At 37.0% G+C, this 115,343-nt stretch carries 99 protein-coding genes, 2 tRNA genes, 2 pseudogenes and 1 CRISPR repeat array (2 of these 104 running past the window's edge); of the genes and pseudogenes, 34 read left to right on the top strand and 69 right to left on the bottom strand.

The window, feature by feature from the left end:
- On the bottom strand, positions 1 to 96 hold the 5' portion of the coding sequence (locus ACFFUE_RS09520) for a DUF8828 family protein (protein WP_376834781.1). It extends 147 nt beyond the left edge of the window; only the first 96 of its 243 coding nucleotides appear in the window; it begins with the start codon at positions 94 to 96; its stop codon lies off the left edge, out of view.
- A gap of 347 nt (positions 97 to 443) precedes the next feature.
- Positions 444 to 1,736, bottom strand: coding sequence for a tyrosine--tRNA ligase (tyrS, locus tag ACFFUE_RS09515; protein WP_376834779.1), 1,293 nt, complete (start codon positions 1,734 to 1,736; stop codon positions 444 to 446).
- Between the two features lie 576 nt (positions 1,737 to 2,312).
- On the opposite strand from tyrS, the gene ACFFUE_RS09510 reads away from it, so the two are divergent.
- The 5 genes and pseudogenes from ACFFUE_RS09510 to ACFFUE_RS09490 form a co-directional block, all read left to right on the top strand.
- On the top strand, positions 2,313 to 2,873 hold the full coding sequence (locus tag ACFFUE_RS09510; protein ID WP_327985336.1) for an RNA polymerase sigma factor: 561 nt from the start codon (positions 2,313 to 2,315) through the stop codon (positions 2,871 to 2,873).
- 73 nt (positions 2,874 to 2,946) lie between these two features.
- The gene (locus ACFFUE_RS09505) at positions 2,947 to 3,909 is read left to right on the top strand and encodes a Gfo/Idh/MocA family protein (RefSeq protein WP_327984253.1); all 963 of its coding nucleotides are present in this window, start codon (positions 2,947 to 2,949) and stop codon (positions 3,907 to 3,909) included.
- Between the two features lie 147 nt (positions 3,910 to 4,056).
- Positions 4,057 to 4,509: a hypothetical protein gene (locus tag ACFFUE_RS09500; RefSeq protein ID WP_376834776.1), complete on the top strand. Its 453-nt coding sequence runs from the start codon at positions 4,057 to 4,059 to the stop codon at positions 4,507 to 4,509.
- Positions 4,510 to 4,521: 12 nt separating this feature from the next.
- On the top strand, positions 4,522 to 5,412 hold the full coding sequence (locus tag ACFFUE_RS09495; RefSeq protein WP_376834774.1) for a 3-hydroxybutyryl-CoA dehydrogenase: 891 nt from the start codon (positions 4,522 to 4,524) through the stop codon (positions 5,410 to 5,412).
- A gap of 357 nt (positions 5,413 to 5,769) precedes the next feature.
- Positions 5,770 to 6,036 (top strand): annotated as a pseudogene (locus tag ACFFUE_RS09490) (ribonuclease HII); the annotation flags it as partial.
- 14 nt (positions 6,037 to 6,050) lie between these two features.
- Here the strand turns inward: ACFFUE_RS09490 and ACFFUE_RS09485 are convergent.
- The 8 genes from ACFFUE_RS09485 to ACFFUE_RS09450 all read right to left on the bottom strand — a co-directional run bounded on the left by ACFFUE_RS09485 (position 6,051) and on the right by ACFFUE_RS09450 (position 17,435).
- The gene (locus ACFFUE_RS09485) at positions 6,051 to 6,416 is read right to left on the bottom strand and encodes a hypothetical protein (RefSeq protein ID WP_376834772.1); all 366 of its coding nucleotides are present in this window, start codon (positions 6,414 to 6,416) and stop codon (positions 6,051 to 6,053) included.
- Positions 6,404 to 7,213: a GLPGLI family protein gene (locus ACFFUE_RS09480; protein ID WP_376834770.1), complete on the bottom strand. Its 810-nt coding sequence runs from the start codon at positions 7,211 to 7,213 to the stop codon at positions 6,404 to 6,406. Before ACFFUE_RS09480 ends, ACFFUE_RS09485 begins: the two co-directional genes overlap by 13 nt.
- A gap of 303 nt (positions 7,214 to 7,516) precedes the next feature.
- Positions 7,517 to 9,325, bottom strand: coding sequence for a membrane protein insertase YidC (yidC, locus tag ACFFUE_RS09475; RefSeq protein WP_376834767.1), 1,809 nt, complete (start codon positions 9,323 to 9,325; stop codon positions 7,517 to 7,519).
- Between the two features lie 181 nt (positions 9,326 to 9,506).
- Positions 9,507 to 11,117 carry a CTP synthase gene (gene pyrG, locus ACFFUE_RS09470; RefSeq protein WP_376834764.1) on the bottom strand — a complete coding sequence of 537 codons (1,611 nt, stop codon included), beginning with the start codon at positions 11,115 to 11,117 and terminating at the stop codon, positions 9,507 to 9,509.
- Between the two features lie 133 nt (positions 11,118 to 11,250).
- On the bottom strand, positions 11,251 to 11,619 hold the full coding sequence (locus tag ACFFUE_RS09465) for a hypothetical protein (RefSeq protein WP_376834762.1): 369 nt from the start codon (positions 11,617 to 11,619) through the stop codon (positions 11,251 to 11,253).
- A gap of 144 nt (positions 11,620 to 11,763) precedes the next feature.
- Complete coding sequence (locus ACFFUE_RS09460) at positions 11,764 to 14,277, bottom strand: M1 family metallopeptidase (protein WP_376834760.1); 2,514 nt, start codon at positions 14,275 to 14,277, stop codon at positions 11,764 to 11,766.
- A 32-nt stretch (positions 14,278 to 14,309) separates the two neighbouring features.
- A complete protein-coding gene (locus tag ACFFUE_RS09455; protein WP_376834758.1) occupies positions 14,310 to 15,104 on the bottom strand; it encodes a thymidylate synthase in 795 nt (264 codons plus the stop codon).
- A gap of 174 nt (positions 15,105 to 15,278) precedes the next feature.
- Positions 15,279 to 17,435, bottom strand: a complete 2,157-nt coding sequence (locus ACFFUE_RS09450; protein ID WP_376834756.1) for a M3 family metallopeptidase — start codon at positions 17,433 to 17,435, stop codon at positions 15,279 to 15,281.
- A 79-nt stretch (positions 17,436 to 17,514) separates the two neighbouring features.
- On the opposite strand from ACFFUE_RS09450, the gene ACFFUE_RS09445 reads away from it, so the two are divergent.
- The 3 genes from ACFFUE_RS09445 (at position 17,515) to ACFFUE_RS09435 (ending at position 21,231) form a co-directional block, all read left to right on the top strand.
- Positions 17,515 to 18,318, top strand: a complete 804-nt coding sequence (locus ACFFUE_RS09445; protein WP_376834754.1) for a head GIN domain-containing protein — start codon at positions 17,515 to 17,517, stop codon at positions 18,316 to 18,318.
- 91 nt (positions 18,319 to 18,409) lie between these two features.
- Positions 18,410 to 18,979 carry a Crp/Fnr family transcriptional regulator gene (locus ACFFUE_RS09440; protein WP_376834752.1) on the top strand — a complete coding sequence of 190 codons (570 nt, stop codon included), beginning with the start codon at positions 18,410 to 18,412 and terminating at the stop codon, positions 18,977 to 18,979.
- Between the two features lie 101 nt (positions 18,980 to 19,080).
- Positions 19,081 to 21,231: a TonB-dependent receptor domain-containing protein gene (locus tag ACFFUE_RS09435; protein WP_376834750.1), complete on the top strand. Its 2,151-nt coding sequence runs from the start codon at positions 19,081 to 19,083 to the stop codon at positions 21,229 to 21,231.
- Between the two features lie 128 nt (positions 21,232 to 21,359).
- Here the strand turns inward: ACFFUE_RS09435 and ACFFUE_RS09430 are convergent, their stop codons facing one another.
- Complete coding sequence (locus ACFFUE_RS09430; protein WP_376834748.1) at positions 21,360 to 21,668, bottom strand: integrase core domain-containing protein; 309 nt, start codon at positions 21,666 to 21,668, stop codon at positions 21,360 to 21,362.
- Between the two features lie 156 nt (positions 21,669 to 21,824).
- Positions 21,825 to 22,007 (bottom strand): annotated as a pseudogene (locus tag ACFFUE_RS09425) (transposase); the annotation flags it as partial.
- Between the two features lie 331 nt (positions 22,008 to 22,338).
- On the opposite strand from ACFFUE_RS09425, the gene ACFFUE_RS09420 reads away from it, so the two are divergent.
- A complete protein-coding gene (locus ACFFUE_RS09420) occupies positions 22,339 to 24,504 on the top strand; it encodes a TonB-dependent receptor domain-containing protein (RefSeq protein ID WP_376834746.1) in 2,166 nt (721 codons plus the stop codon).
- A 190-nt stretch (positions 24,505 to 24,694) separates the two neighbouring features.
- Here the strand turns inward: ACFFUE_RS09420 and ACFFUE_RS09415 are convergent, their stop codons facing one another.
- The 7 genes from ACFFUE_RS09415 to ACFFUE_RS09385 form a co-directional block, all read right to left on the bottom strand.
- Positions 24,695 to 25,348 carry a rhomboid family intramembrane serine protease gene (locus ACFFUE_RS09415; RefSeq protein WP_376834744.1) on the bottom strand — a complete coding sequence of 218 codons (654 nt, stop codon included), beginning with the start codon at positions 25,346 to 25,348 and terminating at the stop codon, positions 24,695 to 24,697.
- Between the two features lie 45 nt (positions 25,349 to 25,393).
- Positions 25,394 to 27,952, bottom strand: a complete 2,559-nt coding sequence (locus ACFFUE_RS09410; protein ID WP_376834742.1) for a DNA gyrase/topoisomerase IV subunit A — start codon at positions 27,950 to 27,952, stop codon at positions 25,394 to 25,396.
- A gap of 18 nt (positions 27,953 to 27,970) precedes the next feature.
- On the bottom strand, positions 27,971 to 28,441 hold the full coding sequence (locus ACFFUE_RS09405; RefSeq protein ID WP_376834740.1) for a hypothetical protein: 471 nt from the start codon (positions 28,439 to 28,441) through the stop codon (positions 27,971 to 27,973).
- A 115-nt stretch (positions 28,442 to 28,556) separates the two neighbouring features.
- Positions 28,557 to 30,422, bottom strand: coding sequence for a DNA topoisomerase IV subunit B (locus ACFFUE_RS09400; protein ID WP_376834738.1), 1,866 nt, complete (start codon positions 30,420 to 30,422; stop codon positions 28,557 to 28,559).
- A 100-nt stretch (positions 30,423 to 30,522) separates the two neighbouring features.
- Entirely contained in the window at positions 30,523 to 31,410 is an 888-nt protein-coding gene (gene prmC / locus ACFFUE_RS09395; protein ID WP_376834736.1) for a peptide chain release factor N(5)-glutamine methyltransferase, read from the bottom strand.
- A 59-nt stretch (positions 31,411 to 31,469) separates the two neighbouring features.
- Positions 31,470 to 32,228 (bottom strand): peroxide stress protein YaaA, encoded by a 759-nt coding sequence (yaaA, locus tag ACFFUE_RS09390; protein WP_376834734.1) that lies wholly within the window; start codon positions 32,226 to 32,228, stop codon positions 31,470 to 31,472.
- Positions 32,229 to 32,417: 189 nt separating this feature from the next.
- Complete coding sequence (locus ACFFUE_RS09385) at positions 32,418 to 33,029, bottom strand: L-threonylcarbamoyladenylate synthase (protein WP_376834820.1); 612 nt, start codon at positions 33,027 to 33,029, stop codon at positions 32,418 to 32,420.
- A 106-nt stretch (positions 33,030 to 33,135) separates the two neighbouring features.
- Here ACFFUE_RS09385 and ACFFUE_RS09380 point away from each other — a divergent pair, with 106 nt between their 5' ends.
- Positions 33,136 to 33,387 carry a transposase family protein gene (locus tag ACFFUE_RS09380; protein WP_376834732.1) on the top strand — a complete coding sequence of 84 codons (252 nt, stop codon included), beginning with the start codon at positions 33,136 to 33,138 and terminating at the stop codon, positions 33,385 to 33,387.
- A 104-nt stretch (positions 33,388 to 33,491) separates the two neighbouring features.
- A CRISPR array of direct repeats spans positions 33,492 to 37,566; the repeat unit is 46 nt; unit sequence GTTGTGAATTGCTTTCATTTCGTGTAACTTTGTGATTAGTTACAAC.
- A 110-nt stretch (positions 37,567 to 37,676) separates the two neighbouring features.
- On the opposite strand, the gene cas2 is transcribed toward ACFFUE_RS09380, so the two are convergent.
- The 5 genes from cas2 to ACFFUE_RS09355 form a co-directional block, all read right to left on the bottom strand.
- Positions 37,677 to 38,015, bottom strand: a complete 339-nt coding sequence (gene cas2, locus ACFFUE_RS09375) for a CRISPR-associated endonuclease Cas2 (protein WP_376834729.1) — start codon at positions 38,013 to 38,015, stop codon at positions 37,677 to 37,679.
- Positions 38,012 to 38,905, bottom strand: coding sequence for a type II CRISPR-associated endonuclease Cas1 (cas1, locus tag ACFFUE_RS09370; protein ID WP_376834726.1), 894 nt, complete (start codon positions 38,903 to 38,905; stop codon positions 38,012 to 38,014). Before cas1 ends, cas2 begins: the two co-directional genes overlap by 4 nt.
- 17 nt (positions 38,906 to 38,922) lie before the next feature.
- Entirely contained in the window at positions 38,923 to 43,230 is a 4,308-nt protein-coding gene (gene cas9 / locus ACFFUE_RS09365) for a type II CRISPR RNA-guided endonuclease Cas9 (protein ID WP_376834724.1), read from the bottom strand.
- A 201-nt stretch (positions 43,231 to 43,431) separates the two neighbouring features.
- Entirely contained in the window at positions 43,432 to 44,310 is an 879-nt protein-coding gene (locus ACFFUE_RS09360; protein WP_376834722.1) for an SDR family oxidoreductase, read from the bottom strand.
- Between the two features lie 138 nt (positions 44,311 to 44,448).
- Positions 44,449 to 44,736 carry a rhodanese-like domain-containing protein gene (locus ACFFUE_RS09355; protein WP_376834720.1) on the bottom strand — a complete coding sequence of 96 codons (288 nt, stop codon included), beginning with the start codon at positions 44,734 to 44,736 and terminating at the stop codon, positions 44,449 to 44,451.
- 67 nt (positions 44,737 to 44,803) lie between these two features.
- Between ACFFUE_RS09355 and queG the strand changes: the two genes are divergently transcribed.
- The 6 genes from queG to ACFFUE_RS09325 all read left to right on the top strand — a co-directional run bounded on the left by queG (position 44,804) and on the right by ACFFUE_RS09325 (position 50,235).
- A complete protein-coding gene (queG, locus tag ACFFUE_RS09350; protein WP_376834718.1) occupies positions 44,804 to 45,736 on the top strand; it encodes a tRNA epoxyqueuosine(34) reductase QueG in 933 nt (310 codons plus the stop codon).
- An 11-nt stretch (positions 45,737 to 45,747) separates the two neighbouring features.
- Positions 45,748 to 45,885: a hypothetical protein gene (locus ACFFUE_RS09345; protein WP_376834716.1), complete on the top strand. Its 138-nt coding sequence runs from the start codon at positions 45,748 to 45,750 to the stop codon at positions 45,883 to 45,885.
- Positions 45,886 to 46,066: 181 nt separating this feature from the next.
- The gene (locus tag ACFFUE_RS09340; RefSeq protein ID WP_376834714.1) at positions 46,067 to 47,008 is read left to right on the top strand and encodes a cation diffusion facilitator family transporter; all 942 of its coding nucleotides are present in this window, start codon (positions 46,067 to 46,069) and stop codon (positions 47,006 to 47,008) included.
- Positions 47,009 to 47,125: 117 nt separating this feature from the next.
- Entirely contained in the window at positions 47,126 to 48,418 is a 1,293-nt protein-coding gene (bamG, locus tag ACFFUE_RS09335) for a BamG family beta-barrel-assembly machinery protein (RefSeq protein WP_376834712.1), read from the top strand.
- Positions 48,419 to 48,426: 8 nt separating this feature from the next.
- On the top strand, positions 48,427 to 49,011 hold the full coding sequence (gene lptC / locus ACFFUE_RS09330; protein ID WP_327984894.1) for an LPS export ABC transporter periplasmic protein LptC: 585 nt from the start codon (positions 48,427 to 48,429) through the stop codon (positions 49,009 to 49,011).
- 159 nt (positions 49,012 to 49,170) lie between these two features.
- Positions 49,171 to 50,235: an anhydro-N-acetylmuramic acid kinase gene (locus ACFFUE_RS09325; RefSeq protein WP_376834710.1), complete on the top strand. Its 1,065-nt coding sequence runs from the start codon at positions 49,171 to 49,173 to the stop codon at positions 50,233 to 50,235.
- A 120-nt stretch (positions 50,236 to 50,355) separates the two neighbouring features.
- Here ACFFUE_RS09325 and ACFFUE_RS09320 read toward each other — a convergent pair whose 3' ends face one another.
- Positions 50,356 to 50,742: an SRPBCC domain-containing protein gene (locus tag ACFFUE_RS09320; RefSeq protein WP_327984896.1), complete on the bottom strand. Its 387-nt coding sequence runs from the start codon at positions 50,740 to 50,742 to the stop codon at positions 50,356 to 50,358.
- Positions 50,743 to 50,781: 39 nt separating this feature from the next.
- Here ACFFUE_RS09320 and ACFFUE_RS09315 point away from each other — a divergent pair, with 39 nt between their 5' ends.
- Entirely contained in the window at positions 50,782 to 51,387 is a 606-nt protein-coding gene (locus tag ACFFUE_RS09315) for an NUDIX hydrolase (RefSeq protein ID WP_376834708.1), read from the top strand.
- Between the two features lie 75 nt (positions 51,388 to 51,462).
- Here the strand turns inward: ACFFUE_RS09315 and ACFFUE_RS09310 are convergent, their stop codons facing one another.
- Together ACFFUE_RS09310 and gldJ are read right to left on the bottom strand one after the other, a co-directional pair.
- Entirely contained in the window at positions 51,463 to 52,728 is a 1,266-nt protein-coding gene (locus ACFFUE_RS09310) for a UDP-N-acetylmuramoyl-tripeptide--D-alanyl-D-alanine ligase (protein WP_376834706.1), read from the bottom strand.
- A gap of 61 nt (positions 52,729 to 52,789) precedes the next feature.
- Positions 52,790 to 54,397, bottom strand: coding sequence for a gliding motility lipoprotein GldJ (gene gldJ / locus ACFFUE_RS09305; protein ID WP_327984900.1), 1,608 nt, complete (start codon positions 54,395 to 54,397; stop codon positions 52,790 to 52,792).
- Between the two features lie 162 nt (positions 54,398 to 54,559).
- Between gldJ and porU the strand changes: the two genes are divergently transcribed.
- Both porU and porV read left to right on the top strand, forming a co-directional pair.
- Positions 54,560 to 58,489 (top strand): type IX secretion system sortase PorU, encoded by a 3,930-nt coding sequence (gene porU, locus ACFFUE_RS09300; RefSeq protein ID WP_376834704.1) that lies wholly within the window; start codon positions 54,560 to 54,562, stop codon positions 58,487 to 58,489.
- 288 nt (positions 58,490 to 58,777) lie between these two features.
- A complete protein-coding gene (gene porV / locus ACFFUE_RS09295) occupies positions 58,778 to 59,923 on the top strand; it encodes a type IX secretion system outer membrane channel protein PorV (RefSeq protein ID WP_376834702.1) in 1,146 nt (381 codons plus the stop codon).
- A gap of 182 nt (positions 59,924 to 60,105) precedes the next feature.
- On the opposite strand, the gene ACFFUE_RS09290 is transcribed toward porV, so the two are convergent.
- The 4 genes from ACFFUE_RS09290 to ACFFUE_RS09275 all read right to left on the bottom strand — a co-directional run bounded on the left by ACFFUE_RS09290 (position 60,106) and on the right by ACFFUE_RS09275 (position 63,049).
- Positions 60,106 to 60,501 carry a hypothetical protein gene (locus ACFFUE_RS09290; protein ID WP_376834700.1) on the bottom strand — a complete coding sequence of 132 codons (396 nt, stop codon included), beginning with the start codon at positions 60,499 to 60,501 and terminating at the stop codon, positions 60,106 to 60,108.
- A 142-nt stretch (positions 60,502 to 60,643) separates the two neighbouring features.
- Positions 60,644 to 61,201, bottom strand: a complete 558-nt coding sequence (locus ACFFUE_RS09285) for an IS1096 element passenger TnpR family protein (protein ID WP_376834698.1) — start codon at positions 61,199 to 61,201, stop codon at positions 60,644 to 60,646.
- Between the two features lie 124 nt (positions 61,202 to 61,325).
- A complete protein-coding gene (locus ACFFUE_RS09280; RefSeq protein WP_376834696.1) occupies positions 61,326 to 62,345 on the bottom strand; it encodes a sensor histidine kinase in 1,020 nt (339 codons plus the stop codon).
- 23 nt (positions 62,346 to 62,368) lie between these two features.
- The gene (locus ACFFUE_RS09275; protein WP_376834694.1) at positions 62,369 to 63,049 is read right to left on the bottom strand and encodes a response regulator transcription factor; all 681 of its coding nucleotides are present in this window, start codon (positions 63,047 to 63,049) and stop codon (positions 62,369 to 62,371) included.
- A 186-nt stretch (positions 63,050 to 63,235) separates the two neighbouring features.
- Between ACFFUE_RS09275 and ACFFUE_RS09270 the strand changes: the two genes are divergently transcribed.
- From ACFFUE_RS09270 to ACFFUE_RS09255, 4 genes are all read left to right on the top strand, one after another.
- Positions 63,236 to 65,749: a TonB-dependent receptor domain-containing protein gene (locus ACFFUE_RS09270; protein WP_376834692.1), complete on the top strand. Its 2,514-nt coding sequence runs from the start codon at positions 63,236 to 63,238 to the stop codon at positions 65,747 to 65,749.
- Positions 65,750 to 65,784: 35 nt separating this feature from the next.
- Positions 65,785 to 66,954, top strand: coding sequence for a beta-helix domain-containing protein (locus tag ACFFUE_RS09265; protein ID WP_376834690.1), 1,170 nt, complete (start codon positions 65,785 to 65,787; stop codon positions 66,952 to 66,954).
- Positions 66,955 to 67,197: 243 nt separating this feature from the next.
- Complete coding sequence (locus ACFFUE_RS09260; protein ID WP_376834689.1) at positions 67,198 to 67,581, top strand: hypothetical protein; 384 nt, start codon at positions 67,198 to 67,200, stop codon at positions 67,579 to 67,581.
- Between the two features lie 9 nt (positions 67,582 to 67,590).
- Positions 67,591 to 68,055: a PEGA domain-containing protein gene (locus ACFFUE_RS09255; protein ID WP_376834687.1), complete on the top strand. Its 465-nt coding sequence runs from the start codon at positions 67,591 to 67,593 to the stop codon at positions 68,053 to 68,055.
- A gap of 124 nt (positions 68,056 to 68,179) precedes the next feature.
- On the opposite strand, the gene sucC is transcribed toward ACFFUE_RS09255, so the two are convergent.
- From sucC to purB, 11 genes are all read right to left on the bottom strand, one after another.
- Positions 68,180 to 69,370, bottom strand: coding sequence for an ADP-forming succinate--CoA ligase subunit beta (gene sucC / locus ACFFUE_RS09250; RefSeq protein ID WP_376834685.1), 1,191 nt, complete (start codon positions 69,368 to 69,370; stop codon positions 68,180 to 68,182).
- A 170-nt stretch (positions 69,371 to 69,540) separates the two neighbouring features.
- Positions 69,541 to 69,927: a DUF423 domain-containing protein gene (locus ACFFUE_RS09245; RefSeq protein WP_327984909.1), complete on the bottom strand. Its 387-nt coding sequence runs from the start codon at positions 69,925 to 69,927 to the stop codon at positions 69,541 to 69,543.
- Positions 69,924 to 70,100, bottom strand: a complete 177-nt coding sequence (locus ACFFUE_RS09240; RefSeq protein ID WP_327984910.1) for a hypothetical protein — start codon at positions 70,098 to 70,100, stop codon at positions 69,924 to 69,926. Before ACFFUE_RS09240 ends, ACFFUE_RS09245 begins: the two co-directional genes overlap by 4 nt.
- Positions 70,101 to 70,104: 4 nt before the next feature.
- A complete protein-coding gene (locus ACFFUE_RS09235) occupies positions 70,105 to 71,433 on the bottom strand; it encodes a hydroxymethylglutaryl-CoA reductase, degradative (RefSeq protein WP_376834818.1) in 1,329 nt (442 codons plus the stop codon).
- A gap of 129 nt (positions 71,434 to 71,562) precedes the next feature.
- Positions 71,563 to 75,252: a phosphoribosylformylglycinamidine synthase gene (locus ACFFUE_RS09230; RefSeq protein ID WP_376834683.1), complete on the bottom strand. Its 3,690-nt coding sequence runs from the start codon at positions 75,250 to 75,252 to the stop codon at positions 71,563 to 71,565.
- A 9-nt stretch (positions 75,253 to 75,261) separates the two neighbouring features.
- Complete coding sequence (locus tag ACFFUE_RS09225) at positions 75,262 to 75,810, bottom strand: DUF2726 domain-containing protein (RefSeq protein WP_376834681.1); 549 nt, start codon at positions 75,808 to 75,810, stop codon at positions 75,262 to 75,264.
- 17 nt (positions 75,811 to 75,827) lie between these two features.
- Positions 75,828 to 76,478, bottom strand: a complete 651-nt coding sequence (locus ACFFUE_RS09220; RefSeq protein WP_376834679.1) for a PQLLE family protein — start codon at positions 76,476 to 76,478, stop codon at positions 75,828 to 75,830.
- 46 nt (positions 76,479 to 76,524) lie between these two features.
- Positions 76,525 to 76,653, bottom strand: coding sequence for a hypothetical protein (locus ACFFUE_RS09215; RefSeq protein ID WP_376834677.1), 129 nt, complete (start codon positions 76,651 to 76,653; stop codon positions 76,525 to 76,527).
- A 126-nt stretch (positions 76,654 to 76,779) separates the two neighbouring features.
- Positions 76,780 to 77,091 carry a hypothetical protein gene (locus ACFFUE_RS09210; RefSeq protein ID WP_376834675.1) on the bottom strand — a complete coding sequence of 104 codons (312 nt, stop codon included), beginning with the start codon at positions 77,089 to 77,091 and terminating at the stop codon, positions 76,780 to 76,782.
- A gap of 34 nt (positions 77,092 to 77,125) precedes the next feature.
- Positions 77,126 to 77,542: an LEM-3-like GIY-YIG domain-containing protein gene (locus tag ACFFUE_RS09205; RefSeq protein ID WP_376834673.1), complete on the bottom strand. Its 417-nt coding sequence runs from the start codon at positions 77,540 to 77,542 to the stop codon at positions 77,126 to 77,128.
- 64 nt (positions 77,543 to 77,606) lie between these two features.
- Positions 77,607 to 79,034: an adenylosuccinate lyase gene (gene purB, locus ACFFUE_RS09200; protein ID WP_376834670.1), complete on the bottom strand. Its 1,428-nt coding sequence runs from the start codon at positions 79,032 to 79,034 to the stop codon at positions 77,607 to 77,609.
- Between the two features lie 179 nt (positions 79,035 to 79,213).
- On the opposite strand from purB, the gene ACFFUE_RS09195 reads away from it, so the two are divergent.
- Positions 79,214 to 79,894, top strand: coding sequence for a DUF4197 family protein (locus tag ACFFUE_RS09195; RefSeq protein ID WP_376834668.1), 681 nt, complete (start codon positions 79,214 to 79,216; stop codon positions 79,892 to 79,894).
- A gap of 49 nt (positions 79,895 to 79,943) precedes the next feature.
- Positions 79,944 to 80,240, top strand: coding sequence for a DUF493 domain-containing protein (locus tag ACFFUE_RS09190; protein ID WP_376834666.1), 297 nt, complete (start codon positions 79,944 to 79,946; stop codon positions 80,238 to 80,240).
- A 63-nt stretch (positions 80,241 to 80,303) separates the two neighbouring features.
- On the opposite strand, the gene ACFFUE_RS09185 is transcribed toward ACFFUE_RS09190, so the two are convergent.
- From ACFFUE_RS09185 to ACFFUE_RS09110, 16 genes are all read right to left on the bottom strand, one after another.
- A complete protein-coding gene (locus ACFFUE_RS09185) occupies positions 80,304 to 81,962 on the bottom strand; it encodes a DEAD/DEAH box helicase (RefSeq protein WP_327984914.1) in 1,659 nt (552 codons plus the stop codon).
- Between the two features lie 131 nt (positions 81,963 to 82,093).
- The gene (locus ACFFUE_RS09180) at positions 82,094 to 82,777 is read right to left on the bottom strand and encodes a phosphatase PAP2 family protein (protein WP_376834664.1); all 684 of its coding nucleotides are present in this window, start codon (positions 82,775 to 82,777) and stop codon (positions 82,094 to 82,096) included.
- A gap of 7 nt (positions 82,778 to 82,784) precedes the next feature.
- Positions 82,785 to 84,722, bottom strand: coding sequence for an ABC-F family ATP-binding cassette domain-containing protein (locus ACFFUE_RS09175; RefSeq protein ID WP_376834662.1), 1,938 nt, complete (start codon positions 84,720 to 84,722; stop codon positions 82,785 to 82,787).
- 182 nt (positions 84,723 to 84,904) lie between these two features.
- A complete protein-coding gene (locus tag ACFFUE_RS09170) occupies positions 84,905 to 85,741 on the bottom strand; it encodes a proline and serine-rich protein 1 family protein (protein ID WP_376834660.1) in 837 nt (278 codons plus the stop codon).
- Between the two features lie 184 nt (positions 85,742 to 85,925).
- Complete coding sequence (locus ACFFUE_RS09165) at positions 85,926 to 86,501, bottom strand: hypothetical protein (protein ID WP_376834658.1); 576 nt, start codon at positions 86,499 to 86,501, stop codon at positions 85,926 to 85,928.
- A gap of 125 nt (positions 86,502 to 86,626) precedes the next feature.
- A complete protein-coding gene (lpdA, locus tag ACFFUE_RS09160; protein ID WP_376834656.1) occupies positions 86,627 to 88,018 on the bottom strand; it encodes a dihydrolipoyl dehydrogenase in 1,392 nt (463 codons plus the stop codon).
- Between the two features lie 112 nt (positions 88,019 to 88,130).
- A complete protein-coding gene (pheA, locus tag ACFFUE_RS09155) occupies positions 88,131 to 88,970 on the bottom strand; it encodes a prephenate dehydratase (RefSeq protein WP_376834654.1) in 840 nt (279 codons plus the stop codon).
- 77 nt (positions 88,971 to 89,047) lie between these two features.
- Positions 89,048 to 89,296, bottom strand: a complete 249-nt coding sequence (locus ACFFUE_RS09150) for a NifU family protein (protein ID WP_327984921.1) — start codon at positions 89,294 to 89,296, stop codon at positions 89,048 to 89,050.
- A gap of 40 nt (positions 89,297 to 89,336) precedes the next feature.
- Positions 89,337 to 90,440, bottom strand: a complete 1,104-nt coding sequence (locus ACFFUE_RS09145) for an Mrp/NBP35 family ATP-binding protein (protein WP_376834652.1) — start codon at positions 90,438 to 90,440, stop codon at positions 89,337 to 89,339.
- Positions 90,441 to 90,585: 145 nt separating this feature from the next.
- Complete coding sequence (locus tag ACFFUE_RS09140) at positions 90,586 to 91,830, bottom strand: dicarboxylate/amino acid:cation symporter (RefSeq protein WP_376834650.1); 1,245 nt, start codon at positions 91,828 to 91,830, stop codon at positions 90,586 to 90,588.
- 148 nt (positions 91,831 to 91,978) lie between these two features.
- Positions 91,979 to 92,398 (bottom strand): SH3 domain-containing protein, encoded by a 420-nt coding sequence (locus tag ACFFUE_RS09135; RefSeq protein ID WP_376834648.1) that lies wholly within the window; start codon positions 92,396 to 92,398, stop codon positions 91,979 to 91,981.
- Between the two features lie 16 nt (positions 92,399 to 92,414).
- A complete protein-coding gene (locus tag ACFFUE_RS09130) occupies positions 92,415 to 92,891 on the bottom strand; it encodes a BON domain-containing protein (RefSeq protein WP_376834646.1) in 477 nt (158 codons plus the stop codon).
- Between the two features lie 139 nt (positions 92,892 to 93,030).
- On the bottom strand, positions 93,031 to 93,885 hold the full coding sequence (gene speB, locus ACFFUE_RS09125) for an agmatinase (RefSeq protein ID WP_376834644.1): 855 nt from the start codon (positions 93,883 to 93,885) through the stop codon (positions 93,031 to 93,033).
- A 117-nt stretch (positions 93,886 to 94,002) separates the two neighbouring features.
- Entirely contained in the window at positions 94,003 to 94,503 is a 501-nt protein-coding gene (locus ACFFUE_RS09120; RefSeq protein ID WP_376834642.1) for a heme-binding domain-containing protein, read from the bottom strand.
- Between the two features lie 66 nt (positions 94,504 to 94,569).
- Positions 94,570 to 94,953, bottom strand: a complete 384-nt coding sequence (locus tag ACFFUE_RS09115; RefSeq protein WP_376834640.1) for a hypothetical protein — start codon at positions 94,951 to 94,953, stop codon at positions 94,570 to 94,572.
- A gap of 66 nt (positions 94,954 to 95,019) precedes the next feature.
- Positions 95,020 to 95,490, bottom strand: coding sequence for an Lrp/AsnC family transcriptional regulator (locus ACFFUE_RS09110; protein ID WP_376834638.1), 471 nt, complete (start codon positions 95,488 to 95,490; stop codon positions 95,020 to 95,022).
- Between the two features lie 547 nt (positions 95,491 to 96,037).
- On the opposite strand from ACFFUE_RS09110, the gene ACFFUE_RS09105 reads away from it, so the two are divergent.
- On the top strand, positions 96,038 to 97,372 hold the full coding sequence (locus ACFFUE_RS09105) for a dihydroorotase (RefSeq protein WP_376834636.1): 1,335 nt from the start codon (positions 96,038 to 96,040) through the stop codon (positions 97,370 to 97,372).
- A gap of 15 nt (positions 97,373 to 97,387) precedes the next feature.
- On the top strand, positions 97,388 to 97,969 hold the full coding sequence (gene rnhB / locus ACFFUE_RS09100) for a ribonuclease HII (RefSeq protein WP_376834634.1): 582 nt from the start codon (positions 97,388 to 97,390) through the stop codon (positions 97,967 to 97,969).
- Positions 97,970 to 98,459: 490 nt separating this feature from the next.
- Here rnhB and ACFFUE_RS09095 read toward each other — a convergent pair whose 3' ends face one another.
- The gene (locus ACFFUE_RS09095) at positions 98,460 to 98,711 is read right to left on the bottom strand and encodes a hypothetical protein (protein WP_376834632.1); all 252 of its coding nucleotides are present in this window, start codon (positions 98,709 to 98,711) and stop codon (positions 98,460 to 98,462) included.
- Positions 98,712 to 98,922: 211 nt separating this feature from the next.
- Here ACFFUE_RS09095 and ACFFUE_RS09090 point away from each other — a divergent pair, with 211 nt between their 5' ends.
- From ACFFUE_RS09090 to ACFFUE_RS09075, 4 genes are read left to right on the top strand one after another with little or no spacing between them, the layout of a single operon-like run.
- A complete protein-coding gene (locus ACFFUE_RS09090; protein ID WP_376834630.1) occupies positions 98,923 to 99,384 on the top strand; it encodes a GtrA family protein in 462 nt (153 codons plus the stop codon).
- Between the two features lie 24 nt (positions 99,385 to 99,408).
- Positions 99,409 to 100,143 carry a lysophospholipid acyltransferase family protein gene (locus ACFFUE_RS09085; RefSeq protein WP_376834628.1) on the top strand — a complete coding sequence of 245 codons (735 nt, stop codon included), beginning with the start codon at positions 99,409 to 99,411 and terminating at the stop codon, positions 100,141 to 100,143.
- 35 nt (positions 100,144 to 100,178) lie between these two features.
- Positions 100,179 to 101,651, top strand: a complete 1,473-nt coding sequence (locus tag ACFFUE_RS09080; RefSeq protein WP_376834626.1) for an MFS transporter — start codon at positions 100,179 to 100,181, stop codon at positions 101,649 to 101,651.
- A complete protein-coding gene (locus ACFFUE_RS09075) occupies positions 101,641 to 102,714 on the top strand; it encodes a DUF3810 domain-containing protein (protein ID WP_376834624.1) in 1,074 nt (357 codons plus the stop codon). Before ACFFUE_RS09080 ends, ACFFUE_RS09075 begins: the two co-directional genes overlap by 11 nt.
- A 370-nt stretch (positions 102,715 to 103,084) precedes the next feature.
- On the opposite strand, the gene ACFFUE_RS09070 is transcribed toward ACFFUE_RS09075, so the two are convergent.
- From ACFFUE_RS09070 to ACFFUE_RS09050, 5 genes are all read right to left on the bottom strand, one after another.
- Positions 103,085 to 104,755 carry a glutamine--tRNA ligase/YqeY domain fusion protein gene (locus ACFFUE_RS09070; RefSeq protein ID WP_376834622.1) on the bottom strand — a complete coding sequence of 557 codons (1,671 nt, stop codon included), beginning with the start codon at positions 104,753 to 104,755 and terminating at the stop codon, positions 103,085 to 103,087.
- Positions 104,756 to 104,891: 136 nt separating this feature from the next.
- A tRNA-Phe gene (locus tag ACFFUE_RS09065) sits at positions 104,892 to 104,967 on the bottom strand.
- A gap of 32 nt (positions 104,968 to 104,999) precedes the next feature.
- A tRNA-Phe gene (locus ACFFUE_RS09060) sits at positions 105,000 to 105,075 on the bottom strand.
- A gap of 110 nt (positions 105,076 to 105,185) precedes the next feature.
- The gene (locus ACFFUE_RS09055; RefSeq protein ID WP_376834620.1) at positions 105,186 to 107,009 is read right to left on the bottom strand and encodes a bifunctional lysophospholipid acyltransferase family protein/GNAT family N-acetyltransferase; all 1,824 of its coding nucleotides are present in this window, start codon (positions 107,007 to 107,009) and stop codon (positions 105,186 to 105,188) included.
- An 11-nt stretch (positions 107,010 to 107,020) separates the two neighbouring features.
- Entirely contained in the window at positions 107,021 to 108,259 is a 1,239-nt protein-coding gene (locus tag ACFFUE_RS09050; RefSeq protein ID WP_376834618.1) for an aspartate kinase, read from the bottom strand.
- A 163-nt stretch (positions 108,260 to 108,422) separates the two neighbouring features.
- On the opposite strand from ACFFUE_RS09050, the gene fbp reads away from it, so the two are divergent.
- From fbp to ACFFUE_RS09035, 3 genes are all read left to right on the top strand, one after another.
- Entirely contained in the window at positions 108,423 to 109,442 is a 1,020-nt protein-coding gene (fbp, locus tag ACFFUE_RS09045) for a class 1 fructose-bisphosphatase (RefSeq protein ID WP_376834616.1), read from the top strand.
- 64 nt (positions 109,443 to 109,506) lie between these two features.
- Complete coding sequence (locus ACFFUE_RS09040) at positions 109,507 to 110,514, top strand: o-succinylbenzoate synthase (RefSeq protein ID WP_376834614.1); 1,008 nt, start codon at positions 109,507 to 109,509, stop codon at positions 110,512 to 110,514.
- Positions 110,515 to 110,802: 288 nt separating this feature from the next.
- Complete coding sequence (locus tag ACFFUE_RS09035) at positions 110,803 to 112,137, top strand: amidohydrolase (protein ID WP_376834612.1); 1,335 nt, start codon at positions 110,803 to 110,805, stop codon at positions 112,135 to 112,137.
- 73 nt (positions 112,138 to 112,210) lie between these two features.
- Here the strand turns inward: ACFFUE_RS09035 and ACFFUE_RS09030 are convergent, their stop codons facing one another.
- From ACFFUE_RS09030 to ACFFUE_RS09010, 5 genes are all read right to left on the bottom strand, one after another.
- Positions 112,211 to 113,116 (bottom strand): 3-hydroxyacyl-CoA dehydrogenase, encoded by a 906-nt coding sequence (locus ACFFUE_RS09030; protein WP_376834610.1) that lies wholly within the window; start codon positions 113,114 to 113,116, stop codon positions 112,211 to 112,213.
- Positions 113,117 to 113,332: 216 nt separating this feature from the next.
- Entirely contained in the window at positions 113,333 to 113,875 is a 543-nt protein-coding gene (rimM, locus tag ACFFUE_RS09025; protein WP_327985006.1) for a ribosome maturation factor RimM, read from the bottom strand.
- A 93-nt stretch (positions 113,876 to 113,968) separates the two neighbouring features.
- Complete coding sequence (locus tag ACFFUE_RS09020) at positions 113,969 to 114,541, bottom strand: 30S ribosomal protein S16 (RefSeq protein WP_376834608.1); 573 nt, start codon at positions 114,539 to 114,541, stop codon at positions 113,969 to 113,971.
- A gap of 114 nt (positions 114,542 to 114,655) precedes the next feature.
- Positions 114,656 to 115,156 carry a nitroreductase family protein gene (locus tag ACFFUE_RS09015; RefSeq protein WP_376834606.1) on the bottom strand — a complete coding sequence of 167 codons (501 nt, stop codon included), beginning with the start codon at positions 115,154 to 115,156 and terminating at the stop codon, positions 114,656 to 114,658.
- A 16-nt stretch (positions 115,157 to 115,172) separates the two neighbouring features.
- Positions 115,173 to 115,343, bottom strand: partial view of a copper resistance protein CopD gene (locus tag ACFFUE_RS09010; RefSeq protein ID WP_376834604.1) — the 3' end only. It continues 279 nt past the right edge of the window; only the last 171 of its 450 coding nucleotides appear in the window; its start codon lies beyond the right edge, outside the window; it ends in the stop codon at positions 115,173 to 115,175.

Here is a 115,343-nt window from a genome sequence, read left to right as displayed (position 1 = left end):
TACATTGAGGATGAATCTTGGGTACTCTGTATGCACTACGAATAAATCTTCTGGAAACTCAGAGTTATCTGCTAATAAAAATTTTGGTAATTTCATTGGTTTAATATTTTAACTTTAGCAAAGATAGAAAATATTATTGGAATTTATTAGTATTAATTTTTACTTTTTGCACACTTTAATTTCAATGAGATAAGCAGGTTTTATACCAAGATGGTACAGAATAATGAAATGAAATATTTTGGAATAATCAGCAGAACAAATCTTATACTGATACTATAAAGACATTGTCTTTGAAACTTTTAAATTGTAAATAGTTTTTGACTGATACCCAAGAAAGCATAAAAAAATCCGAACGATTTCGCTCGGATTTTCTTTTATCTTCTATGATAGTAGTAGCATCACGCCACTATTACCAATTAATAATTAATAATTAACCATTACCCCTACACCGCTTTCACGATGAAATAATTCTTTTTCCCTTTTTGAAGAAGTAAGAATTTACCATCTATCAAATCCGTTTCCTGAGCTGTAAAAGCATCATCTACCTTTGCTTTGTTTACAGAGATGGCATTGCCTTTCAGTTCCCTTTGGGCTTCACTTTTAGATTTTAGAAACCCTGATTTTTCAGAAAGAAGCTCTACAATATTTGCCCCTATCACCTCTTGTTTAGCCACCTCTTTTTGTGGAACGCCATCGAAAACTTCAAGGAAAGTAGCCTCGTCCAAACTCACCAAATCCTCTGCAGTAGAACGCCCAAATAGAATCTCCGAAGCCTTCAAAGCCTTCTGATATTCCTCTTGCCCGTGTACCCAAACGGTAATTGCCTCTGCCAGTTTCTTTTGGAGTTTTCTCTCGTGCGGTGCTGTTTTATGCTCCTCTACAATGGCATCTATCTCCGCCTTAGAAAGGAAGGTGTAAATCTTGATATAACGCTCAGAATCCACATCCGATTGATTCAGCCAAAACTGATAAAACTTATACGGTGAAGTTCTTGCCGCATCTAGCCAAACATTTTCCCCCGCTTCACTTTTCCCAAATTTAGATCCATCGGCTTTGGTGATGAGCGTACAAGTAAGCCCATACGCCTCGCCTTGTACTTTTCTACGGATAAGCTCCGTTCCTGTGGTGATGTTACCCCATTGGTCGCTACCACCCATTTGCAATTTTACGCCGTGATGCTGGTAGAGATGAAGGAAATCAAACCCTTGCAATAGTTGGTAAGTAAACTCCGTGAAGCTCATTCCTTCTTGAAACTCGCCATTAAGTCTTTTCTTTACAGAATCTTTCGCCATCATATAGTTTACGGTGATATGCTTCCCGATGTCTCTGGCAAATTCTAGGAAGGTAACATCCTTCATCCAATCATAGTTGTTCACCATCACAGCAGCATTACTTTCGCTGGAATTAAAATCGATGAACCTTTGCAATTGGCTTTTCAGCCCTGCCACATTTTTGGCTAATTGCTCTTCGTTTAGCAAGTTTCTCTCATTAGATTTCCCCGATGGGTCGCCTATCATCCCCGTAGCACCGCCCACTAAGGCATAAGGCTTATGTCCGTGATTTTGAAAGTGTCTTAAAACGATAATAGGCACCAGATGACCTAAGTGTAGGGAATCTGCCGTAGGGTCAAAGCCCACATAAGCCGAAGTTTGTTCTTTATTGAGTAGTTCTTCTGTCTCTGGGGTTGCATCTGCAAAAATCCCTCTCCATTTCAGTTCTTCAATAAATGCGTTCATTGGATTAAAAATAAAAATTAATGTTGCAAAGATATTAATTTTGAACTGAACTCCACTTAAATGTAAAATCCTGAAATATTGAAGTTTTAAGCAAGCGTAATATCTTTAATTTTAACAAATCAATATATTTAAAGCTAAAACAAAAGTAAATTATCGTAAAATATGTTATTTTAAAATAAAATCAATAGTATTTAATTTCCCTCAATATGTTTAGAATAAAATACAGATTACATTCATTTCCCGCAACTTGTTTAGAATAAAATACAGATTACATTCATTCCCCGCAATATGTTTAGAATAAAATACAGATTACATTCATTCCCCGCAACTTGTTTAGAATAAAATACAGATTACATTCATTCCCCGCAACTTGTTTGGAATAAAATACAAGTTACATTGATTTCCCGCAACTTGTTTGGAATAAAATACAAGTTACATTGATTTCCCTCAATATGTTTGGAATAAAATACAGATTACATTCATTCCCCGCAACAGGTTACATTGGTACATTGTTACATTCCTACATTGATACATTGATACATTGTTACATTGATAAATCGTATTTTTGTAACCGATATGACAAATGAAGATTCCCTTTTATCTCTAATCTTTGAGGCACGAGAGAAGAAACCCAAAGCTCAGACACAACTCATCAATCTGTTTTGGATAGATGTTTTTTCTTTCGTGATGAAAAAAGTGCAAAACGAAACCGATGCCGATGAAATCACAGTATCGGTATTTTCCAAAGTTCTGAATAAGCTGGAGCTGTACGACCCTAATTTCCAATTTAAAACTTGGGTTCTCACCATTGCCCAAAATACCATCATTGACTTTTGGAGAAAGAAAAATAAGGAAAATGAAGAAATCACCGATTCTCTGGAACAAGTGAAAAATCAGTATGCCCAATCGCCAGAGGAGCTCCTCATCTCGGAAGAGGAAATGGATAACATCCAAGAGATTATCAATTCTATGGACGATAGTTATCGGGAAATTATCCGTCTGCGTTTCTTTGAAGAAAAAAGCATCAAAGAAATTTCGGAGGAGCTCAATCTTTCGCTTTCCAATACCAAAGTACGCATTATGAGAGCCAAAAAAGTCTTGGAACAACTGCTAAAAGACAGCGATTTCAGAAAATAGATGATGTGATGGTTCAATAGGATTAATTCCAATTTTCAAAATTTATTATCTTTACAAAAAAATTATATTCTTTATGCTAAAAGCAGGTTTGGTAGGTGCAGGACACCTCGGAAAAATCCACTTAAAATTGCTAAACCAAAGTGATAAATATGAATTGGTAGGCTTCTATGATGCCGATGCCGAAAATGGTAAAAAACTAGAAGCCGAATTGGGCTACAAATACTTTGAAAATTTTGAAGAATTGCTTGCTCAGATAGAGGTTTTAGACATTGTTACCCCTACCCTTTATCACCATCATTACGCTTTGAAAGCCATAGAAAACGGCAAACATTTTTTCATAGAAAAGCCCGTTACGCAGACCTTAGAACAAGCTCAGGACATATTAGAACAATGCGAAAAATACGGCATCAAAGCCCAAGTAGGTCACGTAGAACGCTATAATCCTGCATTTATTGCTACGAAGGATTATATCAAAAATCCGATGTTTATTGAAATTCACAGATTGGCGGAGTTTAACCCAAGGGGAACCGATGTTTCTGTGGTGCTAGATTTGATGATTCACGATTTGGATATTTTGCTATCCATTGTAAAATCTCCCGTGAAGAGCATTCACGCTTCGGGGGTATGCGTGGTGTCTAAAACGCCAGATATTTGCAACGCCAGAATTGAATTTGAAAACGGCTGTGTTGCTAATCTTACCACTTCCCGCATTTCTATGAAGGCGATGAGAAAATCCCGTTTCTTCCAGCAAGATGCCTATATTTCTGTGGATTTCTTAGAAAAGAAAGCAGAAGTTATCCGTATGAAAGCGGCTCCTGATGAGCCTTCCCCATTTGATATGATTATTGAAAATGCAGAAGGAGAACGAAATCAGATTTTATTTGAGTATCCAAACATTCAGCCTAATAATGCTATTTTAGACGAACTGAATGCCTTTGCCGATGCCATTACAGAAAATAAAAATGTGGAAGTTTCATTGGAAGATGGCACCGAAGCCTTGAAAGTAGCTTTGGAAATTATGAAGATGATAAGTTAGTGGTTGATGGTTGATGGTTGTTTGTTGATAGTTGATGGTAAAAACTCAAAACTCAGCACTCAACACTTAAAACTCTTAAGAAAGTCTTTTCTCTTTCTTCTTTTCTCAAAACTTAAAACTCAGCACTCAAAACTTAAAACTAAAAAAATGAAACATTTATTCTTTGCTATAATACTGATGGTCTCTTGTGCCAGCCAAAAATCTGAAGCACCAGAGCCTTCCCCAAAAACGGAGTATGCCTCTATTTATTACGGTAGCATTTGCTGTGGTGCTCCCAGCAGTGATATGGTTTTGGAGTTTACTAAAACCTATTTTGCCTCAAAAAAACTTACGCTTCCTAAAATCTACAAACAAAGCGGACTGGGCAGAGAGGGAGAATACCGTATTTATATCTCTTTGGATACGCTAAAACCTAAATATAAAGAAGATTTCTTTGCTCAATTGCAAAAAACCATTGAAAAACAAAACAGCAAAAGAAATCCTAATGCAGATGGCATTGTCAATTTTGCCGAAAAGGTTGCTCAAAACATTTTAGAACAAGAAGTCAAAATAAAACGAACAGGCATTAAAAAATTAGAAGAATTGAAAATTTCAAAATAAAAATTATTAAAAATGAAAAACATTGTTGTCATCGGTGCAGGAACTATGGGGAATGGCATTGCCCATACATTTGCACAAACAGGATTTAAGGTAAACCTTGTAGATGTATCCCAAGAAGCTTTGGACAGAGGGCTAAAAACCATTACTACCAATCTGGATAGAATCATTGCTAAAGGCAACCTTACCGAAGAGCAAAAAGCACAGACCTTAGGAAACATCACTACTTTTACAGACCTAAAAGCAGCGGCAGCAACCGCAGACCTTATTGTAGAAGCGGCAACGGAAAACTTGGATTTGAAATTGAAAATCTTCAAACAAATGGATGATTTTTCGCCAGAACATTGCATCTTGGCTACCAATACATCTTCCATTTCGATTACGAAAATTGCTTCCGTTACCCAAAGACCGGAGAAAGTGATAGGAATGCACTTTATGAATCCCGTTCCGATTATGAAATTGGTGGAAATCATCAAAGGGTACTCTACTTCTAAAGAAACTTTTGATGCCATCTACGAAATGTCTAAAACCTTAGGAAAAGTCCCTGTAGAGGTGAACGACTACCCTGGATTTGTGGCTAATAGAATCTTAATGCCAATGATTAACGAAGCCATAGAAACGCTATACAGCGGCGTAGCAGGTGTAGAGGAAATCGATACCGTGATGAAACTCGGTATGGCTCATCCTATGGGGCCTCTTCAGTTAGCAGACTTCATTGGGTTAGATGTTTGTTTAGCCATTCTAAATGTGATGTATGATGGATTTAAAAATCCTAAATACGCTCCTAATCCACTACTAGTGAATATGGTAACCGCAGGGAAACTCGGGGTAAAATCAGGCGAAGGGTTCTATGATTATTCTGAAAGTAAAAAAGCAGAAAAGGTAGCGAAAATGTTTATTAAATAAGGTTTTATTCAATAATCTTTAGGCTAAACGCACGAAATTATATTTTGAAGATATTTGCTAAATATATACATTGATTATCAATGTGTTAAAATTTACTCTTAATTGCTTTAATAGAGAATAACGAAAATGCAAATTACTAGTTATTAACGGATTATAAATTTCGTGCGTTTGACCTAAAAAAAAGTTAATGAAAAAATAAGAATTTTCATTTCCGAAAAAGGCTTATACCATTTAAACCTTTAAAATACCTCAATGTTTCTAAACTTAAACTTTCAGAACGCTACGGAATCACCTATCAGTACATTAAAGCGATGAATCTGGACCAGAATATTGGGGCTCCATTTTCTACTTTGAGCAATTTTAATGATATGCAATTGGTTTAAGCCCTACCCTTTCATTCCCCACCAATGCATCGTCAAAGGAGATTCTAAAGTACTATCCATTGCTGCAGCTTCCATCTTAGCCAAAAACTATCGGGATAAACTGATGATAGAACTTCACGAAGCTTTCCCAGAATATGGTTGGAACAAAAATATGGGCTATGCCACCAAACACCACCAAGAAGCCTTGATGAAATATGGTGCAACCATCCATCATAGAAAATCCTTTAAGCTGGTGTATTAAACACAATCAGTATTTTACTTCTCAATATAACCTACCCCAAAGTATTTTAATGCAAAGTAGCCATAATCTCTGTAAAAACCAAAGTAACTTCCTTCCACATTACCCGCAAAGGAAGCACTTCCTTTGTACCCATCATTGCAATTCACATACAAATCCAGACTTTTTATCTTTTTCTTTTCATCCAATTTCACATTTTTAAAAGAAAAATCAATGCCGTAGTCCCTTTTTAATTTTTTCTGAACAACTCTAAGAGAATCCGCATTCCATCGGTTGGTAATTTCCACTTTTACATACTTTTTTTCGTATCTGCTCTGAGCATAAAAACTGAACGAGTTCAGAAACAATATCAGCAGCAAGCATTTTCCTATTATCTTATCCATAAATCATCTTTTTCTATTGGATTGTTATGAATTTTCATAAAATCCCACACAAATTTATTAAATAACTTATATTTCTCTGAATTATTCACTTCTTTACCATCTACATAGGTTTTATACTTAAAAGTATTGGCATTGTCCCGCTGAATCATTTTATAACTAGGATTATCCGCAAACTTTTTTAACTCATTCAAATACTCTGCTCTATTCTTTACGGTGATTGCCTTAGGAAATTCTAATTCGCTTTCCTCTTTTTCAATCCCGTTCAGTTTAATCTTATAATGCCCATCCGCACTTTCTACTTCCAAAACCAATCCTGGCAAATTTTTGAATTTAAAAGGCCCATCAGAAATAGGAATACTATCTGTGTACCAAGCGGTAAACGCTCTACCTCTGTATTCACAAACTGCCTTTTTAGCCTTCAAAGAATCTATGGTTTTCTCTTCATTTTCCAGCTTCCATATCGGCATTTCCAATTCTTGATATTTCACGAAATCTCTTTCAATAGGTCTTATATGGAAAATTTTATCTCCATCCTTTTGTATGATGTAGTTATTAGAAATTTTATTGGGATTAATTCCCATTTCCATTGCCTTCTGCTGATTAGTCATTATAAAATGATACTTCTGACTGTAATAGATAGAAGAATGATTCCTTATTTGCAATATTAAATCATCTTCCTCGATATAAGAAGGGTCGTTAATGTCCGTCTGTGCCCATTGTTTATAATGTACATTGAGTTTTTGGGAAAATAAAAAATTAACCAACAATAATAATACAACTGAAAAATACTTATTCATAACTTTAAAATACATTTTAGTCAAATTTAATTCAGCACATCAAATATACACTTTTCATCAAAATAAACAAATTTCAACATCATTTTTTTTATAATAAAAGCCAAAATCAAACAATCGTTTAGTAAATCACAATTACGCAATACGTTTTAAGCAGTAAACCATAAGGTTTTGTTCGATGATTTCATATATATCAAAAACTTAATTCTACTGCATAATCTTGAGTAAAAAAATTCCCTTTCAGAATTGATTCTGAAAGGGAATTTATCAATGGTAAATCTCTAGCAAAAATTACGCTTATCGCTATTATTTTCTCTTGTTTTGTTGTTGCTGTTGTTTTCTCATTTCTTCCTGTTGAGCTTGGGCTCTCTCCATCATTTCACGCATTCTTCTTTGGAATTTTCCTTCCTTCTTAGGCTGTGCCTTATTAGCTTGAATCTGTGCGTGAATTTTCTTCTCGTCTAAAATCCAATATTTAATCACAAGAATAATGACAATGTTGATAGCATTAGACACAAAGTAATACCAAGATAACCCCGATGCCGAAGCATTAAGGAAGAATAGGAAAGTAATTGGAAAAATGTACATAATCACTTTCATATTCGGCATTCCTGGCTGTGTAGGTTGCTGCATATTACCTGAAGTCATCATCGTGTAAATCAAAATCACCACGGTACACGCTATCGCAAAAATACTTAAGTGTTCCCCTAAAAATGGAATATGGAATGGTAGTTTTATCACATCATCATAGGCGGTAAGGTCTTTTGCAAACCAAAAGCTCTGCCCTCTTAGGTCAATAAAATTAGGGAAGAAACGGAATAATGCGTAGAAGATAGGAATCTGCAACAATGCTGGTAGACAGCCTGCCATCTGGTTTACTCCTGCCTTTCTATACACTTCCATTATAGCTTGCTGACGCTTCATTGGGTCGGCATCTTTATATTTTTCATTCACTTCGTCCACTTCTGGGCGTATTACCCTCATCATCGCACTCAGCTTATGTTGTTTAAACATAATAGGCGACAAAATGAGTTTCACGAAAATCGTAAGTAAGAAAATAGCCCATCCTGCGGCAATTCCCCAAGAGGAAATCAAATTGTAAACTGGGATGAAAAACCAACGATTCATAGTCCCAATGAATGACCAACCTAACGGTAAAATTTCATCAAAGTTCTTATCATAAGATTTCAACAAGTTCAAATCCAATGGTAAGAAATACCAAGTAAAATCTTGATTGAGTTCGTTGCCCACCAATTGCACTTGCCCATCGTAGTTAAGCTTTTTAAGATACTCCCCTTCTTCTATCATATCCTGATAGCCTTTAGAGTTGGTAAATCCATTTTTAGCCTCTATGACGGAAGAGAAAAACTGCTGCTTTACGCCTAGCCAGTTCAAAGTCTCATCTGGCTCCTCCATTGTGGTTCTGCCATCATAGTCATAGTCTTTATAATTATTAAAAGTATAGACAAACTCCGAGTGGGTTTGCTCCTGAGATCTACCTTTTTCCACATTTCTTACCTGATAATCCCAAACGAAATTAGCCTTACCATCGGTTACCAACTGAGATAAACCCTGCGTTCTTACTTGAAAATCTACCTTATATTTTGGCAATAAAGTATAGATAAACTGGATGATAGCTCCGTTCACATTGCTGGTAAGGGTTACTGTATTACCATTCACCACTGGGGTGAACACCAGGTCTTTGGTATTGATGGTTTTTCCTGTTTTATCCTTAAACTGGAATCCGTAGGAAGAATTGTTTTTATTCATCAGATACAGAGGCAGGTCTGCTTTATCCGTTTTATGGTCATAAGCCTTGTACTGATTCAGTTCTACTTTGGAAATCTGCCCACCAAGGCTAGAAAATTCCAATTTCAACTCTTCATTTTGCAAATTAACCGCTTGTATGGCTGCCGCAGACACATTGCCATTAAGATTGGCGGCTACAGCAGGTTTGGTAGCATTCGCCTGTTCTTTTTTAGGGTTTTGAGCCTCTTTTAGCTGTTGTTCTTTAGATTGTTTATCCTGAAAATAAAACATTGCCCCTATCATAATAAGGGAAAACAGCATAAAACTGATTAACTGATTTTTGTCTAATCCGTTATTTTGTTGCATTTTAATGAAATTAATTATTCTAAACATTTTCTCAAAGACTAAACGGATAGCCTTTGATTGATAAAAGCGGACAAAAATACTCTTTTTTTTTCAAAGAGTTTAAATTAAGGGCAATTAAAACCTCACCCATATAAAGAGAAAAACTTTGGCAAGTCCCCAAAAGAGCCTTGCCAAAGATGGTCTATTTACGCTGACTGCACGCCTGAACAAAAGCAATAAACAATGGATGAGGCGTTTCTACAGTACTTTTATATTCTGGATGATACTGAACACCAATGTAAAATGGATGGTCTTTCAGCTCTATGGTTTCTACCAATTTGGTATCTGGATTGAACCCCGTAGGCACCAGACCGTTTTTCTCAAATTCCTGCTGGTACTCGCTATTAAACTCATAGCGGTGGCGGTGTCTTTCCGAAATATTTTTCGCTCCATAAATTTCTGCCAATTTAGAACCCGTTTTCAAAGCACACTTCCAAGCCCCTAAACGCATTGTACCTCCTTTATCTACTACATTTTTTTGATCTGCCATAATGGAAATCACTGGATCTGGCGTACCAGCATCAAACTCCATAGAGTTGGCTTTTTCCAAACCTAAGACATTTCTGGCAAACTCTATAGTAATCACCTGCATTCCCAAGCAAATCCCTAAAAGTGGAATACTTTGCTCTCTGGCATATTGAGCTGCGAGTACTTTCCCCTCTATCCCTCTATCTCCAAAGCCTGGGGCAATGAGCATCCCATCTATCCCCGAGAAGGTTTCTGCTACATTCTCTGCTGTAATATCTCCACTATATACCCAACGCACTTTCACCTCCGTCTCTTCCTCTGCTCCTGCGTGGATAAAGGCTTCTGCAATAGATTTATAAGAATCTTGAAGCGATACATACTTCCCTACCAATGCAATTTCTATTTTGCGTTTCGGATTTTTATGTTTCTTCAAGAAATTTTTCCAATCTTTAAGGTCAGATTCTTTCTTAATAGGTAAATCCAACTCTTTTAAAACCACTTCGTCAAACTTTTGTTTTTGTAAGTCCAAAGGCACTTGATAGATGGTATCTGCATCCATACATTCTATAACATTTTCCGATGGCACATTGCAAAACTGAGCCAATTTTGCTCTCTGCTCTTTCGGGATTTTATGTTCTGTACGGCACACCAATACATCGGCTTGGATACCGCTTTCCATCAGTTGGCGTACAGAGTGCTGTGATGGTTTGGTTTTTAGTTCCCCACTTGCCGAGAGATAAGGCAATAGGGTAAGGTGAATCACCATAGAATTGTTCTCGCCCAATTCCCATCTCAGTTGGCGTACCGATTCTATATAAGGTAGAGACTCTATATCTCCCACCGTTCCTCCAATTTCGGTGATGATGATGTCGTAATTTTGCTTAGCTAAGATTTTTATTCTACGCTTAATTTCATTGGTAATATGCGGAATTACTTGCACAGTTTTCCCTAAGAAATCTCCTTTTCGTTCTTTTTCTATAACGGTTTGATAGATTCTTCCTGTGGTTACATTATTATCCTGAGAGGTAGGTGAATCCAAGAACCTTTCGTAGTGTCCTAAGTCCAAATCGGTTTCGGCACCATCTTCAGTCACATAGCATTCCCCGTGTTCATAGGGATTGAGTGTTCCTGGGTCGATATTGATGTATGGATCTAATTTTTGTATGGTAACATTGAAGCCTCTAGATTTTAGAAGAAGTCCCAAAGATGCTGAGACAATGCCCTTCCCTAAAGAAGATGTCACACCTCCTGTTACGAAGATGTATTTAGTGTTCTTTTTACTCATTTAGATTTAGGTTTGTGCAAAGTTAAAGGAAAAAACAATGCGATACAAATTTATTGGAGATGTTAATTCCCACACATCAAAACCTAAGAAAAATAAGCCATCTCAAAAAAAGTGAGACAGCTTATTTATTTTTCTATTTTTTAACTTCTATTTTTTCCTCTTTGGGGAGAATAATCTCTTCTTTTGCAGAAAAAGTGGTGTAGTAGATTGGCATTCCTCTACCATCAAAGCCTTGCAGCTCATACACCTTTCCGTTTTCTTCTTTTCTATATGGTATTCCTTTTTCCTTCGCCATTTTCATCAACTCCTCCCTAGAAGGTTTCTTCTTTTTAAAATACTCTTTCAACAGTTCAGATTGGTCTTTGATGCTGGTTTTCGCAGTATCTGCTTGTTTTTTATTAGACTCATTCATATTCGCTTGGGTATTAGGTTTTCTACTTTGGCAAGATAGTAATAACATTCCCGCCATAAAACTCAATGCTATTAATACGCTTTTTTTCATTTTTAATATTTTTTAAAGATAGTTTTTTTTTGCAGTAAGCTTTAAGCTGTGGGCTACCTTAACACAACAATTTTAATACCAAACCTCCTTCGTAAAAACCAAGCCATCGCAATAGAGGCGATGGCTAATGGTTCTATTTCTGTACTATTTATACTCTTCTACTACTTTATTCAGCAGCTCTACTTGTCGTTTTACCGCATCATTGGATGGATTAGCTCTCAGCAGTTGCATTTTCTTTTCTAGTCCGTCTTTTATCACTTGTAGCAACATCATCTTGGCTTGAGGATTTTCTGATAACTGCCCTTTCACCGCCGAAAATATTTTGGTTACATTTTGCGTTGCTTTCAGTTGGTCAGTCTCCATTATCCACTGATAGCCTTTCTCTGCTACATCTCCCAGCTTAGGGTCTTGAAATTTAATAAACGGATAGAAGGCTACCACCTGCCCTATCGCAGGGGCGTGTTTTTCCATTTTATTATCCACAATAGATGGTAACAGTTTGGTAATCAAATCTTCATTGGCATTTTCCAGATTAATGGTTTCCAACAACGCTTTGGTTCTTGCTGGGTCTATCTGAACTATCGCTGCTAAAGCCGCACCTTTTACCGAATTGGACAACGCCGTGCTTGCCTTCTCGTATAGAGGTAAATATTTTCTATCATTGGTCTTTGAAAGGGCGGTAATTGCCGCTGCCTGAACCAATGTTTTCGGGTCATTGCTTACCAATTTCTCTACCTCAGCAAGAGCCAATTTTGCCTGATTAGGCTTGGATAGCTCTAACCCTTTCAACGCTTCTATACGCAACGGGTAATTGGTATCCTTCAGTGCTACTACCAAAGTTTTCAAAGCTACTTCGCTGGTGGCGGCATTTTTTGCAGCATCTTGCACCGCTTTCCATTTGCTTAAAAATTCTTTAGAACCTTGGTATTGAAGCAAATATTGCTCTGGCGTTTTGGTTTCCGAAATTTCTCCCAATAAGATTCCATCGGCATTGAGGTTTATCAATTCTGGGTTTTTCGCTACAGAAAATGTAAATTCATTTTTAGCCTTAGCATCTACCCAAACATTCTGGCGGGTAGGCTTCCCATTCACATAGACATCCATTGCCAAAGGAAATTGAAAAAAATCTCCTATTTGCAACTGATTGATAGCCACAGTGACTTGTTTTTTCACGGGTTCAAAATGATAGGTATAGCTCAGCTTTGGGTGTCCGTTTCCGAAGAACCATTGATTAAAAAACCAGTTCAAATCTTTCCCCGAAACTTTTTCTAAAGACAGTCTTACCTGATGAGCTTCTCCCGTTCCGTATTCATTGGATTTGAGATAGTCTGAAATGCCTGCAAAAAATGCCTCATCGCCCAAATAATTTCTCAACATATGAAGGATAGAACCACCTTTGTTATAAGATACGGCATCAAACATATCTTCCCGAGAATGATAATTGAACCGCACCAAATCTTTGGAAATATTTTCAGGGTTCATATAGTAAGCATCTGCTTCCTTTTTCAGGGTATAATCGGCATAATCTTTACCATACTTGTACTCATTCCAAAGGTACTGAGAATAGTTGGCAAACGATTCATTCACCGTAAGATTTGCCCAGCTTTCCGTAGTTACCAAATCGCCAAACCAATGGTGGAACAGCTCGTGTGCTATCACATCTTCCCAAACATTTTGGTCTATCAAATCCTCTGGCTTCTGCTGTGCCTGCTCACCGTGAATTACTGCTGTGGTATTTTCCATTGCTCCACTTACATAATCGCGGGCCACCAGCTGAGAATATTTATTCCAAGGATAATCATAGTTTAGCTTTTTTGAGAAAAACTCAATCATCTCTGGTGTCATCCCAAAAATCTGCTTGGCATAAGCTTCATATTCTTTTTCCACATAATAATCCACTGAGATATTTCTCCATTTATCTCTTACCACAGCGTAGTCTCCTACTCCCATAAAAAACAAATAAGGTGCGTGTTTTTTCTCCATCACCCAATGGTCTGTTCTAAGTCCATTACCTTCTTTGGTAGAAGATTTTAGGAAGCCATTGGAAAGCGTTACATACTTATCTGGCACAGTCATATAGATTTCCTGTGTAGTTTTCTGGTTAGGTTTGTCTATAGTAGGAAACCAAACGGAGGAAGATTCGGTCTCTCCTTGAGTCCAAATCTGCACTGGTTTATCCGCTTCTTTCCCTTGGGCATTGATGAAATAAAGTCCTTTGGCATCTGTAATGGCAGTACTACCTTTCTGCTTCACTTCATTGGGGCGTGCGGTATATTTGATATAAACTGTATAATCTTGATTTTTTTGATAAGTTTTATCCAGATTGATTTTCAATATATCCTCTTTATAATCATACTTCAACGGTGTTTTGCTTCCGTTTTTCTCCAATGCCACTTCGTGGATGAGCATCGCTTTAGCATTCAGCACCAAGGAATCTGATGGATAAAAATAAGGCGAAGCGGTAAGCCATTCTTCACCTGCCATTTGTTCTTTTTCGTAATCAAATTTTACTTTCAGCTTGGTATGTTTCAGCTCCGTGGTTTTGGTATGGGATGCTCTATATACTTTTTCTCTCCCAGAGGTTTCCGTCTGAGCGTAGGATAAATTAATCCCTGAAATTGCTCCCAATAAAAGAGCCGATATGAGTATTTTTTTCATTTTCTTGATTAAAATTGAGGGTTGAACAATGGCTATACCGCCACAGGGGCTTTAATACCTGGGTGAGGATCATAGCCTTCTAAGGTAAAATCTTCGTATTTGAAATCCAAAATATTTTTAACATCTGGATTTAGTTTCATTGTAGGCAAAGCACGCGGCTCTCGGGACAGTTGTTTTTTCACTTGTTCAAAATGGTTGTTATAGATATGCACATCGCCAAAGGTATGCACATATTCACCCACTTCTAAATTACAAACCTGTGCTACCATCATCGTAAGCAAAGCATAGCTCGCTATATTAAACGGTACCCCAAGAAAAACATCTGCACTACGCTGATACAGTTGCAAAGAGAGTTTGCCATCTGCCACATAGAACTGAAACATCGCGTGGCAAGGTGCCAATGCCATATTGGGAATTTCCGCAGCATTCCACGCAGATACTATCAGTCGGCGGCTATCGGGGTTCTTTTTTATCTGGTCTATCACTTCGGATATTTGGTCTATCACCTTGCCATCAGCGCCTTGCCAGCTTCTCCATTGAGCTCCATACACAGGGCCTAAATCTCCGTTTTCATCTGCCCATTCATCCCAAATACTTACACCATTCTCCTTTAAATATCCGATATTGGTATCTCCTTTCAGAAACCAAAGAAGCTCATAGATAATGGATTTTAGATGAACTTTTTTAGTGGTTACCAACGGGAAACCTTTTGCTAAATCATACCTCAACTGATAGCCAAAAACGCTGCGAGTTCCCGTACCTGTGCGGTCGGTTTTATCCGTACCGTTATCCAATATATATTGAAGCAATGCTTGATAGTTTTGCATAATGTGTTATTATCTTAATTAAATTTCAATGGTCAAATTTACCAAATATTTTTAATCTTAATACTATAGACTAGCCCCCGAAATTTATGTTACCAAAATTTAGTAGCATAAAAAAGCTGCCCTTTTCGAACAGCTTCATTTTTTTATTCAATTAGATGATTTCTAACGCTGATGTTACTTGATAAATCCTTTACTTCTTAACAAAGACTTAAGATCTGGTTGTCTTCCCGTAAAGTTTTTATAGGCTTCATTATACTCCACAGTATTACCCGTAGAAAGTACTGATTTTCTAAACTTCTCACCATTGGCTCTGGTAGCTCCTCCATTATTGGTAATCCAATCCCAACCATCAGCACTTAGTAAATCGCTCCACATATAAGCATAATACCCCGCTGAATAACCTCCTCCCCAAATGTGAGCAAAGAATGGCGAATGGTATCTTGGTGGAATCTGTGGCACATACAATCCGATTTTTTTCAATGCCTCTACTTCAAACTCCGAAGCTGGCTTTACTTGGCTTTCATCTGTAATAGAATGCCACGCCATATCCAATGCAGCCGCGGCTACCGTCTCTGTGGTGGAGAAACCTTGGTTAAAAGTCAATGCCTTTTTAATCTTTTCTACCAACTCCTGTGGCATAGGTTGCTTGGTTTCATAGTGAAGGGCATAGTTCTTTAAAACCTCTGGTTCCAAGGCAAAGTATTCATTAATCTGAGAAGGCAATTCCACAAAATCTCTTGCTACACTAGTACCAGAAAGGCTACCATATTTTTGGTTGGCATACAATCCGTGCAAAGCGTGTCCAAACTCGTGGAAAAGCGTTGTCACTTCATCATAGCTGATGAGGGCAGGTTTTCCTGCGGCAGGCTTTTGATAATTGAGGACATTCACTACTACAGGTTTTTGTCCTTTACTGCTGGCTTGCTTCACAAAGGAGCTCATCCACGCCCCACCTCTTTTACTTTCACGAGAGAAGAAATCTACATAAAACAACGCCATAGAAGAACCATCTTTATCAAACACTTCATAGACCAAAACTTCTGGGTGATATACAGGCAAATCGGTTCTTTTCTTCAAAGTCATTCCGTAGAATTTCTCAGCAGCAAAGAATACTCCTTTTTCTAGCACATTATGCACTTCAAAATAAGGTTTGATTTCATTTTCATCCAAATCATATTTAGCCTTTCTCACTTGCTCTGCATAATAGCTCCAATCCCACGGTTGCAATTTAAACCCACCTTTCTGGCTATCAATCAATTTCTGAATCTCTGCTGCTTCCATCTTAGCTGTTTCCACCGCTGGCTTAGCCAATTCTGCCAATAGCTTCATTGCCGCCTCTGGAGTTTTTGCCATTTGGTCTTGAAGTTTCCATTCTGCAAATGATTTTTTACCTAAGAGTTGGGCTTTTTTCAGTCTTAATTTAGCCATCTTTTCAATGATTTCGCGGGTATCTCCCGAGTCATTTTTCTCGGCTCTTTGCTGAGACGCTTTGAAGAGTTTTTCTCTTGTCGCTCTATTTTTAAGACTCTGAAGCAATGGCTGTTGCGTAGTATTATAAATTGTGAGAAGGTATTTTCCTTCGTGTCCTGCTTTTTTAGCATCTTGAGCTGCCGCTGCAATCTCATCGTTGGTTAAGCCCTCTAGCTCCTTCACATCAGAAATCACAAGGCTGCTATTTTTTCTCGCATCTAGAAGGCGGGTAGAAAACTCTGTGGAAAGTGATGCCAATTCTGAATTAATTTTCTTCATTTCTTCTTTTTGAGCATCAGAAAGGTTGGCTCCCGAAAGTTCAAATTGCTCCAAATAGAAATCTACCAAACGGCGGCTTTCTGCATCTGTTATTTTATTTTTTTGTTCGTGAACTTTTTTAATTCTTTCATACAATTTTGCATTCAAGAAAATCTTATCACTATGAGCCGCAAATACCGCAGAATAATCCTTCTGAATTTTTTGCAACTCTGGGTTGATATTGGTACCTACTAAGTTATAAAAAACCGTTCTGGCTCTTCCTAGCACCTCGCCACTTTGCTCCAATGCCAAGACTGTATTTTCAAAGGTAGGTGCTTCTGGATTATTGATGATTTTTTCAATCTCCTCAGACTGTACTTTCAAGCCATAATCAAACGCTGGTCTGTAATCTGAATCTTTAATTTTATCAAACTCTGGAGCTTGATATTGAAGGGCACTTTTCTTGAAGAAAGGATTTCCTGCCACCTCATCTTTTAAGGCAACTTCCTCTTGCAGAGGCTTGTTTTGTGTTGTTTTCATCGTAGTACAAGCAGTAGTCACCGCCAATGACGGAATTAAAAATAACGCTGCAATATTTTTCATTCTTAAATTTTTATTTTAAACTCAAGTGCTAAATTAGTTATTTTTTCTTTAAATTTGAGAAATACAAATATAAAATATTATGAGAAAGCATTTTTTTGGTATAATGGCTTGTGCTTTTCTGACGGCCTGCTCTACAAAGGATAATTCCAACCCTATAAATAATATCCTGAAATCCAAAGATATAGAACTTAGCAACAATATCATACAAAAGGAATATCTAGGAGATTTTAGTACCATTAAAGTGGGGACTTCCATCAATGCTGAAGTTGTAAAATCTGACGAGGAAAAAGTCATCATCTACGCACCAAAAGAAATTATAGATAAAGTTTTGGTGGAAAATACCGATGGTAACCTCTCCATTCGTATCAAACCACAAATTAACCTCTACAGCACCCGATACATCAATGCTAAAATTTTCGCTAAAGATTTTAAAGCCATTACTGCCAACTCTTCGGCAGATATTGTTGTACGACCAACTTTTACTCAAAACCAACTTTCCATAAGCGTTAGCAGCTCGGGAAGCATCAAAGGCGATTTTGAAGCCAATGACCTCCACATCCAAACTTCCAGCAGCGGTGATTATTCTGGAAACATCTGGGCACTCAACCTCATTGCTGATGCCAGCTCTTCGGGAGACATCACCCTAAAAGGGCAAAGTAAAAATGCTATACTAAAAACCTCATCCTCCGCAGATATCAAAGCGAAAGAACTTACGGTAGAAAATGCAGAAGCCAAGGCTTCTAGCAGTGGTTCTATTGAAGTGAGCGTTTCTAAAAGATTGGTAGCCGATGCCAACTCCTCAGGAGAGATCATTGCTTATAAAAAGGGAGAGATTTCCGTAGAAAAAACGCAAAGCAGCAGTGGTAGGGTTTCTGTAAGATAGTAAAATTTGTATAATGTTCAATATATGCTTATTCTGAATTAAACCATTGGCAATCGATAAAGAATATTTCAAGTAAAAATGACATTAAAATATGCCCTCTCATCATAACTTAATTTGCACCTTAAAAGAATACGGAAATATCTCTAATAAAGAAGAACATCTTATCAGGAAGCATTTTCAATTTGCTTCTCTTAAAAAGAATGAAATTTTCAAAAGCAACCATTCTAACAATATTATTTTTGTAAACTCAGGACTTTTACGAGCTTTTGTAGAGGACAAAAAAGGTTGTGTCTGCACTCGCATCATTGCTTGGGAAAATAGATTTCTTACTAATATTAATGTTTTTAAGCATTTTAATTCATCTGATGAAACTATTGAGGCTCTTGAAAACTCTGAAATTCTTTATATTGAAAAAGATTTTTTCTATCAATTATTAAGCACTTGTCCCAATCTAAATAACATATATTTAAATATTCTTAGTGAATATAATGAACTTTACATAAGAAAATATTCCTTATATGCTTGTAAGAGTATAGAAGAAAAGATGCTTTTTTTGAAAGATAATTTCCCACATCTCATAAAAAGAACTAATGACACTATTTTAGCTTCTTTTTTAGGAATTTCACGAGAATCCTATGTAAGAGGAAAGATTTATTTGTAATATTTCAAAATTATATGATTAAATAAAAAGTGTGATTTGAATCACATCTTTTTAATCAAAAAAACATAATATTTGTGGTATAATTTTTTTTTATGAAAACAATGTCTTTATATAAATTAGTTTTTACACTCTCACCCATATTCTTTTTTGCTCAAGAAAGAAAGACAGATAGTATTTCCAAAATACAAGAAAAGGAAATACAAGCTATTAATATTTTGGTAAAGAAAAAGTTAGTAGAACAGAAAGTAGACAGATTAGTTTTTAATATTGAAAACTCTACTGCTGGGCAAGGTATGAGTGGAATAGAGGCACTAACTAATACGCCTCTGGTAAGGGTAGATGATAGACAAGGGATTTCTATTGTTGGAAAGAGCAGTGTAAATGTGATGATAGATGGAAGAATGCTCAACCTTTCAGGAGGAGAACTTACTAACTATCTGCAATCTTTGCGTTCTGATGACATTGCTAAAATAGAGGTTATCACTACTCCGCCTTCAAAATATGAAGCACAGGGAAATAGTGGACTGATAAACATCATCTTGAAAAAAAACAGAAAACAAGGATGGAGTGGAAGCCTAAATACTTCTTACCAAAGGAATACAAGAAATGGTTTTAGAAATGGAATAAGCCTAAATTATAAAAATAATAACTTTAACTCTACTCTAAAACTTAGACACTATGACAATGGATATACTCCCATTGGTAATAGAAGTCTTTTGGGTGGATTGACAGAAGTTTTTTCTAATGAGAAAAGAATTGATAGAACCTTAGGAGTAGGCATTAATTATAGTGCGGACTATGAAATTAATAAAAAATCAATTATTGGTTTCATATACGATTATTCTCATTCTAAATATCAAATACAATCCGAAAACAAGAGTCATTATTATAGAAATAATACATTAGATTCTTTGTTATCTACTAATGCCAATCATTTGTGGAAAACACCTACCCATACACTTTCTGTATATTATGACTTAAAACTGGACTCACTTGGGAAAAAACTCAATATTGTAGGAAATTTATTAAATAGCCAACCTCGAAAAACAAATGATTTTATTACAGAAAATAGTTTTACCCTAAATGATAATATTGTAAAAAATACGAGTTTCCTAAAATATAATGTATATTCTGGTCAAGCAGATTTATATCTTCCTTACAGTTGGGGAACAATAGAAACAGGAGCAAAATATACCTTGTTCAAAAATAATTCCAATGTAGGATACTATGATTATTCATATAGTTTAAGTGATTATATTATCAATCCTGCAAGAAGTAATATTTTTGATTATCAAGAGCAGAACTATGCTCTATATGCAAGTTTTGACAAAAAAATTAACAACAAATGGTCTTCTAAATTAGGATTGAGATATGAATATGCAACATTATTAGGAAAAAATGCCCAAGGTAATAATGTAGTAAATAATAAGTATGGAAAGTTATTTCCAACAGCATATTTAAGCTACACTCCTAACGAAAATCATACATTCTCACTCAATTATTCCAAGAGAATTACTCGCCCTGATTTTCAATCAATAAATCCTTTTAGGTGGCATACAAATCCATATTATTATACCAGTGGAAATAGCACATTACAACCATCATTTAATGATAATATAGAGTTTAGCTATACCTTTAAGAATAAACTAACTTTTTCTGTATATAATCAATATACTCAAAATGGTTATGGCTATATTGTTAGGTTCTCTGATGATGGGGTTTATAGCAGTATAATGGAAAATAGTTTTAATCAAAATAAATTAGGAATTAGTACTTCTTATTATGATACATTTTTCAAAATTTGGGAACTCTATGCGAATGTAAACGCTTCGAGAGGAACTACGAAACCTTTAGTTCCTGAACTTCAAGGAATGTCCGTAAATTCGTTACTCTATTCATTCTATAATACTATTGCACTTAACGAGTCTAAGACATTTTTTGTAATGCTCAACTTTTGGCATTCTTTACCATTCAACTACGGAAGTACCTATTTGAAGCAACAACTGGAGTTCTCGCCAGGTATAAAAGCATCATTGTTTGATAAGCAACTCCAAATAAGTGCCGTACTTAATGATACTTTCAAAACTATTCGTAATCACGGATATACTAATTATAATGTTTATCGGGAAGATTTTAATCAGTATAATGATTATCGTAGATTTACATTCAGCCTTACTTATAATTTTGGAAATAGCAAAGTAAAAGGAGCAACAAAACGTATCAACTTTGAAGAACAAAATCGAGCAAATTAAAATAAAGATAATAGGAGTAACTCGAAAATCCTTAAAAGAGTAGAGATAATTTTAAAATTTAATTTTTATGAATTCTAAAAAGTTTTCAAAGTTGCAATTATATACTATCCCCCAAATTTAGACCACAGTTAAGCGGATTTAAGTTGATAATTGGATTCAAATTGAATTAAATCTTTTGGTTTTTGGTAGTTAATGCCTTGATGTTTTCGGTTGTTGTATCCTGCAATAAAATCTCTAATCCCTTCGTACAGTTCCAAGCCTGATTCCACAGGATTGAGATAGATATAATCATACTTTATCGTCCTGAAAAACCGTTCGATATAGATATTGTCTGTAGCCCTGCCTTTGCCATCCATACTGACTTTTATATCGTGATTTTCCATAAAATCTATCCAATGGCTAGAGGTATATTGGCTCCCCTTGATTAGATTGATCATTAATACACAATAATTTACACTGTTTATGAAGCCTCAATCGATGCTCTTTATCTATCATTTTTTCCCGTTCTTTCATTCCTCTAGCATCCCTAAGTTTTTTTTAAGAAATCAATCTCTATCTGCGATTGACCGATTTTTTGATAGAGTTTTTCCTCTTTACCAGCATTGTTCTTTTCTCCTTTCTGATGAGAAAACTTGGTCTGCTTGGCTTAAAAACTCTTTCTCCCAATTCTGGATTTGCTGAGGGTGAACATCGAAACGAGCAGCTAATTCTGATAGTGTTTCTCTCTCTTTCAGGGCTTCAATAGCAACCTGTGCCTTGAAGGCGGGGTTAAATTTTCTTCTTGTTTTTTATTTTTCTACGAGTTAAAATTAGTACTTTTTTTTACTTAACCCGTGGTCTGATTTTTGGGGAGCATTATAACATTCCTTATACGCTTGTAAAAGCGTACAGGAAAAGATGCACTTTTTAAAATTCAATTTTCCTTTTTTAATAAAAAGAGTTGATGATAGTATTTTAGCTTCTTTTCTAGGAATTTCACGAGAATCCTATGTAAGAGGGAAGATTTACTTATAATATTTCAAAATTATATAATTAAATAAAATGTGATTCAAATCACAATTTTTAAATTTTAAAATCACCATTTTTGTCTCATAAATATCCTTTATTTTGAGATTAAAGAAATTCATATTATTCTTATTTCTATTATCATCTATATACAATGCTCAATCCTTAGAAAAGGATAGCATTAACCCTATAGTTGAGAAACAAATCCAAACTATAGAATTAAAAGCCAATAAAAAACTAGTAGAACGGAAAACAGACCGATTAGTTTTTAATGTAGAAAACTCCGTTTCTGCAACAGGCGGAGATGCTTTAGATGTTTTAAGAGTTACTCCAAGTTTAAAGGTTCAGAACGACCAGATTTCTATAATTGGTAAGAATGGAATATCTGTAATGATTGATGATAGATTAATACAACTTTCAGGTAATGATTTAATCAGTTTTCTAAAAACAATTAAGACAGATGATATTAAAAGTATTGAAGTAATTACAAATCCACCTGCAAAATATGATGCACAAGGAAATAGCGGGATTGTAAATATTAAATTAAAAAAAGCTAAGAAAAATAACATAAGTGGCAGTCTAATAACTTCATATACTCAAGCTACGCATCCGTTAGGAAGTATAGGTGGTGGATTAAATTATCAAAAAGACAAATTAACTATCACTTCTAATCTTAACTACAATAATGGTAGTATTGCTCCCTATCAAGAATATACAATATATTATCCAAATTACACATGGTTTGAAACCAATAATAAAAGACAATTTATAAATAGTTTAAATGGAAGGATTGCATTAGACTATCAAGTAAGTACTAAAACAAGTATGGGTATTCAGTATTCTGGTGTTATCAATAAACCAATCGTGAGAGGCAAAAACATTTCATATATTACAAATAATAAATCTTCTAATTTAGACTCCTTAATTATCACTCCATCTCGTTTAGAAATGGAAAGAAAAACACATTCTCTAAACTTTCATAGCGTAACCAAAATAGACACTCTTGGTAAGCAGTATTCTATTGATATAGACTATTTTAAATTTCAATCTGATTTAAATTCTAATTTTAATACAAATACGTATTTACCAAATTATATTCCAATACCTAATAGCTACATTTCTGCAAATAATTTGAGCAATCAAAATATAGATGTATATACCGCAAAACTTGATTATGAAATGCCCTTAAAATGGATTAATCTTTCCTTTGGTGGAAAAATATCTTTTATCAATAATGATAGTAAAGTTTCTTATTTTGATACCACTCATACAAATCCTGTGCTTGACCCATCAAAAAGCAATATTTTCAATTATAAAGAAAATACACAGGCGTTGTATGTTTCGGGAAATAAAAAACTTTCTGAAAAATGGGATTTACAAACAGGTTTGAGAATAGAAAACACACAAACAAAAGGATATTCTGCAACACTCAATCAAACCAATAAAAATAATTACACAAAACTATTTCCTACTTTTTACCTAACCTATAAAGCTACGGAAAATAGCACTTTTGGAATGAATTATAGCAGAAGAATTGATAGACCTTCGTATAGCAATTTAAACCCTTTCAGGTTCTATTCATCGAGGTATAATTATAGTGAAGGAAATCCTTTTTTACAACCTTTTTACATAGATAATGCAGAAATTTCATTTACACATAAAAATTATTTTACATCAGTGTATGCAAACTATATGACCAATGGTATTGACCAGATTACTTTTGTATCAAACAATAATCCTATACAAAGAGTTATTCCTTATAACTTTTATAGACAGCTGAATATCGGAACTTCTCATAATTACACATTTAATAAATGGAATTGGTTAGAAAGTAATAATTCTGCTACACTTTTTTACTCCAAAACAACTTCTGATTTAGAAAACACATTGCCTAAAATAGAAAAATGGACTTTATTTTTTAGTTCCAATAATAGTTTTGTCATCAATAAAACCATAAGAGCAGAACTGAACTTTACCTACCAATCCCCCGCAATAGCTGGAAGCTATACCACAAATAGCTGGTATTATATAGATGCTGGGGTTAAATACATATCTCCAAATAAGAAACTAAATATTACTCTCAATGCAATAGATATTTTCAGAACCAACAAAGTTACCTTCACCCAGATTGTAAATGGAATCAAACAAAAGAATTATGATTATGCTGATACCCAAAAGGTAAGATTGTCTCTTTCTTGGAATTTTGGAAAACAATTGAAAACTGAGAAACGAAAACAAAGTAATGAAGAGGAAAAAGGAAGATTGTAGGGGAGTACGAAAAAAAACAGCTTGCAAGCAATACCAACGAGGAATAGGCTAAACGCACGAAATTCTATTTTGAAGACATTTGACAATTACGCATATTGAATATCAGCATATTATAATTTAACCTTGATTGACTATATAGAAAGTAACGAAAATACAATCGTTAGTTATGAATGGATTATAAATTTAGTATTTAGTCTATCTTCTTTTTTACAAAAAGTTCATAGCAGAGGTATAATAGCGGTAAGGACATTATGCCCAAGTATTGAAGATTTCCCATTGCCACTTCAGGTAAGAGTACAATGGCATAGGCTAACCCAAAAAATGCTCCGCCTAAATGGGCTGCGTGCCCCAGATTGTCCCATTGTTTGGGATTCAGCATCATATAGACCGAATAACCAAAATACAACGCCCCGAAAATATACCCCTTAATAGGAATCGGAATGAAAAATAAAAACAGTTCCAAATGAGGATATACCGCAATAGCAGCAAACAATATCCCCGAAACGCCACCACTCGCACCAATGGCAGAATACCAACTTTGTTTTTTGTAGATATAAACCGAAAACCAATTACCTAGCAAAATAGAACCGAAATAAATGAGCAGTAAGCCAATGGTTCCAAATGCTTCTAGCACAATGGGAGAAAAGAAATACAGCGTCATCATATTGAAAATAAGATGCATCCAGTCGGCGTGGAGAAAACCTGCCGTGAGCAATCTGTGGTATTCTTTTCTATAAATCACATCGCTAACATTGAATTTGTATTTCTCAAAAAATAGGCGGTCATTAAACCCTTTATAAGAAACCAATGCCGTAGCAATAATGATGATGTATAACAAAGTCATATTATTCCATTAAAAAAATTAAAAAAAATATTTTATTCTTTTTACCTAAAACAATTCCCCTTGCACGCCCTCTTCTGGAAATTCTTCAGCATCGCTTTGGGTATCTTCTATCTCTGGTTCGGGTTCTTCCTCTGGTTCTGGAATTGTGAGGTTTACAGATTTTAATTTACTCTTTGTCAGTTGATTTCCAAGAGCTTTAATGCCTTTTACTGCGATAAACTCATCTACATTGATCTGTTCTGGTTCTTTCTCTTTACCTTTTTCCTTCACGAAAACGAGCTCTGCCGTAGCATTACTTGCCGTGAATACCATTTCTATAAAAGACTTAGGGTGCTCTGATGGCATAAAGGTCTGGATATTATTGGTAGCCTCGAAAAGGAATCGCTTGATATAGTAAATTTCCTTCTCTCCATCATAATAAATACAAGTAACAGGCTGCTCGGGATTCCATTTTTCTAGCACCAGATATTCATCATCAAAACGATTGCTCAGGTCAAAGGATACCAGTTTGGCTTCACCATTGGTATTGATGGTGAGGATTTTATCATCGCCTTTGAAATTGCCTAAGAAAGTTCCTCTATTATCCACATTGAGACGCCGCACGGCTTCATCAAACCAAATTCTCCTCGGAGCCAAAGTGGAAACGCCTTCTTCTTTCAAATCTACTTTCTTCACGGCATATTTGGTTACCAGATTTCCGCGGGAGTTTCTGCCTTTTATTGCCAAATCTGAAAAATCTATTTCTATTTTATTTTTTCTGATACGGGCATTAGGTTTTAGGAGAACACTTACCACCTCCGCCTCGCCATTAGGATTGGCAGAGAAATATAGCACTTCGGAGCCTTTTTGGTCTGAAGCTAAAGGATATTCTGTATTTCTGGTAATGGAAGTTACCGAAAATCTTTTCATATAGAAAGGTCCTATCTTGCCTTCACGATAAATCATATTATAAACCGTACGGGCATCATTCTTCTTCCAAACCCCTACATAGATAATATCTTTTCCTACAAAGGTTTTCGGCTCTACTTTAGTCACCATCATTGTTCCATCTTTTCGGAAAATGATAATATCGTCTATATCCGAGCAATCAAAGACATATTCATCTTTCTTCAATGAAGTTCCGATGAAACCTTCAGCTCTGTTGACATAAAATTTCTCATTAGCAACAGCTACTTTGGTAGCGTCTATGGTATCAAAAACTCTGATTTCCGTGCGTCTTTCTTTTCCTTTTCCGTATTTTTTCTGGATATTCTGGAAATAATCTATAGCGTAGGCTACTAAGTTTTCTAAGTGGTATTTCACTTGCTCCATTTTACCTTCCAAAGCAGCGATATTTTCCAAAGCTTTATCCCTATCATAACGAGAAATTCTCATAAATGGCAACTCCGTAAGGCGAATAATATCTTCTGTTACCACCTCTCTCATCAGGTGCTTGGTAAATGGTTTTAAGGCTTTGTCAATAGCTTCATAAACTGCTTCTTTGCTATCTTTCCCTTTGATTTCTTGATAAATTTCATTCTCGATGAAGATTTTTTCCAAAGAAGCAAAATGCCATTTATCTTCTAGCTCTCCCAGTTCTATTTCTAATTCTTTTTTGAGTAAAGAAACCGTATGGTCGGTATTCATTTTTAGAATTTCCGAAACAGAAAGAAACATTGGCTTATCTCCTACAATCACGCAGGCATTAGGCGAAATGGAAACTTCGCAATCGGTGAAAGCATAGAGAGCGTCTATGGTTTTGTCTGGGGATACATCATTGGTTAGGTGGATATTGATTTCCACTTGGTCAGAAGTATTATCTTCTATTTTTTTGATTTTGATTTTCCCTTTTTCATTAGCCTTTAAAATGCTATCAATCAGGTCGGAAGTGGTTTTAGAAAAAGGCAACTCAGTAATGCAAAGCGTATGCTTGTCTTTCTGAACAATTCTAGCTCTGGCACGGAGTTTTCCGCCGCGTTTGCCATCATTATACCCTGATACATCTAGCATCCCTGCCGTAAGAAAATCTGGATAGAGTTCAAATTTTTTCCCTTTCAGATAAGCGATAGAAGCGTTGATTAACTCATTGAAATTGTGCGGCATAATCTTGGTAGAAAGCCCTACACCAATCCCTTCCACCCCTTGAGCTAGAAGGAGCGGAAATTTCACAGGGAGGTCAATGGGTTCGTTATTTCTACCATCGTAGGATTTCGTCCAATCGGTTGTTTTGGGATTAAAAACCACCTCCAGAGCAAAGGGCGTAAGCCTTGCTTCAATATACCTTGCGGCGGCGGCAGAGTCTCCCGTATAGATATTTCCCCAGTTTCCTTGGGTATCTATCAGAAGTTCTTTTTGCCCAATTTGCACCATTGCATCGGTAATAGAGGCATCACCGTGTGGGTGATACTTCATTGTATTTCCTACGATATTGGCTACTTTATTGTATCTGCCGTCTTCTAGCTCTCTCATAGAGTGCATAATACGGCGTTGAACGGGTTTAAATCCATCATAAACCGATGGAATGGCTCTGTCTAAAATAACATAAGAGGCATAATCCAAGAACCAATCTTGGTATAATCCCGAAACTTTTTTTAGGCTTTCTTCTTGTGGTTGATTTTCTTGCATTTTATGCTTCTACTTATCTTAATTTTCTTTATTATGCTTCACTACCTTATTCAAAGATGATTTTAAATCTTTTATTTCTTTATCCGTAAGGTAAGAGATATCATATTTCAAAGTGATACTATGGCTTTTCTTGCTAGAAATTGTAATGTATAATCTTTTGAAAATAATAGCATTAACCACCTCATATTTCAGCAGTTTGTATTTTGGAAATTCATCGCTGACGCTTTTTCCAAAGATGGGCGATATTCCTCTATTTTTAAAATTGAGAGCTTCGCCATCACTATCATATTCAAAAATTTGCCGCCCTCTTAGAAAAAATATTATCAATAAAATGGCTGGGATTATCAGCAATAAATACTCTTCATATCCCAATATTTTTAATCTATAGATTTCAAAAAAGTATCCTAAAACCCCAAATAACATCAGCATTAAAAGGAGTGTTATTGCAAAGTTGTATAATGGTACTTTTCTTTTATTACTCAATCTCATCTTTATATTTTTTAAAATTATTGACTGATGGTAAATGATTTTCTAAATCCTACACACTTGCATCATCTAACCTTGAACCTTAAACTTTGAATCTTGAACCTTGAACTTTGAATCATCAAACCCCTTCTTCTATCACCAGATTTTCAAGGATAAAGTTTTGTCTATCAGGGGTGTTTTTCCCCATATAAAACTCCAGAAGTTGGTCTATGGTGGTATCTTTCCCTATCACCACAGGCTCTAAGCGAATGTCTTTCCCTATGAAATGTTTAAACTCATCGGGTGAGATTTCACCAAGCCCTTTAAAGCGGGTAATTTCAGGATTTTTCCCTAATTCTTCCAATGCTTTTAGTCTTTCCGCTTCGGTATAGCAATAGCGAGTCTCTTTCTTATTTCTTACTCTGAACAACGGCGTCTGAAGGATGTACAAGTGCCCGTTTTTAATCACATCAGGGAAGAATTGAAGGAAAAAAGTAATCATCAGTAGGCGAATGTGCATTCCATCCACATCGGCATCGGTGGCGATAATCACTTGATTGTAACGCAAGTCTTCCAAACTTTCTTCAATGTTGAGAGCGGCCTGCAAGAGGTTGAACTCCTCGTTTTCATAAACCACTTTTTTGGTCAATCCATAGCAATTGAGTGGTTTACCTTTCAATGAAAAAACAGCTTGGGTTTCCACATCTCTACTTTTGGTGATAGACCCTGATGCTGAATCTCCCTCGGTGATAAATATCTGAGTTTCAGATTTTCGCTCTGCCTTTTGGTCGTTATAATGCTGGCGACAATCTCTTAATTTTTTATTATGCAGCGATACTTTTTTAGCTCGTTCTCTTGCCAGTTTTTGAATCCCTGAAAGCTCCTTTCTTTCCCTTTCGGAAACGAGGATTTTCTTATGAAGTGCTTCGGCAATCTCTGGATTTTTGTGTAGAAAATTATCCAGTTTGCTTTTCATATAATTATTGACAAAAGTTCTGATGGTTTCCAGCTCGTTGCCATCTTTGTCTTGTCCCATTGTGGTAGAGCCGAGTTTGGTTTTGGTTTGGGACTCAAAAACCGGGTTTCCCACATTGATATACACCGCTCCAATAATCGCTTTTCTAATATCCGTAGCTTCAAAATTTTTACCATAAAATTCCTTCACGGTTTTCACAAAAGCCTCCTTGAAGGCATTAAGGTGCGTTCCTCCTTGTGAGGTATATTGCCCATTCACGAAAGAGAAATAGGTTTCGGATTGCGATTTATCCGAGTGGGTAATGGCAATCTCCATATCCTCATCTTTGATGTGAATGATAGGATAGATGATTGGCTGTCCGTTGATTTCATCCTCCAAAAGGTCTTTCAATCCGTTTTGAGACTCAAAAACCTCTCCATTATAGTAGATTTTCAGACCTAAATTGAGGTAAGTATAATTGCGGAGCATTCGCTCTACATATTCATTTCGGAATTTGTAATTCACGAAAATGGTATCATCTGGAGTGAAGGTAATTTCCGTTCCGTTTCGCTCGGTGGTTTCGGTTTCCTCAAAAACTTCAGCCAACTTCCCTTCGCGAAACTCGGCACTTCTGGTTTTGCCATCTCTAATGGATTTCACCTGAAAATAGGAGGACAAGAAGTTTACGGCTTTGGTACCCACTCCATTGAGCCCGATGGATTTTTTAAAAGCCCCATCATCATACTTTCCACCCGTATTCATAATGGATACTACATCTACTATCTTTCCCAGAGGAATCCCACGTCCGTAGTCTCTTACCACCACTTTCCCGTCTTTGATTTTCACATCAATGCGTTTCCCAAACTTCATTCTAAACTCGTCTATGGAGTTATCAATGACTTCTTTCAGAAGGATATAAATCCCATCATCTACGGAAGAGCCATCGCCCAACTTCCCGATGTACATACCAGGTCTTAGCCTAACGTGTTCGCGGGGCTCTAGCGTTTTAATATTATCCTCGGTGTATTGTGCAGTATTATGTTCGCTCATAGAATTTTCAGAGATGTAATCCACAAAAGTACAAAAAATATCGGAATTCTGAGTTATAGGATTAGTGTAAACTCAAGAATGAATTGATGGTAAAATGAATTTATTCTTTCCCTGCATAAATTATTCTATCATTACTCGAAAGGTCTTTCAGAAGTTGTTTTTCGGGGAAATTTTGAAATAAATCTAAAGTTTCTTTTCCCAATTTCTGATTGATTTCTAAGAATATCATCCCTTTTTCACGGAGGTGTTTTTCGCCATCTTGGGCTATTTTTCTATAGAAAATCAATGGGTCGGTAGTAGGCGAAAAAAGAGCTGATACTGGCTCAAATCCCTTTACTGATGGAGCGATTTCATCGGCTTCATTTTGCCCGATATAAGGAGGATTGGAAATGATAATGTCATAATTCTCTTCTAAAGTACTATGGAGATAATCTTGCTGGATAAACCGAATTGGCGTTTGATGGTATTCCGCATTTTTTCTGGCGATTTCCAATGCTTGTTCGGAAATGTCGATGGCGGTGATGTCAGCATTAGGGAAATGTTTTTTCAGTACGATAGGGATAATGCCGCTTCCTGTACCGATGTCTAATATTCGGAAATTGAGTTTGGAATTGTTTTCAGCAGAATTGAATTGTTTCTCTTTATTATCCCAGCGATTATGGATTTTCTCAATGGCAAATTCTAGCAATTCTTCGGTTTCTGGGCGTGGAATGAGGGTGTGTTCGTTTACGAAAAACGAACATCCATAAAACTCGGCTGTTCCCAAAATGTATTGATAGGGTTTGCCTGTTTTTAGTTCGGAGATGATGTGTTTTAAAGCTTCTTCATCTTGTTGCAAAACGGTTTGATGAGAAAATTTTCTCAACTGAAACTTATCCAATCCGATGATATGATGAGCAAAAATATAGAAAAGCTCCGCACTTTCCGATTCGGAATACAATGCCGATAACGCCCTTTTAAATTCTATTTTTAATTCCGAAATAGTCATTTTCTCCCAAATCTGCACTTACAAATTAAACCCAAAACTCAACACTTAAAACTAAAAATTTATCTTACAAAAACCAAATTGCTATCGGTAGAGCGTTCTTCATCTATTCTGTATCCTTCGTAGTTGAACGCCTTTACATCATTCAGCGTTTGGGCATTGGTTTCTGCACAGAATCTCACCACCAGTCCTCTGGCGTGCTTGGTATAGACCACAATGGTTTTAGGCTTTCCGCTTTTGAGTTCGTAAAAATCAAAATTGATAATCGGTGCATTGACTTTCTTTTTATCAATCACTTTGAAATATTCGTTGCTTGCCAAATTGAGCACCAAGTCTTTCTTTTTGAGTTCGCTATTAAGCTGAGCGGTTACCTTATCTTGCCAAAATTCATAGAGATTTTTATAATGCTCAAATTCAAAGTGTCTTCCCATTTCCAATCGGTATAGCATTACCTTGTCCGAAGGCTTTAGCCAGCCGTAGAGCCCAGAGAGCATTCTGTAATTTTTCTGAAGATAATCTACCGCTTCTTTGCTGAGGGTATTGGCGTCTAAACCTCTGTAAACTTCGCCTGTGAAGGCAAACATTGCAGGAGCAGATTCTTTCGCTGTGGGATTGGCTTTCCAGTTTTGGTTTCGCTCCCAGTTTTCTTCGGCTAATTTGGGCGAAATTTCCATCAATTCCGAAAGGAACTTTGGCGATTTTTCTTTGAGGTAAGATTGTATCAACGCTGCTTCTTGGATGAAGGTAGGCTTGGAGGGTTTTAGAAATTCGGTTGAATTGCTGATGTTCATTAGTTTCGCTGGAGAAGTGATGATTTTCATTGGTTGGAAATTAGAGGTTGGAAAGTTAGATGTTAGAAATTAGATGTTAGAAAGTTATAAGGTTAAGAGTTTTTTTCTCTTTCTTTTTTTTCAAAAAAACTCAACACTCAAAATTCAGCACTTAAAACTTGTTGAGTTGGTCTTTCTTCTTTCTTCTAAAAAAAACTCAAAACTAAGCACTCAAAACTTTTAAAGCTGTCCTTTTCCTTCACGGATGATTGCTGGTTCACCGCTAGTAAGATCTACGATGGTGGAAGCTACATTATCGCCATAGCCACTATCAATCACAATATCCACCAAGTGGTCGTATTTTTCAGCAATGAGTTCGGGGTCGGTAGTGTATTCTAGCACTTCGTCTTCATCTTTAATGGATGTGGAGGCGATAGGATTGCCCAACTTTTCTACAAGCAACTGCGGTACCGAATGGTCTGGCACACGAATGCCGATGGTTTTATGCCCTTTGTAAGCCGAAGGTAAATTTTTCCCAGCTTCCAAGATAAAGGTAAAAGGACCAGGGATATGGCTTTTTAGCAGGCGAAAAGTAGCATTGTCAATAGATTTGGTATAATCTGAAAGGTGGCTAAGGTTATTGCAAATGATGGAAAATTGAGCTTTGTCCAATTTTACCCCTTTGATTTGAGCGAGTTTTTCCATCGCCTTGGTATTGTTGATATCGCAGCCCAAAGCATAGACCGTATCCGAAGGATAGATAATGATACCTCCATTTCTGAGGGTTTCTACTACTTTGTCTAGAAGGTTTTCTTGTGGGTTTTCAGGATATATTTTAAAGACAGTTGCCATAGAGTGTGGTTTTATGAAAGGCAAAGTTAGGGATTTTAGAATTATTTTTTTTCGGTGAAATAAATATCTTTAGGTCAAACGCACGAAATTTAATATTTTTGTTTTTATGGATTTAGTAAGTTATTTTTCTGACATTGAGGATTTTCGTATTGTGAACAAATACAATCATCTTCTTTCTGACATACTTCTCATTGGACTTTTCACCTATTTGAGCAACGGCGAAGACTACGAAGATATGGTATTATTTGCTGAAAATCACTCTGATTTTGTGCGTGAATATTGTAAGCTTCCCAACGGAGTGCCCTCGCACGATACCTTTAATCGAGTTTTTAGTTCACTGGATACTAATGTTTTATAAATTTCGTGCGTTTAACCTAGATTAACATTGAATTTTGAGGAACCTAAAAGTTTATTTTATAAATTTGTAATCTAAAAATTGTACTTGGGGGTTGAAGATGCTGAGTTGTAAATTGCTTTCATTTCGTGTAACTTTGTGATTAGTTACAACATATAGAAGAAGTTTACATACGGTAAAGCTGTTGTAAATTGCTTTCATTTCGTGTAACTTTGTGATTAGTTACAACAAAAAGTTTATATAGGAAAATTTGGTAAAGGTTGTAAATTGCTTTCATTTCGTGTAACTTTGTGATTAGTTACAACAACTCCGCCGATGAGCTAGCAGCGTGGCTTGTTGTAAATTGCTTTCATTTCGTGTAACTTTGTGATTAGTTACAACGCTGTTAATTGTGCCTGTTGCTGTAATGTGGTTGTAAATTGCTTTCATTTCGTGTAACTCTGTGATTAGTTACAACTAATTACTTGGAGGACCAAATTTTGATACCGTTGTAAATTGCTTTCATTTCGTGTAACTTTGTGATTAGTTACAACAGTGGTAGTGTACTAGCCCTAAACTTATTGGTTGTAAATTGCTTTCATTTCGTGTAACTTTGTGATTAGTTACAACATAGATTTGATGTTTCCGCAAGGCGAATAAGTTGTAAATTGCTTTCATTTCGTGTAACTTTGTGATTAGTTACAACAGTATCCCAGTAGTAAGTCTTATCAGGTGTGTTGTAAATTGCTTTCATTTCGTGTAACTTTGTGATTAGTTACAACCTCATCGTACCCTCGTAGTCTTGCTCACCCGTTGTAAATTGCTTTCATTTCGTGTAACTTTGTGATTAGTTACAACTTACTATTTTCATTAGAAATATGTTTAACGGTTGTAAATTGCTTTCATTTCGTGTAACTTTGTGATTAGTTACAACATAGTACACTAGGAGTATAAATACTACCTCGTTGTAAATTGCTTTCATTTCGTGTAACTTTGTGATTAGTTACAACTCATTTTCCGAAGATATTTTGAAGCGAGTGGTTGTAAATTGCTTTCATTTCGTGTAACTTTGTGATTAGTTACAACCTCCTAGTACTTGTAATCCCACGTCTCCTAGTTGTAAATTGCTTTCATTTCGTGTAACTTTGTGATTAGTTACAACTTGTTTTTGGGATTCTTCTTTTATTTCATCGTTGTAAATTGCTTTCATTTCGTGTAACTTTGTGATTAGTTACAACGAACGCTTTTCAATCTTACTTTGAGAAAACGTTGTAAATTGCTTTCATTTCGTGTAACTTTGTGATTAGTTACAACTAATGATGGTTAAATACACTCTGTGGTATGGTTGTGAATTGCTTTCATTTCGTGTAACTTTGTGATTAGTTACAACTAGCCCTTGCGGTCTCTCTTTACAGAGATAGTTGTGAATTGCTTTCATTTCGTGTAACTTTGTGATTAGTTACAACTTTTTCCATCTAGGGTTCCTTTATACACTTGTTGTGAATTGCTTTCATTTCGTGTAACTTTGTGATTAGTTACAACTAGGGATTACGAAAGGTCTGGAGGAATTAAGTTGTGAATTGCTTTCATTTCGTGTAACTTTGTGATTAGTTACAACAAGTCTGCGAAAGATGTTATTAGCTCAGTTGTTGTGAATTGCTTTCATTTCGTGTAACTTTGTGATTAGTTACAACGAAACCTTATCTGTTGAAGTTACACCTCCTGTTGTAAATTGCTTTCATTTCGTGTAACTTTGTGATTAGTTACAACTATTAACAACACACGGGTATAGAGATAAGTGTTGTAAATTGCTTTCATTTCGTGTAACTTTGTGATTAGTTACAACAGCGTTCCGAGAATAAAAACGATAAGGAGGGTTGTAAATTGCTTTCATTTCGTGTAACTTTGTGATTAGTTACAACTAATCCACCTTGGTTAGATAATTAACCCGTGTTGTAAATTGCTTTCATTTCGTGTAACTTTGTGATTAGTTACAACAAAATTTATTAAAAATTGGTGGGTTACTAAGTTGTAAATTGCTTTCATTTCGTGTAACTTTGTGATTAGTTACAACTTAAAATATCTGGTGAATTACAAATAACTGGTTGTGAATTGCTTTCATTTCGTGTAACTTTGTGATTAGTTACAACCAAGTATTGGGATAACTCGGGAGGACAAAGGTTGTGAATTGCTTTCATTTCGTGTAACTTTGTGATTAGTTACAACTCTACGAAGAAGAAAAAATACGCATCGCTGGTTGTGAATTGCTTTCATTTCGTGTAACTTTGTGATTAGTTACAACACACGGCAAGTATTTATTAGATAATTCATAGTTGTAAATTGCTTTCATTTCGTGTAACTTTGTGATTAGTTACAACTTTGAATATTTTCAGCACTCAACATTCCATGTTGTGAATTGCTTTCATTTCGTGTAACTTTGTGATTAGTTACAACAAGGATGATTTTAATATTAATATTATCACAGTTGTGAATTGCTTTCATTTCGTGTAACTTTGTGATTAGTTACAACTTAATTGCAAGACCGCCAAAGTCCTATTTAGTTGTGAATTGCTTTCATTTCGTGTAACTTTGTGATTAGTTACAACTGGTATAATGCGTTTGCTGATGAAACCTTTGTTGTGAATTGCTTTCATTTCGTGTAACTTTGTGATTAGTTACAACTTTCGTATTTGATGAAAATGACCCAAAAGTGTTGTGAATTGCTTTCATTTCGTGTAACTTTGTGATTAGTTACAACTTTCATTCGTTCGAGGATGAACACGATAAGGTTGTGAATTGCTTTCATTTCGTGTAACTTTGTGATTAGTTACAACTCTTCCCACCAAATAACATTAGCTCTATTAGTTGTGAATTGCTTTCATTTCGTGTAACTTTGTGATTAGTTACAACCTCCAGGTTCTCTTTTCTCACAAAATCAAGGTTGTGAATTGCTTTCATTTCGTGTAACTTTGTGATTAGTTACAACGAGCAGGTCCTATAAGAAATAGGCGTATGCGTTGTGAATTGCTTTCATTTCGTGTAACTTTGTGATTAGTTACAACAGTGGTTCAACCGTTGGGGCTGTTTGGTTTGTTGTGAATTGCTTTCATTTCGTGTAACTTTGTGATTAGTTACAACTTGTCGCTCATTCGCTCGTAGAGCGTAGCAGTTGTGAATTGCTTTCATTTCGTGTAACTTTGTGATTAGTTACAACCAAATATTTGATTTATCAAAGGATGAAAGGGTTGTGAATTGCTTTCATTTCGTGTAACTTTGTGATTAGTTACAACGTTGCACCTTGTATTTCTTCGCTTAATCCAGTTGTGAATTGCTTTCATTTCGTGTAACTTTGTGATTAGTTACAACCGCCGATTGGCAGGTACGATATAATCCATTGTTGTGAATTGCTTTCATTTCGTGTAACTTTGTGATTAGTTACAACTAAAACTACCGAGAGATATCGATAACCATCAGTTGTGAATTGCTTTCATTTCGTGTAACTTTGTGATTAGTTACAACAAGAAATCCCCGAGATTCAATACATCGACTGTTGTGAATTGCTTTCATTTCGTGTAACTTTGTGATTAGTTACAACAAGAAAGAACTTTGAGGGAGTGGCTGTACTGTTGTGAATTGCTTTCATTTCGTGTAACTTTGTGATTAGTTACAACTTTTAAAATCGATGAAAAAAACACAGGTAAGTTGTGAATTGCTTTCATTTCGTGTAACTTTGTGATTAGTTACAACGATATAATAAAAATAGCATTCATATAGCGTGTTGTGAATTGCTTTCATTTCGTGTAACTTTGTGATTAGTTACAACAGAACTCGCCGAGCAATTGAAAGAAAAGGAGTTGTGAATTGCTTTCATTTCGTGTAACTTTGTGATTAGTTACAACGTATCCTCCGCTAAATCTTCTAAGGCTTTTGTTGTGAATTGCTTTCATTTCGTGTAACTTTGTGATTAGTTACAACAGTAAAATGAAACAAACCAGTATCAACATTGTTGTGAATTGCTTTCATTTCGTGTAACTTTGTGATTAGTTACAACGTTAAATACAAAGTCTGCTACAAAAGTTTTGTTGTGAATTGCTTTCATTTCGTGTAACTTTGTGATTAGTTACAACTGCATTGAAATTCCGTTCAATGAAACTTCCGTTGTGAATTGCTTTCATTTCGTGTAACTTTGTGATTAGTTACAACCTCAAACAAAATAATCCTCTGATTAGTAGAGGATTATTTTTGTTTTTTAGAAATAGTTTTCCCGAGTACTTATTTGTTGTTTACAGAGGTTTTAAAGCATTTTTTTCATCCTAAAACAACTCTAATTGTTGGTAAGTAGGTGGCGGATCTTCTTTGGCTTGGGAATGAAAAATCTCTATATTCCCAAACTGCTTGTCGGTGATGGTCATCACCGCTACTTTTCCATACTTGGGCAACCAACTTCTCACGCGTTTGATGTGCACCTCAGCGTTTTCCCTACTCGGGCAATGCCGTATGTAAATGGAAAATTGAAATAGTGCAAAACCATCGTCTTCCAAGCGTTTTCGGAAGAGATTTGCCGCTTTTTGCATCGCTTTGGTCTCGGTTGGCAAGTCGTATAATACCATTACCCACATAATTCTATAGGCGTTAAATCTGTCTGCATTCATATTAATTTTGGATAGGAAATCAAGCGTTTTTCTCCTGTATAGCATTTATAAAGCGATGAGGCTGTTTGCTTTACACCTACCAATAAGGGGCGTAATTGGTCGTCTATCTTTACATCGCAAGTGGCTATCCTCAGAAAATAGGCTTTACATTCTTTGGTCAGTTCTTCGGCTTCGGGATTGTTTTCTAACCATTTGATAACCAAGAAGTCTACAAACGGACGATAGGGTTCCATCACGTCGTCTGCCAAGCAATAGGGATTGTATTTATTTCGATGAAAAATTCCCAATACAGGCAACAACCCCGTCTCCACCAAGGCTCTTGCTACAATACTTCTCAGTACCGAATAGCCAAAGTTAAAAAATTGATTGGGAGAGTTCCCAAAGCGTTCTCGTAGAAAATCAGGACTTATCAAATGTTTCCAATAGTGCTGTGCTGCAATACCTTCCATATTGGTAGTGTCGCCCGACTTTACTTGACCGAGGTACTCATACATCGGTTCGGCATAGTTGCCTAATTTTTCTAAAACGGCAATCTGATTGGCAATTTTACATTCTACGGTTTGCTTCCACAGTTGCTTTTTGAGGGGTTCGGAAACCTCCATTTGTTCTTTAATCCGTTGAGAATGGGTAGAATGTCCGTAAATGGGCAACATCATCCCGTGGGGTAAATGGTGGGCATCGCAACTAATCACCACCACATTGTTTCCCATCAGCCGCTGTATCAACTGATGGGAAATGGTGATTTGAAAATGATCGAGCATCAATAGCCCCAAGTCTTCCACTGGCACGCTTCCCTTTACCGATTTGCTCTCCGGACAAAGTATTTTCATCTGATTGTCTTGTAGTTTCAGATACGCAGGATTGCCGATGTAAATAGAACGGTAAAGCATAGTTTCATTGTTTTAGATTAATACTCCCCTACACTCACAATATCCCCTAAATGATTAATTCGAACTTTTACTACACCTCTTAAATATCCCGATGTAATACGCTTATAAATAATATTTTTCAATTCCATTTTAGAGTCTACTGTTGTCTCCAAATGATGTCTAAACCAATAATCCCCCTCTGAGATCTTCTGCACTCTAAACAAGTGTTTGCTTATCAACTTCTTATTTTTAGGGTCTGATAAATCTATTTCAGTAGAATTAAAACCAACCTCCTCATTTGGAAATACAAACATTTCGTTTTGTTTCATTGTAAATAAAAACTCCCAATCTAAATGCTGATTATATGTTTTATCCACAATTGGTAATCCCTGATTTGCTCTTACTACCGCTTCAAAAAACGAGACTACTTTTTCCTGTAAGTTACCTTTCCTATCTCGGTAAATCGCTATGTGATGATTATTTCCCGTACTGATATAATCTACCGGAATCGGATTTCCATTTTCATCTAATATTTCCTTGCCAAAATGGTCTTTCTTTGTGTGCAAGGCTTCTGCATTACTCACGCCACTTATAGTAACCCTCTTAATGGAAATTCCTTTTTCTTTATTGAGCCAAATCGGATTCTTATCCAAATCAGAAAAGGCTTTTTTATAATCTCCTCCAAAGGTCTTTAAACGGTTTTTCAATATCCTTTTAACCCCCTCGTCTAATACTTTTTCAATAGATTTTTCATCTTTGAAATTTTCGGGGGTAATATCCTTTCTAATAGAATAATCAGCTTCCAACCACACCAATTTCACTTTTTCAGGAAGTTGTTCTGTTTTAGCCTCATCTAAATATATTGGATTTTTAGCCAAAGCATTTTTACCCGTGAAAGCCTTCTTAGAATCATTGCCATTTTCTTCCAATCGTTTTTTAAGCAATGATTTATACAAAGGGTTTGCCACTTTTTCAATGGTTCCAATATCAAACTTAGCTCCTATTTTCTCTTCTTTTTGCACATAATAATGGTATTTTCCATAGACAGTCTCTTTATGCAATTGCCCACGAGGTGTTAGTGCTTCCTGTATTTTATTACTTCCTGAAATTTTATTTTTATTTCGGGTAACCACCTTATTTTTAGCTTTGTGAGAAATCAAAACAGCTTCTAAATGCTCTTTTGCAACTTGACGGAAATTCGGTATTGGAGCTTTGAACACTCTTTTCTCGTTCCCATCTTTATCCTTCACTTTTTCAGTTTCTTGATTCTGAATCCCCATAATATTCTGATGCTCTTTGTGTTGTTCATTTTTACGAGCATTTAAATAATTAAGATACTGAATATGATTATGTTTTGTAAAAGCCACAGTGAGAGCATCCATTGCGTGATGGCGATGGTCGTTTCTTTTTGTCCAATCGGTAATGACCTCTATTTGCTGTCCATATTTGCGTTCTTGCATTTCGGTCAGCCCTAATGCTTTGTATTTTGGCAAGTTAAGCTCTTTCATTACATTGACCAAATCCCAGTCTTCACGCAATTTATCAGTAATACTTCCCGATGTAGAAACCACATTACGAGCAATTTGCAATAACATTTCCTTCGCTTTTTTAGCAATATATTGTGTTTCTCGCAAATCTCTTTCAATAAATCCATCTCCTATTTCAGATGCTTTTTTGAGCAGTTTGTGATATTTTGCTTTGGTAATTACTTTCCGTTTGTATAAATCTTCAACTCGTGATAAATACTCTTCCAATTGCTTCTCTCCCAAACTTTCAATATAATCATAAGCTGTTTTTTCTCCTTTATTTAAATTATCTTGTCGATAACAAATTGTTTTGTTTGAAAAACTATCATCAAACAACCTTGATTTTGGAATAATATGCTCTATATCAATCTCCTTGCTAAATAATTTTTCTCTTGGAATATAAATATTCGTATACAAATCTTTATAGCCATTATCTTTGAGTTCCTCATACAAACGATAACGAACAATATCATTTTTAGTAGGATTTGGCAAACCAAATTCAGACTTCAAAACCTTGATTATCTTTTCATTTCTTGCTTTTCCTTCCCTCACTTGTGTATCCAAATCTTTGCGTTCTTCTGCATTCTTTTTCAATTCGCGAGCCAATTCTATTCGGATTTCATCAAACTTAAAATACTCTATGATATTTCCGTTTTCATCTTTTTTACTATGTTTCTTAATCAATTCATTCACTAAATTAACCATCTGATTCAGAATTTTTTCCACCACAGGCTGACGCAAACTATTCTTTTTCAGAACTTCCAAAGTATTTTTCAGTTCACGATTTTCATTTTCTTCTTTGGTAAGCGAATGTTTGGAATGACGATAACCAGCTAACTCACAAGCCTTACTGAATTGACTTTCTTTGATATACGGATAAATTTTTCGCATTGCTTTGGTAGAAAGATTTCCATAATCATCAGAAAAAACAATATTTGCCAAAATTTGAGAATGCTCTTTTCTGAAACCAAATTTATCCTCTAACAATTTATACAACAATTCATTACCGCTTTTTGAGTCATCCCCCTCGTAGGAGTATAGCAGGTGCCACAACTGATAGGCTGGCTGTTTTTCAAAATCTTTCCCGTCTAATTCTGCATTAAAATTCAGAATTTCCGTATTGATTTCCAAAGTATTAAAAATTTCCGAAACCAATTTTTTGATTTCCGAAGCTGCTACTTTCAAATCATCAAGTTCAACTTCATCTTTATTAGATTTTACGCGTAATAATTCTTTTACATCATATCCCTCTAAATCAAGTATTTTCAAATAAGCCTCATACAAAGCCTTATTAGTTCTATTCCCTTCAAGTTCAGAATAATAATTCATTTCCCACTCTTTGGCAGAATAACCTAAAAGTTCTAAACAATAATCAGATGTTAAATTACCTTTAAGGTTTAGTTCGCCAAACAATAACTCTTTCTGCTCCAAACTCAATTCAATAATTTGCTTCTCTTCCTCAAATAGCAAAGGCTGATTTTTGGAAACAGTTCTCTTTTTGCTTCCCTTTTTACGAACTAAAACATTATTAAGGGTTTGCCAAATTTTAAACTCTTGGAACAACGGTGAAGATTTTGGAGCCACTTTTGCACCAACTAATTTCATTACTGGCTTGTCACTTTTTACAACAAGATTTCCCTTCTTATCTTTTAAAGCAATTTCCTTGCTTTCAAATTCACAAAAACTAACCAATGATTTTTGAGATTTTAGCTTTCGCTGGTAGAAAATGACCACATCGCGAAGTTCTTTTTTCAACTCATCAGTCAGTATTTGAGGATAAAAAGCAACTTGTGTATTCCAAATCTGTTCAAATTCATCAAGATAATCTTGACGATAAAACACCTGATTTTTCAACGAGGTATGAGGATTGTTCTGTATCTGTTTCCAAAGATATTGCCCTACAGTTTCTTGATTGAAATACAATTCTTTACTCCTGTCGGATATAGCTCCCAAATAACCACTTGAATTGTTGAGATTACTATTTATTTCGGTTATCACAAAAGCCAATTCCTCTTTAGATAATTCTTTCGAAACAGCATCAGCCCTCCATTGATATGCTTGTAATTTTTTTTCTTCTCTATTACCTTTATTTTGAGCAGTATATATTTGATATTTTGCTAAAAACAAAGCACTTGTCGCCCTTTGCCCTTTTCCTTTTAGTTCTGTATAAAATTCATCTGTCAAAATATCCGAATGAAAATGCTTCTGAAACTCCCAAACTTTATCCAATTCCGATTGTAAATCCGAACGATAATAATCTGGTAATGACTTTTTCCCCTCTTTCAATAATTGTAAAGACAACTGTCCAGTCGTAAGATTTTCTTCATATAATCGCTTTGCAATAGCCATTCCATCAATCAATTGCCCTTCATCTTCATTTTTAGCTTTTCGGCTACTTTTATACCCTCTTTTTTTATTGATAGCCAAGAAAACACGAGCTAACTCCTCCAATGTAACTTTCTCTTTTGCCGACTTTGCTCTTAATTTCAGTGTCTCAAAAGTTGTTCCTTTACCATTTTCAGTCAAAATACTCTCGTCCGAAATCAATTGATGTTCTTTTAAAATAACCATCAACTCTTCTCTACGCAGTTTATAGCGTTGTAGATTGCGTCTAGCCCCTCGTTTCAGCGTTCTATCTGCATTGGTAGAAATAGGTTTCCCTTTCTCAAAGTTTGTTTTTTCATCTACCGTTAAAGGATTTACCCTTACCCCCAACTCTACAATTTCTGATTGCACCGAACTATCTTGTGCTTCTTTCACATAAGCCCAACCAATGCTATTGGTTCCTAAATCAAGACCGAGAATATGTTTATGTTTCATGTGCTGATATTTTTTTTCGCTGAATTTACAAAAAAGAATTTTGTAGTACAAAAATTTTATTTTAATTTTGTTTCCGAAAGCAATTTACAATAAGGATTATTCCGTTGTGAAAACATTTGGATTGCCTCTTGTCCATAACTAGGAGGCTTTTTATTTTACATAAAAAAAGCGAAGCTTTGCTCCACTTTTTAACCCAACACCCTATTTAGATTTTTTAGCTTTAATCATCTGTTCCAGAGTATCCCACATTTCTTGAGGAATCGCCTCCAGCATATTAAACTCTCCTGCTCCTTGCAACCATTCGCCTCCATCTATGGTAACCACTTCACCATTCATATATGCAGAATAATCAGAAACCAAATATGCTGCTAGATTGGCTAACTCCTGATGCTCTCCTACTCTTCTCAGTGGTACTTTTTTCTTCATATCAAATTGCTCAGCTAAATCACCTGGCAACAATCGCTCCCAAGCTCCTTTGGTAGGAAATGGTCCCGGAGCAATCGCATTAAATCGAATACCATACTTTGCCCACTCTACCGCCAAACTCCGCGTCATTGCCAATACTCCCGCTTTGGCACAAGCTGATGGCACTACATACGCTGACCCCGTCCAAGAATAAGTGGTAACTATATTCAGCACCGTGCCTAGCTTCTTGTGTTCTATCCAATATTTCCCAATGGAAAGCGTACAGTTCTTAGTCCCTTTTAAGACGATATCCAATATAGAGTCAAACGCGGTGTGTGTCAATCTTTCCGTGGGTGTAATAAAATTTCCCGCCGCATTATTCAGTAAAACATCTATGGTTCCAAAAGCTTCCAATGCAGCTTGCTTCATTACTTCTACCTCATCCCAGTTTCGCACATCACACGCTACTGCAAGCACCTCACCACCTGTTTCTTTCTCTAATTCTGATGCGGTATTTTGCAACTTTTCCAAATTCCGAGAAGTAATTACCACCTTGGCTCCAAGCTGTAAAAAATAACGCGTCATCGCCTTTCCCAGACCACTTCCACCACCTGTTACCACGATAACCTTTCCTTTCAATGCGTCTTCACGCAACATTCCTTCTATATATTTCATTTTTTTGTTTTTAAAGTTAAGCATTTTAGACCAATCTCTGTTATTTTTTTATATTCCGTGAATAATACTTTCCCCAAACGAGAATTTTTGTACAAAAAAAGTCCGACAACAATGCCGAACTTTCCATTTCTTTCTTAATTACAAACTTTCTATAGTCTCCTTCAGCTGAGCCCAGCTACCGCCATTATAGCCATCTTTCAATCCCTGTGAGGTAAGATATTCTAAGGCTTTACCGCTTCTATTGCCGCTTCTACAAAAAATCACTACTGGTTTCCCGAGAGACAGAAACTCCTCTTTACGGTCTTCTACTTCTCCTAAAGGAATATTTTTTGCTCCTACAATTTCCCCATCCATTTCTAATTCTAAAGGTTCACGAACATCCACTAGCTCGTAGTTTCCAGACTTAAGTACATCTAATAATTCCATCGTTTTCTATTTTTGAATATTATTTTAAAACAAAAGTATAAAATTATTAGTTTTGCACCGTTATAAAATGCTACAAAACTCAGAAAAATACACAAAATTGATTAAAGAAAAGGCAAAGAAATTTGGCTTTATGAGTTGTGGCATTTCAAAAGCTGGCTTTTTAGAAGAAGACGCCCCTGCCTTGGAGCATTTTCTGAACAACCACTTCCACGGCGAAATGGCATATATGGAAAACCATTTTGACAAACGCCTAAATCCTCAACTTCTGGTGGAAGGCTCTAAATCTGTAATTTCCTTGGCTTACAATTATTTTCCGAAGGAAAACATTAACACATTGGACAATTTCAAGATTTCAAAATACGCTTATGCCCAAGATTATCACGAGGTCATCAAAGAAATTTTACGGGAAATGGTTGCAGAGCTGCAAGAAGAGATTGGCGAGTTTCAGTTCAGGATATTTGTGGACTCCGCACCCGTCTTGGAAAGAAGCTGGGCAAGGAAATCTGGCATAGGCTGGGTAGGAAAAAATGCCAATCTCATCACCAAACAGCGTGGGTCTTTCTTTTTCTTGGCAGAGATTATTTGCGACCTTGTTCTGGAGACAGATATCCCCGTGGCAGACCACTGCGGACGATGCAGGAAATGTATCGATGCTTGCCCCACAGGTGCCATTGTTTCGGAGAAAATTATTGATGGGAGCAAGTGCATCTCCTACGCTACCATAGAGCTGAAAAACGAAATCCCAGACAGCTTTAAAAACAAAATGGAAGACTGGATGTTTGGGTGTGACATTTGCCAAGATGTATGCCCTTGGAATAGATTTTCCACACCGCATCAGCAACCTAAGTTTGAGCCTAACGCTTTTTTAAAATCTTATACCAAAAGAGAATGGCGAGAAATAACGCAGGAATTATTTTCTGAAATCTTTAGAAAAAGTCCCGTAAAACGAACCAAATTCTCTGGATTAAAACGCAATATTGATTTTTTAGACCAACTTTAAATTATAAAACAATGAAAAACGAACAATTCTGTAAAAATCTTCGCAATTACAATAGGCTATATCTAAACTTCATAAAATACATTGATGAAAGTATAGAAAAAAATTTCCACAGAAGCTTACAAACTGATAAAAACCTATACGATGTATAGCTATAATAATGCGTTTAGAAACAAAAAAGTAGGCATAGTTTTCTTTTACTTGAACTAATTAATAAAGCACTAAAAAAAGTAAAGAAAAAAAATTAGTAATATAAGCCTTATTTTATAAATTTAGCATCCTAAACTTCAATACAAATAACTTAAACCTAATACGGATTATAAAAAAATAATTATGGGACAAGAACACAATCATTCACATAATGCCAATAGAAAGGTTTTAAAATTCAGCTTAATTATCATTTCTACTTATATGCTAGTGGAAGTAATCGGAGGGCTAATTACCAACAGTCTTTCTTTACTTGCAGATGCTGGACATATGCTCAGTGATGCTATTTCAATTTTGATAGCCCTCATTGCATTTAAAATAAGTAGTAAAGTAGCAAATTATCGTAAAACCTATGGATATAAACGATTTGAAATTTTAGCGGCTATTATTAATGGTACTACCTTAATTTTAATATCTTTTTATATCATTTATGAAGCTGTGGATAGATTTAGAAATCCACCAGATGTTATATCTTCTGGAATGTTAATTATTGCCTTTATTGGGTTATTAATCAATATATTCGTCGCTTGGATTATGATGAAAGGAGGTGATATAAAAGAAAATCTAAATATGCGTGGTGCTTATTTACATGTCATCAGCGATATGTTAGGGTCATTCGGAGCAATTATAGCTGCTCTTTTGATTATGGCGTTTGATTGGAAATGGGCTGATCCTCTGGCTAGTATTATAGTTTCAATTTTAGTTCTAAGAAGCGGATATTTTATTACAAAATCTTCCATTCATATTCTAATGGAAGGTACTCCTACAAATGTAGATATGGACAATGTAATTCAAACAATACAAGAAACTAATAGCATTGTAAGCATTCATGATTTACATATTTGGACAATTACAAATGGACTAAATGCTCTGAGTTGCCATGTTGTAATTGATGGAAATATAACATTGCAAGAAAGCGAAAAAATACTACGCGATATAGAACACAAATTAGAACATTTGAACATTCAACATATGACCATTCAACTTGAATCTTCTAATCATAATCATAACAACTCTATACTATGTAGTATAAAAGCTACCTCTTTGACGCATTCTCATCATCACTAAACCAATCTACCACATTACTGAATATATAAAATATGTAACTTAACAAACTTTAACGGCTGTATATTTTTAGATTTCAGTAATAATTATGATATTTGCGAATTGAATTAAACAGATAGAATGAAAAGAATTTTTGCAACATCATTCATTGCTTTAGGAGCGTTGTTCCACGCACAATCCATTGGAAATTCGCCTTATGCCGCATTCGGACTTGGAGATGTAAAATATGACAATACTATAGATATTACTGCGATGGGTGGTATTTCTACAGCGTATATCTCTGACCTTAACAACAAGTTCAACTTCTCTAACCCAGCTGCCAATGGAAATTTAGGACTCACCTCATTTAACATTGAAACAACGAATGAGAATAATTTTTTCAAATCCAACTATCAGGATATGAAATCCACCAAACATTCTACCTACCTCTCTAATATCTCGGTGGCGTTTCCGCTTTCACAGAAGCTAAAATTCGGACTAGGATACCAGCCTTACAGCTCTAAAACCTACGAAATCAGTACCAGCAAAGCCATAGACGAAACCACCACCCAATACAACGCCTTCCACGGCAAAGGCTCCATCTCTACTGTACAAGCGGCACTAGCATACAACATTAGCGAAGCTTTAGCTGTGGGATTCAGAACCAATTTCTACTTCGGTAAAATCTACGATACAGAGGAGCTTACCTTCTCCAATGTAGAACTAATCAACGGCTATGAAACCAGCAATAAAGTAAAATCTTTCAATTTTACAGCAGGTACTACCTATCAAAAAAAGCTGAAAAATGATAGAAAATTTACCGTAGGAGCTACTTACACCTTTGGTACAACAGGCGAAATGGAAACCCAGTTTACCAACAGCACCTATTACTATAGCACTTCTACCACGCCACAAAACCGCTCTATCATAGAGCAAACCACCAGCAATAGCAAAAACCTGATTCCACAACAAGGGTCTTTGGGTATTGGCTATGGGCACGATGGCAAATGGTTCTATAGCACACAGATAGACTTCAAAAAAGGCGGAGAATTTCTTTTCCTAGGGCAGCCAATGGGCTATGCGGATGCTTATCGTATTGCTGCTGGTGGATGGATTTTACCCAACTATAATAATTTTAGAAATTATTTCTCTCGCGTTATTTATCGCTTCGGAGCATATTATGAGAAAGGCAATCTCAGCATTACACCTGCCAACTCCACCTCCTCTACCAATGTTAATAAATTTGCCCTTACAGGAGGGCTTACCCTACCATTCGCCAATAGCCCTATCAACAGAATGAACAGCATCGATTTGGGCTTTGAAGTAGGTAAAAGAGGAACCCTAAACAATAATATGATTAGCCAGACTTTTGTTAATTTTAAACTAGGACTCAACTTCGCCGATAAGTGGTTCCAAAAACGCCAATACGATTAATAGAAACTATGATGGCTTTGCCTAAAATATACCTGAAAAATATAGCAATCCTCTTGGGATGTGCTATATTTTTTATGGCTTGCGATGAAAGTCTATCCAATAATTCTAAAAAAAAGAAAACCAACTTCCCCTCCCAAGTCATCTACAAAGCAGATATGATAAAGCACGATTCTGGAATGGTGAGCCTAAGATTTAAAGCTCCTATTATAGAGAAATACGAGCTTATAGACTCCCCGTATGTGGAAGCTAGAAAAGGCATCTATCTGGAATATTTTGATAAAAAAAATCCTAAAACTCCAGGTAAAATATGGGCAAACTACGCCCGCCTCAATGAACTGCGAGATTTCTATACCGCCAAGGGCAATGTAAAAATCCGCACCAGCGAAGGGCAGTTTTTTGCCACCCAAAGTATCTATTGGGACAAACGAAACAGAAAAATGTACACGCAAGACACCGTTTTCGTAACCGATAAAGACGGCTCAATCCTTGTGGGAGCCAATGGTATGGTAGCCAAAGATGATTTTTCAGAATATATGTTTTATAACAATTCGGGAAGTTTCCCATCTAAGCAAATCCCAACCGCTGGGAAGTAGTTTTGAGTTATAAGTGCTGAGTTTTGAGTTTTTTTTGAAGAAAGAAGAAAGAGAAAAAAAACTCTTAACCTTATATCTTTATAACTTTCTAACCTCCAATATCTAACCTCCAACCTCTAATATCTAACCTCCAACCCCTAACTTCTAAAACTTCAAACCTTGAATTCTAAAATCTTTCACGCCATCGGTCTAATGTCTGGCACCAGTTTAGATGGGCTAGATATTTGCTACACTGCTTTTCGCAGAAATGAGAACAATGCTTGGAATTTCAATATCTTAAAAGCGGAAACCCTACCCTATCCTCCTAAATGGAAACAATTACTAGAACAAGCTTTCCTAATGCCCGCCTCTCAGTTGATGGCACTCCATTCCGAATATGGTTTTTACCTTGCCGAAACGGTACAGAAGTTTATCCAACAGCATCACATCAGTCAGGTAGATGTCATCGCATCGCACGGACATACCGTATTTCATCAGCCCGAAAAAAAATATACGCTACAGATTGGTGATGGCAGAGCCATTTATATCATCAATAACATTCCTACAACCTACGATTTCCGAAGCCAAGATGTGCTAATGGGTGGCAATGGAGCCCCTTTAGTTCCCATTGGTGATGAACTTTTATTTTCAGAATATGATGCCTGTCTAAACATTGGAGGCTTTTCCAATATCTCATTGAAACAACAAGATCAACGCATCGCTTTTGACATCTGCCCCGTGAATATCGTTCTGAATTTTTTCGCTCAAATCCTGAATAAAAACTACGATGATGATGGAAATCTGGCTCGGCAAGGGGAAATCAACCTAGAAATACTAAATCAACTCAATGAACTAAAATTTTATTCAGCTAAAGGAGCCAAATCCTTGGGAAGGGAATGGATTGAAACCGAAATCCTTCCAAAGCTGAAAACTCTAAATCCAAAAGATGCCTTGGCAACCGCTACAGAACACGCTGCCATAAAAATAGCCCAGTCGATTGAAGAACATCAACTAGGCAATGTATTGATAACGGGTGGAGGGGCTTACAATGGTTTTCTCATTGAAAAAATTAAAGAAAAAACTTCCTCATCTATCATCATCCCCTCCCGAGAGGTGATTGATTTTAAGGAAGCTCTTATTTTTGCATTAATGGGCATTCTAAGACTCCAAAACGAGAATAATGTCTTAGCATCAGCTACAGGAAGCTCTCAAGACCATTGCTCTGGAATTTTGGTTAGATACTAGAGGTTAGATATTAGAGGTTGGAAGTTAGATATTAGAGAGTTAATGGTTAGTTTATAGTTGTTGGTTGAAAACTCAAAATTCAGCACTCAACACTTAAACTCACCCCTCAAAACTCAATTTCTACAGCTGCTCTATCTTATCGGTAAGGGTATTGATGAAGTTTTGCAAAGGTTTCTCCACCATCATTTTAATAAATGGATTAAATTGTCCTTCAAAAAGCAATTGCACTTCCGTTTGCTGGTCGTTCAGAGCATTCATTTGCCCTTTCAACGCAAAATCCAAACTAGAGCTGGCAGACTTTAAAACCACTTGCTGTGCCGAAACCTCATCTATCTTCAAGGCAATCTCTGGCATTCCTTTTAATCCGAATTTAAATCCATTCTCAGATGCTTCAAATTTCTGCAATCCTTCTGGCATTAGATGTTCATAATCCTTGGGATTTTTCAGCATTTCTACCAATTCTGCTACCGATTTATTGACAACTATTTTTCTTCCTTCTAAATTCATTTTTCTTATTTTTGCAATGTTAATAAAATTATCCTACAAATGTATAAAGTTTTTGTGAACGAAAAAAAATTAATCCTAAGTCAGCATCCCGTGGCTATTGAAAAAAATCTTCGTTTCGAAGACGCTTCTACATTGGAAATAGCTATTGATTTGCTTGCCAATACTTCTTGTACAGAGGTGGCAGTGCATTGCGAGGACATAGACTCTCTCTGGAAAAAGTTTGCTAAAATGTTCAAAATCATAGAAGCAGCTGGAGGTATTGTCACCAATCAGGAAAGGAAAATACTCTTCATCCATCGTCTTGGGAAATGGGATTTACCTAAAGGAAAAATAGAAAAGGGAGAGTCTATAGAGCAGGCTGCCTTACGCGAAGTGGAAGAAGAAACTGCCTTGAAAGATTTAACGCTAGAACATTTCATCAGCCACACATACCATATCTACACAGAGCGAGATGGCAAGCAAGTACTGAAAATTACCCATTGGTTTAAAATGAATTACAACGGGACTGATACTCCTATTCCTCAGACAGAAGAAGGCATCACCGAAGCCACTTGGAAAAATCAGTCTGAAATCTTGACCGATGTATTCCCTAAGACTTTCAAAAACATTCAATTAATATTAGAAGAATCACAGCTTTTAAACTAATTTCATCGTTTTTTGAATAAATTTGCAACAAACTAAAAATACCGAAAGCCTCATCGCCCTCGGTATTTTTTACTTTTACAAATATTCAATTATTTTTTCTAAAGCTATCCCTCTTGAACCTTTCAAAAGAATACTCTGGGTATCTATGGAATGTTTTTGAAGATAATCTATCAATTCCGTTGTCGTTTTAAAATTATTATTCGTCACCTCTGCAAATTCCTTTCCTACAGTAATGATAGTTTCAAAATTCAACGATTGAGCCAAAGCAAGTATCGCCCGATGTTCTGCAAGACTTTCCTCTCCCAATTCTAGCATATCGCCCATTATCACAGTTTTGCTTCCTTCAAAACTTTTAAAATTCTGAAGCGATGCTGCCATACTGCTCGGGTTAGCATTATAAGTATCCAACACCAGCGTTTTGCCATCTTTCACCATCACCTGCGAACGCATATTGGTAGGCGTGTAGCCTTCTATGGCGTGTTTTATTTGTTGAAATGAAAGCCCAAAATGAAAACCTAAGCTCGCTGCCGCACAAAGGTTGGTAAAATTATAATTTCCCGTAAGATGAGACTGTGCCACCTCTCCTTTAAACCCTAAGCCCACGAAATTATCCTCCGCCAATTGCTCAAAATAGTAATCAGCATCGGGAGTTCCAAAGGAAATGACTGGAGCATAATGTCCTACTCTTTCTTTTTGCAAATCATCGTTCAAATTCAGTAAAATGGTCTGATGGTTTTGTTTCAAATAATCATATAGTTCTGATTTTCCTTTAATTACACCCTCAAACCCTCCAAAACCCTCCAAATGAGCTTTTCCAAAATTGGTGATATAGCCAATATTGGGTTGTGCCAGTTCACAAAGTTCTTGGATTTCTTTCTGATGGTTGGCTCCCATTTCCACCACGGCAATATCGTGTTCGGGTTTTATGGAAAGTAGCGTAAGCGGTACGCCGATATGGTTATTGAGATTTCCGAAAGTAAATTGTACCTTGTATTTCTGCGACAGCACCGCACTGATGAGCTCTTTTGTAGTGGTCTTTCCATTGCTTCCCGTAAGCCCTATGATAGGGATTTTCAACTGCTGGCGGTGAAATTGACTCAGCTCCTGCAAAAATGTCAAAGTAGATGGCGTGTAGAATATATTTTTGTCTAAATTCTCATATTCTTTTTGCTCTACGATGGCTGCCAAAGCTCCTTTTTCAATGGCTTGTTCTGCCAAGGTAGCAGCATTAAAATTCTCCCCTGAAAAGGCAAAAAATATATCTTTCGGCTCTATCTTTCGGCTATCTATGGTAACTTTACCACATTGCTGATAAAGGCTATAAAACTCTTGTACATTCATTTCCCAAAAATAAAAATCCTCCCTAAGACTAGGAAGGATTTTATCAATTATTTTTCAAAAATTATCTTTTTGTTCTGCCTTTGTTGTTAGACTTAGCATCTTGAGCTACACGGAAACCAATCCAGCCATACGCTTTAGACTCGTCTCTGTATCTTCTTTGTCCTGGATCTAGCCAATAAGCTGTATCCATCCAAGAGCCTCCTTTCACCACTCTCACTTCATTAGAAACCTGAGAGGTTCTAGTTCTGTTATCTTTCTGCAATTTCACTCTACCCTTACCATCTACCACAAAGCGTTTCACAGGAGAGTTGTACATAGAATACTGCGATGAGCTATCCGCTTCTCTACCGTAGCCTGCTTCCAGAGAGGACATAAAATCTCCATCACGGTAGTTTCTGTCATCTTGCACTACTTCTCTTTGGTACTGCCCAGGTAAACCTCTGTACACCAATCTTCCATCTGCAAGGGTATCATACTTCACATTGTTACCATCTATGGTTTGATAGGTTCCATCTTCATTGCGTACTTTCTGCTGTACTACATTACCTCTATAATAGTTGAAATCATTTCCTTCTTGGTCTATAATTGGTCTATAAACATCGGCAACCCATTCGGATACATTACCATACATACCGTAGATTCCAAGGTCATTAGAAGGATATTGTCTCACATCAGAAGTGATGGCTGCTCCGTCATTTTTCCAACCTGATGTACCAGAATAATCACCTCGTCCGTACTTAAAGTTTTCTAGGAACATTCCTCTATTTCTACCTTTTCTACCTCTAAGTTCTTCCACCAACGGTTTTTTCTCCATATAGTTATTATACTCTCTATTTTTAGAAAGTCCTAGTGCTGCAAACTCCCATTCTACCTCGGTAGGCAATCTGAATTTTTCTACCACACCAGAAGTAGCATTTCTATTGGCTGCTAAAATTCTTTGGTTAGAAGTTTTAATTCCTGTAGCTCTCTGAGCCCTTTGCTGGTTGATGTAATCTTGCATCGCAGGGTCATTAGCCTTATATTTATCCAATGTAAAAGAACTTTGCCCTTGGTTATTAGCATCATTAGCATACAAATCTTTTGAAATAACCCCTTTATCCATCAAGGCTTTTTCATTGGCTCTATCGGTAAGCCATTCACAATATCTAGAGGCTTGAAGCCAAGACACCCCCACTACTGGATAATAATCAAACTCTGGAGAGCGGAAATAAGTTTCTGCAAAATCATTTCTAGAAAGCTTATTATTCCACACCAAAGTATCTGGCAGTGCCCCATTATAGATGTCTTTGAAGCTAGGGTCAGAAGGTGGAAATACATACTTTAGCCAAGTAACATACTCGCGGTATTCGTAATTGGTAATTTCCGTTTCACCGATGAAAAATGAGCTCACTTGCATTCTTCGTGGGCTATTGTTCCAATCGTGCATTACATCATCTTTTACCAATCCCATAGTGAAAGTTCCTCCTTCCACATAGACCATTCCTGGCCATCCTTTTTGTTTTTCTTGTTTTCCAGAGAAAAACCATCCATTTTTATCATTCGGTTTCCAACCTGTTTTACTGGTAAAACGCTTGGTTCCACCACCGCTCTTGGTATTGCCACCGCCACAGCTTACCAATAGTAACGCTGTGCCTAAAGCCATCATTGAAAACAGTTTACTTTTTTTCATATCTCGATATACAAAATTTCAAAATGCAAAGAAAATATAAAAAATCTACATAACCATAAAGTTGGCAGACTTTTTTAAGCAAAACGAAATTTCAGTTTTTTTATTTTGTGATATATCAAAATTTTATTTTTTTCGTTTATTTTGTAGTCGAAATATTTTGTAATGAAAAAAGAGTTACTATTTGCCTTGTGTGCGTTTTTCCCCGCTGTATTTTACTCTCAGAAAGTAGAAGTGCCTTGGGCAGGTTCTGAAGTGGTAGATTATGGCTTAACTAAAATCAATTATCCTAAATTTGACCATACTGGCTATGCTCCAGAGGATTATACCGTTTATTTTAATTTCCAAGGTCCATCTAACGGGCAAAGACACAAAGTAACCAATCTAGTTTGGGAAAAAACTACAAAACAAAATCTCTTTGACCTTTCTGAAGCGATGCTCCCCAATGAAGACCGAACGGATATTGCTTATTATTTTGATACAAAGAACAATGCAGAGTTTTTCTTTGCTAAAGTTTCAACGCTAAAGTTTGAAAAAGGACATATCTATAGACTTAAATCTTTCGAAGTTGTTCCTGATGCTTCCATTGCATCACGAACAGCTCGCTCTGCTACTTCTAAAATTGGAACCGCTGAAAATCCACTGAAAGCAGGTACTTTCTACAAAATAAAAGTGGATAAAAGTGGGGTGTTTAAAATCACCAAAAAATTCTTGAGTGATAATGGCATCAATGTCAATAATATCAATCCTAAAAACTTTAGAATCTACGGCAATGGTGGCTTAGCTTTATCTGAGTTTAATCAAGATGAAAAATATGCCTCTCTGCAAGAAAACGCTATACAAGTAGTAGGTGAAGAAGATGGCGTATGGAATGATGACGATTATGCTTTGTTCTACGCACAAGGGGCTCACGGGTTTAACCTCCATAGTAGCGGCACTAATAGTTTCAACAGAAATACCAGAACTGAAACCCGTACAGATAGAAGTCTTCATTTTCAAAATATTTATGAAGACCACGCGTATTATTTCATCAATTTTGATATAGGAGAAGGTAAACGCATTACTGATAAAGATGAGACGCTTCCTGCTACACTCCTCACAAGGTACGATGATTACCAATTTATAGATGAGGATAAAAACAACCTGCTAAAACTAGGAAGAGTATGGGTAAGCGACCCCATCACCAACGAGCTGAGCATTAAATTTACCAAAAAAACACCTTCTCGCCCTGAAGATTTGGTGCAATATAGAACCTCTGTGGTGGGCTATAAATCTCAGCAAAATACGATTACCCAAAGCATCAACGGACTAGATGAAAGCACCTACACTGTGCCATCCAAAAGCTTAGAGTTTAACAAAATCACCGCTTTCAATGGAACCATTGATGGACTCACAGGGCAGGAGATTACTTTCAAAATCACGCCAAATTTCAGTGCCAATCCAAGTGGAAGCTTCTACTTTGATTACGCCGAAGTTTTGTATAAAGAAGATTTGGTTTTCAATGACAGCCAAATGAATTTCCGCGTGTATGATATTCAGGAAGACAGCAATAACACTTATGGATTTTCCCTATCCAATGCCAATAGTGCAGAACAAGTTTGGGATGTATCAGACATTACCAATGTTTCCAGAAAGAATAATTTATCTGGTAATACTTCTGTTTATAATTTTGCCTATACTGCAGATTCTCCTAATTTCAACAATGAGTTTGTAGCCTTTAAACATTCTGCGGCTTATACCCCTTCCTTCGTTGGAAAAATTGACACTCAAGATTTATCCAGCCTACAAAACATTGATTATCTAGCTATTACCAAAAAAGAATTTCTAGGAGAAGCCCAAAGATTGGCAGATTACCACGCTAGCAAAAATGGATTTCGCACAGCGGTGGTAGATGTGCAGCAGATTTACAATGAATTTAGTAGTGGAAGCCAAGACATTACTGCCATCAGAGATTTTGTTTCAAAACTTCAAAATGAGAATGGGGGGCTAAAGTATGTTTTTATCCTTGGTGACGCCAGCTATGATTTCAAAAATAAAACGACCAATAATGACAATATCGTTCCCAACTATCAGAGTGAAGACAGCAGCAATGTCACCAGCACCTTTGTTACAGACGATTATTTTGGCTATACTGATCCCCAGACCAGCTCTTTGGTTCATATGAATCTCCCTTCTATCCCTATAGGGCGGTTACCCGCATCCAACCTCACAGAAGCCAAACTCCTCATTGATAAGACTCTGGCATATTACAATGCTCTGCCTAACCAGCCTTCCCCTTTCGGGCCTTGGCGTATGAAGATGAGCTTTGTGGTAGATGATGATTATGATGGTGGTGAACCTTTTCATAACGTGATGAATAAAGCCATACAACACAGTTTTGAAGATGGCACAGAAAAGAAAGAATACAACATCAGCAAGCTTTATCTAGACGCCTATCACGCTTCTTCCACAGTTGCTGGGCAAAGATTTCCACAGATCAACCAAGCCATCGCCGATGATTTTGGAAATAGCTTATCCATCTTTTATTTTGGGCACGGCGGTATCAATGGCTGGGCTCAAGAGCGGGTGTTTACCTTGAATGAAATTCAAACTTTAAATAATTATTCTGCTGTTTATAATAGATTCCCATTGATTTCTACCATCACTTGTGAATTTACCCTTTGGGATGACCCAGCAATGAGCTCCGCAGGAGAACAAACTCTAAAATCTAAAACGGGAGGTGCCGCCACAATGATTACCTCTAGCCGTGCCATCTCTGTAACCTACGGAAGACAGTTTACCGATTTGCTCACCCAAAAGATTTTTGAACTGAACAATAATGACTTTAACCGATTGGGCGATGCTCATCTGGCTGCCAAAAAACTCAAAGGCTTTGATAGAGGGCACCTACAAGTAAATTTCCTAGGAGACCCTGCAATGAAACTCAGTCGCCCTAAGCCTCTCATCACCGTTGATAATATAGAATCTCCTGTGTCAGGGCAACTTAGAGCTTTGGACTATGTCAAAATTTCAGGGAAGATTTTGAAAGACAATGGTGAGGTAGATGAACAATTCAACGGGAAAGTAAACATCAACATTTTTGATAAAAGACTGAATAAAACCACCAGAAATAACGACAATGCTGCAGGACTCAACCCTAAACTCATCTACACCGAGGAAGGTACTGCCATAGTAAAATCTGCCACCAATGCTAAAAATGGACTTTACACCTTGGAATTTTATGTCCCAAAAGATATTAACTATGAAGTGGGCAACGGTAGAATCCTCATCTATGCTGATAACTTTGCAACAGCAACACCTAAGACTGATGCCTTTGATGTCTATCATAACCAAAGCTATTCCATTGGTGAGATTAACCCTAATGGCATCAACGACCAAGAGCCACCTAAAGTAAACCTCTATATGAACAATACCAACTTTGCAGATGGTGGCATTACCAACCAAAACCCTACGCTGCTGGCTTGTATCACAGATAATACGGGAATTAACTCGGCTGGTGCAGGGATTGGGCACGATATTACAGTCGTTTTAGATGGTGAAGTCATTAACACCACAGTGGTAAATGACTTCTTTAGTGCTGGAGAAAGCAATGGCTGTATCAACGCCTCTTTTGCCGAATATCAGAAGGGAAGCGTCTCTTATCCATTCCGAAATTTGAAACCTGGTGCTCACCAATTGACTTTTAAAGTTTGGGACATCAACAATAATTCTGCCACTGCTTCGTTAAACTTTGTAGTAAAAGATGATGCAGAACAGAAGCTAACGCTAAACCGATTGCTCAACTGGCCTAATCCTTTCACGGATAAAACCTATATTCAGTTTGAGCACAACTGTAATGATATTCTGGATGTCAATGTTCAGATTTATACCATCACGGGCAAGCTGGTAAGAACACTTTCTGTTCTAGTATCTTCAGAGCCATTTATGGAAGGCTACAGAACACCAAGAACAGCCATAGAATGGGATGGAAAAGATGATTTTGGAGATGCCGTAGGCAAAGGCACTTATATCTACAAGGTGGTTGCCAAAAGCCAAAACCAAGAGCAATGCAAAGGCAGTGCTACGGCGGTGGAAAAATTGGTGATATTGAAATAAGGGTTGAGTGCTGAGTTTTGAGTTTTGAGTGCTGAGTCTTGAATTAGTCCTTGAACCTCTAACCTTGAACTAATATAAGTATTGAGGGTTGAGTGCTGAGTCTTGAATTAGTCCTTGAACCTCTAACCTTGAACTAACATAAGTATTGAGGGTTGAGTGCTGAGTTTTGAATTAGTCCTTGAACCTCTAACCTTGAATATTGAACCTTGAACTGAAAACTCAACATTTAAAACTTAAAACTTTAATTTTAAAATCTTACTTTTGTAATAACTATTAAATAAGAATAAAATGAACTTTAAATCAAAACTTTTTTTAGGACTTAGTTTGGGAGTTGCTACAGCTCTATCCGCTCAGGAAAAACCACCTGTTTTAACGGGAGCACCATTCCTTAGAATAGCACCCGATGCCAGAGGTGGGGCTATGGGAGACCAAGGAGTAGCCACCTCATCTGATGCTTTTTCTCAGTTTTGGAACGCCGCAAAATACCCATTCAGCAAAACCACATCTTCCGTAGGGGTAAACTATACGCCATATATGAGCAAGCTTACCAATGATGTCTTCCTACTTTATGGCTCTTTCCATACTTTCCTAGGGCAAGAAGAACGCTCTACCCTATCGGCAAGTATCTATTACTTCAATATGGGAGAAGTAGAACTCAATAGCATTGTAGGCTCTCAGATTGTTTCCAATGGGACTACAAAACCTAATGAATTTTCCATTGACTTGGCTTATGGTCTAAAACTCTCTGACAACTACTCTATGGCTGTAACGGGGCGTTTCATCCGCTCTGACCTCTTTGGTGGCTTCAACTCTGATAATCCAATGAAAGCCGCCAATACCTTTGCCGTAGATGTTGCTGGATATTTTGAATCTGAAAAACACACCTCTTTCGGGGATTATGAAGGGCAAGTAAGAGCAGGTTGGGCAGTACAAAACCTTGGGCCAAAGCTGGATTATACTGGAAATGAAGACTCCCGTTCTTACCTTCCTACAATGGCGAGATTGGGTGCAGGGTATGATTTACACCTTGACGACCTTAACAAAGTAGGGCTAACGGTAGAAGCCTCTAAACTTTTAGTACCAGGCGCCGAACTCAGAAATGTTGACGGGACTCCTTCTTATCAAATTCCAAATGTTGGGGTGATGAGCGGTATTGGCAAATCGTTTAGCAATCCCAAGAGCCTAATGTTCAGCGGTGGTTTAGAGTACTCTTATGATGATACCTTTGCGGTGAGAACAGGTTACTTCCACGAAGATGCTTCGCAAGGAGCTCGCCAGTTTGCCACGGTGGGTGTGGGTCTGAAATACCAATCGTTCGGGTTAGATTTATCTTACCTCATCAACACCTCTAAGGTTAATACCGCTTTGGATAACACCCTGAGATTTGGTCTTACTTGGAACATCGGCGAGGAAACTTCTAACGCCAATAGATAAACCAACAGAAGCTGTCCGAAAAGGGCAGCTTTTTTTATGCCCGCACTTTAACGCTTTAGGCAGTAAGCCATAAGATTAGAAACGGTTCAAATTTTTCTTCCACACCGATGGAAATTTTATTCCACACCGATGGAAATTTTCTTCCGCACCGACGGAATTTTTTTTCCACACTGACGGAAATTTTATTCCGCACTGACGGAAATTTTATTCCGAACCGATGGAAATTTTATTCCGCACCGATGAAAATTTTCTTCCGCACCGACGAAAATTTTATTCCACACCGATGGAAATTTTATTCCGAACCGATGGAAATTTTCTTCCACACCGATAGAAATTTTCTTACGCACCGACGGAAATTTTCTTCCGCACCGATGGAAATTTTCTTCCGCACCGACGGAAATTTTCTTCCACACCGATGGAAATTTTCTTCCGCACCGACGGAATTTTTCTTCCACACCGACGGAATTTTTCTTCCGCACTGACGGAAATTTTCTTCCGCACCGATGGAAATTTTTTTCCGCACCGACGGAAATTTTATTCCACACCGATGGAAATTTTCTTCCACACCGATGGAGCATTGGCTAGGCAACTATCCAAAATTTATTTGATAGAAGTATTGATATGAAAACATAGTGTGTCACCTTACAGCTTCTTTCTATATCAACAAAAGAAAACACCCACCGAAGTGAGTGTTTCTATTGTTCGTTTTTTTTAAATCTACTAATCTTCATCGTCATCATAGAAGTCATCAGCGTAGCCTGCATCTTCTTCCTCATCGTCAAAATCATCGACATCATCAAAGCCTTCTCCTGAAAATTCCATCCCGAAATCTTCATCCAAAAGTGCCATCATATTCTTGCCATTTCCACTCTTGCTTGGAGCTTTCAGAGGCACATTTCCATAGCGAAACACGGTGATAGGATAGTTAACGGCTGGCTTTTCATCTATAATCTCTATCAGCTCGCAATAGAACTCCCACAGGTCAAACAAGCCATACTGGAAGTGGGTTTTATCGCCTACCTTTTCAAAAACCTCACTGATGTAAACATCACTCATTATCTCGCCATCGCCATCATCGCTCATATCTTCCAGCGGAACGCTCTTCAGTACCGTTCCATCGCTCTCTACCAGATTGAAGGTAGAAAGCTCGTCCCCCTGCAAGCTAAACGCACTTTTGATACCCAAGTGAAGGTTCCACAGCGTTTGTTTCTCTTTAATCTCTACATCACGAAAGATATCCTCTTTGGTGTCTAAAATAATTCGGATTTTGTAAACCATAAACTTATTAAAAAAAGACTTCTGTTATTAGATTTTAATTCGGGTGCAAATATATAATAATTGCAAAATGGGTGAAATAAAAAAGTAACTATTTTATGTAAAAATATTTCCTTAAATTGTCGCCCTATCCGTTTGCCTTTTCTAGGGAGAAACTAAAACAAGTCCCTTCTAAGTATGTACTCTCTACAGTAATATTCTCATTGTGAGCTTCTAAGATATGTTTTACAATGGCGAGCCCCAGCCCAGAGCCTCCTTCCCTCCTGCTTCGGCTGCTTTCTACGCGGTAGAAGCGTTCAAAAATCCTTGGAAGTGCTTCGGGTTTTATGCCCATTCCGTTATCAGAAACTTCTATCAGCACCGAGTTTTTCAGTACGGTGGTTTTCACTAAAACCTGTGCTTGTTGCCTATTAGAGTAATGGATAGCGTTAGAAATCAGATTAATTAACACCTGTGCTATCTTCTGTTTATCGGCATTTACAAAGATAATGGGGGCAGAACTGCTAAGGGATAGCGTGGTATTTACTTTCTCTGCTTCGAAATAGAGCATATCAAACACTTCTCTTATGAGGGTATTGATGTCAAATTTTGTCAGTTTCAGTTTTATCTCTCCAGCTTCAAAGCGGTTAATCATATCCAAATCGCTCACGATATTGATGAGTCTTTCTACGGAAAACCCGATGCGTTCCAAATATTTATCCCGAATGGCGAGATTTTCCACCGCACCATCTTTCAGCGTTTCTATATACCCTTGGATGGAAAATAGTGGGGTTTTCAGCTCGTGAGACACATTCCCAATATACTCTTTTCTGTACGCTTCCATTTCCTTTATCATATCTATTTCTGATGCTTTTCTGGTCAGTTTTTCAGAAATTTCTTTGAAATTCACATTCTCTGTATCTTCCAGAAAGCCTTTGGGCAAATCGCTGGTCATCTTTTTGATTTGCCTTTTCCCATAGGTAGAAAACAAGAAATCTACCCCGAAATAGTTGATTAGAAATATTAAAAACATACTGATGGCGAACATCAAATCGGTATTGAGGCCTTTGAGCTCTATGGCTCGGACATAGTCATAAAGCACCACAATGCCCGTGATGGCAATGGTCATCACCAATGCGGAAAACAACGAAAGCCTACTGAATCTCATAGGAATATTAAACCGATTTTTAGTTAATCAATCACCAGTTTGTAGCCGATACCCTTCAGGGTTTGTATGGTAGCGTCGCCTATTTTCTCTCTCAGTCTGCGGATGTGTACATCTATGGTTCTTTCTCCTACGATGACATCATTACCCCATACCTTCTCCAAAATTTCCTCTCGCTTGAAGACCTTCTCTGTATTGGATGCTAAGAGATAAAGCAAATCAAACTCTTTCTTAGGAAGTAAAAAAGGTTGTCCGCCTTTGGTTACTTTAAAATTAGCTTTATCAATCACCAAGTCCCCTATTTTAATAGGTTTGGCTCCCTCATCTACTTGGGTGGTAAGCTGTAATAAAGCATTAATTTTAGAAATCAGCACTTTGGGTTTAATGACTTTCACCACATAATCATTAGCTCCTGCCTGATACCCTGCCAGCTGAGAAAATTCCTCGCCTCTTGCGGAAAGAAAAACAATCAATGTTTTCTGTAGTTCTTTTATTTTCCTTAGCTCTTGGCAAGTTTCTATCCCATCTTTTTCGGGCATCATTACATCCAATAGAATCAAATCTGGCAAAACTTCTTTTGCTTTTTCTATACCCGTATTTCCATTGTCTGCAGTGAAAACTTTGTAACCTTCCTTCTCCAAATTATACGATAGAATTTCGAGAATATCCTGCTCATCATCTATTAAAAGAATTTTTTTCGGATTCATTTTTACTATTTGAACTTTCAAATTTAGCTAAATAAAATGAAGTAAAATACAGGATTTCCAATGTTCATAAAAAATTAACATTTCCCTTAAGTGCTTAAAATTTATTTAAAAAATATTTAAACTTAGCTAAACCGCCTCTTCTCCAGATGATGATTTTCTTTGCACCGAAAAAATTTAACGAAAAAAATGAAAGTAAAAACACTGAGTATTGCAGTTTTATTCTTTGGTGCCTCTGGAACCTTCTACGCACAAAAGGACTCTCTGAAAACAGAGAAAAAAATAGAAGGGGTAACCATAAAAGGAACTACTAAAAAAGGAGCAGAAAACAATATCATCAATCTGCAAAAAAAATCTGTAGAAGTGGTGGAACGCGTGGGAAGTGCTCAACTCTCCAAGCAAGGTGTAGGCGATGTAGCTACTGCCGTTACCAAAGCCACAGGAACCCAAAAACAAGAAGGAACGGGCGTAATCTTCGTGAGAGGATTGGGAGATAGAAACAACTCAACCACAATGAATGGACTGCCTATCCCATCTAGCGACCCTAAATATAAAAACATTGATTTATCCATCTTCAAAACGGACATCATAGAATATCTTTCTTTAGAAAAAGTCTATACACCAAGAATCTATGGGGATATGAATGGGGCTAATATCGATATCTATTCTAAGGAACATTCTGGAAAACCCTATGCAAAAATAGAACTTGGAAGTGGTGTAAACTTCAATAGCTTCCAAAGAGGAAGTTTCCCACTAAATCAAGGCCCTAATTACTTCGGATACCACGCCACAGCAAAACCTACTGCTAGACAAATCTTTAATGGTGGCTATGTATTTCAAAATTCATTAGAAAACAAACTATTCTTCACACCGATTAACTCTTCCCTGAATGTGGAGTTAGGAAAAACTTTCAACATTGGTTCGGGTAAGCTTAATGTTTTCGCCTATGGTGGATTTGATAATGATTTCAACTACATCCAAGGACCACAAAACTCCTATGACGCCCAAGGCAATAGAATTAATGAACTGAACAGAGAGCAAAACTCATACAGCACCAATACCGTAGGCGTTCTCAACCTATTCTACAGAATCAATAGTAATCATAAGGTAAAATTCACTTCCAATTACATCCATTCCACAGAACAAAAATTGGGCATTTGGAAAGGATTTATCCGTGATATCGCCGAAAACGAAACAGGATTCATCCGAAGAGGTGAATACAAACATACCGACCTTTTCGTAAACCAATTATCGGGAGATAATAAATTGAGTAATAAACTCAACCTCTTCTGGAACATCGGATACAATAGACTAGATTCTAAAAGACCTGATAGAACGCAAAACCTTGCTAGACAAAATGATATAGGTGGTGCTTACTCTTTCTCTAACAACTCTACAGCAGATAACAACAGATATTTTGATGATTTCCTTCAAAACGACTTCGTAGGAGATATTCACTTAGACTACAAGCTAAACGATAAAGGAAAAATCACCTTTGGCTATCAGGGAAGACATATCGATACTGATTTCCGTGCGACACAATTCAATTTCAGAATTATCAACACTACCGCTCCCGTAGACATCAATAATTTTAGTAGTTTCTTTAACAATGCTAACTACCAAGCAGGGTATTTCGACATCCGTACCTATAGAGGATTAATAGGCTCTACACCTACCGCTATGGTTCCTGCAATGTTTGATTCTAACCAGCAAAATCACTCAGGATACGCCAATATAGAATATAAACTAAGCGATAAAATTTCAGGTACATTGGGTGTACGCTATGATAGACTCGACCAATTGATTAATTGGGATGTACAAGTTTTCGGAACGGGAAGCAAAAATAAAGTGTACAACAAGTTCCTCCCTTCCCTCAATGTGAAGTATAGCGTGAATGATAGAAACAATCTCCGTTTCGCAGCATCTAAAACCTATACCACGCCAATGATTATGGAAATTGCTCCTTTTGCATACGATGAAATCAACGAGACCAGCTATGGTAACCCAGATGTAAAACCTGCCGACAACTACAATGCAGACCTTAAATGGGAATTTTTCCCAAAAGCAGGCGAACTCATCTCCCTTGCCGCATTCGGTAAATACATTCAAAATCCAATCTCAAGAATTACCATCGTATCTGCCGCCAATGAGATTTCCTATGTCAACTCTGGAGATTACGGATATGTTTATGGAGCTGAATTTGAATTGAGAAAAGACCTTTTCAAAGTGAATGGTAAAACCAAATTCTACACTTTCCTTAACGCGTCTTACCTTAAAACCTACCAAGAACTTGATAATGCTAAAACATTGGCTGAAAACAAAACTTTGGGCATCAGTACCAATTTCAATACCAAGAGTGATAAACTCCAAGGAGCTTCGGATTTCTTAGGAAATGTCAACCTCGGGATAGAGCATAAGTGGAATAAAAACCAAATGGACTTTACGGTAGCTTATTCTTATATCTCGGATAATATCTACTCTCTAGGGTATACAGGAAGAGGAAACCTCGTTGACAAAGGCTTTTCTACCCTAGATTCCACCCTTAAATTCAAATTTGAAAACGGTATTGGAATTTCACTTTCAGGGAAAAATCTCCTAAATCCTTACATCAAAAGAGAACAGCAAAATGCAGATAACGACCTTCTAGTACAATCCTTCAGAAGAGGGGTGAGAACAAGTCTTGGACTATCTTATCAGTTCTAAAAAAATAAAAAGTATTAATATAAAAAGTAAAAAAAATGAAAAGAACAATCAGAACCATTGCTATTGCAGCAACATTTCTAACCGCAACAGGCATTACGCTACAATCTTGTGGAAGAGACAACGAAGAGTACATCATTGATAACGGTGGCATTAGCGTAGATGCTAACAACCTAAAAGTTACCATCAAAAGTGGAGAAGTACTCACGCTAGATGCCTCTAAAACCTACAACCTTACAGGACCTGTAATTGTAGAAAACGGAGGAACACTTAACATCCCTGCAGGAACCAAAATCAACTCTACAGCAGGAACCAACGGCTATGTATTGGTAGCCCAAGGAGGAAAAATCAATATCAATGGTACTGCAACCAATCCTGTGGTATTCACATCTCCAAGCCAAACGCCAGGCGACTGGGGAGGCATCGTAATTTGTGGAAAAGCACCTATCAATACCGGAGCTACGACAGCTTCTTCTGAAGTAGGCGCTTCGCCTTATGGTGGTACGGATGAAAACGACAACTCTGGAAGCATCAGATACCTAAGAATAGAATACGCAGGAGCCATCTTCAATGCTGAAAAGGAGTTTAATGGACTTTCTCTTTTCGGAGTTGGAAAAGGAACTACCGTAGAATATGTACAAGTTTACGCTTCTAATGATGACGGCATCGAGTGGTTTGGTGGAACGGTAAATTCTAACTACCTCATCGTAAACGGTGCTGATGATGATGCTTTTGACTGGACAGAAGGCTGGAACGGAAATGGTAAATACTGGTATTCCAACAGATTTGATAACAGAGGCAACAGAGGTATTGAGGCAGATAACAATAGTAATAACAACAGTGCTAGCCCATTCTCTAACCCTACCCTATCCAATATTACTTTGGTAGGAAATACCAGCGGTTCTGAATCTCAAGCTTTAAAACTAAGAGTAGGAACTAAAGGAAAACTAGACAATGTATTCCTTTCCAACTGGTCTAGAGGTATCGACATTCAGCACGATGTTACTCTAGGACACATCACTTCTGGAGACTTAAAACTTACCAATGTTAACTTTGAAAATGTAGCCCAGCAATCAAGAGGAACCAACTCGGCTGGCACAGTGGTAGATGTTACGGGTGCATTTACTGTAAACACCTCAGCTACAGGAGCTGGTAACGGCTCTGGAGTACCAGACTGGGCACAAGGCTGGACAAGAGATTTTAAATAGTAACCCTTTCTCATCATTTTTTTCGGAAGAGGCTGTCTTTTTATAAAGCAGTCTCTTTTTAATTATCGGATAATCAATTGAAAAACCGACTAATCAAATTACAAAATATTCATAAAATCAAACACTTGTTTAAATTAAACATTAAAATTCCACCAATAACCACACTCTAATTTACACAAAATTTAATTTGGATACAAAAAATAAAAATCCTATATTTGAGCATTAATTAAATAATCATACTCAATGAAACATTTTATTTTAAGCTTAAGCACCTTGCTATTATTCAGTTGTGCAGCTACGGTAAAAACATCTATTACAAGTAAAGAAGAAGCCTTGACTTCTAACGATAAAGTTGCTTTTTTAGACATTAATCATAAAGTACCAGAAGATGCTAGAAAAGTTGGTGAGGCAAAGTTTGGAGACTCTGGTTTTTCTACAGATTGTGATTTTAACTCTAACCTCATCAAAGCAAGACAAATAGCAAGAGAAAATGGAGCTAATATTGTAAAAGTGACCGAAAATAAAACCCCAGACTTATGGAGTTCATGCTATAGAATGAAAGTGGATTTCTATAAGTATGATGGGGATGTAAAGTCTTTATCTCAATATCAATTACAAATTAAATAAATTAAAATTATGCGAAAATTATCTTTTTTAATTGGTTTAGCCGCTACTTTAACGGCTACTAGTTGTGCAACTATCATTTCTGGAAGCAAACAAAAAGTAAGCTTTACAAGTACTCCTAGTGAAGCTACCGTTTTTATTGACGAAGTAGAAGTTGGAAAAACACCTTTTGAAACCAAACTCAACAGAAATAGAGAATACGCAGTTACAATAAAACTAGACGGATACCAGCCTTATGAAACGAAATTAACCAAAAAGTTTAACGCTTGGTATTTAGGGAATCTCGTATTTGGAGGAATTGTAGGGCTTATCATCGACCCAATTACGGGAGCAATGTACCAGCTTAGTCCTAAAGAGCTGAATGCACAATTAGAACAAGGTACTGCTTTCAAAACAAATAATAACGGAGTTTACATTGCCGTTTCCCTGAAAGTAGATAACAATTGGAAAAAAGTGGGACAATTGGAGAAATTGTAAACCACTAGCATACACTTAAACAACCATTCCAAAGGAAAGAAATCTAGTGTTTCTTTCCTTTTTCTATCAAAAAAGCCCAAAGTAATTTTTACTTTGAGCTTTTTAAATTTAGAGTTAAAAGGCGTTATGCCAATACTTCTTTCACTTTATTAGCAGCTTCTTCCAAAGTAATTGCAGAGTGGATAGGAAGTCCAGCCTCATCAATTAACTTTTTAGCTTCTTCAGCATTAGTTCCTTGCAATCTTACGATAAGCGGTACTGGGAATTCCCCTACAGCTTTGTAAGCATCTACTACCCCTTGTGCTACTCTATCACATCTTACAATACCTCCAAAGATATTGATGAGGATAGCTCTTACATTAGCATCTTTCAAGATAATATCAAACGCTGTTTTTACTCTTGCCGCATCTGCAGTACCACCCACATCTAGGAAGTTAGCAGGGTTACCACCAGAAAGCTTAATGATGTCCATTGTAGCCATTGCAAGACCAGCACCATTCACCATACACGCTACATCACCATCTAGTTTTACGAAGTTAAGCCCCGCTTCACCAGCTTCCACATCCATTGGGTCTTCTTCTCTTTTATCTCTTAGTTCAGCAAGGTCTTTGTGACGGAAAAGAGAGTTATCATCCAAAGTTACCTTAGCATCTACAGCGATGATTTTATCATCAGAGGTTTTCAATACAGGGTTGATTTCAAAAAGAGAAGCATCAATTCCTACATAAGCATTGTAAAGATTAGTAATGAATTTAGTAAACTCTTTGAAAGCATTACCAGATAAACCAAGGTTGAAAGCAATTTTTCTAGCTTGGAAACCTTGCAATCCCAAAGCTGGGTCTATGGTTTCTTTATGGATGAGGTGTGGTGTTTCTTCCGCCACTTGCTCTATATCCATACCTCCCTCGGTAGAGTAAACCACAGTGTTTTTACCTTGTGCTCTATCCAAAAGAATAGAAACATAAAACTCTTTAGTTTCGCTCTCACCTGGGTAGTAAACATCTTCCGCTATCAAAACAGAATTTACCAATTTACCTTCTGCAGAAGTCTGTGGCGTTACCAAACGCATTCCAATGATATTCTGTGCGTTTTCTTTCAGTTTGTCTAAGTTTGGAGAAAACTTAACACCTCCTCCTTTACCACGCCCACCAGCGTGTACCTGAGCTTTTACCACCCAGCCTTCGGCTCCTGTCATTTCTTTCAGTTTTCCAGCAGCCTCTACAGCTTCGTCCACATTGTTGGCAACGAAACCACGCTGAATAGCAACTCCATACTTCGCTAAAATCTCTTTAGATTGATACTCGTGAAGATTCATAATATTTTAATTGTTTTTAATTAATTTTAAAGTTCCACAAATTTAAGAAAAAGATAGAAAACCAAAGTGATTATCCGAGTTTTTTTTCTGAAAAAATAAAATATGGTCTAATTTCCTTGGTTTGCCATTATGCCATTCCTTTTTTTGTGGGCAATGATTTTAGGGATAATTTAAAACTTCTGCTTTGCAAAATAGACAATAAGCATCCCCCAAGAAACAAGCATCAGCATTCCCCCAATAGGCGTAATAGGGCCTAAAAACTTTAGACTAACGCCCCAGTGGTCTTGGAAAGATAAAAAGTATATACTTGCAGAAAATAGCAATGTTCCCAAAATCATCAACCACGAAATCCATTTTTCAGTTCCTGTTTCAAACTTGAAAATCCAACCTACAACTAGGAGAAATAACGCAGAATACATCTGATAACGCACGCCTACTTCAAAACTTTCTAAGCGTTCCACAGAAAGAATTTTCTTAAAAGCGTGAGCCCCGAATGCCCCTAGTACCACAGAAGCAAATCCGTACAACGCTCCAATCACTAATACTAAATTTTTCATTTTATAAAATAATCTAAAATAATTCTACCAATTAATGTAAGAACGCCCACCAAAATTAAAACATCTGCGACTTTCTTAGCCGACTGAAATCTTGGGTCACTACTTCTTTTAATAACAATACCAAGGTAAATAAACACCAATGGTAAGGCGTATTGTATCAGCTGAAAAATCATAAACTTAGGATTTTCTCAGTCTTTCCAATTCGCTCATCACTTCGTGGTGACTTACGGTCTTATCTTTGAAATAATTCACAAAGTATTGCTTCTCGTCTTCCGTTGCCTTCATCTGATTAAGGATATTGAACAGATGCATTTTCATATGCCCTTTTTGGATGCCTGTAGTAACCAAAGACCTTAGTGCTGCAAAGTTTTGAGCTAAGCCAGAAACCGCCAAAATGCTCATCAGTTCTTGTGCAGAAGGTTTCCCTAAAAGAGCCAACGAAAACTTCACCAGAGGATGAAGATTGGTAAGCCCACCTACTACTCCTACAGAAATAGGCAAGTCTATCCAAAAACGGAAGATTCCATTTTCTATGGTACAATGGGTTAAGCTTTTATATCTACCATCCTTTGCTGCATAAGCGTGAGCACAAGCCTCTGTGGCACGGAAATCATTCCCCGTAGCAATCACCACGGCATCTACGCCGTTCATTATGCCCTTGTTGTGGGTAGTAGCACGGTAAGGCTCTATCTCCGCAATGGTAACGGCTTGTTTAAACTTCCAAGCAAACTCCTCATTTGAAATGCCACTATCATCATTCAAATCATCTATTTTGCAAGAAACCTCCGCCCTTACGATACAATCTGGAGTGAAATTGGAAAGGATATTCATCACCACTTGCAAAGAATCTTTCTCCTCTTGCGTGAAACTTTCTTCTTTCTGTACTTCCTCTTTCAAAGTCTTGCCAAACTGCTCCAAACAGGAGTTGATAAAGTTGGCACCCATAGAATCTTTGGTGTCAAAGCTGGCTTTTAGCTGATAGTAGTGAGGTAGCTCCGCCGTTTTATCTATCAATTCGATATTGAGGATACCACCACCTCTTTTTCTCATATTGGTGGTAATCTCTTCGGTAGCTTCAAAGAGTTTTTTCTTCAAACTAAAATTGAAGAAATGCAATATTTTATGACTTTCAGCCTTGAAAATAAGATGCGTGTGCCCGAGTTTTTCGGTATTGATGATGGTGGTTTTAAAGCCCCCTTTGTCGAGCCAAAATTTAGCCGCCTTAGATGCTGCTGCTACTACAGAACTCTCTTCTACCGCCATAGGCAGGGCGAGGAGCTTTCCATCAATTAAAAAATTAGGAGCAATTCCATACGGCATATAAAAATTGGAGATGGTATTTTCAGAAAACTCTTCGTGTAGTTTTTGGAGCTCTGCATTATCATTCCAATATTGTTTCAAAACGGTTTCATAGGTTTGGTCACCATCAAGATATTCATTGATAATCCAATCTATTTTTCCTTGCTTGGTAAGCTTGGAAAATCCTTCTACGGGTTGATGCTTCATTGCTAATTTTTTTGGTGATGTAAAGGTAAGCATTTTTAGCGATAGATTTTCATTTTATACCAAAACAGCGACCGATATATACCGACCGCTGGTTTAGTTTAGGAATACTTTCCTTATTTTTATTATCCGTTACAAGAAATACTCCACGCCGTTTTTAAATACATTGTGGTAGTTGGCAGATGGGATATTTTTCATCAAGCCCTCAGCAAAGCGTTCTGGATGTCCCATTCTTCCGAAAATCTTACCGCAAGGGCTAGTAATACCTTCTATTCCGAAGAGGGAATTATTAGGATTATAAGGCATTCCGTGAGCAATATTCCCTTCCAAATCTACATATTGCGTTGCGATTTGTCCGTTTTTATACAACTCGGCAATCACCTCCTCCGATGCCATAAAACGCCCTTCGCCGTGCGAAATTGGAATGGTATAGATTTCATCTTTCATCCCTTTCAGCCACGGGCTTTCATCGTTGATAACTTTCACATTCACCATCTGAGAAATATGTCTTCCGATAGCATTGTGAGCCAAAGTAGGCGAATTAGCATCTAAATCTCTAATCTGTCCATAAGGCAACAAGCCCGATTTTACCAAAGCTTGGAAGCCATTACAAATCCCGATAATCAGGCCATCGCGTTCCAAAAGTCTATGCACAGCGTTTCTCATTGTTTCATTTTTCAGAACATTTACGATGAATTTTGCGGAACCATCTGGCTCATCTCCCGCTGAAAATCCTCCTGAAAATACTAAAATCTGAGCTTGGTCTATTTCCTTTGCCCACGCTTCAATGCTTTGTTGCAAGGCATCATTACTTAGATTAATGAGCGGACGCATCGCCACCTCTGCCTCTTCTTTTCGGAAGGCGTTTAGGGTTTCGTACTCGCAGTTAGTCCCTGGGAATACAGGCGTGAATACTTTCGGTTTAGCGATATGATGTTTTTTGATGATGATATTTCTCGGTTGGATAGAGTTTAAACTCTCATCGATATTCACCTCAATTTTTTCCTTCTCTACCGTTGGGAACAATTTATCAAAAGGCTCTGTGTAAGCTTTAAGCAGTAGGCTGTGTGCTATACGCTTTCCATTGATAACTAAATCACTTTCTTGCTTTACAACTCCGATGTTCGTGAGCAACTCGTGAGACAATTCTTCTTTTGCTTCAATAATGAGAGAACCAATATTTTTACTCAATAATAATTCTTCCGCTACTGAAACCTCTGCTCCAAGAGCGTTTCCAAACGCCATCTTCGCCAATGCCACAGCTACACCACCTTCTTTGATGGTTTTCACGGAAACAATTTTCTTCGCTTTGATATTCTCGTAAATGAAGTCAAAAACCTTTTTTAAATTCTCGTAGTTGGGTAGTCCATTTTCTTGCGGTTGATGATTGAAGAAATACAACTGATGCCCAGCCTTTTTAAACTCTGGCGAAATGATATTTTTCTTCTCGCCATTAGCACACGCAAAGGATATCAAAGTAGGTGGTACATTGATGTCTTGGTAAGTTCCACTCATAGAGTCTTTACCGCCAATGGCTGCCAGTCCGAAATTCATCTGAGCATCATAAGCACCTAACAATGAAGCCAAAGGCTTGCCCCATTTCTCTGGATTTTGTCCTAATTTCTCAAAATATTCTTGGAAACTCAAACGGATTTTTTGATAATCGCCACCCATTGCCACAATTTTCGCAACGCTTTCTACCACCGCATTGGCTGCACCTAGCATTGAATTTTGCTTGGATAATTCCGCATCAAAGCCCCAACTTGCCAGAGATACCGTTTCTATATCTTTAGCCCCCAAAATAGGCAAAGTCTGCACACTGCCTTCCATTGGTGTCAACTGATGTTTTCCTCCCAATGGCAACGCTACCGTAGTGGCTCCCACCGTGGAATCAAACATTTCTAATAATCCTTTTTGTGAAGCTACATTTTTATCACTTAATATTTTAAGGAAATTCTCTTCATTAAAGGCGATAGTTTCATCTTTTACCTCTTGTAAGTGTGATACTTTTGCATTTTGAGATTTAGAACAGCCATTCGTATCCAAAAATGCTCGGCTTAAATCTACAATTTTGTTACCTTTCCAGAACATCTGCATTCTTCCACTATCGGTTACTTTCGCCACCTCCACAGCACGGATATTTTCAGCTTCGCAGAATTGGATAAATTTCTCTTTATCCCTAGCATCTATCACTACTGCCATTCTTTCCTGAGATTCAGAAATGGCAAGTTCTGTCCCATTGAGCCCCTCGTATTTCAAAGGCAACACATCAAGATTGATTTCCAAACTTTCGGCAATCTCACCAATCGCTACAGAAACGCCACCTGCCCCAAAATCATTAGATTTTTTAATCAACTTTGTTACTTCTGGATTTCTAAACAATCGCTGAATTTTGCGTTCTTCCACAGCATTTCCTTTCTGAACTTCGGTAGAAAGGGTATGGATAGAGGTTTCATCTTGCTCCTTAGAGCTTCCCGTAGCACCTCCCACGCCATCGCGACCTGTAGCACCACCGAGAATAATCACAGAATCTCCCTCCTGAGGTTTTTCCCTTTTCACCCAATCTACAGGAACGGCTCCTACCACAAAGCCCACTTCCATTCTCTTTGCCTTATAATCTTCATCATAAATCTCTGACACTTGTGTAGTTGCCAACCCGATTTGGTTACCATAAGAGGAATAGCCGTTTGCTGCTTGTTTGGTGATGGTTCTCTGTGGTAGTTTCCCTGGCAGTGTATTTTCAATCGGTTCTAAAACATCGGCAGCACCACTCAAACGCATCGCCTGATACACAAACGAACGCCCTGATAATGGGTCTCTAATCGCACCTCCAAGACAAGTAGATGCCCCTCCGAATGGTTCAATTTCGGTTGGGTGATTGTGGGTTTCGTTTTTAAAGAGTAGATACCAAGGCTCTTTTTTACCATCAAATTCAGCCTCTATCTCTATGGTACAAGCATTGATTTCATCAGAAACCACCAAATTTTCCAGCTTGCCTGTTTTATGGAAATATCTGGCACAAACGGTTGCCAAATCCATCAAGGAAATAGGTTTATGCTCTCTGCCGAGGAATTTTCTTTTTTCCAAATAATCAGCAAAAATCTTTTCTAATGTTGCCTTAAACTGCCCTTCAAATTTGATATCCGTGAGTTCGGTTTCAAAAGTGGTATGACGGCAGTGGTCGCTCCAATAAGTGTCCAAAACTTTGAGTTCAGTCTCGGTAGGATTGCGATTTTCGGATTTAAAATATTCTTGAATATACGCCAAATCATCTAAACCAAAGGCAAAACCGTGTGTGTTGTAAAATTGTTCTAATTGCTCGGAATTAAACGAATTAAAATCTGTATAAATAGGCACATCTTTTGGCGTTTCTTCGGCTGGAATTTCTAATTTTGATAAATCTTTTTCTTGGCTTTCCACCTTATTGATAAGCAAATCTTTGATTTTAACTAAATCCGTTTCGGAAACGCCTTCTATTTCTATGAGTTTTCCGCTTCGCACTTTGGCATCGTCATTTTTTGTGAGAAGTGCAATACATTGCTGTGCAGAATCGGCTCTTTGGTCGTACTGCCCAGGGAGAAACTCGGTGGCGAAATGCAAATTTTTCGCTGGATTGCTATGGTATAAAATATCCACCACAGGGTCTGCAAAGGTATTGCCTACCACCTTGCTAAATTCCTCTTCTGACAGGCCAAAGACATCATAAACATTATAAACCTTCACCGATTTTACACTCGGCACTACGCTTTTGATTTCCTCAAAAACCTTGGAACTTTCTACATCAAAAATTCCTTTCTTTTCTGTGTATATTCTTTTTTTCATTTTTACTATTTATAAGGTACTTTTAGAATTCTGATTGATATTATCTTGTAAAATCATAGAAACATTTTCTAAATATCTTTTTCCAAAATCATCTGGCACTTCTATTAATTTTATACCTGCAATTTCACAAGCAAGTCTCTTCCTCCTATCTCTTTCTAAGTAATTTTGTTGTTTATAATGTCCTTTACCTTGATATTCTACTACTATTATAGGAAATCCTCTTGGATCAACTATCACAAAATCTGCTCTGAGAAATTTTATATCACGATCTGCTTGTTTTATAAAACAATCCAATACAATTTGAGGAAAAACTCTAAATTTAGATTTATTTAAAGGAATACTATCTATTAATTCTTGCAATTCACAATAAACTCGAAATTCTCCCTTATTCATTATAGGCATTGTATCATATTCTCTCTTTAAAATTTCTGATACTTTTTCAGAATTTACATATTTATAATGCCCTTTCTTAAAAGAAATATTTTCTTTTTGAGTGATTTTACTTTTGAAATAAAAAATCAATATTATTACTACAATTCCCAATAAAATATATTCCATATAATGCCAGTTTCATTTTAACTCCTCACAAATTTCCCTACGCTTTCCAAAAGTTGCGGCTTATCCTCCAAAGCGATTTTGGCTACGCTGTAAAAATCGCGTACCCATTTTTCAAGGGCGGCAAAGGCTTGATTTTTATCTTTGGTGGCTTGTTGGCTCTCGCCTTTTTCTGTGGAGTATTGGGCATAGAGGTGTTTGGTTTCGGTGAGCTTGGTAAGCTGTGCGGAGATGTCCTCTGGGGTGATTTTCATTTTCTGCACGGCGGTTTTGTAGGTAGAATCTTTGTCTAACTCGGTGTAGAGGACTTCTATTTCCTCCAAAAGGGTGAGCACACGCGTTGCTATGGTACCCTTTACAGCCAAGATTTTGAGCGTAGCAGGTTCTTCTTTGAAAACTATTTTCACCTTTTTTCTGTGAGATTTATATACCTCTACCAGCTCCCCAAAGGATTTCCCAAACTTATCATACGCCTGAATTTCTTCTTTGGTTTCTTTTTGATTGGCTTGTTGCTGGGCTTTTGCCGTCTCAAAAAGTGCCTTTCCTTCTGCTACCTTATCGGTATCATAGGTGTATTCTGCCAATTCTTGAGCTATTTCTGTTCGGCTTTCCAATGTCTCAAACAGACTCTGTGCTGAATGTAGTAATTTTTCTTCGCTGTAATATTTCATAATATTCAATTTTTGATAAGTTTTTATATTTTTTATTATTAAAATCCTACGCCTGCAAGTCAAATTCTATACCTGCTACATCAAATCGCATTCCTGCACGATAGATTTGCATTCCTGCACCCCAAAATCGTATTCCTGCAACCCTGATTTCTATTCCTGCTAGGCAAAATTGCATTCCTGCAAGGGGGAATTGGGTGTCTGCTGGGGGAAATTTGATTTTACGGGATGAAGATAGGGGATTTTGTTGGATTACATAAAAAATAAGGCATAAATAAAAATATACCTTATTTATAATATCTAATTAATAACTGTATCTAACAGGATTTGCCTCTCCTTTTTTTCTTTGGAATTGTTCAGGCAAGCGTTTGTTTAGATACATTTCTTCAATCTCTTTTTCTGCTTCTTCCCCAACAAACCCCCATCTTTTATTAGTATGATTCGTAAATTCTGGAAAATATTGTTTCCTTGCCAAATGCCATTCAACAGGCTTGAACACTCCAACAATAATTCCTTTCTCCATAGCCAAAACATATTCTGCCTGTTTTGCTTTTTCTCCGTTCATTTTCCAAGCAAATCTAACACTATCATATATACTCCTTTGTGCTTCTGCCATAGTTCTGTTGATATTAATCATAACAACTTTATGCTTAATATCTGCGATTTCTGCCTGATATTTTTTTTACAACTTCATAAGCATGCATTACTCCACATTCATTACTTCCGTGTCCATTTGCAACATTTGTTAAACTTGGATAAGCATCTATTAATGCCGCCTCTACTTGTAGTGCTGTTTCCTCATCTAAACCATGCCTATGGATAATATGCAAAACTTCCAATCCTGAATTTTTAATTTTCTTAATCTTTTCATATTTCAAATCAAATTCATCTTCACTCTCTTCCTTTATCAATTTTTCAGTATTTTTCAAATGCTCAAAGACCCTATTACCTTTACCTTTTCCAACATAAAAAGTTTCGCCATTTCTTGGGTCAATCAAACGATAAACATAATAATTTAATCCTTTAATAACTTCTGGGGAGAAGCTGTCTATTTTGAAATTGTTCATAATGATAATATATTTATTAGTTAATCTTAAATAAAAACTTCTGTGCCTTTTGTGGTTTTATGTTTTACACCTTCAACTCCGCTTCCAGACCCAATTCATTGCTATATTTAGAAATAATGGGTTGGGCTTCGTTTTGGATAAAGTCTTCTGTTTGCTTTGGTGCAAAGCCTACAAAGTTTTTCGGGTCAAGAACTTCGGCGAGTTTGGATTTGTCTAATTTTAGAGAATTATCGTTCATAATACGCTCTATGAGGTCGTTTTCCTTGCCTTCCATTTTCACTTTTTTGCTGGCTTCCATAGAATGCACACGGATAATTTCGTGGATTTCTTGTCGGTCACCCCCTGCTTTCACTTCTTCCATAATGATGTATTCGGTTGCCATAAATGGTAGTTCGTCCATTATATGCTTGTTGATACGGTTTTCATACACCACCAATCCGTTCATTATATTATTCCAAATCAAGAGGATAGCATCTACGGCAAGGAACGCCTGTGGAATGGTCAATCGCTTATTAGCAGAGTCGTCCAGCGTTCTTTCAAACCACTGGGTAGCGGCTACCATTGCAGAACTTGACGAAAGCGACATCACATATTTTGCCAACGCCCCTATTCTCTCGGAACGCATTGGGTTTCTTTTATAAGCCATTGCTGATGAGCCAATTTGGTCTTTCTCAAACGGTTCTTCTATTTCTTTTAGGTTTTGTAGAAGTCTTAAATCATTGGTAAATTTATGAGCCGACTGAGCAATGTTGGACAATAAAGAAACCACTTTTGCATCTATTTTTCTATCGTAAGTTTGCCCAGAAACGCCGAAAACTTTGTCAAAGCCAAAGCGTTTAGAAAGCTCTTTGTCTAAGGTCTTTACTTTATCATAATCGCCATTGAATAATTCTAAGAAACTTGCCGCTGTTCCCGTAGTACCTTTCACGCCACGGAATCTGAGGGTTTCTAGGAAAAACTCTAATTCTTCAAAATCCAAAATCAGAGATTGAAGCCAAAGTGTTGCTCTCTTGCCCACGGTGGTCAATTGTGCTGGTTGGAAATGAGTAAAACCTAGCGTAGGCATATCTTTGTATTTCAGTGCGAAATCTGATAACCCTTTGATGACATTCACCATTTTTTTTCTTAAAATCAATAGACCATCACGCATCTGGATGAGGTCTGTATTATCGCCCACAAAAGCGGAAGTTGCCCCCAAGTGGATAATGGGTCTTGCCAAAGGTGCTACATCACCGTATGTATGCACGTGAGCCATTACATCGTGGCGGAAGCGTTTTTCGTATTCGGCAGCTTTTTGGTAATCGATATTGGTAGCGTTGTCTTTCAGTTGCTGAATTTGCTCATCAGAAATATCCAATCCTAAATCTTTTTCAATCTCTGCCAATGCAATCCAAAGTTTTCTCCAATTTTGGAACTTGTTATCGTGTGAGAAATTAAACAACATTTCTGTGCTGGAATAGCGTTCTTCTAAAGGGTTTTTGTAGGTATTCATTGTTACTTTTTTATATTAAATTGAAATCCCACGAAATTAAGAATTTTTAAAGAAGAAACGAAATAAAAACTGAGTATTTTTCAGGAAAATATATGACAAAAAAAATTGCCTCTGAAAATCATTACACTAAACTCTGGCTCGATTTTTGAGCCGTATTTGGCTTATCAATTAAAAAAGTTATGAAAATAAAAACCGTACTTATCACATCTGTGGGAGCAGCTACTGTGGCTACTACTGCCCATTCTTGTTTGGCTTTGGCAACTTCTAGCGTAGGACTTGCCGTGATTAAAACCATTCTTCTAGGAGGAATTAAGAAAGGGTTAGCAACATTCAAAGATCCTAATGCCTTCCTAGAAAATAATCTGATAGACCAAGCAATGCCTCAGCAATTAAGAAATATTACTAATGTTTTAGAAAAAGTGGCTCCTAATGTTGTTCAGAAGCAAAGAACTTATCTAGCTCAGGCGGCTGCCTACACAGCAAATGTCTCTGAACCTATCCTTACCAATGCCGTGAACGGACTTACTGCTGAGGATATTACTAGAATTTCTAATGGAGGGTCTGGGGTTGCTACTCAGATTTTAAAGGAGAAAACCGAGCAGCAACTTATTGCAACTATTGCTCCAAGGGTAGAACAAGAACTCAATAAAAATGGAATCACTAAAACCATCAATACCGCTTTGCAAGGCAATAACCTTTTAGGTGGAATATTGGGTGGTAACAATACTAGTAGCCAAAATGTTTCTCCTACGGGGCTTAGCCAAATGCTATCAGGATTTTTGGTGGATGGATTATTTAATCTTGTAGAAGATTATGAGAAGCAAAATCAATCTCAAATCATCAATGCGATAAAGAAATAGTTTTAGAAGTGCTATCTTTGCAAACTTTTTAATCTTAAAAATAAAATTGATGGTATTAGATAATAATAAAAATCCCGAAGAATTTTATAAAAATCTAAAGAAGCAATTGGATGAAAACCACGAGTTTCCAGAGGATTATTTGTTTAAATTCATCTTTCCTAATGACAATTCTAAGCTTACAGACCTTTATCAGATTTTTGATAAAACCCAATACACCATCTCTACGCGAGAAAGTAAAAATGGGAAATATATTTCTGCAAGTATTTTAGTCTTTGTGTTAGATGCCAATCACGTGATACAGCTCTATCAAGAGGTGGCAAAGATAGAAGGCGTCATTATGCTATAATCCAAATAAAACCGACTGCACATTGTACAGTCGGTTTTTTATAGTTTAGGATTGTCTTGTAGATTAGTTGGCAACTTCGGCACGCATTTCCTTTCCTTTAAATTTCATTGAACCAAGGTTATTCAGAATCTCTTGTTTGAATTCTTTTTCTACTTCGAAGAAAGAAAATTTATCCAAAATCTCAATATCACCTATGTCTGGTCGTTTTTTAGATTTCTTAGTCGCCTTGTTGATGATGTCTAGCATATCCACTTTCTTCAGCTGATCTCTTTTCCCAAGATTGAAGAAAAAACGGGTCATATTAGCATTTCTTTTTTTCGGTTTGCCACCGCGGTCGCGTTTATCTCTATCGCCTCGTCTTCTTTCTCTTCTACTAGATGAAGCATCGCTTTCGTCAGACAGTTTTTCATTTTTCAAATCGCGTTTGTCCTTGTAGTAGAGCGATAAGTCTCTTAGCTGTAATTGTAATAACTGATGTACCAATTCTTCTTTGGTGAAAGAGGATAAGTCTGGTATCAGAGCATCATCAAAGGTGAAAAACTCTTCGTGCTCGGTAAACAATCTTTCAAAAACGCCTTCCACTTGAGCTTTGATAATCTCCTCACCTGTAGGGATTTGCTTTTCTTGGATTTCTATTTTCGTTACCGATTTGATTTGTTTCAGTTTACGCGTTTCCTCTGGTTTTATCAATGCCATAGAGATACCGTCTTTCCCTGCACGCCCTGTTCTTCCACTTCTATGGACAAACACTTCGGGGTCGTCAGGAAGAGAATAATGGATAACGTGGGTAAGAGAATTAACATCCAAACCTCTTGCTGCCACATCAGTTGCTACTAGGATATCGATATTTTTCAGTCGGAATTTTTTCATTACCGTATCTCTCTGAGCCTGAGATAAATCTCCGTGAAGAGCATCGGCAGCGTAGCCATTCTGCATTAGGAAGTCTGCCACCTCTTGCGTTTCCATTCTGGTTCTACAGAAGATGATAGAATATTGGTTAGGATTGGCGTCGATTAATCGTTTCAATGCTTCTTTCTTCTGTCTATAGCCTACCACATAAAACTCGTGTGAAATATTTTTCTTCACCTCATTGATAGAGCCTACCGATATACGGTGCGGATTGGTAAGATAGTTTCTAGAGATTCTCTCCACCTCTTTATTCATCGTTGCAGAGAATAGAAGGGTTTGTTTGGTTTCTGGAGTTTCGCTGATGATGGTTTCCAAATCATCTTTGAAGCCCATAGAAAGCATCTCATCGGCTTCGTCTAAAACCAACCAAGAGATTTCTGAAAAGTCTAACGCTTTTCTATTGATAAGGTCTATCACACGCCCTGGAGTTCCCACGATGATTTGTGGTTTTCCCTTCAGGGAGCGGATTTGTTCCGTAATACTACTTCCCCCATACACCGCAGTGGTTTTAATGTTCGGAAGGTATTTGGTATAGTTCTTAATGTCTTTGGTAATCTGCAAACAAAGTTCTCTTGTAGGGCACAGCACCAATAATTGGATTTTGCGACTCCCGTCGTCAATCATATCCAAAATCGGAAGCGAAAATGCTGCTGTTTTGCCTGTTCCTGTCTGCGCAAGTGCGATGAGATCGCGAATATCTGATGAGATGAAAGGAATAGTCTGTTTTTGGATTTCTGTAGGGCTTACATAGCCCAATTCGCCAACTGCCTTCAAGATTTCAGGACTTAGGTTGGTCTCCGTAAATAAATTCATTTAAATGATCGTCTATAATTCGGTGGCAAAGGTACGATTTTATTTTGATAATTCCGTATTTTAATATTAAGATAGAAATTTTAAAGTTTTGATTTTAATTTTTTAATGCCCAAGACTTCAATATTACCCTCCTATTTCCTCATCAGAATCGCATCCATAGAAGATAGGTTTTCTTCTTTTTTATTCCATCGGTATTGGTGTGTCCAATAGGCTATTTTCATAGAAAGGATTCCCAGACCTGCTCCGAAAATCACATCACTCCAAGTATGCTTCTGATGCACGACTCTAGAAACGCCTACCGCCGTTGCCGTACCATAAGCCACATAAGGCACCCAACGATACCTAGAACCGTATTCCACCGCCAGCATTGTAGCACCTGCAAAGGCATTGGTGGTATGCCCAGAAGGAAAACCATATTGATTACTCCCATCAGGGCGAGGTTTTTGGAAAAGGTATTTAAACCCCGTTACCGATGCCAAAGCAATAATTTCCCCTTTGACCATAATGGCAGAGCGGTTCCAAAAATCGGTTTTAGGTTGCATCCCTGCCCAATCAAAGGCGTAAACAGCGGCGTGTGGAGCCAATTGCCCGTAGTCTTCCCAATAGTTGCCAACGGCTAAAAAGTTTTGATTTTCCTTAACCTCAAAATTTCTCTTTTCTGATACCGCTATCCCCGCTCCCGTTGCCATTAATGCTATAGGAGCTGCCAACTGACGGTACTGAAACCGATATTCCCCTCTTTTAATGGAAAGAGAATCCTGCTGCTGGGCATTGAACATTCCCCCTACCAAAAGTAGCCCATATAATCTTTTCATCTTGGTATCAATTGTCTATTTGAAGGGCTAATTCTTCCCATTGCTGCATTGTTTCCTCCAGTTCTTTTTTGGCAGTTTCATATTTTTCCAATTCTTCTGCGGTGGGATTGGTCTTACTGAAATAGGTTTCTAGCTGCTCTATCTCGGTTTCGTATTCTGCAATTTTTTCTTCTATTTTTTTCAATTTGCTTTGCAGTTGTTTTTGCTCTTTGCTAATGAACTGATTGCCTGTAGAAGATGGTGTATTTTCTGGTTTGGTTTCTACAATTTCTGGTTTAAAATCCTGCTTCTTTTCGTCCAACTTTGATTTTTCCATTGAAATTTCTCGGATGCTTTCCTTCTGTCGGTATTCCAAATATTCATCAATATTCCCAAGAAACTCTTTCATTCTTCCATCTCTAAATTCAAAGATTTTATCTGCTAAACCTTGTAAAAATTCTCTATCGTGAGAAATTACAATGAGTGTACCTTCGTATTTCTGCAATGCCAGCTTGATGATTTCCTTAGACTGAATATCCAAGTGGTTGGTAGGTTCGTCCATTATCAATACATTGAAAGGGCGAAGGAGAAGTTTACATAGTGCCAATCGGTTTCGTTCTCCTCCAGAAAGCACCTGTGTTTTTTTCTGCACATCTTCCCCCGAAAACAAGAAGTTTCCTAGAAGGTCTCTCACCCTTGGTCTGGTTTCTTCTGTAGCAGCGTCTTCTGCTTCTTGTAGTACGGTTTTCCCTGGCGTGAGCACTTCTTCTTGGTTCTGAGCAAAATAGCCTATATTCACATTATGCCCCAGATTCCAAGTCCCTGTATAATCTTTAATTTGCCCTGTAAGAATCTTCGCCAATGTGGTTTTTCCTTGCCCATTTTGCCCCAAAAGAGCGATACGGTCGCCTCGTTCTACAAAGAAATCTACTTCATCAAAGATTTGTTTATCCCCATAAGCTTTTCCGAGTTTTTCTGCTTCAAAAATCACTTTTCCTGGTACCACACTCTGCACAAAGCGAATGTTAAACTTGGAAACATCCTCGTTATCAATCTCTATTCTTTCAATTTTTTCCAATTTTTTGATGAGAGATTGAGCAAATGAAGCTTTGGTAGCGGAGGCACGGAAACGGTTGATATTATCTTCCATCTGTTTGATTTCCGCATCTTGATTTTTCTTTGCCTGCTCCAGCTTCTCACGGCGTTCTTTTCTTAGCTCAAGATATTTGGTGTAATTGGCTTTATAGTCGTCTATTTTCTTATTATTCACATCAAAGGTTCGATTGCATACAGAGGTCATAAACTGCTTATCGTGCGATACTAAAACGATGGCTCCGTTATAATCTTTAAGGAAGTTTTCCAGCCACATAATACTTTCCATATCGAGATGGTTGGTAGGCTCATCTAGGAGCATTAAATCGTTATTTTGCAACAATAACTTGGCGAGTTCTATTCTCATACGCCACCCGCCAGAAAACTCATCGGTAAGGCGGTCAAAATCTGAAGCTTTGAAGCCCAATCCTAAAAGTACTTTTTCCATATCGCCTTCTAGGTTGTAAGCATCGTGATGATGGAGGAGGTCGTTCAGGTCGGTCATTCTATGGATAAGATTGCTATAATCATCACTCTCATAGTCGGTTCTGGTTGCCAACTGATGATTAACCTCTTCCAACTCGTTTTTCCATTGGTTGATTTGCTCAAAGGCTTGCTTGGTTTCTTCCCAAACGGTTCTTCCTTTTACAAATTCCAAATCTTGTTTCAGAAATCCGATGGTAATATTTCCTTCGGGTACCACATTGCCTTCAAAGAAATTGATTTCCCCCGATAGGATTTTGAGCAAAGTAGATTTTCCTGCTCCATTTTTCCCCACCAAACCGATTTTATCATCTCTTTTAATGGTAAAATTAACATCTCTAAAAAGATAATTTCCAGCGTGATGAAGCCCCAAACCTTGTACTGATAGCATAGCAATTGTTTATAAGAATTTTAAGGCACAAAAGTAAGGAAAGTGATTAATAAATGAAAGGATAAAGACAAAAGACCGTATCATTATCCATTTTTAAAATAAAACATAATAATGCAATAATTTAAGATTATGCATAGAAACAAAAACTACCCAATATATCTTGGGCAGTTTTCATTGTTATTCTATCTATTTGAAATATATTCACTCAACTCTCTCTTATAGCTATCAAAGCTAAAGGCATCATATACCCGATAAAAGTTAGTTTTATCTACACATTGAGGATAAAGCTGTTTTGCCATTTTCAGTTTATTTTCATCAAAACTGTATTTTTTCAGCAGGTTATAAATTTGCTCTGAGGTAAAACGGGTAGTCCTTAGCTGTTGATGGATGAATCGGCTCCTACCTTCATCAAAACTGGCATTTCTGTCCAATGCATCTAGAAAATCAGCAAACTGTCTTGGGCTCATCACATTGGTATTAGCATAAGGATTATTCCAAATATCATCCCACTCGCTAAAGTCATAGGTTTCTCCCTGAATTGGATAAGCATCTAAAAGATACAACCCTTCGTAAGTAAAGAAATCCAAAATTAATCTGGTATTATTCCTTATTGGCAAATGGGTTCGGTATAGCAAAAATCCATTTTCATAAATTGAAATAGGCGTATTGCCTGCATTAAGATCAAAAAATCTAAACTTTCCCGTTGTGTTACTGATCACCTGATTGCCTACCTCAACAGTGAAATATCCTCGCTCTGGAATTCTTAGAAAAACCTCTGCGTTTCCAAAATTTTGACGCCATTGATAGTCTTTCGTTTGATATTTCCTTGTATTTCCATTGCGATTGGTGGCATTATCAGAAGTCCTTCTTTGTGTTTTACTTTCTACTATCTCCTTTTTTTCCGTTTGCATTTCGGTTTTGGTGGCTTCATTTTTTAGCAATTCTCCCGTACTTCCAGCTTTCTGAGCAAACAATATTGCAGAAAAAGCCATCGCAGACATAATAAAGATTTTTTTCATTGTATAGCTTTTTAATGTTTATAAAACACATTCTATAAGTGTGCCAAAATAGTATTTCTATACTTTCCCCAAAGTGCGTAAAGTGCAAAATGTGATCTTTGATTTATTAACCATATAATTAAGAGCCTATTCAAGTTTTATTGAATAAAATTTGAATAGACTCTGAAAATATACAATGTAAAAATCACTTTTTATCGTATTTTTCTAACACTTTTACAATATCCACAGAATTAATTTCCTCTTGTAAATCTGGATAATTAGCAAACTTCTCTTTGAGTTTCTTTTTCCAACCTATTTTCCCCACCAATATCGGCTCTGTTCCATTTTCTATGATATAATCACTTCTACCTAAATTTCCATAAATACTTACAGGAAAAAAATCTGATATTAGCTTAGTTTTATTCCCATCATATTGCAACAATACCAACCCCAAATCTTTGTCAAAAAACTTTAAAGAAGAGTACATTTTATGTACATCCCCTTCATTATCCTTAATTTCCAAATAGTCTAATTCATCTTCTTTTGTCATTTTCTTTTTCCCTTTTTCATCTATGAACCACATTCTTTTCACCCAAGTATGAATAGAATAAACACTGGCTTTAAAAGAACCTATATTGATTATCCTTGTATGTATGGTATCAGTAGATTTTTTCAATACATATTTTGCTTCAAAATGACGATTAGGATTATACTCAAACTTACTCTGAGCAAAAGAATACGCTGAAACACTTATCAAAATTAATAAAAGTAATCGTTTCATATGAACATTATTAAGTTTTCCCAAATTTAAACAAAATTCCCCAATTATCAAAATAAAAACCACAGACCCTTTAATGCCTGTGGTTTCTGTCAACCAAAAATATTTAATATGAAAAAATTATATATCTATATATGAATCACCTCGCCATACGCTGCAGCTACTGCTTCCATAATGGCTTCTGAAACCGTTGGGTGTGGGTGAACGGACTTAATAATCTCGTGCCCTGTAGTTTCTAGTTTTCTAGCTACCACTGCCTCTGCAATCATATCAGTAACGCCTTCTCCTATCATATGGCATCCAAGCCACTCACCATATTTAGCATCAAAAATCACTTTGATAAATCCATCGGTATTTCCGTTAGCCGTTGCCTTTCCAGACGCTGATAGTGGGAATTTCCCTACTTTAATATCATAGCCTTTTTCTTTAGCTTGTTTCTCTGTTAGACCTACAGAAGCTACCTCTGGTGAACAATAAGTACATCCTGGGATATTACCATAGTCAATTTTCTCGGTGTGGATACCTTTAATCTTCTCTACACAAGTAATCCCTTCTGCAGATGCTACGTGAGCCAAAGCCTGAGTTGGGATAATATCACCAATAGCGTAATAACCTGGTACAGAAGTCTCATACCATTCATTCACCAAAACTCTTCCTTTATCTGTTTGGATGCCCACTTCTTCCAATCCGATATTTTCTATATTGGCAACAATACCCGCTGCTGAAAGTAAAATATCAGCTTCCAAAGTAACCTCTCCTTTTGCGGTTTTTACTTTCGCTTTAACGCCGCTACCAGAAGTGTCTACACTTTCTACAGAAGCATTGGTCATAATTTCTATACCTGATTTTTTCAAAGATTTTTCTAAATGTTTAGAAATTTCTTCATCCTCCACAGGAACAATGTTTGGCATAAATTCTACAATGGTTACTTTAGTTCCCATAGTATTATAGAAATCTGCAAACTCTACCCCAATAGCACCAGAACCAACTACAATCATAGATTTTGGTTGCTCTGGCAAGGTTAATGCTTGTCTATACCCTATTACTTTTTTACCATCTTGTGGCAAGTTTGGCAATTCTCTAGAACGAGCTCCCGTTGCGATAATAATATGATTAGCAGAATATTCTGTAGCCTTACCCTCTGCATCTTTTACCTCTACTTTCTTCCCTGGCTTCACCTTTGCCGTTCCCATTATCACATCTATTTTATTCTTCTTCATCAGGAACTGAATACCGCCACTCATCTTAGAGGCTACACCTCTACTTCTTTGGATTACTTTAGAAAAATCAAAGCTTGGATTTTCTACTTTATTAAGCCCATAATCTTCCGCGTGGTTTAAATAATGAAACACGTGGGCAGATTTTAATAATGCTTTGGTAGGAATACATCCCCAGTTAAGGCAAATTCCGCCAAGGTTTTCTTTCTCTATGATGGCTGTTTTGAAGCCCAATTGTGCTGCTCTAATCGCTGTTACATATCCACCAGGACCACTCCCGATGACAATAATATCGTAGTTCATTTTCTTGAATTATTTAGTTACAAAAATATGCAAAAAATATGATTTTTACTCCCTCAAAATTATTAAATCCAAAATTTACCTTCCAAAAATATTTTTTCGCCAAAGAAAAACATCATTCTTCTAAGTGATATTCTTCATAATGACCTAAGAATTTTACCATTACACCGATGCTTTTCAATTCTTCTAATGAATTTTGATACAGAACATTATCCCATTTTCCATCGACATTGATGAAGAAAAAGTAATTCCCCAAACCTGTTTTTAGTGTTCTACTTTCAATTTTGGAAAGGTTCATTTTACGCCAAGCAAAAACCGAAAGTACCTGATGCAATCCCCCTGCATCATCCTTAGGAATGGTAATCAAAAGGGAGGTTTTCTCTGATTTAACGGGCAGTTGAAATTTAATTTCTTCAGAAGACTTACTGATAACAATGAATTTGGTATGATTTTGTTCAAAATCGTGGATATGATGATGCAAAATCTTCAGCCCATAAAGTTGTGCCGCATAGGCATTAGCAATGGCTGCAACTGGCTCTTCTGGATGTTCGGATACATATTTTGCCGAAGCTGCTGTGGAATGAAAATCTTGCCGCGGTATCGATTTGTATTGGGCTTCCAAAAAATGAAAACACTGAGCCAAAGCCTGGGGATGAGATAACACTTTCTGAAAGGAGGTCTGCTCTGGATGTACCATCAGATGGTGAGCTATGGGCATAACCGCCTCTGCCAGAATGTAGATTTCAGGAAAATCATAGAGATAATCCAGCGTGAGAGAAACCGTCCCTTCTATAGAATTTTCCAAAGGAACCACAGCCCTATCTGCCTCATCATTAGCCACAGCTAAAAAACAATCTCTAATGCTGGTCTGCGGTAACAATGTCCCCTCCGAAAACAACTGTGCTGCCGCCAGCGAGGTAAAAGAGGCTTCTGGACCTAAAAATGCGATGTTCATCTTGTAATTCAATGATAAATTAAAAACAACCCTTAAACTGACTTTAAAGGTTGTTTACAAAGTTATATTATTTTCAATTAATTGACACTTATCACCTCTTTGATTTCAGGAGCGTATTGCTTAATGGTGTTTTCTACCCCTAATTTCATCGTGGAGAAGTTCATAGGGCAACCGCTACAGTTTCCCTGCAACTTTACTTTTACCGTATCTCCTTCTATATCTACCAGCTCTATATCTCCTCCATCTCTATTCAAAAAAGGACGAATGCTCTCCAGAGCTTCTAAGACTTTCGTTACGGTTTCTTCGTGTTTTATATCTTGATTCATTTGTATTTAATTTAAACCCTCAATATTAAGGAATTAGCCGTTATTTTTTAGGTGAACATCCTGCCATTGTGGTAATCTTTACCGCTTCTGTAGGAGGTAGATTTTTATTTCTTTCCACCAAACTCTGCACCATATTCTGAGCGGTTTCTTTGTAGATGGCTTCTATTTTAGAACCTTCTTGCAATGCTGCTGGTCTGCCCACATCGCCTGCCTCGCGGATACTCTGTATCAATGGAATTTCTCCTAAAACTGGAATACCTAAATCCTCTGCCAAGAATCTTGCTCCTTGTTTACCAAAAATATAGTATTTATTATCTGGCAACTCCTCTGGAGTGAAATATGCCATATTTTCTACCAATCCTAATACTGGAATATTAATGCTCTCCATCTGGAACATTGCAATACCCTTTTTCACATCCGCCAATGCTACGTGTTGTGGTGTAGATACAATTACTGCTCCCGTTACTGGTACTTCTTGAATAATGGAGAGATGAATATCTCCCGTACCTGGAGGAAGGTCTATCAAAAGGAAGTCCAATTCTCCCCAATGTGCATCCCTTAGCATTTGACTCAACGCCTTAGAAGCCATTGGCCCACGCCATACTACAGCTTGGTTACCTCCTGAGAAATAGCCAATAGACAGCATTTTCACACCGTAATTCTCTATTGGTTGCATTAGATTTCTACCATCCACTTCCACAGAAAGCGGTCTTGCTCCTTCAGTATCTAGCATTGTAGGCACTGATGGCCCGTAGATATCCGCATCTAAAAGTCCTACTTTAAAGCCCATTTTAGACAAAGTTACCGCAAGATTAGCTGCCACGGTAGATTTCCCTACACCTCCTTTTCCAGAAGCAACAGCGATGATATTCTGAATCCCAGGAATGGTTTTCCCTTTGATTTGATTTTGTTGCACTTCAGATGGCTCTGGTGAAACTATTTTCAATTTTAAAACCACATTTTCTCCAAACTGCGATGCGAAAGCTTGCTTCATTGCCACTTCCAATTTCTTCTTCTCGTGCATTGCTGGGGAATGTGCTGTCATATCTATATACACATCATCGCCCATCACTTGGAGGTTATTCACTAAGTCATCTACCTCTATCTCTTTCAGAAATTCCTGAATTTTCGCTTTTGTCAACATATATTTTTATTGTAGCACAAAAATACAAATTTAATTCTACATATTGAAAGTTGGGTAATGGTAGATTGTTATTAGCTCTTTTATTTCCGAAGAGGAAAATATTCCAATCTTCATAATCCACCTTGTACTTTTATTTTGGACTATTTTAATCTTGTGCCTCTTCCAGCTGTCCCTCCCATTTGGATACAGCAGAGGTAGAGAGGGCATTCCCCAAAACATTAGTCATACTTCTTCCCATATCGCAAAAATGGTCTATCGGTAAAATTAGTGCAATACCCTCTGGTGGTATTCCAAACATTGAACAAGTAGCAACAATAATCACCAAACTCGCTCTTGGAACCCCCGCAATTCCTTTGGATGTAAGCATCAGCACCAATAGCATAATGATTTGTTCCCCTATAGACATATCAATCCCATAAATCTGAGCAATGAAAATAGACGCAAAGGTCATATACATCATACTGCCATCTAAGTTGAAAGAATATCCCAGTGGCAAGATGAAAGAAACAATGCGCTTATTGCAACCGAAACGCTCCAACTCTTCTACTAATTTTGGAAACACCGCCTCCGAGCTGGTAGTAGAAAATGCAATGAGCAATGGCTCTTTGATTCTTTTTAATAAATCAAATAAGCGATTGCCCAAAATGAAATACCCTACCAATATTAGCACCAACCAAAGTACCGCCAATGCCAAGAAGAAATCTCTAAGATAAATGGCATATACCGTAAAAATATCAAATCCCTTAGTGGCAACTATAGCCGCAATAGCTCCAAAAACACCCAATGGTGCCACCCACATAATGTAGCCTACCATTTTCAGAATGGCGTGGGCACAGATGTCTAACGCCTTGATGATAGGCTGGGTATATTGTTCTCCCATATTGGCTAAAGCAACACCAAACATCACCGAAAATACCACAATTTGCAATACTTCATTGGTAGCAAAGGCCTCAAACAAACTCTTTGGCACGATGTGCTTTACAAAGTCTTCCATAGAAAAACTCTTCGTAGTTGTCATAATCTCTGCGGCGGAAGAAGTATCCGAAAGGTCTAGCGTAATCACCTTACCTGGCTCTAACCAATTCACGAAAATTAACCCAATAACCAACGACACTAATGAAGCTGTGAGAAACCACAACATTGCTTTGGTGCCCACTCTTCCTATCATACTCATATCGCTCATCTTAGCAATCCCCACCACCAGAGTAGTGAATACCAGCGGAGCAATAATCATCTGCACCAGTCTAATGAATACCGTACCTAATAATTTGATATTTGCGGAGAAGCTCTCAGCACTGTCCCTGTATTGAAAATGCACCAACGCTCCTACGCCTACACCTAATATCAACGCAATGATAATGGCAATAAAAAGTTTATTCTGTCCTTTCATAATTTTAATTTTATTAAAAAGAGTTACAAATATAGCTTTTTTATGAAAGTTTTCATAGTGATTTCTACCCAATAGGATATTTATACAGAAAAAACACCCTCATATAGAAGGTATTTTTTTAGATATAAAATTGTAATCAATACAACTTTTACGCTTTCAGGTATCTTGCATAGGCATAGCCTTCCTCACCGTCTGAGGTTCTAATTCTCCACCATTCGTTAGAAGATTGCTCCACTAAAGTTACCAATTCTCCCTTTGCTGCTTTTCCTACGATAGCCGCTTCTGTAGAAGGCTCTTGGCGGATGTTAAGATTAGACTCTTCCGTTACCACAGTAAGGTTGGTCCCTGCTACCAAACCTGCCACCTGCACATTGATATTGATATCCGATGCAGAATAAGTAGCATCTATCACGCCTAAGGCATTCCACACCGTATCTTTGGCTTCGGTAGTAGCGGCATCGCCAGAGATGTATAAAATACCATCTTGCTCACGCACTTGTAGGTTAGCAATCCCTGCATTCTGAGCAGCCGCTACCACAGTAGAATATTTATCTTGTAATACGCTCATTTCGTTTTATTTTAAATTATTTTACTACTAAATTATTATTATACTTTCCAATTTGAAGAGCATCTACAGATTCTTTGATTTTTCTAGCCTGTGCAGGAGCTACATTTCCCGTTAGGGTCAATTCTCCATTTACCACTTCCACTTTTACAGAAGGGAAATCCTTCACTGCATCTTGTACTTTCTGAAGCACAGCAGGATCCACTTGATTCACCACTACTGGCTCTGGTGCAGCAATGGTAGTCATATCGTGTACATCTTTAACCCCTGCAATAGCCTTTAAAGAAGCGATAGCAGCATCTTTTTCCTCTTGAGAAGCGTAAGTACCGCTAAGGTGAGCCACCCCATCTTTCACCTCCACAGAAGCTGTAGGATTAGACGCTACCACAGTAGTTGCCTGAGTTTTTAAATCTGCATCAGAAACTTTTTTCTTACAAGATACTGCACCGAAAGACACAGCCAATGCCAATGCAGTCATTGCGATTGTTTTTCTCATAATGGTTTTAATTTATAATGTTTTAATGTTTCAAATATAGGGATAAGATAGCAAAAGCCATTCCTAAAACTAAAAAAGTTCAGTTTTTTTTTGAATAAAAACTGAACTTTTCATTGTTGTAAATTTTAAATTCTTACACTTATTTCTTTGTTATATGGTAATAAGCCAGCATTTTGTAGTATAATTTCGCGGCTAAAAATGCCGTAGGCTTTGCATAGGCAGAATCCATCAGCTCTACAATATCAAAGGCTATCACATTACATTTTTCAAATACCTTCTTCAAAAGTTCCAATGTAGGGTACCACTGAAGCCCTCCTGGCTCTGGCGTTCCTGTAGATGGTGCAAAGGCAGGGTCAAAAGCATCTAAATCTATCGTAATATAAACATTACCTGATACTTTTTCCAAAACATCATCTATCCAACGGTCGTTTTTAGCAATCTCGTGAGCCCAAAAACATTGTCCTTCTGGTACATATTGCATCTCTTCTACATCGCAAGAGCGAATCCCTACTTGCACCAAATTAAGCTTTTGGCTTGCTTCAAATACTGCACAAGCGTGGTTGGAAGTAGAGCCGTGAAACTCTGGCCTCAGATCTGTGTGAGCATCCAACTGCAATACTGTAAGGTCTGGATATTTCTCTCCAAAAGCCCTAATAGAACCAATGGAAACCGAATGCTCACCTCCAAAGAGCGTGAATAATTTCCCATCGTGCTGCATCATTTCTTTGGTTTTCTCATACACCGCCTGCGTCATCGCCTCTGGTGAAGCATCTTCTGCCACTTCCCCAGCCATCCAAACACCTTCCAAATAAGGCTCTGTACCTGTTTCTATATCATAAAGCTCCATATTTTCTGAAGCATCTAAAAACAATTCTGGGCCTTTGTCCGCACCTTTTCCCCAAGTGGAAGTTCCATCATAAGGAACCGTTACCAGCATTACTTTTGAGTTTTCTAATGTTGCATTTTCCTCTGGAATACCTGCGTAAGTTCTCATATTACTCATCTTTTATTTGATTGCAAAGATAATATTTTAAGATGAATTGGAGGAAAAACACCTCTCACCAAATCACTTATAGTTTAACTGATATTATATAAGAATTTATTAGTCGGATTAATGTTCCTCCTCCCCTTCTGCATTCTCAGGATAGGTAGATTGTACTTCAGTAGTTGGCGTTTCCTTTGCCAAAGTTTTAAAATAATCTACCATCTCTGCTTTCTGCTCTGCTGTAAGTTTAGCCTCTGGATGCATTATTAGGTAAGACTCCATAGGCATAGCTCCATTCTGTACCAACTCTGCCGCCTCTTCCAATTTTCTCAATTGCCTTTTCGGTTCATAGGTGGCAAATGTAGAGAAATTCAACTCTCTTCTTCCCTCATCAATATGGTTTTTCAAAAACCAAGCTATGGGTTGTATATTGCTATACCACGGATATTTAGTTTCATTAGAATGACAATCATAGCAAGCATTTCTGATATTAGTAGCTACTGTTTCAGGTGTTTTCTTTATTGTAAGAAAGTCCAGTTCTTTATTGATTGGAGGATTTGTTTTGTCTATTTGAAAAAACTGAATCATCACGAAAGCAACTGCCAGAATGGTAATAATTTTTTTCATCTTTTACAACTTCAATTATCCTGCCTTACAAGTAAAAATAATGCCAAACTCAGGTTCTTCTTGTTTTTATTTAAAAAATTGCCATTTAGGAATAATCGACAATAATGCAATCCCAACAAAAACAAACAAAGCCATAATATCTGAATATAAAAATGTATTTAGAAAATAATTATGACAAAAAAAATGCAAAACAATCGCTATCGGAAATAGAATCACACCGATTTTTCTATAAAAATAAATAAAAACAATAGATAGTATCGCTAGAATATCTATAAAAAATATGATATAAAAATACCAATTAGGAATATTGATATCTTTATCCTGATGCTGTAAAAACTGATCCACATCTATCCCTATTCCCATCATCATAAATAATATCATCCCTATCAGAGCAATGATAAATCCCACTCCTTTTTGAGGGTTTTCTCCTTTGAAATAATTTTGTTCCATAATGTGTAAAAATAAAAAACCTGTGGGAAAACCACAAGTTTTTTATAACTTAAAAAAGATTAATCATTAGATAGTAACAGATTGCATCAATCTATTTCCATTACTGAAAAACTCATCCATAGAAATCATACTTTCAGTTCTCATTACATCTTGGATATCATCTATTTTATAGATAATGTTTTTAGCATCTTCAGTGCTCTTAGCCTTCAGTTTGCAGAAAATATTGTACTTCCCAGAAGTAACAGCTGCTTCTACAACATTAGGAATTTTAGCCAACTCTTCCAAAACATTTTGAGTTCTGTTTGACTTCGTAAGTAAAACACCAATATAAGCCGTAAAGTGGTAATCTAATTTTGTATAATCAATAATTAGAGAAGAGCCTTTAATGATACCAGCATCTTCCATTTTCTTCACTCTCACATGGATAGTTCCTGCTGAAACATCCATTTGCTTAGCGATTTCTGTAAATGGCATTCTTGTGTTTTCTACTAAGAAATCCAAGATTTTCTTATCTATTTCGTCCAATTGATAGTTCATAGCGTTGCGTTTATGAATTTATTAAAAAACTATTATATACTATGCAAATTTACAAAAAAAATACAACCAACAAAATTTCAAACAAATATTAACAATTTTTAACAAAAGATATTTTTCATTATTTTAAAATCACCTGAACAATGGTTGAAACTTCATCCCTTTTTATACTTCTTTATACTTATTTTCAAGGCATATTCAACTCACAAAGGTAACTTTTTAGAGAGAGAGCAAATAAAAAATTGCACTTACTAATGTAATTTTGTCCATCATATTTTGATTAAAAAAGTCTAACTTTGTAAAAAATATTAGATCTGAATACAGCAGCAATAAGTGCAGAAATAAAAGCTTCAGATGCACCATTGCTTAAAGAATTATTGTAAAAATTCAAAGCAAAATCCATAAAAATGTATGTGAGAAAGCCCCTACGAAAATGAGTAAGGAAGAGTTCTCTGGTAAAGTAATAAAATTTGCACATTATACAAAATAATAAACAAAAAATCATCGTACTTTGTACTTGATACATTGTACAAGTAAAAAAAAATCATCAATGAAAATTCTAATAAAAAACGCTAAAATCGTTAATGAAAATCAAATTACAGAAAGTGATTTATCTATTGAGAATCAATTAATTTCCAAAATAGAAAAAAACATCGCTCCTGATGGTTTTGACCAAGTCATCGATGCCAAAGGCAAATTTTTAATTCCTGGGGTCATCGATGATCAAGTGCATTTCAGAGAACCTGGTCTTACCCATAAAGCCAATATAGAAAGTGAATCCAAAGCCGCAGTGGCAGGTGGCGTTACCAGCTTTATAGACCAGCCCAACACCGTTCCTAATACCGTAACTCAAGTGTTATTACAACAGAAAAATGATATTGCCGCAGAAGCATCTTACGCCAATTATGGTTTTTCCTTTGGAGGTACCAATGACAATCTGGAGGAAATCCTAAAAACCAATCCTAAAAATGTACCTGCCATCAAGCTATTTTTAGGCTCATCTACGGGAAATATGCTGGTGGACAACCCTGATACTTTGGAAGAGATTTTCTCTAAAGTAACAATGCCTATATGCGTTCATTGCGAAGATGAAACCACCATCAAAAACAACACAGAAACCTATAAACAACAATATGGCGAGGATATCCCCGTGAAGTTTCACCACCTCATCCGTAGTGAGGAAGCCTGCTACATTTCCTCATCCAAAGCGGTAGAATTGGCACAAAAAACAGGGGCTAGATTGCATATCTATCACCTCTCTACGGCAAAAGAAACCACCCTATTTCGAAATGATATTCCTCTAAAAGACAAGAAAATAACTGCTGAAGTCTGTGTACACCACTTACATTTCACCAACGAAGACTATGATACCAAAGGCACTCTAATCAAGTGGAACCCAGCCGTAAAAACCCAAGCCGATAAAGACGGACTATGGCAGGCTCTTTTGGACGATAGAATAGACATCATCGCTACAGACCACGCTCCACACACTTGGGCAGAAAAGCAAAACCCTTATACCCAATGCCCTTCTGGAGCTCCTCTGGTACAACATTCTCTCAATGTAATGCTAGAATACCATCTTCAAGGGAAAATCAGTCTAGAGAAAGTGGTGGAGAAAATGTGTCACAATCCCGCCATCTTATTCAGTATTGAAAAGCGAGGATTCATCCGAGAGGGCTATAAGGCTGATTTGGTCTTAGTAGATTTAGACAATGGCTACACGGTTTCTAAAGAGAACATTCTCTCAAAGTGTGGTTGGAGTCCGCTAGAAGGCACTGTTTTTCATAATAAAATCACCCATACCTTCGTCAATGGACATTTGGTTTATAATAATGGACAATTCTCTGAACAAAAATGTGGAGAACGCCTAACTTTTGACCGTTAAAATTCAGTAAAAAGAATGGAACTACTGAAAAGCTGGTCTAATACCTTTATAGAAGCTGGTTGCGATGAAGTGGGAAGAGGCTGCCTCTGCGGGCCCGTGGTGGCAGCTGCTGTTATTTTGGGAGATGATTTTGCTCCCAACCTCATCAATGATTCTAAAAAGCTCAAATTCAAACAGCGAGAAGAACTAGACCAATACATCCGCGAAAATGCCATAGATTTTGCCATTGCCGAACTTCCACCAGCGTTCATAGATGAGCACAACATTCTCAATGCCAGCATCCACGCTATGCACTTGGCATTAGACCAGCTGACTACGCGTCCAGAACTGATTTTAGTAGATGGCAATCGGTTTAAGCCCTACCCTTTCATTCCTCATCAATGCATCGTCAAAGGAGATTCTAAAGTACTATCCATTGCTGCAGCTTCCATCTTAGCCAAAAACTATCGGGACAAACTGATGATAGAGCTTCACGAGGCTTTCCCAGAATATGGCTGGAACAAAAATATGGGCTACGCCACCAAACACCATCAAGAAGCCTTGATGAAATATGGTGTAACCATCCACCATAGAAAATCTTTTAAATTGGTATATTAAACACAATCATCACTTTACTTCTCAATATAACCAACCACAAAGTGCTTTAGCGTAAAGTAGCCATAATCTCTGTAAAAACCAAAGTAACTTCCTTCCACATTACCCGCAAAGGAGGCACTTCCTTTGACCATTAATAATTAATAAACGACCATCAATCAATCCTTCCCCCTTCGGGGGAAAGGCGGATTCAACCCCCAAGTGCAATTTTTAGGTTACAAATTTATAGAATAAACTTGTAGGCTCCTCAAAATCTAATGTTAATCTAGGCTAAACGCACGAAATTTATAAAATATTAATAACTAGCAATTTATATTTTAGTCATTCTCTATAGAGTCAATCAAAGTTAAATTATAATATACTGATATTCAATATGCGTACTGGGCAAATGTCTTCAAAATATAATTTCATGCGTTTGACCTAAAATATTATAGGTTAAGTGCACGAAATTTATAAATTGTTAGCAGGCAGATTCACCAAAACGATAAAGGCTCTAATCATATTGATCCTCCCTCTCTTCCAAAAGCCAGTCTTCTATTTCATCTTCCAAATATGAAATCTGAAGGGCTATGGCATTAATGAAATCATCGGGCAATGCAAGAGTCTCATCCGAATTTTCGAGAAGGCTGAACTGCTGCTCCATCACTTCATACTCGGTGTAGATTCTTTCAAATCTTGGATAGTGGGCTCTAAGCGTATTGATTTTGTCTTGATGAAGACGAAATTTGGTGTTGATATCGCACATTGGGGTTTAAAATTGAATGTTATGGTTATAAAGGAATGGGCAACAAAGAGAATATTCAAGATAAAAAACATTTACTCCCAAATGTTTGATATCAGGTAAAGTTTCAAAATCACCCCACTAAATTACTTTTTTTATTTTAAATAGAAAAAAATTATTAACTTTTTATTCATTTTTTAACATTTATCCTATATTTGCCATTCAGAAACGAAAGATGAAACAACGACTATTGAAACAGAAGCAGGTATTCTTGTTCATTGTAGCAGGTGGACTGAGTGCGATGATAGAAGTGGGAAGTTTTAAGCTTTTCAGCGTCTATCTTCCACAACTTTTGTGGTGGGAAAAGGGATGGTATGGCATACATTATCCCCTTAGCAATATTCTTTCTACTTCGTGTGGTATTTTGTCCAATTATTTTTTCAGTATTTGGTTTGTTTTCCAAAGGGGAAAGCATTCTAAAAGGCGAGAGTTTGTTTATTTTATGGGAATTTCCGCTTTTTCTACCATTCTTAGCCTTGTCTTTTTTCAGTTTTTTTACCTTACGATTTTCAAAAACGAGTATTTTGATTTAGGCTTTTTCGTGTTCAGTGCCGAGATGCTCAGTAAGATTTCTGCTATTATTTTGGTTTCTATTCTCAATTATTCTGTAAAGAAAAGGTTTATTTTCAATGGATAGCCAGAATTTCAAAATTAATCTGTAATGAAAAAGATTCTCAACTACCTTTGGCGTGCTTGGTTTGTTCTTCTTGCAACGGTATTCACCATTCTCCTTGGTATTCCTGTTTTACTGCTTTCCATCAAGGCAACACATTTCAAATACGCTTATTTTTTCATACGCCTTTGGGCTTTGATTTTACTTTACGGTATGGGCTTTCGCTATGAGCTGATAAAACAAACCGATAAAAAATTGGATAAAAACCAACAATATATCTTCATTGCCAATCATACTTCCATTATTGATATTATGATGATGTGTGCCCTACATCCCCATCATCCCATCTGTTTCATTGGAAAAGCAGAACTGGCAAAGATTCCTATTTTCGGTATTATTTATAGGCGCATTTGCATTTTGGTGGATAGGAAAAATCCTAAAAGCCGAGCGAGTGTGTATCCAAGAGCAGCCACAAAAATGCGACAAGGGCAAAACCTCGTTATCTTCCCAGAAGGGGGCGTACCAGATGATACTTCCATTGTGCTGGACAATTTTAAAGATGGTGCTTTCAAGATTTCGGTACAGCATCAGTTTCCCATTGCGGTTTATACTTTTTTAGGTTTGAAAGAAATGTTTCCCTTTGATAATAGCAAAGGCTACCCTGGAAAAATAACGGTGGTATTCAATGATATTCTGGAACCGCAATCTGATATGGAAGCGATGAAAAGCAATGCCTACAATCAGATAAAAATCACTCTAAAAAAAGATTGCACATCATTATAATTTAATTATTTTTGTTTTCATTAAAAAAACATCTTATGGAACAGCATAACCAACAAACCAAGTGGTCGCAGTTTATTTCCTTAGTCGTGGTATTTTTCTTCTGGGGATTTGTAGCCGCTAGTAATGACATCCTTATCCCAGTATTCAAGAAGAGCTTTGAGCTTTCCCAGCTTCAGTCTCAGCTGGTAGCGTGGGCATTTTATGCAGCTTATTTCTTTGGCTCTGTTATTTTCTTTGTGATATCATTATTCAGTGATATTCTACAAAAATTTGGGTACAAAAAAACCTTGGCTGCGGGGCTCTGTCTTTCTGCAGTAGGAGCATTTCTATTTATCCCAGCAGCTGATAATGGAAGCTTTTGGTTTTTCCTTACAGCTCTATTCATTGTAGGGTTAGGCTTTTCTGTACAGCAGATTGTAGCCAATCCATTAGCTATCAAAATGGGAAGCCCTGAGACGGGAGCTCACCGGCTGACAATGGCAGGTGGTATCAATTCTTTAGGCACTACTATTGGGCCTATCATTTTGGGATTAGCACTATTTGGTACAGGAAGCGAAGAAACCAGCCTTAACCTTCACGATGTGAAATTGCCTTTCATTATTTTGGGTATTGCTTTTCTTTTGGTGGCGGTATTTATGCTGGTTTCCAAAATTGAAGACCCTGCAAAAGAAGAAAAAACCGATGATGCTACGGATGATAACGAAGCCCATTTCAGCCTTTTCAAATACCCTCAATTGGTATTAGGAATGCTGGCTATTTTCATCTATGTAGGCGTGGAAGTTTCTATTGTGAGCAACCTCCCTGCCCTATTGCATACCAAAGAGTTTGGCAGTGTTTTAGAGCATAATCTCGCTCCTTTTATCTCTTTGTATTGGGGCAGCCTTATGATTGGTAGATGGAATGGCAGCATCAATGTTTTCAACCTTTCTTCTGGAGCTAATATGGCGTTGAAATTCATCATTCCATTCGTGGCTTTTGGTATTATTACAGGGGCTAATATTCTTAGTGGAAAATCTGTAGATTCTTTCTACATCTACCCTATTTGGATTCTTATTTTCATCTTGATGAGTTTCCTTGGCGGGAAGAATGCGGGGAAAACGCTAATGATTTTCGGTATTGCAGGTGCGTTGATGATGGTAATAGGCTTAGTCTATCCAGATAAAGAAATTGCAAAATATTTCTTCATTTCTGGTGGTTTATTCTGCTCTATTATGTGGCCAGCGATTTTTGATTTGGCAATTGCAGGTCTGGGCAAAAATACCGGTAAAGCATCGTCTTTCTTGGTAATGATGATTTTAGGAGGTGGCATCATTCCGCTGGTACAAGGCTGGATTTGCGACCACGATTTGACCTCGCCAGAGGGCATTATGGGCATTTCTTACACCCATTTTTCATACATCGTACCTGTGGTTTGCTTCCTTTACATTGCGTTCTACGGATTCATTACACCGAAATTACTCAAAAAACAAGGCGTTCTTCTATCTGAATCTGCAAGCAATGCACACTAAGCATCCGTTTTATAAAACAAAAAGATTTTGGGCAGGTGGATTACTTGCCCAATTTGTTTTATTCTTTATTTTCTCGAAAATACCTTTCGTGATTCAAGGATTTGACACTTTTTTTGAATATCAGAAAAGGGTTCATCAGAAGCTATTCAGTGGAATTTCATTGTCTATAGGCGATCTATTTTACTGCCTTTTAATTTTAGTAATTTTGATTTTTCTTGTCATCGCATTGAAGAAAACCTACCGCTCTTGGGCTTGGTGGCGATGCCTTATTCTCCTCAATGTTTTTTATTTCGTTTATCAAATCTTTTGGGGAATGCTGTATTTTCAAAAACCTTTATCCGATGCTTTACCCACCTACGATGCCTCCGCGGAAGAGGTAAAACATCTAACTTTAAAGTATTTGGAACGATGCAAAACCACCCGAACGCAAGTGAAAGAAGACGAAAATGGCGTTTTTAAAATCCAAAATATCAAAGCAATAGAACAAGAGATTCTTCATCAGCAAACGCTTCTACCATCTCCATTCAATAAAAAAAGGACAACAGAGGTTAATAATTTTAAAGCAAGTTTGTTTTCTAGCTTTATGAGTGACACGGGCATTTTAGGCTATTATAATCCCTTTACCAGCGAGGCTCAATACAATCCACACCTGCCACCGGTACATTTGCCTTTCACCCTCGCACACGAAAGTACGCACCAGCTGGGCTATGTACGGGAACAAGAAGCCAACTTTATAGGCTATTTAATCGGTATTCAATCAGACAACCCAGAATTGCGATACAGTACTGAATATTTTGTTTTAAAACATCTATTGGCAACCCTTGTACAGGAAGATGAAGATTTTGTAAAAAAAACACTTAACAGCTATTCTCCTGCGATGCAAAGAGACCGCCTGCACGAAAAAGAGTTTTACCAGAACCATCAAGGCTTTTGGGAAGAGTTTTTTGGGATGACCAATCATTTATTCTTAAAAAGCAATCAGCAGGAAGGCCGCATCACTTACAGCTATTTTGTGGACCTATTACTGAGATACGAACTCCAATATCTACCCCTGCATCAATAAAAAGAGGCGTACTAAAGTACGCCCCCAAAAAACACAAATGATGAAAAAAAATTATTACTTTCAATAACTAACCTCATGAAAGCGATTCAAAGGTACAGCATTTTTTTTTAATCTGCAAAATTTTTACATAAAAAATCATCCGTATTCATCGCAGTTTGCTAGAGTTTTCACCTTAAACAACACATCAAATAATTGACTACCAACAAACTAACAACAAGATTCCTCAATTATTTTTTTTGCTATTACTTTCAGATTATTTTTTATTCAATCTAAAAAAGAGCCATATATCCATTAAAATTCTTATAAACAAAGAGTTACCCTTACGGATAACTCTCCTATTACACTACTTATTATGATCTTAGCTAAATCCCTACTCTGGCTTGTAGCTATCTTTTAATGTTACGGTTCTATTGAATATCAATTGGTTATCCGTAGAGTCTTGGTCTTTGGTAAAGTAGCCTATTCTTTGGAATTGCAATGGTTCTCCTACCGCTACATCTTTCAGGGCAGGTTCTGCAAAACCTTGCACTACTTTAAGAGATTCTGGGTTGATGAACTCTAAGAAATCCACTTCTTTTTCAGCATCAGGTTGTTCTACGGTGAAGAGTCTGTCATAAATTCTCACCTCCACAGGAATGGCGTGTAGAGCCGAAACCCAATGCAGGGTACCTTTTACTTTTCTAAGGCTTTCTTCGGTGCCACTTCCAGATTTAGATTTCTCATCATAAGTTACATAGATGGTGGTAATATTACCGTTTTCATCTTTCTCTACGCGTTCTGCTTTGATGATATAAGCTGATTTTAAACGCACCTCACCCCCTAGTTTCAATCGGAAAAATTTATTATTGGCTTCTTCTTTGAAATCTTCCCTTTCAATATAAAGCTCTCTGCTGAATGGTATCTTTCTTGTTCCAGCATTTTCATCTTCGGGATTGTTTTCTGTTTCTAGCCATTCCTCTTGCCCTTCTGGATAGTTCTCAATGATAAGCTTCACAGGATCTACCACCGCCATTACCCTTTTGGAAATTTTATTAAGATCTTCTCTTACGAAGAATTCTAACAATTGGATGTCAATCAAGTTTTCTCTTTTAGAAACCCCCACACGGTCTATGAAGTTACGAATGGCAGTTGGGGTATAACCTTTGCGTCTTAATCCAGATACAGTAGGCATACGCGGGTCGTCCCAGCCAGTGGTGATGCCCTCTTGTACCAAGCGTTGTAGCTTTCTTTTGGAAGTAATCATATAAGAAACATTCATACGGGCAAATTCCCTTTGTTTGTTTCTTAGTTTGGAATTATCATACACTTGGTCTAAGTACCAATCGTAAAGCGGTCTATGGTTTTCAAACTCTAAGGAGCAAAGCGAGTGAGAGATTTGTTCGATATAATCACTTTCCCCGTGAGCCCAATCGTACATCGGATAGATTTTCCAATTTTCTCCTGTGCGGTGATGAGGTCTTTTAAGGATTCTGTACATCACGGGGTCTCTCATATTCATATTAGGAGAGGTCATATCTATTTTGGCACGGAGCGACATACTGCCTTCTTCAAACTCTCCGTTTTTCATTCTTTCAAACAATTCCAAAGATTCCTCAATGGGACGATTTCTATATGGGCTATCAATGCCGTCTTCCGTAGGATTTTTTCTCTGCTCGGTAATCACTTCAGAAGGTTGCTCATCCACATAAGCTTTACCGTCTTTTATCATCTGCACTGCCCACTCATAGAGCTGCTGGAAATAATCTGAAGCATAGACTTCTTGGTCCCATTTAAACCCAAGCCAAGCTACATCTTCCTTGATGGAATCTACAAACTCTTGCTCTTCTTTCTCAGGATTGGTATCATCAAAACGAAGATTAACAGGAGCATTGTACTTCTCACCAAGTCCAAAATTGATACAGATGGCTTTGGTATGCCCTATGTGTAAATAGCCATTTGGCTCTGGTGGAAAACGAAATCTCAAAGCTTCTTTAGGAAGCCCATTAGCCAAGTCATCTTCTATAATTTGTTCAATAAAATTGAGTGATTTTTTTTCTTCCATTGTAGAAATATAAATTGAAACGCAAATTTATGAAAAAATGAATTGATGTTTCAAGATTAATTGGAGAATTTAATCGCAGTCTAAAATAAAAAAATCCCCTAAACACTACATTTAGGAGATTGAAAAAATTATCGCTTGGTGGTTTCTCCAGGAATCGAACCAGGGACACACGGATTTTCAGTCCGTTGCTCTACCAACTGAGCTAAGAAACCATTAGGATTTTTAAGCGATGAATCCAAACGCTTGGTGGTTTCTCCAGGAATCGAACCAGGGACACACGGATTTTCAGTCCGTTGCTCTACCAACTGAGCTAAGAAACCATTACTGATTTTTTCAGTGGTGCAAATGTACAACCTTTTCTTTTAATATGCAAATTTTATTTTGAAATGAATCACAAAAAAGTGCAACAACTTCATTACAAACCTAATAATCAAGAATTTTGCTCTCTTTCTAACTGCTCACTCATCTCTTCCAAAACAGGCTTAATGGTGCTTTCTGGTAGCTCACTAATGCGGATGTACATTAGCCCATCTATTGCATCGTTAAAGCTTGGGTCTACATTGAAGGCGATAACTTTTGCATTTTGCTTGATGTATTTCTTTATCAAAACTGGCATTCTCATCTCTGGCTCCAAATCGTCTATCAACTTATCTAGTTTGTTCAAATCTGCCTCCACTTCATCAAAGAATAAATTTTTATCCCGCTCTCTAAGCTTTACTTTGTATTCGTTTTTAGGATGTACATATTGTGCTACGGCAGCATCGTAATAATGCGAACGGATAAACTCTATCATCAGAGATTTGGAAAACTCCGAAAACTTATTGCTGATACTCACGCCTCCCATCAGAAACTTATGGTCGGGATTTCTTAAACATACGTGAACAATTCCCTTCCAAAGCAAAAACAAAGGCAAAGGCTTTTGCTGATATTCTGCCGAGATATATGCTCTTCCCATCTCGATGACTTTTCGGAAAAATGGCTGCAATTCTTGGTCAAACTCAAATAGCGAACTGGTGTAGAAGCCTTCGATACCGCATTTCTTCATCACTTCTTTTCCTAATGCCATTCGGTAAGCTCCTGCCAACTTTTCGGCTTCCTTATCCCAAAGGAATAAATGGTGGTAGTGCTTATCATACTCATCCAAATCAAAAGGAAGGTTGCTCCCCTCTCCTACAGCCCGAAAGGTGATTTCTCTCTGTCTTCCTATTTCTCTCATAATGGACGGAATGGAGGCATAATCCGAAAAAAAGACCTCATAATTTCCATTTCTGAACAGCATTTTATCTTGCTTATACAGCGTTTCTATTTCCTTGACGATGTCTTCCTTCGGGGTTTCATCTATGATGTTTTGCACCACATTTTCCTCTTTTGATAGAGAAAAATTGAGTTTTAAATTGGGCAGATTGAGGGCGTCCATCAGAGAATTTCTTCGCTCGTAATAGGATTTTAGCATCCATATTTTATTCTGAAGCATTGCTCCCAATTCTTCTATGGAATCTTCCTCGCCTATCATCTTTACAGACACTGGTTTTCCTATTCTTATTCTGATGGGATTATCTCGTTTTTTCATCATTTCAGAAGGTAGCATCAGGGTTTGCAAATCTGGATGGAGCTTAGCCACTTGATAAAATAATTTACTATTTTTTGTATGAAAATACATTGGCACTACGGGAACTTTTGCCATTTTAATCAATTTCAAAGCTGGCTTTTCCCACGCTTTATCCCGTATCTCGTTGTATTCATTATTTTTGTTAGAAACTTCCCCTGCGGGAAAAATCCCTACACAACCACCATTTTGCAAGTGTTTCAGGGTTTCTCTCATTCCTGCCGAGCTGCTGTATGCCTCTTTTCTTCCTTCAAAAGGATTTACAGCAATTACATAAGGCTTCATTGGTTTGATTTTCTCCAAAAGAAAATTGCCCATTACCTTAAAATCTGGACGAATTTCGGAAAGGATTTTCGTCATCAGAATACCATCTATTGCCCCTAATGGATGATTGGAAACCAATATAAAAGCTCCCGTTTTGGGAATTTTGGCTAAGTCTTCTTCAAAAACCACATATTTTAGCCCTCGCTCTTTGACAAATGCATCAAAAAACGCTTTCCCTTCCTTATCTTTCAGTTTATCATACAGGGCATTCACCTCATCTATCTTGGTGAGTTTCATAATAGCTCGGGCAATGGGATTTTTCAAAAATCCAACTTTTCCAAGTCCCGATACCTTTATTAAATCTTCTTTTGAAATAAGACTCATAATGTTCTAATTTAACTGATTACAATCTGAATGGTTTTCTGAGAAATTTGCTCTAAAAGCACATTTTTCCCCTCATAAAACTTATTCAACTCCCTTACATCGGCATTTCTTACCGTGAATAACGCTACATTTTTACTCAGTTCTATATTAAACTCTGATTCTAATTCTTCTTTCAGAGTATCAATTCTTCCATATTTATCTTCCAAGCACAATGCTAAGGATATGGCAGAGTTTTGCATCAAGGAAATTTTAATCTGATGCTTTGCCAATGCTTTAAATATCACACTAAGATGCTCTTCTGCAATGAAAGAGAAATCCCTTGTAGCAATACGCATCAGCACCTGATTTTCTTTCAGAATATAACTTTCTATCTGCTGATTTTCATCTGAAACCCCCACTTTGGTCCCCGCATTTTCTGGCTCTAAGAATGATTTAACATAGAACGGAATATGCTTCTGTTTCAAAGGTTGCAATGTCTTAGGGTGAATAACAGAGGCTCCATAGTAAGCCATTTCAATAGCCTCTTCATAAGAAATATGAGAAAGCAAACTTACATTGTCAAATTTACGCGGGTCGCCCGTCATCACTCCAGGAACATCCTTCCAGATGGTCATTGCCTTAGCATCTAATCCATAGGCAAAGATTGCCGCAGAATAGTCTGACCCTTCCCTGCCTAAAGTAACGGTAAAATTATTCTCATCAGACCCTATAAACCCTTGGGTAACAAAACTTTTATTTTTATCTAAGGTAGCAATATTTTTTTCCGTCTCTTCCCAATTGACCACCCCTTCACGGTAAGTATTATCGGTTTTAATGTAATCTCTAGCATCCAACCAATCATTATCATACCCTACTGAACGGAGGTATTCGCTCAATATTTTGGAGGAAATCATCTCTCCACAGCTTACCACTTGGTCGTAAACAAAATTATAATTAGGCGATTTATTTCGTCTAAGGAAAGATTCTATATCATCAAAAAATAAAGAAATTTCATCAAACACGGTATGCTGTGCCTCAAAAAGGTTCTGAGCAATCTCAATATGCTTCTGCTTAATGATTCTTATTTCTTGGTTATAATCTCCCTCATCAAAGTAATAGGCAACTACTTTTTCTAGTGCATTGGTGGTTTTTCCCATTGCAGATACTACCAGCAAACATTCTTCAAAACCTTGGCTTTGCAGCACTTTAGCCACATTCTTCACACTCTCCGCATCTTTCACAGAGGCTCCCCCGAATTTAAAAATTTTCATCTTCTTTCAAACTATCTTTATGTTTCATAACTTCCCACTTGGAGAAATATTATTCAAAAGTATTAAATATAACGCAAATACAAGCATTTTTAAACTTACTATAAAAAGATTTTTAAATTACAAATAATTTTCCGAAATTTGAAAGAACAAAATAAAAGTAAAAATGTCAAAACAACCATTACAAACTTTAGGCGAATTTATTATTGAGAAACAAGATGATTTTCAATCTTCTACAGGTGAATTTTCAAGACTACTAAGTGCCATCCGCTTGGCTTCCAAAGTTGTAAACCGAGAAGTAAACAAGGCAGGCATTGCTGATATTATAGGACACGTGGGTAATACCAATGTTCAAGGTGAAGAGCAACAAAAATTAGATGTATTGGCTAACAATATTTTCATTGAAGCACTGTCTCAAAGAGAAGTGGTATGCGGTATCGCCTCTGAGGAAAGTGATGATTTCATCGAAATAAAATGTGGTGCCAATGGACACCTAAGCAAATATGTAGTGCTAATAGACCCTTTAGATGGTTCTTCTAATATCGATGTGAATGTCTCCGTAGGAACCATCTTCTCTATCTATAAAAGAGTTACCGAACCAGGTGCCCCTGTTGAACTGAAAGACTTCTTACAAAAAGGAGAAAAGCAAATTGCAGCAGGATATATTGTGTATGGCTCTTCTACTATGATTGTTTATACCACAGGAAACGGCGTGAATGGCTTTACCCTAGACCCTAGTTTAGGAACTTATTACCTTTCTCATCCTAATATGCAGTTTCCAGAAAATGGCAAAATCTACTCCATCAACGAAGGAAACTACATCAAATTTCCACAAGGGGTAAAAAACTATCTAAAATATTGCCAAATGATGGAAGGAGATAGACCTTATACTTCCAGATACATCGGCTCTTTAGTATCTGATTTTCACAGAAATATGATAAAAGGTGGCATCTATATGTACCCTTCCTACGCTAATGCTCCAAATGGAAAACTTAGATTACTGTATGAATGCAATCCTATCGCATTCATCGCCGAACAAGCAGGCGGTAAAGCCTCCAACGGCTTTGAAAGAATCTTAGAAATAGAGCCTACCGAACTCCATCAGAGGGTACCTTTCTTCTGTGGCAGCAAAAAAATGGTGGAAAAAGCAGAAGAATTTATGCGTATTGATGCTTTGAAGGATTAATAAAAATAAAAACAACTCACAAGACGCAAATGATTTTGCGTCTTTTTTGATTTTAAATAGAATAATGAAAACAGCCACTTTTCAGCCCTATACATTGATATTTAAAACTCCTGGGGGAACTTCCCGAGGGGTAATGCACACCAAAGAAACCTATCTGCTCACCATACAAGAAGGCGATAAAAAGGGCATTGGTGAATGCGCCCTATTCCGTGGATTAAGCAGTGATGATGTCCCTGAATATGAAGAAAAACTACAATGGCTATGCGAAAACATTCATCAGGATTTTGATTTTTTAAAGGAACATCTTAGAGCATTTCCTTCCATTTGGATAGGTTATGAACAAGCTCTCAATAACCTCCATAACGGAGGAGACATTTATTTCCATAGCGAATTTACTTCTGGACATAAAGCCATCAAAATCAATGGATTGATATGGATGGGAGACGAGGCTTTTATGCAAAAACAAATCGAAGAAAAATTAGACTTAGGGTTTGATTGCATCAAACTGAAAATTGGAACCCATTGGGCAGCAGAAAAACAAATCTTAAAAAATCTACGCAATGAATATCCTGCGGAAAAATTAGAAATCCGTGTAGATGCCAATGGTGCTTTTACTTTTGATAAGGCTAAGATCATTTTAGAGGAATTGGCAAGCCTAAACATCCATTCTATAGAGCAACCGATAAAAGCTGGAAATATCTCAAAAATGCGTGAGCTTTGCCTTGCTCCCGCTACCCCCATTGCATTAGATGAAGAATTGATAGGCGTAACGAAAATTTCAGAGAAAGAACAATTACTAGAAACCATCCGCCCTCAGTATATTATCCTAAAACCCTCTTTAGCGGGTGGTTTTTCTGGCTGTGATGAATGGATTAGCATCGCCGAGCGATTGAAAATCAACTGGTGGATTACTTCTGCATTAGAAAGTAACATTGGGCTCAATGCCATTGCTCAATATACTTTTACTAAAAACAATCCCCTTCCGCAGGGCTTAGGCACGGGAGCTTTATTTACCAACAACTTTGAAAGTTCCCTTATACTTATGGGAGATTTGCTTCAAAAAAAAGTCTGAAACCCATTAGGTTTCAGACTTTCGTTTTTTTTCTCATCATTTATTTTATCACTAAATCACCATTGCTTCTTAAGCCTTCAAAACCAAATCTTAAAAAAACAAGTATTTTTAGATATTCCCATATTATCTAATATTGTGCCAAAGTTTTTCATCTCAGAAAATATTTTTGAAAAAAGGCAAAAAAATACTATGCTATGAATTACAAACACTTTATCTCAATCCAAATACATATCTTTGCTCCATCAAATATTGCCAATATTAAGAACAAGAATAACTTTTATCAATAGTATGAAAAAACAATTTTTATTTATCTCTATGTTCCCCATCGTAGCTTTTAGTCAAATTTTTCCTACTCAAAAGCTAAATCAAGAAATAGAAAAAGACAATCCACGCATAGTGGAAATTTTCAAAAAAATTCATCAAAACCCAGAATTAGGATTTATGGAAACAGAAACCGCCGCCTTAATAGCTTCTGAGTTTAAAAAATATGGCTACATCACAAAAACAGGCATAGGAAAAACAGGTGTAGTAGGAATAATGAAAAACGGAAATGGTCCCACAGTAATGTATCGTGCTGATATGGATGCTAATGCAGTGAAGGAAACAACCAATTTACCCTACAAGAGTACAAAAATAGTTACAAAAGAAGATGGCACCATAACCCCCGTTGCCCATATGTGTGGACACGATGCTCATGTAGCTTGGATGATAGCGGCCGCAAAAGTAATGGCTGAAAATAAAAATCTCTGGAAAGGAACATTAGTTTTTGTGGGGCAACCTGCAGAAGAACTGATAGAAGGCGCAGAAGCAATGGTACAAGATGGTCTCTATACCAAATATAATGTTCCTGAACCAGATTATCTATACGGAATGCATACCGCTCCCTTCGCAACAGGAATGATTGCTGCTGCTACTGGTATTCGTATGGCTGGAACAGATCAGTTGGATGTTACTTTCACAGGCATCGGAGGACACGGCTCTATGCCTCAGTTTACAAAAGACCCCGTAGTAATGGCTGCCAATGCCATTATGAATTATCAAACAATCCCAAGCCGAATGATAGACCCTAAAAATGCAGTAGTACTTACAATAGGCTCTGTTCAAGCTGGAGTGGACAACAATGTAATACCTAAAAACGCCCTTATCAAAGCCAATCTGAGATGGTTTAATGAAAAAGATCGCTATACAATGATAGATGCTATACAACGCATCAACAATGGAATTGCATTACAAAATAACCTTCCCAATGAACTATACCCAACATTAAAAAGAAAAGGATGGTCTTACCCATTGGATAACAGCAAAGAACTAACAGAAGTAGTAAGGCAAGGACTTAAAGATAATATGAAAATAAGCCATCTTCTCACCGAGGATGAGATGAGTACTACAATGGGGTCAGAAGATTTTCACCATCTGGTGATACATAATAAAAAGAAAAATTACTGCTATGTCAATATAGGCATTGCAGAACCTGCTCGCTTTGAAAAATCATTCAAAGAACGACAAGCTCCACCATTTAATAATCACAATGGCGATTTTGAAGTTGATCTAAACTCCATCCCATACGGAAGCAAAGCTGCCGTATTTGGGCTACTCTCTATCTTTAACCATTACAAACATTAAACATCTTTTTCATACTAAAATAGCCATTTGATACTTAATCAAATGGCTATTTTTTATTTCAGTCAAGTAATTTTCATTTTAGGAAATCTTCATTTTTAAACTCGGGATTAGGGTATTTGTAAAATCCTTCTCCAGTGGCAACTCCCAATTTATTTTTATCGATAAATTCTGTTTTCAGTTTTTCCACTGCTTCCAGATGATCCTTATCATTAGCCTGTTCAGCTTTAGTTTTATGAATATTATATACCGTATTCAAACCTATAACATCAAAAAAACCAAAGGGCCCAGCATTGGAGTTAGTTCCCTTCATCCAAGTTTTATCAATGGTTTTGTAATCTGCCACTCCCCTCCCGTATAGCGTAAGAGCAGCATCCAAAAACGGCACCATTAGAGTGTTCAAAATATACCCTGGTTGCTCTTTATTTAGCTCCAAAGCTACCATCCCTATACTAGTAGCAAAGGCACTTACCTTTCTAAAAACCTCGTCACTAGTTTTACTGGTTCTCATTACCTCAGCTGTATTAAGAGACCAAATTTTATTAGCAAAATGAAGAGCTAAAAATCTGTCAGGTCGTCTTGTAGCCTCCATAAAACTACTTGGTAAAAGTGTAGAACTATTGGTTGCAAAAATAGTTTTTTCTGGTGCTACATCGGCCAACTGAGAATAAAAATCTTTTTTAATATCAATTTTCTCTGGTACAGCTTCTATCAAAAGATCTGCATCTGCCACTGCATCTGCTAGATTTGTGGTAAAATTAATACTATCTAAACTCCTTTCCAGCTCTTCACACTCAATTCCAAAATCATTAATATATTCCGAAAAATTCTTCTCCATTGCTATACGCCCTCTATTCAATGCTTCTTCTGTAATATCATAAACGCTCACTTCATACCCGTTCAAAGCAGTATGAAACGCAATTTGAGCACCTAATACACCACTTCCTGCAACTGCGATTTTTTTAAAAGAATTAGAATCCATTGTTATAAATTTTTAATGTTAAAAAACTAAAAACTACTATTTTTACGATAATAGCCTTTTGAAATCATAACACAAAGTTACTTTTAAAAAAAAGTAATCACAAATAACATTTCATAAATTTCATCAACAAAATGTTAAATTTTACAAAAAGTACACTTTACTGAAGGTACCAATTTAAAAAAAGAGCGTTCCTATAAAAGTGAATACAAAAAAAAATCATTCATCTTTCACCGCTGGGGTAGTGAATACCTCCAAAAGCCCTTCGGGCAATTGCATTTTAATGAATTTTTCTTCTCTATTAACTTCTAATATCCAATCTTTAATGATAGGCACTACCACTTCTTTGCCATCTAAATCGGAAATAAAATAGTGCTGTGCGGTTTGATCATTGATAGATTCTACCGTTCCAAAATCCACATTATTTTCATCCAACAATTGATAGCCTATCACTTCGTGATAATAAAAGCTTTTCCCAGTAAGCTTTGGTAAAGTGGAAAGTGGCAGATACACATTTTTATTCACCGCTTGCTCTACCATAGCCTCCGTGCTATTCTTGAAGGAAATCAGCTTGGTATCCCCTTTGAGCCATTGTTGTTTTTCAATAAAAAAAGGCACCAAAAGTCCATTGATTTCCACAAATAAACCTTCTATTTTTTTATACATTTCAGGCTGGTCGGTATCCAATTTCAACACCACATTTCCTGCGAGCCCGTGCTTTCGAGTGATTTTACCCAATAAATAGCAATCTTCTTTTTTCACTGTTTTATTTTAAAAAAGTCATTCAAATATAAACATAAAAATAGAGACGCCCAAAAGACATCTCTATTTAGATTATTCAGAACAAGGTTTTAGTTAAGCTTGTTCTTCAGTTCCTTCGTTAGCTTCTGCTACTGGAGCTTCTTCTGCACCTTCAGCCACTGGAGCCTCTTCTTCAGCGTTAGCTGCTGCCTCCTCAGCAGCTTTAGCCTCTGCTAAAAGAGCTTCTTGAGCTGCAATTCTATCTGCATTTACTTTAGCTTCTGCTTCCAAAGCTGCTTTTTTAGCATCTGCTTTCGCATTAGCCAAACCATCTTTTTTAGCTTGAATAGCTTGCTCCTTAGCTTCCAACCAAGCGTTGAATCTTTTTTCAGCTTCAGCTTCATCAAAAGCACCTTTTGCTACACCACCTTGTAAGTGCTTCTTGTAAAGAGCACCTTTGTAAGACAAGATTGCTCTAGCTGTGTCTGTAGGCTGAGCACCATTGTTCAACCATTTTACAGCAGCATCTACATTAAGTTCGATGGTAGCTGGGTTAGTAATTGGGTTGTAAGTTCCAAGCTTTTCGATGAATTTACCATCTCTTCTTGCTCTGGAATCTGCAACTACGATGTGGAAGAAAGGTTTTCCTTTTTTCCCGTGTCTTTGTAATCTAATTTTTACTGACATATTGTTTTGATTTTTTGGGAACTCGTCCCGGTTAATATTTTAAGTCTGCAAAGTTAATCTTTTTTTCGGAATACACCTCACAATTGTTGCTTTTTTCAAACAATTATTTTGCACTCAATCCAAAGTTCCGATGTAAAAAACGCCTAAACACCTTTGGTTTTCAGTCAAGTTCAGGTAAGACGATAGCATCAGAGAAATAGGCGGAGAACTCCAATAGCAACCCAAATGATGCTCTGTACAAGTGAGATACATATTTTGCACCGCCATTGCCACCGCTGCTGTTTCCTCCCACTCTGGTACCAAGCCAGAAAATTCTACCACAATGGGTATTACTGCACTAGCACGAGAAATTTTAAATCCTATATCTTCATACTTTTTCTGTAAAAAGGCTGCGGGAGCCGTGCTTTCCTTGTACAATCTTTGCAATTCCTCTCCCAATTTTTCTTTTTCCTCGCCTAGTAAAACTTGAAATCGCCACGGCTTGGTGCGTTTATGATTAGGAGCAAAAGTTGCCGAGCTTAAAACCTCATCTAGGATTTCTGTGGGAATTACTTTCCCTGTATAGTCTTTCGGGAAAATACTTCTTCGGCTTTCTATAATGTTTTTCAGTGTCATTTTATCTTGATTTAAATTAAATTTGAATTCCTCCATATCTCACAAAACTTCCTAAAACCAGCATTAATACGCCTATAACGGTTACAGAAATGATATGAAATGCCATCAAAGGGAGCTTCTGAGGGGAGAGTTTAGGAAGTACAAAAATATTAGCACTTAAGGCAAATAAAATTGTGAGAAATAATAG

The sequence above is a fragment of the Bergeyella porcorum genome, from assembly GCF_042427575.1.
GTDB lineage: Bacteria > Bacteroidota > Bacteroidia > Flavobacteriales > Weeksellaceae > Bergeyella > Bergeyella porcorum.
The sequence above is the reverse complement of the archived record's forward strand: the minus strand, read 5'-3'. Positions and strand labels throughout refer to the sequence as shown.

Excerpts from the sequence above, each read along its gene's own strand:
- ACFFUE_RS09105 (WP_376834636.1), top strand. The coding sequence starts at position 96,038 with ATGAAAATTCTAATAAAAAACGCTAAAATCGTTAATGAAAATCAAATT.
- cas1 (WP_376834726.1), bottom strand. The coding sequence starts at position 38,905 with ATGCTTTACCGTTCTATTTACATCGGCAATCCTGCGTATCTGAAACTA.
- ACFFUE_RS09485 (WP_376834772.1), bottom strand. The coding sequence starts at position 6,416 with ATGGATAAGATAATAGGAAAATGCTTGCTGCTGATATTGTTTCTGAAC.
- ACFFUE_RS09380 (WP_376834732.1), top strand. The coding sequence starts at position 33,136 with ATGGATTTAGTAAGTTATTTTTCTGACATTGAGGATTTTCGTATTGTG.
- ACFFUE_RS09180 (WP_376834664.1), bottom strand. The coding sequence starts at position 82,777 with ATGAAAAGATTATATGGGCTACTTTTGGTAGGGGGAATGTTCAATGCC.
- ACFFUE_RS09280 (WP_376834696.1), bottom strand. The coding sequence starts at position 62,345 with ATGAGATTCAGTAGGCTTTCGTTGTTTTCCGCATTGGTGATGACCATT.
- ACFFUE_RS09385 (WP_376834820.1), bottom strand. The coding sequence starts at position 33,029 with ATGGCAACTGTCTTTAAAATATATCCTGAAAACCCACAAGAAAACCTT.
- ACFFUE_RS09145 (WP_376834652.1), bottom strand. The coding sequence starts at position 90,440 with ATGTTGACAAAAGCGAAAATTCAGGAATTTCTGAAAGAGATAGAGGTA.
- bamG (WP_376834712.1), top strand. The coding sequence starts at position 47,126 with ATGAAAAGAATTTTTGCAACATCATTCATTGCTTTAGGAGCGTTGTTC.
- ACFFUE_RS09270 (WP_376834692.1), top strand. The coding sequence starts at position 63,236 with ATGAAAGTAAAAACACTGAGTATTGCAGTTTTATTCTTTGGTGCCTCT.
- tyrS (WP_376834779.1), bottom strand. The coding sequence starts at position 1,736 with ATGAACGCATTTATTGAAGAACTGAAATGGAGAGGGATTTTTGCAGAT.
- ACFFUE_RS09345 (WP_376834716.1), top strand. The coding sequence starts at position 45,748 with ATGAAAAACGAACAATTCTGTAAAAATCTTCGCAATTACAATAGGCTA.
- ACFFUE_RS09050 (WP_376834618.1), bottom strand. The coding sequence starts at position 108,259 with ATGAAAATTTTTAAATTCGGGGGAGCCTCTGTGAAAGATGCGGAGAGT.
- ACFFUE_RS09110 (WP_376834638.1), bottom strand. The coding sequence starts at position 95,490 with ATGAACTATCAATTGGACGAAATAGATAAGAAAATCTTGGATTTCTTA.
- ACFFUE_RS09445 (WP_376834754.1), top strand. The coding sequence starts at position 17,515 with ATGAGAAAGCATTTTTTTGGTATAATGGCTTGTGCTTTTCTGACGGCC.
- ACFFUE_RS09020 (WP_376834608.1), bottom strand. The coding sequence starts at position 114,541 with ATGTCAGTAAAAATTAGATTACAAAGACACGGGAAAAAAGGAAAACCT.
- ACFFUE_RS09225 (WP_376834681.1), bottom strand. The coding sequence starts at position 75,810 with ATGGAATATATTTTATTGGGAATTGTAGTAATAATATTGATTTTTTAT.
- ACFFUE_RS09435 (WP_376834750.1), top strand. The coding sequence starts at position 19,081 with ATGTCTTTATATAAATTAGTTTTTACACTCTCACCCATATTCTTTTTT.
- ACFFUE_RS09070 (WP_376834622.1), bottom strand. The coding sequence starts at position 104,755 with ATGGAAGAAAAAAAATCACTCAATTTTATTGAACAAATTATAGAAGAT.
- ACFFUE_RS09095 (WP_376834632.1), bottom strand. The coding sequence starts at position 98,711 with ATGTGCGATATCAACACCAAATTTCGTCTTCATCAAGACAAAATCAAT.
- ACFFUE_RS09075 (WP_376834624.1), top strand. The coding sequence starts at position 101,641 with ATGCACACTAAGCATCCGTTTTATAAAACAAAAAGATTTTGGGCAGGT.
- ACFFUE_RS09480 (WP_376834770.1), bottom strand. The coding sequence starts at position 7,213 with ATGAATAAGTATTTTTCAGTTGTATTATTATTGTTGGTTAATTTTTTA.
- ACFFUE_RS09340 (WP_376834714.1), top strand. The coding sequence starts at position 46,067 with ATGGGACAAGAACACAATCATTCACATAATGCCAATAGAAAGGTTTTA.
- ACFFUE_RS09465 (WP_376834762.1), bottom strand. The coding sequence starts at position 11,619 with ATGAAAAAAAGCGTATTAATAGCATTGAGTTTTATGGCGGGAATGTTA.
- ACFFUE_RS09030 (WP_376834610.1), bottom strand. The coding sequence starts at position 113,116 with ATGGATTCTAATTCTTTTAAAAAAATCGCAGTTGCAGGAAGTGGTGTA.
- ACFFUE_RS09320 (WP_327984896.1), bottom strand. The coding sequence starts at position 50,742 with ATGAATTTAGAAGGAAGAAAAATAGTTGTCAATAAATCGGTAGCAGAA.
- ACFFUE_RS09430 (WP_376834748.1), bottom strand. The coding sequence starts at position 21,668 with ATGATCAATCTAATCAAGGGGAGCCAATATACCTCTAGCCATTGGATA.
- ACFFUE_RS09495 (WP_376834774.1), top strand. The coding sequence starts at position 4,522 with ATGAAAAACATTGTTGTCATCGGTGCAGGAACTATGGGGAATGGCATT.
- ACFFUE_RS09055 (WP_376834620.1), bottom strand. The coding sequence starts at position 107,009 with ATGAGTCTTATTTCAAAAGAAGATTTAATAAAGGTATCGGGACTTGGA.
- ACFFUE_RS09355 (WP_376834720.1), bottom strand. The coding sequence starts at position 44,736 with ATGGAATTATTAGATGTACTTAAGTCTGGAAACTACGAGCTAGTGGAT.
- prmC (WP_376834736.1), bottom strand. The coding sequence starts at position 31,410 with ATGACTATTTCGGAATTAAAAATAGAATTTAAAAGGGCGTTATCGGCA.
- ACFFUE_RS09190 (WP_376834666.1), top strand. The coding sequence starts at position 79,944 with ATGGTATTAGATAATAATAAAAATCCCGAAGAATTTTATAAAAATCTA.
- ACFFUE_RS09210 (WP_376834675.1), bottom strand. The coding sequence starts at position 77,091 with ATGGCAGAAGCACAAAGGAGTATATATGATAGTGTTAGATTTGCTTGG.
- porU (WP_376834704.1), top strand. The coding sequence starts at position 54,560 with ATGAAAAAAGAGTTACTATTTGCCTTGTGTGCGTTTTTCCCCGCTGTA.
- ACFFUE_RS09080 (WP_376834626.1), top strand. The coding sequence starts at position 100,179 with ATGGAACAGCATAACCAACAAACCAAGTGGTCGCAGTTTATTTCCTTA.
- yidC (WP_376834767.1), bottom strand. The coding sequence starts at position 9,325 with ATGCAACAAAATAACGGATTAGACAAAAATCAGTTAATCAGTTTTATG.
- ACFFUE_RS09360 (WP_376834722.1), bottom strand. The coding sequence starts at position 44,310 with ATGAAATATATAGAAGGAATGTTGCGTGAAGACGCATTGAAAGGAAAG.
- gldJ (WP_327984900.1), bottom strand. The coding sequence starts at position 54,397 with ATGAAAAAAAGTAAACTGTTTTCAATGATGGCTTTAGGCACAGCGTTA.
- fbp (WP_376834616.1), top strand. The coding sequence starts at position 108,423 with ATGTCAAAACAACCATTACAAACTTTAGGCGAATTTATTATTGAGAAA.
- ACFFUE_RS09235 (WP_376834818.1), bottom strand. The coding sequence starts at position 71,433 with ATGAAGCATCAACCCGTAGAAGGATTTTCCAAGCTTACCAAGCAAGGA.
- pyrG (WP_376834764.1), bottom strand. The coding sequence starts at position 11,117 with ATGAGTAAAAAGAACACTAAATACATCTTCGTAACAGGAGGTGTGACA.
- ACFFUE_RS09205 (WP_376834673.1), bottom strand. The coding sequence starts at position 77,542 with ATGAACAATTTCAAAATAGACAGCTTCTCCCCAGAAGTTATTAAAGGA.
- ACFFUE_RS09440 (WP_376834752.1), top strand. The coding sequence starts at position 18,410 with ATGCCCTCTCATCATAACTTAATTTGCACCTTAAAAGAATACGGAAAT.
- purB (WP_376834670.1), bottom strand. The coding sequence starts at position 79,034 with ATGAATACCTACAAAAACCCTTTAGAAGAACGCTATTCCAGCACAGAA.
- ACFFUE_RS09410 (WP_376834742.1), bottom strand. The coding sequence starts at position 27,952 with ATGCAAGAAAATCAACCACAAGAAGAAAGCCTAAAAAAAGTTTCGGGA.
- ACFFUE_RS09275 (WP_376834694.1), bottom strand. The coding sequence starts at position 63,049 with ATGAATCCGAAAAAAATTCTTTTAATAGATGATGAGCAGGATATTCTC.
- ACFFUE_RS09285 (WP_376834698.1), bottom strand. The coding sequence starts at position 61,201 with ATGGTTTACAAAATCCGAATTATTTTAGACACCAAAGAGGATATCTTT.
- ACFFUE_RS09415 (WP_376834744.1), bottom strand. The coding sequence starts at position 25,348 with ATGACTTTGTTATACATCATCATTATTGCTACGGCATTGGTTTCTTAT.
- ACFFUE_RS09315 (WP_376834708.1), top strand. The coding sequence starts at position 50,782 with ATGTATAAAGTTTTTGTGAACGAAAAAAAATTAATCCTAAGTCAGCAT.
- cas2 (WP_376834729.1), bottom strand. The coding sequence starts at position 38,015 with ATGAATGCAGACAGATTTAACGCCTATAGAATTATGTGGGTAATGGTA.
- ACFFUE_RS09220 (WP_376834679.1), bottom strand. The coding sequence starts at position 76,478 with ATGAAATATTACAGCGAAGAAAAATTACTACATTCAGCACAGAGTCTG.
- ACFFUE_RS09230 (WP_376834683.1), bottom strand. The coding sequence starts at position 75,252 with ATGAAAAAAAGAATATACACAGAAAAGAAAGGAATTTTTGATGTAGAA.
- ACFFUE_RS09310 (WP_376834706.1), bottom strand. The coding sequence starts at position 52,728 with ATGAATGTACAAGAGTTTTATAGCCTTTATCAGCAATGTGGTAAAGTT.
- yaaA (WP_376834734.1), bottom strand. The coding sequence starts at position 32,228 with ATGAAAATCATCACTTCTCCAGCGAAACTAATGAACATCAGCAATTCA.
- ACFFUE_RS09240 (WP_327984910.1), bottom strand. The coding sequence starts at position 70,100 with ATGATTTTTCAGCTGATACAATACGCCTTACCATTGGTGTTTATTTAC.
- ACFFUE_RS09040 (WP_376834614.1), top strand. The coding sequence starts at position 109,507 with ATGAAAACAGCCACTTTTCAGCCCTATACATTGATATTTAAAACTCCT.
- ACFFUE_RS09120 (WP_376834642.1), bottom strand. The coding sequence starts at position 94,503 with ATGAAAAAAATTATTACCATTCTGGCAGTTGCTTTCGTGATGATTCAG.
- ACFFUE_RS09265 (WP_376834690.1), top strand. The coding sequence starts at position 65,785 with ATGAAAAGAACAATCAGAACCATTGCTATTGCAGCAACATTTCTAACC.
- ACFFUE_RS09165 (WP_376834658.1), bottom strand. The coding sequence starts at position 86,501 with ATGAAACGATTACTTTTATTAATTTTGATAAGTGTTTCAGCGTATTCT.
- ACFFUE_RS09115 (WP_376834640.1), bottom strand. The coding sequence starts at position 94,953 with ATGGAACAAAATTATTTCAAAGGAGAAAACCCTCAAAAAGGAGTGGGA.
- ACFFUE_RS09455 (WP_376834758.1), bottom strand. The coding sequence starts at position 15,104 with ATGCAAAACTATCAAGCATTGCTTCAATATATATTGGATAACGGTACG.
- ACFFUE_RS09035 (WP_376834612.1), top strand. The coding sequence starts at position 110,803 with ATGAAAAAACAATTTTTATTTATCTCTATGTTCCCCATCGTAGCTTTT.
- pheA (WP_376834654.1), bottom strand. The coding sequence starts at position 88,970 with ATGAACATCGCATTTTTAGGTCCAGAAGCCTCTTTTACCTCGCTGGCG.
- ACFFUE_RS09175 (WP_376834662.1), bottom strand. The coding sequence starts at position 84,722 with ATGCTATCAGTACAAGGTTTGGGGCTTCATCACGCTGGAAATTATCTT.
- ACFFUE_RS09505 (WP_327984253.1), top strand. The coding sequence starts at position 2,947 with ATGCTAAAAGCAGGTTTGGTAGGTGCAGGACACCTCGGAAAAATCCAC.
- lpdA (WP_376834656.1), bottom strand. The coding sequence starts at position 88,018 with ATGAACTACGATATTATTGTCATCGGGAGTGGTCCTGGTGGATATGTA.
- ACFFUE_RS09170 (WP_376834660.1), bottom strand. The coding sequence starts at position 85,741 with ATGAAAAAAATCTTTATTATGTCTGCGATGGCTTTTTCTGCAATATTG.
- queG (WP_376834718.1), top strand. The coding sequence starts at position 44,804 with ATGCTACAAAACTCAGAAAAATACACAAAATTGATTAAAGAAAAGGCA.
- ACFFUE_RS09260 (WP_376834689.1), top strand. The coding sequence starts at position 67,198 with ATGAAACATTTTATTTTAAGCTTAAGCACCTTGCTATTATTCAGTTGT.
- lptC (WP_327984894.1), top strand. The coding sequence starts at position 48,427 with ATGATGGCTTTGCCTAAAATATACCTGAAAAATATAGCAATCCTCTTG.
- ACFFUE_RS09090 (WP_376834630.1), top strand. The coding sequence starts at position 98,923 with ATGAAACAACGACTATTGAAACAGAAGCAGGTATTCTTGTTCATTGTA.
- ACFFUE_RS09215 (WP_376834677.1), bottom strand. The coding sequence starts at position 76,653 with ATGCAATTTTGCCTAGCAGGAATAGAAATCAGGGTTGCAGGAATACGA.
- porV (WP_376834702.1), top strand. The coding sequence starts at position 58,778 with ATGAACTTTAAATCAAAACTTTTTTTAGGACTTAGTTTGGGAGTTGCT.
- ACFFUE_RS09195 (WP_376834668.1), top strand. The coding sequence starts at position 79,214 with ATGAAAATAAAAACCGTACTTATCACATCTGTGGGAGCAGCTACTGTG.
- ACFFUE_RS09140 (WP_376834650.1), bottom strand. The coding sequence starts at position 91,830 with ATGAAAGGACAGAATAAACTTTTTATTGCCATTATCATTGCGTTGATA.
- ACFFUE_RS09185 (WP_327984914.1), bottom strand. The coding sequence starts at position 81,962 with ATGAATTTATTTACGGAGACCAACCTAAGTCCTGAAATCTTGAAGGCA.
- ACFFUE_RS09150 (WP_327984921.1), bottom strand. The coding sequence starts at position 89,296 with ATGAATCAAGATATAAAACACGAAGAAACCGTAACGAAAGTCTTAGAA.
- ACFFUE_RS09400 (WP_376834738.1), bottom strand. The coding sequence starts at position 30,422 with ATGAGCGAACATAATACTGCACAATACACCGAGGATAATATTAAAACG.
- ACFFUE_RS09405 (WP_376834740.1), bottom strand. The coding sequence starts at position 28,441 with ATGAGATTGAGTAATAAAAGAAAAGTACCATTATACAACTTTGCAATA.
- ACFFUE_RS09015 (WP_376834606.1), bottom strand. The coding sequence starts at position 115,156 with ATGACACTGAAAAACATTATAGAAAGCCGAAGAAGTATTTTCCCGAAA.
- cas9 (WP_376834724.1), bottom strand. The coding sequence starts at position 43,230 with ATGAAACATAAACATATTCTCGGTCTTGATTTAGGAACCAATAGCATT.
- ACFFUE_RS09135 (WP_376834648.1), bottom strand. The coding sequence starts at position 92,398 with ATGAGCGTATTACAAGATAAATATTCTACTGTGGTAGCGGCTGCTCAG.
- ACFFUE_RS09450 (WP_376834756.1), bottom strand. The coding sequence starts at position 17,435 with ATGAAAAATATTGCAGCGTTATTTTTAATTCCGTCATTGGCGGTGACT.
- ACFFUE_RS09085 (WP_376834628.1), top strand. The coding sequence starts at position 99,409 with ATGAAAAAGATTCTCAACTACCTTTGGCGTGCTTGGTTTGTTCTTCTT.
- ACFFUE_RS09510 (WP_327985336.1), top strand. The coding sequence starts at position 2,313 with ATGACAAATGAAGATTCCCTTTTATCTCTAATCTTTGAGGCACGAGAG.
- ACFFUE_RS09290 (WP_376834700.1), bottom strand. The coding sequence starts at position 60,501 with ATGCTCCATCGGTGTGGAAGAAAATTTCCATCGGTGTGGAATAAAATT.
- ACFFUE_RS09245 (WP_327984909.1), bottom strand. The coding sequence starts at position 69,927 with ATGAAAAATTTAGTATTAGTGATTGGAGCGTTGTACGGATTTGCTTCT.
- sucC (WP_376834685.1), bottom strand. The coding sequence starts at position 69,370 with ATGAATCTTCACGAGTATCAATCTAAAGAGATTTTAGCGAAGTATGGA.
- ACFFUE_RS09500 (WP_376834776.1), top strand. The coding sequence starts at position 4,057 with ATGAAACATTTATTCTTTGCTATAATACTGATGGTCTCTTGTGCCAGC.
- speB (WP_376834644.1), bottom strand. The coding sequence starts at position 93,885 with ATGAGAACTTACGCAGGTATTCCAGAGGAAAATGCAACATTAGAAAAC.
- ACFFUE_RS09130 (WP_376834646.1), bottom strand. The coding sequence starts at position 92,891 with ATGAGAAAAACAATCGCAATGACTGCATTGGCATTGGCTGTGTCTTTC.
- rnhB (WP_376834634.1), top strand. The coding sequence starts at position 97,388 with ATGGAACTACTGAAAAGCTGGTCTAATACCTTTATAGAAGCTGGTTGC.
- ACFFUE_RS09460 (WP_376834760.1), bottom strand. The coding sequence starts at position 14,277 with ATGAAAAAAATACTCATATCGGCTCTTTTATTGGGAGCAATTTCAGGG.
- ACFFUE_RS09255 (WP_376834687.1), top strand. The coding sequence starts at position 67,591 with ATGCGAAAATTATCTTTTTTAATTGGTTTAGCCGCTACTTTAACGGCT.